101 protein-coding genes, 3 tRNA genes, 1 other RNA gene, 1 pseudogene and 1 riboswitch (1 of these 107 cut by a window edge) are annotated in these 115343 nt (G+C 70.5%); of the genes and pseudogenes, 73 read left to right on the forward strand and 33 right to left on the reverse strand.

Annotated features, from left to right (window positions below; genetic code table 11):
- Nucleotides 1-77, forward strand: partial view of a LacI family DNA-binding transcriptional regulator gene (locus FPT20_RS03065; protein WP_158862445.1) — the final stretch only. It extends 922 nt beyond the left edge of the window; only the last 77 of its 999 coding nucleotides appear in the window; its start codon lies off the left edge, out of view; it ends in the stop codon at nt 75-77.
- A 591-nt stretch (nt 78-668) separates the two neighbouring features.
- Here the strand turns inward: FPT20_RS03065 and FPT20_RS03070 are convergent.
- Nucleotides 669-1640: an acetylxylan esterase gene (locus FPT20_RS03070; RefSeq protein WP_158862447.1), complete on the reverse strand. Its 972-nt coding sequence runs from the start codon at nt 1638-1640 to the stop codon at nt 669-671.
- 114 nt (nt 1641-1754) lie between these two features.
- Here FPT20_RS03070 and FPT20_RS03075 point away from each other — a divergent pair, with 114 nt between their 5' ends.
- From FPT20_RS03075 to FPT20_RS03130, 12 genes are all read left to right on the forward strand, one after another.
- On the forward strand, nt 1755-2771 hold the full coding sequence (locus FPT20_RS03075; protein WP_158862449.1) for a LacI family DNA-binding transcriptional regulator: 1017 nt from the start codon (nt 1755-1757) through the stop codon (nt 2769-2771).
- A 224-nt stretch (nt 2772-2995) separates the two neighbouring features.
- On the forward strand, nt 2996-4204 hold the full coding sequence (locus FPT20_RS03080; RefSeq protein ID WP_158862452.1) for a Gfo/Idh/MocA family protein: 1209 nt from the start codon (nt 2996-2998) through the stop codon (nt 4202-4204).
- Nucleotides 4201-4893 carry a ThuA domain-containing protein gene (locus FPT20_RS03085; protein WP_158862454.1) on the forward strand — a complete coding sequence of 231 codons (693 nt, stop codon included), beginning with the start codon at nt 4201-4203 and terminating at the stop codon, nt 4891-4893. The genes FPT20_RS03080 and FPT20_RS03085 overlap by 4 nt, the downstream gene beginning before the upstream one ends.
- Nucleotides 4878-5975, forward strand: a complete 1098-nt coding sequence (locus FPT20_RS03090; RefSeq protein ID WP_158862463.1) for a Gfo/Idh/MocA family protein — start codon at nt 4878-4880, stop codon at nt 5973-5975. The genes FPT20_RS03085 and FPT20_RS03090 overlap by 16 nt, the downstream gene beginning before the upstream one ends.
- 166 nt (nt 5976-6141) lie before the next feature.
- Entirely contained in the window at nt 6142-7350 is a 1209-nt protein-coding gene (locus FPT20_RS03095) for an ROK family transcriptional regulator (protein ID WP_158862465.1), read from the forward strand.
- Between the two features lie 218 nt (nt 7351-7568).
- Nucleotides 7569-8879, forward strand: coding sequence for an ABC transporter substrate-binding protein (locus FPT20_RS03100; RefSeq protein WP_158862467.1), 1311 nt, complete (start codon nt 7569-7571; stop codon nt 8877-8879).
- A gap of 66 nt (nt 8880-8945) precedes the next feature.
- Nucleotides 8946-9890: a carbohydrate ABC transporter permease gene (locus FPT20_RS03105; protein WP_158862469.1), complete on the forward strand. Its 945-nt coding sequence runs from the start codon at nt 8946-8948 to the stop codon at nt 9888-9890.
- Nucleotides 9890-10786: a carbohydrate ABC transporter permease gene (locus FPT20_RS03110; protein ID WP_158862471.1), complete on the forward strand. Its 897-nt coding sequence runs from the start codon at nt 9890-9892 to the stop codon at nt 10784-10786. Before FPT20_RS03105 ends, FPT20_RS03110 begins: the two co-directional genes overlap by 1 nt.
- A 16-nt stretch (nt 10787-10802) precedes the next feature.
- Complete coding sequence (gene yicI / locus FPT20_RS03115; protein WP_158862473.1) at nt 10803-13067, forward strand: alpha-xylosidase; 2265 nt, start codon at nt 10803-10805, stop codon at nt 13065-13067.
- A gap of 167 nt (nt 13068-13234) precedes the next feature.
- A complete protein-coding gene (locus tag FPT20_RS03120) occupies nt 13235-14416 on the forward strand; it encodes an ROK family transcriptional regulator (RefSeq protein WP_158862475.1) in 1182 nt (393 codons plus the stop codon).
- 767 nt (nt 14417-15183) lie between these two features.
- Nucleotides 15184-16449, forward strand: coding sequence for a multidrug effflux MFS transporter (locus FPT20_RS03125; protein WP_158862476.1), 1266 nt, complete (start codon nt 15184-15186; stop codon nt 16447-16449).
- Between the two features lie 32 nt (nt 16450-16481).
- A complete protein-coding gene (locus FPT20_RS03130; protein WP_158862477.1) occupies nt 16482-17288 on the forward strand; it encodes a phosphatase PAP2 family protein in 807 nt (268 codons plus the stop codon).
- A gap of 182 nt (nt 17289-17470) precedes the next feature.
- On the opposite strand, the gene FPT20_RS03135 is transcribed toward FPT20_RS03130, so the two are convergent.
- The 5 genes from FPT20_RS03135 to FPT20_RS03155 form a co-directional block, all read right to left on the reverse strand.
- Nucleotides 17471-18271 carry a thioesterase family protein gene (locus FPT20_RS03135; protein WP_158862478.1) on the reverse strand — a complete coding sequence of 267 codons (801 nt, stop codon included), beginning with the start codon at nt 18269-18271 and terminating at the stop codon, nt 17471-17473.
- Nucleotides 18272-18381: 110 nt separating this feature from the next.
- A complete protein-coding gene (locus tag FPT20_RS03140) occupies nt 18382-18915 on the reverse strand; it encodes a hypothetical protein (protein ID WP_233265369.1) in 534 nt (177 codons plus the stop codon).
- Between the two features lie 163 nt (nt 18916-19078).
- Nucleotides 19079-19324 (reverse strand): hypothetical protein, encoded by a 246-nt coding sequence (locus tag FPT20_RS03145; protein WP_158862480.1) that lies wholly within the window; start codon nt 19322-19324, stop codon nt 19079-19081.
- 67 nt (nt 19325-19391) lie between these two features.
- A complete protein-coding gene (locus FPT20_RS03150; protein ID WP_158862481.1) occupies nt 19392-20552 on the reverse strand; it encodes a hypothetical protein in 1161 nt (386 codons plus the stop codon).
- A gap of 82 nt (nt 20553-20634) precedes the next feature.
- Complete coding sequence (locus FPT20_RS03155; RefSeq protein ID WP_158862483.1) at nt 20635-21657, reverse strand: MIP/aquaporin family protein; 1023 nt, start codon at nt 21655-21657, stop codon at nt 20635-20637.
- A gap of 178 nt (nt 21658-21835) precedes the next feature.
- On the opposite strand from FPT20_RS03155, the gene FPT20_RS03160 reads away from it, so the two are divergent.
- Entirely contained in the window at nt 21836-22084 is a 249-nt protein-coding gene (locus FPT20_RS03160) for a hypothetical protein (RefSeq protein WP_158862485.1), read from the forward strand.
- 87 nt (nt 22085-22171) lie between these two features.
- Here the strand turns inward: FPT20_RS03160 and FPT20_RS03165 are convergent, their stop codons facing one another.
- A complete protein-coding gene (locus tag FPT20_RS03165; protein ID WP_158862487.1) occupies nt 22172-22735 on the reverse strand; it encodes a TetR/AcrR family transcriptional regulator in 564 nt (187 codons plus the stop codon).
- Between the two features lie 113 nt (nt 22736-22848).
- Here FPT20_RS03165 and FPT20_RS03170 point away from each other — a divergent pair, with 113 nt between their 5' ends.
- Nucleotides 22849-23793 (forward strand): SDR family NAD(P)-dependent oxidoreductase, encoded by a 945-nt coding sequence (locus tag FPT20_RS03170; protein ID WP_158862488.1) that lies wholly within the window; start codon nt 22849-22851, stop codon nt 23791-23793.
- A 75-nt stretch (nt 23794-23868) separates the two neighbouring features.
- On the opposite strand, the gene FPT20_RS03175 is transcribed toward FPT20_RS03170, so the two are convergent.
- Nucleotides 23869-23956, reverse strand: a tRNA-Ser gene (locus FPT20_RS03175).
- Between the two features lie 99 nt (nt 23957-24055).
- On the opposite strand from FPT20_RS03175, the gene ffs reads away from it, so the two are divergent.
- The 12 genes from ffs to FPT20_RS03235 all read left to right on the forward strand — a co-directional run bounded on the left by ffs (nt 24056) and on the right by FPT20_RS03235 (nt 40135).
- Nucleotides 24056-24152, forward strand: an RNA gene (gene ffs, locus FPT20_RS03180) — signal recognition particle sRNA small type.
- Between the two features lie 109 nt (nt 24153-24261).
- Entirely contained in the window at nt 24262-25644 is a 1383-nt protein-coding gene (locus tag FPT20_RS03185) for a DUF1254 domain-containing protein (RefSeq protein WP_158862489.1), read from the forward strand.
- A 2-nt stretch (nt 25645-25646) separates the two neighbouring features.
- A complete protein-coding gene (pta, locus tag FPT20_RS03190; RefSeq protein WP_158862490.1) occupies nt 25647-27782 on the forward strand; it encodes a phosphate acetyltransferase in 2136 nt (711 codons plus the stop codon).
- Entirely contained in the window at nt 27779-28981 is a 1203-nt protein-coding gene (locus tag FPT20_RS03195) for an acetate/propionate family kinase (protein WP_158862491.1), read from the forward strand. Before pta ends, FPT20_RS03195 begins: the two co-directional genes overlap by 4 nt.
- A 25-nt stretch (nt 28982-29006) precedes the next feature.
- Complete coding sequence (locus FPT20_RS03200) at nt 29007-30350, forward strand: acyl-CoA thioesterase/BAAT N-terminal domain-containing protein (RefSeq protein WP_158862492.1); 1344 nt, start codon at nt 29007-29009, stop codon at nt 30348-30350.
- 32 nt (nt 30351-30382) lie between these two features.
- On the forward strand, nt 30383-31660 hold the full coding sequence (locus tag FPT20_RS03205; protein WP_158862493.1) for an acyl-CoA thioesterase/bile acid-CoA:amino acid N-acyltransferase family protein: 1278 nt from the start codon (nt 30383-30385) through the stop codon (nt 31658-31660).
- Complete coding sequence (locus FPT20_RS03210) at nt 31657-32913, forward strand: acyl-CoA thioesterase/BAAT N-terminal domain-containing protein (RefSeq protein WP_158862503.1); 1257 nt, start codon at nt 31657-31659, stop codon at nt 32911-32913. Before FPT20_RS03205 ends, FPT20_RS03210 begins: the two co-directional genes overlap by 4 nt.
- 70 nt (nt 32914-32983) lie before the next feature.
- Nucleotides 32984-35458 (forward strand): DNA polymerase III subunit gamma and tau, encoded by a 2475-nt coding sequence (locus tag FPT20_RS03215; protein ID WP_158862505.1) that lies wholly within the window; start codon nt 32984-32986, stop codon nt 35456-35458.
- Nucleotides 35459-35462: 4 nt separating this feature from the next.
- Entirely contained in the window at nt 35463-36059 is a 597-nt protein-coding gene (gene recR / locus FPT20_RS03220; protein WP_158862506.1) for a recombination mediator RecR, read from the forward strand.
- An 83-nt stretch (nt 36060-36142) separates the two neighbouring features.
- Complete coding sequence (locus FPT20_RS03225) at nt 36143-37429, forward strand: aspartate kinase (protein WP_158862508.1); 1287 nt, start codon at nt 36143-36145, stop codon at nt 37427-37429.
- 59 nt (nt 37430-37488) lie between these two features.
- Complete coding sequence (locus FPT20_RS03230; protein WP_158862519.1) at nt 37489-38559, forward strand: aspartate-semialdehyde dehydrogenase; 1071 nt, start codon at nt 37489-37491, stop codon at nt 38557-38559.
- 85 nt (nt 38560-38644) lie between these two features.
- Nucleotides 38645-40135 carry a malate:quinone oxidoreductase gene (locus FPT20_RS03235; protein ID WP_158862521.1) on the forward strand — a complete coding sequence of 497 codons (1491 nt, stop codon included), beginning with the start codon at nt 38645-38647 and terminating at the stop codon, nt 40133-40135.
- A 229-nt stretch (nt 40136-40364) separates the two neighbouring features.
- On the opposite strand, the gene FPT20_RS03240 is transcribed toward FPT20_RS03235, so the two are convergent.
- Both FPT20_RS03240 and FPT20_RS03245 read right to left on the reverse strand, forming a co-directional pair.
- Nucleotides 40365-40706 carry a hypothetical protein gene (locus tag FPT20_RS03240; RefSeq protein ID WP_158862523.1) on the reverse strand — a complete coding sequence of 114 codons (342 nt, stop codon included), beginning with the start codon at nt 40704-40706 and terminating at the stop codon, nt 40365-40367.
- A gap of 45 nt (nt 40707-40751) precedes the next feature.
- Complete coding sequence (locus FPT20_RS03245; RefSeq protein ID WP_158862524.1) at nt 40752-41672, reverse strand: hypothetical protein; 921 nt, start codon at nt 41670-41672, stop codon at nt 40752-40754.
- A gap of 584 nt (nt 41673-42256) precedes the next feature.
- Here FPT20_RS03245 and FPT20_RS03250 point away from each other — a divergent pair.
- The 11 genes and pseudogenes from FPT20_RS03250 to msuE all read left to right on the forward strand — a co-directional run.
- Nucleotides 42257-43870, forward strand: a complete 1614-nt coding sequence (locus tag FPT20_RS03250; RefSeq protein WP_158862532.1) for an ABC-F family ATP-binding cassette domain-containing protein — start codon at nt 42257-42259, stop codon at nt 43868-43870.
- Nucleotides 43871-43924: 54 nt separating this feature from the next.
- Nucleotides 43925-45022, forward strand: a complete 1098-nt coding sequence (locus FPT20_RS03255) for an Rv2578c family radical SAM protein (RefSeq protein WP_158862534.1) — start codon at nt 43925-43927, stop codon at nt 45020-45022.
- A 165-nt stretch (nt 45023-45187) separates the two neighbouring features.
- Complete coding sequence (locus FPT20_RS03260) at nt 45188-46396, forward strand: sensor histidine kinase (RefSeq protein ID WP_158862536.1); 1209 nt, start codon at nt 45188-45190, stop codon at nt 46394-46396.
- Nucleotides 46393-47604 (forward strand): hypothetical protein, encoded by a 1212-nt coding sequence (locus tag FPT20_RS03265; RefSeq protein WP_158862538.1) that lies wholly within the window; start codon nt 46393-46395, stop codon nt 47602-47604. The genes FPT20_RS03260 and FPT20_RS03265 overlap by 4 nt, the downstream gene beginning before the upstream one ends.
- The gene (locus tag FPT20_RS03270) at nt 47601-48266 is read left to right on the forward strand and encodes a response regulator transcription factor (protein WP_158862540.1); all 666 of its coding nucleotides are present in this window, start codon (nt 47601-47603) and stop codon (nt 48264-48266) included. The genes FPT20_RS03265 and FPT20_RS03270 overlap by 4 nt, the downstream gene beginning before the upstream one ends.
- A 17-nt stretch (nt 48267-48283) precedes the next feature.
- A complete protein-coding gene (locus FPT20_RS03275) occupies nt 48284-48958 on the forward strand; it encodes a thymidine kinase (protein WP_158862542.1) in 675 nt (224 codons plus the stop codon).
- Nucleotides 48959-49012: 54 nt separating this feature from the next.
- Nucleotides 49013-50323 (forward strand): UDP-glucose dehydrogenase family protein, encoded by a 1311-nt coding sequence (locus FPT20_RS03280; protein ID WP_158862544.1) that lies wholly within the window; start codon nt 49013-49015, stop codon nt 50321-50323.
- 60 nt (nt 50324-50383) lie between these two features.
- Entirely contained in the window at nt 50384-52255 is a 1872-nt protein-coding gene (locus FPT20_RS03285) for a DUF4012 domain-containing protein (protein WP_158862546.1), read from the forward strand.
- A gap of 41 nt (nt 52256-52296) precedes the next feature.
- A complete protein-coding gene (locus tag FPT20_RS03290; RefSeq protein ID WP_158862548.1) occupies nt 52297-52857 on the forward strand; it encodes a hypothetical protein in 561 nt (186 codons plus the stop codon).
- Nucleotides 52858-52969: 112 nt separating this feature from the next.
- The gene (locus FPT20_RS03295) at nt 52970-53998 is read left to right on the forward strand and encodes an LLM class flavin-dependent oxidoreductase (protein ID WP_158862550.1); all 1029 of its coding nucleotides are present in this window, start codon (nt 52970-52972) and stop codon (nt 53996-53998) included.
- 19 nt (nt 53999-54017) lie between these two features.
- A pseudogene (msuE, locus tag FPT20_RS03300) lies at nt 54018-54554 on the forward strand (FMN reductase); the annotation flags it as partial.
- A 60-nt stretch (nt 54555-54614) separates the two neighbouring features.
- On the opposite strand, the gene FPT20_RS03305 reads toward msuE, so the two are convergent.
- From FPT20_RS03305 to FPT20_RS03315, 3 genes are all read right to left on the reverse strand, one after another.
- Nucleotides 54615-54691, reverse strand: a tRNA-Pro gene (locus FPT20_RS03305).
- A 61-nt stretch (nt 54692-54752) separates the two neighbouring features.
- Nucleotides 54753-55733, reverse strand: a complete 981-nt coding sequence (locus FPT20_RS03310; RefSeq protein ID WP_158862554.1) for a metallophosphoesterase — start codon at nt 55731-55733, stop codon at nt 54753-54755.
- Complete coding sequence (locus FPT20_RS03315) at nt 55730-58294, reverse strand: transglycosylase domain-containing protein (protein ID WP_158862556.1); 2565 nt, start codon at nt 58292-58294, stop codon at nt 55730-55732. The genes FPT20_RS03310 and FPT20_RS03315 overlap by 4 nt, the downstream gene beginning before the upstream one ends.
- Before the next feature lie 53 nt (nt 58295-58347).
- On the opposite strand from FPT20_RS03315, the gene FPT20_RS03320 reads away from it, so the two are divergent.
- Both FPT20_RS03320 and FPT20_RS03325 read left to right on the forward strand, forming a co-directional pair.
- The gene (locus FPT20_RS03320) at nt 58348-58515 is read left to right on the forward strand and encodes a DUF4177 domain-containing protein (protein ID WP_158862558.1); all 168 of its coding nucleotides are present in this window, start codon (nt 58348-58350) and stop codon (nt 58513-58515) included.
- A complete protein-coding gene (locus FPT20_RS03325; RefSeq protein WP_158862560.1) occupies nt 58515-58985 on the forward strand; it encodes a RidA family protein in 471 nt (156 codons plus the stop codon). The genes FPT20_RS03320 and FPT20_RS03325 overlap by 1 nt, the downstream gene beginning before the upstream one ends.
- A gap of 62 nt (nt 58986-59047) precedes the next feature.
- Here the strand turns inward: FPT20_RS03325 and acs are convergent, their stop codons facing one another.
- Complete coding sequence (gene acs, locus FPT20_RS03330) at nt 59048-60997, reverse strand: acetate--CoA ligase (protein WP_158862562.1); 1950 nt, start codon at nt 60995-60997, stop codon at nt 59048-59050.
- Nucleotides 60998-61393: 396 nt separating this feature from the next.
- Between acs and FPT20_RS03335 the strand changes: the two genes are divergently transcribed.
- The 5 genes from FPT20_RS03335 (at nt 61394) to FPT20_RS03355 (ending at nt 64333) form a co-directional block, all read left to right on the forward strand.
- Nucleotides 61394-62389, forward strand: a complete 996-nt coding sequence (locus FPT20_RS03335) for a TadA family conjugal transfer-associated ATPase (protein WP_158862564.1) — start codon at nt 61394-61396, stop codon at nt 62387-62389.
- Nucleotides 62386-63351: a type II secretion system F family protein gene (locus FPT20_RS03340; protein ID WP_267902700.1), complete on the forward strand. Its 966-nt coding sequence runs from the start codon at nt 62386-62388 to the stop codon at nt 63349-63351. Before FPT20_RS03335 ends, FPT20_RS03340 begins: the two co-directional genes overlap by 4 nt.
- 109 nt (nt 63352-63460) lie before the next feature.
- Nucleotides 63461-63637 (forward strand): DUF4244 domain-containing protein, encoded by a 177-nt coding sequence (locus FPT20_RS03345; RefSeq protein WP_158862568.1) that lies wholly within the window; start codon nt 63461-63463, stop codon nt 63635-63637.
- A 16-nt stretch (nt 63638-63653) separates the two neighbouring features.
- The gene (locus FPT20_RS03350; protein WP_158862570.1) at nt 63654-63962 is read left to right on the forward strand and encodes a TadE family type IV pilus minor pilin; all 309 of its coding nucleotides are present in this window, start codon (nt 63654-63656) and stop codon (nt 63960-63962) included.
- On the forward strand, nt 63959-64333 hold the full coding sequence (locus FPT20_RS03355; protein ID WP_158862572.1) for an Rv3654c family TadE-like protein: 375 nt from the start codon (nt 63959-63961) through the stop codon (nt 64331-64333). The genes FPT20_RS03350 and FPT20_RS03355 overlap by 4 nt, the downstream gene beginning before the upstream one ends.
- Nucleotides 64334-64365: 32 nt before the next feature.
- Here FPT20_RS03355 and FPT20_RS03360 read toward each other — a convergent pair whose 3' ends face one another.
- The gene (locus tag FPT20_RS03360) at nt 64366-64614 is read right to left on the reverse strand and encodes a hypothetical protein (protein ID WP_158862574.1); all 249 of its coding nucleotides are present in this window, start codon (nt 64612-64614) and stop codon (nt 64366-64368) included.
- A gap of 262 nt (nt 64615-64876) precedes the next feature.
- On the opposite strand from FPT20_RS03360, the gene topA reads away from it, so the two are divergent.
- The 17 genes from topA to FPT20_RS03445 all read left to right on the forward strand — a co-directional run bounded on the left by topA (nt 64877) and on the right by FPT20_RS03445 (nt 83476).
- Entirely contained in the window at nt 64877-67726 is a 2850-nt protein-coding gene (topA, locus tag FPT20_RS03365; RefSeq protein ID WP_158862576.1) for a type I DNA topoisomerase, read from the forward strand.
- Nucleotides 67723-68364: a dTMP kinase gene (gene tmk / locus FPT20_RS03370; RefSeq protein ID WP_158862578.1), complete on the forward strand. Its 642-nt coding sequence runs from the start codon at nt 67723-67725 to the stop codon at nt 68362-68364. Before topA ends, tmk begins: the two co-directional genes overlap by 4 nt.
- 50 nt (nt 68365-68414) lie before the next feature.
- Nucleotides 68415-69638 (forward strand): DNA polymerase III subunit delta', encoded by a 1224-nt coding sequence (locus FPT20_RS03375; RefSeq protein ID WP_158862580.1) that lies wholly within the window; start codon nt 68415-68417, stop codon nt 69636-69638.
- On the forward strand, nt 69635-71194 hold the full coding sequence (locus FPT20_RS03380; protein WP_158862582.1) for an alpha/beta hydrolase: 1560 nt from the start codon (nt 69635-69637) through the stop codon (nt 71192-71194). Before FPT20_RS03375 ends, FPT20_RS03380 begins: the two co-directional genes overlap by 4 nt.
- Before the next feature lie 87 nt (nt 71195-71281).
- Entirely contained in the window at nt 71282-72004 is a 723-nt protein-coding gene (locus tag FPT20_RS03385; protein ID WP_233265372.1) for a TetR family transcriptional regulator, read from the forward strand.
- Nucleotides 72005-72093: 89 nt separating this feature from the next.
- A tRNA-Thr gene (locus tag FPT20_RS03390) sits at nt 72094-72166 on the forward strand.
- A complete protein-coding gene (locus tag FPT20_RS03395) occupies nt 72157-72858 on the forward strand; it encodes an alpha/beta fold hydrolase (RefSeq protein WP_158862586.1) in 702 nt (233 codons plus the stop codon). Before FPT20_RS03390 ends, FPT20_RS03395 begins: the two co-directional genes overlap by 10 nt.
- Nucleotides 72859-72928: 70 nt before the next feature.
- On the forward strand, nt 72929-73141 hold the full coding sequence (locus FPT20_RS03400) for a DUF2945 domain-containing protein (RefSeq protein WP_158862588.1): 213 nt from the start codon (nt 72929-72931) through the stop codon (nt 73139-73141).
- Nucleotides 73142-73185: 44 nt separating this feature from the next.
- Nucleotides 73186-74718 (forward strand): D-alanyl-D-alanine carboxypeptidase/D-alanyl-D-alanine-endopeptidase, encoded by a 1533-nt coding sequence (locus tag FPT20_RS03405; protein ID WP_158862590.1) that lies wholly within the window; start codon nt 73186-73188, stop codon nt 74716-74718.
- Between the two features lie 34 nt (nt 74719-74752).
- The gene (locus tag FPT20_RS03410) at nt 74753-75331 is read left to right on the forward strand and encodes an isochorismatase family protein (RefSeq protein WP_158862592.1); all 579 of its coding nucleotides are present in this window, start codon (nt 74753-74755) and stop codon (nt 75329-75331) included.
- 88 nt (nt 75332-75419) lie between these two features.
- Entirely contained in the window at nt 75420-77630 is a 2211-nt protein-coding gene (locus FPT20_RS03415; protein WP_158862594.1) for an MMPL family transporter, read from the forward strand.
- 67 nt (nt 77631-77697) lie between these two features.
- Nucleotides 77698-78567: a pyruvate dehydrogenase gene (locus FPT20_RS03420; protein WP_158862596.1), complete on the forward strand. Its 870-nt coding sequence runs from the start codon at nt 77698-77700 to the stop codon at nt 78565-78567.
- 34 nt (nt 78568-78601) lie between these two features.
- Nucleotides 78602-79333: an alpha/beta fold hydrolase gene (locus tag FPT20_RS03425; protein ID WP_158862598.1), complete on the forward strand. Its 732-nt coding sequence runs from the start codon at nt 78602-78604 to the stop codon at nt 79331-79333.
- A gap of 113 nt (nt 79334-79446) precedes the next feature.
- Nucleotides 79447-79908, forward strand: a complete 462-nt coding sequence (locus FPT20_RS03430; RefSeq protein ID WP_158862600.1) for an Lrp/AsnC family transcriptional regulator — start codon at nt 79447-79449, stop codon at nt 79906-79908.
- A 105-nt stretch (nt 79909-80013) separates the two neighbouring features.
- Nucleotides 80014-81477: an NAD-dependent succinate-semialdehyde dehydrogenase gene (locus FPT20_RS03435; RefSeq protein ID WP_158862602.1), complete on the forward strand. Its 1464-nt coding sequence runs from the start codon at nt 80014-80016 to the stop codon at nt 81475-81477.
- Between the two features lies 1 nt (nt 81478).
- Complete coding sequence (locus FPT20_RS03440) at nt 81479-82669, forward strand: thiolase family protein (RefSeq protein ID WP_158862604.1); 1191 nt, start codon at nt 81479-81481, stop codon at nt 82667-82669.
- Nucleotides 82670-82714: 45 nt separating this feature from the next.
- A complete protein-coding gene (locus FPT20_RS03445; protein WP_158862606.1) occupies nt 82715-83476 on the forward strand; it encodes a 3-hydroxyacyl-CoA dehydrogenase in 762 nt (253 codons plus the stop codon).
- A 27-nt stretch (nt 83477-83503) separates the two neighbouring features.
- Here FPT20_RS03445 and FPT20_RS03450 read toward each other — a convergent pair whose 3' ends face one another.
- Nucleotides 83504-84946 (reverse strand): helix-turn-helix domain-containing protein, encoded by a 1443-nt coding sequence (locus FPT20_RS03450; RefSeq protein ID WP_158862608.1) that lies wholly within the window; start codon nt 84944-84946, stop codon nt 83504-83506.
- Nucleotides 84947-85059: 113 nt separating this feature from the next.
- On the opposite strand from FPT20_RS03450, the gene FPT20_RS03455 reads away from it, so the two are divergent.
- On the forward strand, nt 85060-86961 hold the full coding sequence (locus FPT20_RS03455; RefSeq protein WP_158862610.1) for a phosphoenolpyruvate carboxykinase (GTP): 1902 nt from the start codon (nt 85060-85062) through the stop codon (nt 86959-86961).
- Here the strand turns inward: FPT20_RS03455 and FPT20_RS03460 are convergent.
- Complete coding sequence (locus tag FPT20_RS03460; protein ID WP_158862612.1) at nt 86935-88896, reverse strand: ABC transporter ATP-binding protein; 1962 nt, start codon at nt 88894-88896, stop codon at nt 86935-86937. The genes FPT20_RS03455 and FPT20_RS03460 overlap by 27 nt on opposite strands.
- 146 nt (nt 88897-89042) lie before the next feature.
- Here FPT20_RS03460 and FPT20_RS03465 point away from each other — a divergent pair, with 146 nt between their 5' ends.
- Genes FPT20_RS03465 through FPT20_RS03475 form a run of 3 tightly spaced genes read left to right on the forward strand, consistent with a single transcriptional unit; the run spans nt 89043 to nt 91635 of the window.
- A complete protein-coding gene (locus FPT20_RS03465; RefSeq protein ID WP_158862614.1) occupies nt 89043-89969 on the forward strand; it encodes an ABC transporter ATP-binding protein in 927 nt (308 codons plus the stop codon).
- Nucleotides 89966-90808 carry an ABC transporter permease gene (locus FPT20_RS03470; protein WP_158862616.1) on the forward strand — a complete coding sequence of 281 codons (843 nt, stop codon included), beginning with the start codon at nt 89966-89968 and terminating at the stop codon, nt 90806-90808. Before FPT20_RS03465 ends, FPT20_RS03470 begins: the two co-directional genes overlap by 4 nt.
- Nucleotides 90805-91635 (forward strand): ABC transporter permease, encoded by an 831-nt coding sequence (locus FPT20_RS03475; protein WP_158862618.1) that lies wholly within the window; start codon nt 90805-90807, stop codon nt 91633-91635. Before FPT20_RS03470 ends, FPT20_RS03475 begins: the two co-directional genes overlap by 4 nt.
- Here the strand turns inward: FPT20_RS03475 and FPT20_RS03480 are convergent.
- The gene (locus FPT20_RS03480) at nt 91598-93064 is read right to left on the reverse strand and encodes an MFS transporter (protein ID WP_233265373.1); all 1467 of its coding nucleotides are present in this window, start codon (nt 93062-93064) and stop codon (nt 91598-91600) included. The genes FPT20_RS03475 and FPT20_RS03480 overlap by 38 nt on opposite strands.
- Nucleotides 93065-93228: 164 nt before the next feature.
- On the opposite strand from FPT20_RS03480, the gene FPT20_RS03485 reads away from it, so the two are divergent.
- On the forward strand, nt 93229-93657 hold the full coding sequence (locus FPT20_RS03485) for a DUF2269 family protein (protein ID WP_158862620.1): 429 nt from the start codon (nt 93229-93231) through the stop codon (nt 93655-93657).
- On the opposite strand, the gene ribH is transcribed toward FPT20_RS03485, so the two are convergent.
- The 5 genes from ribH to FPT20_RS03510 form a co-directional block, all read right to left on the reverse strand.
- A complete protein-coding gene (gene ribH, locus FPT20_RS03490) occupies nt 93654-94130 on the reverse strand; it encodes a 6,7-dimethyl-8-ribityllumazine synthase (protein WP_158862622.1) in 477 nt (158 codons plus the stop codon). The two genes, FPT20_RS03485 and ribH, sit on opposite strands and share 4 nt — an antisense overlap.
- The gene (ribA, locus tag FPT20_RS03495) at nt 94127-95422 is read right to left on the reverse strand and encodes a GTP cyclohydrolase II (RefSeq protein ID WP_158862624.1); all 1296 of its coding nucleotides are present in this window, start codon (nt 95420-95422) and stop codon (nt 94127-94129) included. Before ribA ends, ribH begins: the two co-directional genes overlap by 4 nt.
- Nucleotides 95419-96048, reverse strand: a complete 630-nt coding sequence (locus FPT20_RS03500) for a riboflavin synthase (RefSeq protein ID WP_158862626.1) — start codon at nt 96046-96048, stop codon at nt 95419-95421. Before FPT20_RS03500 ends, ribA begins: the two co-directional genes overlap by 4 nt.
- A 2-nt stretch (nt 96049-96050) precedes the next feature.
- A complete protein-coding gene (gene ribD, locus FPT20_RS03505; protein WP_158862629.1) occupies nt 96051-97121 on the reverse strand; it encodes a bifunctional diaminohydroxyphosphoribosylaminopyrimidine deaminase/5-amino-6-(5-phosphoribosylamino)uracil reductase RibD in 1071 nt (356 codons plus the stop codon).
- A 72-nt stretch (nt 97122-97193) separates the two neighbouring features.
- Nucleotides 97194-97349, reverse strand: a riboswitch (FMN riboswitch).
- A gap of 52 nt (nt 97350-97401) precedes the next feature.
- Nucleotides 97402-98421 carry a sugar-binding transcriptional regulator gene (locus FPT20_RS03510; protein WP_158862631.1) on the reverse strand — a complete coding sequence of 340 codons (1020 nt, stop codon included), beginning with the start codon at nt 98419-98421 and terminating at the stop codon, nt 97402-97404.
- Between the two features lie 139 nt (nt 98422-98560).
- On the opposite strand from FPT20_RS03510, the gene FPT20_RS03515 reads away from it, so the two are divergent.
- The 3 genes from FPT20_RS03515 (at nt 98561) to glpK (ending at nt 102812) form a co-directional block, all read left to right on the forward strand.
- Nucleotides 98561-100300 (forward strand): glycerol-3-phosphate dehydrogenase/oxidase, encoded by a 1740-nt coding sequence (locus tag FPT20_RS03515; protein WP_158862633.1) that lies wholly within the window; start codon nt 98561-98563, stop codon nt 100298-100300.
- 142 nt (nt 100301-100442) lie between these two features.
- Nucleotides 100443-101219: an MIP/aquaporin family protein gene (locus FPT20_RS03520; protein WP_158862635.1), complete on the forward strand. Its 777-nt coding sequence runs from the start codon at nt 100443-100445 to the stop codon at nt 101217-101219.
- A gap of 72 nt (nt 101220-101291) precedes the next feature.
- Nucleotides 101292-102812 carry a glycerol kinase GlpK gene (glpK, locus tag FPT20_RS03525; RefSeq protein ID WP_158862637.1) on the forward strand — a complete coding sequence of 507 codons (1521 nt, stop codon included), beginning with the start codon at nt 101292-101294 and terminating at the stop codon, nt 102810-102812.
- A gap of 401 nt (nt 102813-103213) precedes the next feature.
- On the opposite strand, the gene FPT20_RS03530 is transcribed toward glpK, so the two are convergent.
- The 9 genes from FPT20_RS03530 to sdhC all read right to left on the reverse strand — a co-directional run bounded on the left by FPT20_RS03530 (nt 103214) and on the right by sdhC (nt 111300).
- A complete protein-coding gene (locus FPT20_RS03530; RefSeq protein WP_158862639.1) occupies nt 103214-103969 on the reverse strand; it encodes an HAD family hydrolase in 756 nt (251 codons plus the stop codon).
- Complete coding sequence (locus FPT20_RS03535; RefSeq protein WP_158862641.1) at nt 103966-104580, reverse strand: GNAT family N-acetyltransferase; 615 nt, start codon at nt 104578-104580, stop codon at nt 103966-103968. Before FPT20_RS03535 ends, FPT20_RS03530 begins: the two co-directional genes overlap by 4 nt.
- Entirely contained in the window at nt 104580-105608 is a 1029-nt protein-coding gene (gene trpS / locus FPT20_RS03540) for a tryptophan--tRNA ligase (RefSeq protein WP_158862643.1), read from the reverse strand. The genes FPT20_RS03535 and trpS overlap by 1 nt, the downstream gene beginning before the upstream one ends.
- A 41-nt stretch (nt 105609-105649) precedes the next feature.
- Complete coding sequence (locus tag FPT20_RS03545) at nt 105650-106486, reverse strand: exodeoxyribonuclease III (protein ID WP_158862645.1); 837 nt, start codon at nt 106484-106486, stop codon at nt 105650-105652.
- Between the two features lie 9 nt (nt 106487-106495).
- Nucleotides 106496-107761 carry a YihY/virulence factor BrkB family protein gene (locus FPT20_RS03550; protein ID WP_158862647.1) on the reverse strand — a complete coding sequence of 422 codons (1266 nt, stop codon included), beginning with the start codon at nt 107759-107761 and terminating at the stop codon, nt 106496-106498.
- A 90-nt stretch (nt 107762-107851) separates the two neighbouring features.
- A complete protein-coding gene (locus FPT20_RS03555; RefSeq protein ID WP_158862649.1) occupies nt 107852-108613 on the reverse strand; it encodes a succinate dehydrogenase iron-sulfur subunit in 762 nt (253 codons plus the stop codon).
- Nucleotides 108613-110415 (reverse strand): succinate dehydrogenase flavoprotein subunit, encoded by a 1803-nt coding sequence (gene sdhA / locus FPT20_RS03560; RefSeq protein WP_158862651.1) that lies wholly within the window; start codon nt 110413-110415, stop codon nt 108613-108615. Before sdhA ends, FPT20_RS03555 begins: the two co-directional genes overlap by 1 nt.
- Nucleotides 110416-110435: 20 nt before the next feature.
- The gene (locus FPT20_RS03565) at nt 110436-110882 is read right to left on the reverse strand and encodes a succinate dehydrogenase hydrophobic membrane anchor subunit (protein WP_158862653.1); all 447 of its coding nucleotides are present in this window, start codon (nt 110880-110882) and stop codon (nt 110436-110438) included.
- Nucleotide 110883: 1 nt separating this feature from the next.
- On the reverse strand, nt 110884-111300 hold the full coding sequence (sdhC, locus tag FPT20_RS03570) for a succinate dehydrogenase, cytochrome b556 subunit (protein ID WP_158862655.1): 417 nt from the start codon (nt 111298-111300) through the stop codon (nt 110884-110886).
- Between the two features lie 163 nt (nt 111301-111463).
- Between sdhC and FPT20_RS03575 the strand changes: the two genes are divergently transcribed.
- Complete coding sequence (locus FPT20_RS03575; protein WP_158862657.1) at nt 111464-111712, forward strand: hypothetical protein; 249 nt, start codon at nt 111464-111466, stop codon at nt 111710-111712.
- A gap of 9 nt (nt 111713-111721) precedes the next feature.
- Here FPT20_RS03575 and FPT20_RS03580 read toward each other — a convergent pair whose 3' ends face one another.
- Nucleotides 111722-112849, reverse strand: a complete 1128-nt coding sequence (locus FPT20_RS03580; protein ID WP_158862659.1) for a mannose-1-phosphate guanylyltransferase — start codon at nt 112847-112849, stop codon at nt 111722-111724.
- Nucleotides 112850-112951: 102 nt separating this feature from the next.
- On the opposite strand from FPT20_RS03580, the gene FPT20_RS03585 reads away from it, so the two are divergent.
- Entirely contained in the window at nt 112952-114127 is a 1176-nt protein-coding gene (locus FPT20_RS03585) for a glycosyltransferase family 4 protein (RefSeq protein WP_158862661.1), read from the forward strand.
- A gap of 53 nt (nt 114128-114180) precedes the next feature.
- Entirely contained in the window at nt 114181-115317 is a 1137-nt protein-coding gene (locus tag FPT20_RS03590) for a magnesium and cobalt transport protein CorA (protein ID WP_158862663.1), read from the forward strand.
- The last annotated feature ends 26 nt before the right edge of the window (nt 115318-115343 follow it).

Raw genomic sequence — 115343 nt, forward strand, 5'->3', positions numbered from 1 at the left:
GCGAAACGCCCGAGCGGACGCACCTCGGCCTCCCGACGCGGCTCGTGCCGCGGGCGACCACGGCGCCCCCGGCGTGAGTCGGGGTCCCGGGCTCCGCTGCGCTCGCGCTCCACTGCGCTCTCGCTCCGCTGCGCTCGCGCTCCGCTGCGCTCGCGCTCCGCTCGCGCTCCGCTGCCGCCACATTCGTGCTGAATGTGGCTACTGACGTCGCGAGAGACGGGATTCGGCCCGAATGTGCCCTCGCGCGGGGGCGCGTGGTGTGCCTCCGCAGCCCGCATTCGTGCTGAATGTGGTTTCTGAGGGGGTGGGAGGCGGGATTCGGCCCAAATCTGCCCCCGCGAGGGGCGCGTGGCGTGCTTCCGCAGCCCGCATTCGTGCTGAATGTGGCTTCTGGCGGGGTGTGAGGCGGGATTCGGCCCGAATGTGCCTCCGCGCGGGGGCGCGTGGCGTGCTTCCGCAGCCCGCATTCGGGCTGAATGTGGCTTCTGACGTCGCGAGAGACGGGATTCGGCCCGAATGTGCCCCCGCGCGGGGGCGCGTGGTGTGCCTCCGCAGCCCAAATTCGTGCTGAATGTGGTTTCTGGCGGGGTGGGAGGCGGGATTCGGCCCGAATCTGCCCGGGGAAATCTGCCCAGGGAAGTCTGCCCACGCAAGTCTGCCCGGGCAGCTCACCCCAGGCGCGCGGGCAGCCACGCGGCCTGCTTCTGCCACTGGTGCGTCGCGCCTCCCTCGTGGCCGTTGAAGGGGTAGACCTCGATCGCGCGGTCCTCCGCGGCGAGGTGGTTGTACGCCGCAAAGGTCGTCGACGGGGGGACGACGTCGTCCATCAGCGCCACCGAGAAGAGCGACGGCGCCTCGATGCGACGCGCGAAGTTCACGCCGTCGAAGTACGACAGCGTCCGGAAGACGTCGTCGATGCGGTCCCGGTGCACCGAGAGGTAGGTGGCGAGTTCGAGGAACGGCCCGCCGACGGCCACCTCGGCCCCGTGCCGGTACGCGCACAGGAAGGCGACATCGGGCATCACGGCGCGCACCCCGCCGGCGAGCGCTCCCGCAGCGAGAGCGATGCCGCCACCCTGGCTGCCCCCGGTGACCGCCACCCGGGAGGCGTCGACCGACGGGAGGGACCGGGTCGCGTCGACAGCGCGCACCGCGTCCGTGAAGACGCGACGGTAGTAGTGCCGGCGCGGGTCGTCGATGCCGCGCGTCATGAAGCCCTGCGTCGCGGGCCCCGAGCCGTGCGGGTCGGGCGTGTCGCCGCCGCTGCCCCAGCCGCTGCCCTGTCCGCGTGTGTCCATGAGCACGTGGACGTAGCCCGAGAGGGCCCACAGGACGTTCTCGCCGGGCAGTCCGCGGCCGCCGTTGTAGCCGACGTACTGGACGATGGCCGGGAGCGGACCGGCCGCGTCCTTCGGGCGGGAGGCCCACGCCTTGACGGGCTCCCCGCCGAAGCCCGGGAAGGTGAGGTCCTCGACGATCAGCTCGGTGATGGGGGTCGCCGCGGGCCGCAGCTCGAGATCGTCGCCGGCGGACCGCGCCTCCTCGAGGGTGCCCGCCCAGAACTCGTCGAAGTCGGCCGGCTCCTCCACCTCGGGACGGAAAGCGGTGAGGGCGCTGAGCGGGAGGTCGGTGAACGGCATACGGACTCCTTCGTCGTGGGTCGGGTGGGGGTCGGGCATTCTCGGCACAGGCGCCAGGAAATCTTTCGCGCCACGGAGGGGTACCCGTGCGCGCCATTGTGGCACACTGCCAGCATGTCCGAATCCGCGGCCCGGCCGACGCTCGCCGCGATCGCGGCCCGGGCCGCCGTCTCGCTCTCGACGGTGTCGAAGGTGCTCAACGGACGGCCCGGCATCTCGCCCGAGACGCGGGCGCGGGTGGAGGAGCTCCTCGCCGATTCCGGGTACGCCCGGCGCGGACTAGAGGTCGAGCGCGGCGGCCACGTCGAGCTCGTGATCGAGGACCTGGGCAGCGACTGGTCGATGGAGATCATCCGCGGCGCGGAGCGGATCGCCCGCGAGCACGGGTTCGTGCTGGCGCTCAGCGCGATGGGGGAGGACCACCGGGTCGACCGGGAGTGGATCCAGGGCGTCCTCCGCCGGAAGCCCGTGGCCGTCGTCCTGCAGTTCTCCGACCTGACCGCCGCGCACCGCCGCCAGCTGCGCACGCGCAACATCCCGTTCGTGGTCGTCGACCCGGCGGGCGACCCGCCTCCGGACGTCCCGGCGATCGGCGCGACCAACTGGGCGGGCGGCGTCGCGGCGACCCGCCACCTCCTCGAGCTCGGTCACACGCGGATCGCGGCGATCTCCGGGCCGCCCGAGCTCATGTGCTCGCGCGCGCGTGTCGCCGGTTACCAGTCGGCGCTCCAGGAGGCGGGTATCGTGCCGGACCCGTCGCTCTCGGCCGTCGGCGACTTCTCGCAGCAGGCGGGCGAGCGGGAGGCGCGGCGCCTCCTCGCGCGCTCCGACCGCCCCACAGCCATCGTGGCCGGCAACGACGCGCAGGCGCTCGGCGTCTACGACGCGGCCGGGGCGCTCAGGATCCGCGTGCCGGACGATCTGTCGGTCGTCGGGTTCGACGACGTCCGCCCGGCGCGTTGGGCGCGGCCCCCGCTGACGACGGTCCGCCAGCCACTGCAGGAGATGGCCGAGGAGGCGACGCGGCTCGCGCTCCGCCTTCGGGACGGCCCAGTTGAGAATACGAGGCTCGAATTGGCGACCTCCCTCGTCGAGCGGGGCTCGACGGCTCCGCCGCCGGCCCGCACCTGACGGGCGCGCCCCTCCTCGAGGTGCTCGCAGATGCTCGCGACACGCCGGTCGGCGCAACACCTACGAGCACCTCGACGAACACAGACGTCCCGACGCCCACGCGGCCGCCCCGCCCAGCCGCGAGCGAAAGTTCTCCAGTTCACCACCGAAACTTGAACCCCTCCCCGCGCCCTGGCTACCGTCGCACGAGACGACACACCCCCGACAGCGCGAAGGAGCGGAGCATGACGGAGGCGCCTCGGTTGCGCGTGGCGATGATCGGGTACGGCTTCATGGGGGCCGCCCACTCGCAGGGCTGGCGCGTCGCGCCCCGGTTCTTCGACCTCGCCGCCGAGCCTGTGATGAGCACCATCGTGGGCCGCGACGCGGCCCGCGTGGAGGACGCCCGCCGCCGCTTCGGGTGGGAGCGGTCCGAGACGGACTGGCGCCAGGTCGTCGACGACCCGTCCATCGACGTGGTCGACATCTGCTCACCGGGTTCGTCGCACGCGGAGATCGCGATCGCGGCCCTCGACGCGGACAAGCACGTGCTGTGCGAGAAGCCGCTGGCGAACACGGTCGGTGAGGCGGAGGCGATGGCCGACGCCGCCGCCCGAGCCGCCGCGCGGGGCGTCCGGTCGATGGTCGGCTTCAGCTACCGGCGCGTGCCCGCGATCGCACACGCCCGCGCCCTGGTCCGGGAGGGACGGCTCGGCACGATCCGCCAGGTCCGCGCGCTGTACCTCCAGGACTGGCTCACGGACGAGAACGGACCCATGACCTGGCGGCTCGATAAGGAGGCGGCCGGCTCCGGCTCGCTCGGCGACATCGGGGCGCACGCGGTCGATCTCGTCGAGCACCTGACCGGCTCCGCGCTCGAGACGGTGAGCGGCACCGTGACGACCTTCGTGGAGGAACGCCCCCTGCTCGGTGAGACGGTCGGCCTGTCCGGCACCGCCTCCACCGAACGCGGCCGCGTGACGGTCGACGACGCGGCCTGGTTCACCGCTCGCCTGACCGGAGGCGCGGCCGAGGGAGCCATCGGCGCCTTCGAGGCGACGAGGTACGCCACGGGCCGCAAGAACTCTCTCCGCATCGAGCTGAGCGGTTCGCGCGGGGCCATCGCCTTCGACCTCGAGTCGATGAACGAGCTGCAGGTCTACGACGCCACCGATCCGGCGGGGGACCAGGGTTTCAAACGGATCATCGTCACCGAGCCGGAGCACCCGTACATGGCGAACTGGTGGCCCACCGGCCACGCGATCGGATACGAGCACGCTTTCAGCCACGAGGTGAAGGACTTCGTCGACGCGATCACGGCGGGCGCCGACCCGGAGCCGTCGTTCGCCGACGGCCTCCACGTCCAGCGAGTGCTGGACGCGGTGGAACGGAGCGCGGCAACGGGCAGCGCCTGGACCAGCGTCGAAGCGGATGGAGCACGGAAGGAATCATGAGCAGGCAGGCACTCGTCGTGAGGGGCGGCTGGGACGGGCACATGCCCGTCGAGACCACCGACCTCTTCATCCCGTTCCTGGAGGCGAACGGCTTCGACGTCCGCGTGGAGGAGGGCAGCCGCGTCTACGCGGACGACGCCTTCATGCCGACGGTGGACCTGATCGTTCAGGTCAACACGATGAACCGCATCGAGCCCGGCGAGTTCGCGGGACTCCAGGCAGCCGTGCTGAACGGCGCCGGGATGGCCGGCTGGCACGGCGGCATCGCGGACTCGTACCGCGAGAATGCGGACTACCTCCACATGATCGGCGGACAGTTCGCCCACCACGCCGGCAAGGACCCGGCTGAGCGGGTCGGAGACCAGTCCGACAACTACATCCCGTACACCGTGCACATCACCGAGTACGGGAAGGCCCACCCGATCACGCAGGGTGTCGACGACTTCGACCTGGTGACGGAGCAGTACTGGGTGCTGAGCGACGAGTACAACGACGTCCTCGCGACGACCACGCAGGCCGCGCGGCCTTGGGACGCGTGGAACCGGCCGGTCACCGCGCCGGCCATCTGGACCCGGCAGTGGGGGAAGGGGCGCATCTTCGTCTCGGCACCCGGCCACCGGCTCGAGGTCGTCGAGAGCCAGCCGGTTCGCACGATCATCGAGAGGGGGCTGCTGTGGGCGGCCCGCTGAGCGTCGGAGTCATCGGCGTCGGAGTGATCAGCCGGCAGTACTTCGAGCACATTTCGCGCCTCCCGAACCTGCGGCTCGCCGCGGTCGCCGATCTCGACCTCGAGCGCACTGCGACGGTCGCCGAGGAGCAGGGCGTGGAGGGGCTGAGCGTCGACGAGCTGCTGGCCCACCCGGGCGTCGACGCCGTTCTCAACCTGACGATCCCGAAGGCGCACGCCGAGGTCGCCCTCCGCGCCCTGGACGCGGGCAAGCACGTCTACGAGGAGAAGCCGCTGGCGCTCACGACGGCGGAGGCACGTCCCGTCATCGACCGGGCGGAGGCGCTGGGCCTGCGGGTCGGCAGCGCGCCGGACACCGTGCTCGGCACCGGCATCCAGACGGCTCGGGCGCTGCTCGACGAGGGCCGCATCGGCCACCCGGTCGGCGCGGCCGTCGCCTGGAGCTCGCCGGGGCACGAGCTCTGGCACCCGGCGCCCGCGTTCTACTACCAGCCGGGTGGCGGCCCGCTCTTCGATATGGGGCCGTACTACCTGACCTCGCTCGTGACGTTCTTCGGCCCGGTGGCTCGGGTCTCGGGAGCGACGCGCCGTTCGACGCGCGAGCGCACGGTCGGGACCGGACCCCAGGCGGGCACGGTCGTCCCCGTGGACGTCGACACGCACGTGACCGCGATCTTGGAGCACGCCTCCGGCGTCGTCTCGACCGTCACCGTGTCGTTCGACGTCTGGGCGACCGAAACCCCGAAGTTCGAGGTCTACGGGACGGCCGGAACGATCGCCGTGCCGGACCCCAACATGTTCTCGGACACGGTGCGCGTGGCGACAGCAGCCGATCGCGAGTTCCGCGAGGTGGAGGCGCTCGCCGGCTACACGGACGCCGGCCGCGGTTTCGGGCTCGCCGACATGGCCCACGCGATCGAGACCGGCCGCACGCACCGGGCCTCGGGCGAGCTGGCGTTCCACGTGCTCGACATCATGGAGGCGGTGCTCCGGGCCGGCGCGGAGCACACGGTCGTGGAGCTCGCCTCCACGGTCGACCGCCCGGACCCGGTGCCCCAGGGAACGCGCCCGGACTCGTGGTGACCGGCGGAGCGCCGCTTGCCCGATCAGGCATCGAGGTGCGCGTAGGTGCGGCAGCGCCCGGCGTGTCGGCAGCATCTACGAGCACCTCGACGGCGACGGCGACGGCGACGGCGACAGCGACGGCCCGGCACCGCCCCCGCCCCGGACCGCGCGTTATTGTCAGACCATGTCCGCATCCGAGCTGAGCACCGTCCGGCCCGCCACGGGAGGCGCGACCGACGCGCTCCGGCGGAGCAACCTCGCGACGGTGCTCGGGATGGTGCATCGTGACGGCGCCCTCACCCGGAGCGACCTGACGCGACTGACCGGCCTCAACCGCTCGACGGTCGGCGATCTCGTCGCCGAGCTCCAGGGGCTCGGCCTGGTCGAGGTCGACGAGGCCCATGTCGCGCCGGGGCGCGCCGGCCGTCCGAGCCCGCTCGTCAAGGTCTCCGACGGCGTCGCGGCCGTCGCGGTGAACCCCGAGGTCGACGCCGTGATCGTCGGCCTCGTCGGGCTCGGCGGGCGGGTGCTGAAGCGGGTTCGCATCGAGACGGCCTCGGCGCGGTCCGCGGCGGAGACGGTGACGCTCGCGTCGGCCGGGATCGCCGGGATGCTCGCGGGGGAGACCCGGGTGCGCATCGCGGGCATCGGGGTGGCGGTCCCCGGTCAGGTGCGGCTCTCCGACGGGATGGTGCGCGAGGCCACGCACTTCGGCTGGGTCGACGAGCCGCTCGCCGCGATGCTCGGCGCCGCCACGGGCCTGAGGGTGTGGGCGGCCAATGCCGCCGTGCTCGGCCTGCGCGCCGAGAGCGCATTCGGGGCGGGCCGCGGCGTCGACGACCTCGTCTACATGATCGGCGGCGCCTCGGGTGTCGGCGGCGGCGTGATCAGCGGTGGGCGCCTCCTCACCGGTGCGGCCGGATACGCCGGCGAGTTCGGGCACACCTTCGTGCGTTCCGACGGCCGCGACTGCTCGTGCGGTTCGCGCGGCTGCCTGGAGGCGGAGGTGACGCAGGCCGAGCTCCTCGCGTCGGTGGGCCTCGCCTCCTCGGATGCCGCCCGGCTCGGCGACGCTCTGGAGGCGAGCGACGATCCGGCCGCCGTCGAGATCGCCGCCCGCGACTACGCGTACCTTCGGATCGCTTGCCGGAACGCGGTCAACGTGTTCAACCCGTCCGTCCTCGTGCTCGGCGGGTTTCTCGCCGCCCTGTACCGGGGTGCGCGCGCACACGACGCCGCGGATCTGCTCGAGGAGGTCGTGCACTCCTCCCGTGACGGCGTCGAGATCCGGGAGGCGGCGCTCGGCACCGACCAGATGCTGATCGGGGCGGCCGAGCTGGTCTTCGCCGACCTCATCTCCGACCCGGCGCGCGCTCTCGCCGGGGCCGCCTGACGCCGTACCAGGCGTTCCGCGCGTGCTTTCTGCACGATTGTTGTTGACTGAAACTAATTGGCAGATCGCTTGATTGCTGGGTCACGCCGCGTCAATGCGGATAGATTCGCGCTTGCACAACCCGCATCCATCCTTTATGTTGTGACCGTCAACAAATTGCATCGGAGTGGCTGCGAGGCCAGCGAACGCGCGTCCACTCCACTACAAGGAGGTAACAGATGCGCAAGAGGCACCTCGCGTTCGGCGCGATCCTCGCCGCCGGTGCCCTGATGCTCGCGGGATGCTCCGGGTCGTCCGACGCCGGCTCCGCGAGCACCGACGGCAAGGGCAAGACGCTCACCCTGTGGCACTACGAGAGCCAGGACTCGGCGATGGGCAAGGCCTGGGACGAGGCCATCAAGGAGTTCGAGACCGAGACCGGCGCGAAGGTGAAGTTCGAGGCGAAGAGCTTCGAGCAGATCCGCTCCACCGCCTCCCAGGTGCTCAACTCGAACCAGGCGCCGGACATCCTCGAGTACAACAAGGGCAACGCGACGGCGGGCCTCCTGGCCAGCCAGGGTCTGCTCACGAACCTCGACGACGCCGTGAAGAAGTACGGGTGGGACAAGAAGCTCGCCAAGAGCCTCCAGACCACGGCACGGTACGACGACAAGGGCATCATGGGCTCCGGCTCGTGGTACGGCGTCCCGGACTACGGCGAGTACGTCGAGGTCTACTACAACAAGGACATGTTCGCGAAGTACGGCATCGAGGTGCCGAAGACCTTCGACGGGTTCGTCTCGGCCCTGCAGAAGTTCAAGGACAACGGCGTCACGCCGCTCGCCGAGTCCGCAGCAGAGTACCCCCTCGGGCAGCTCTGGTACCAGCTCGCTCTGAGCAAGGCCGACCGCAGCTGGGTCGACGACTACCAGCTCTACAAGGGCAAGGTGGACTGGCAGGGCAAGGAGCTGTCCTACGCCACGCAGACGGTCGACGACTGGGTGAACAAGGGCTACATCTCCAAGGACTCCTCGGGGCTCAAGGCCGAGGACGCCGGCACCTCGTTCATCTCCGGGAAGTACCCGATTTTCTTCTCGGGCAGCTGGTGGTACGGCCGGTTCCAGACCGAGATCAAGGACTACCAGTGGGGCACGTTCCTCTTCCCGGGCGCGAAGATGTCGCCCGGATCCGCCGGCAACATGTGGGTCGTCCCGCAGAACGCGAAGAACAAGGCGCTCGCCGAGAAGTTCATCGACATCACGATGACCCCGAAGATCCAGGCGATCATCGGCAACAACGGCGGCGTGCCCGTCGCGGCGAAGACGAGCGACATCACCGACGCCAAGTCGAAGGAGCTCATCGCGAACTTCAACGCCCTGACCGGTGAGGACGGCATCGCCTACTACCCCGACTGGCCCACGCCGACGTTCTACGACCAGCTCAACGCCGGCCTCCAGGAGCTGATCAACGGGACGAAGTCCCCGGCCGCCGTCAACAAGGAGCTCGGCGGCGAGTATCAGGACGGCGTCGACCAGATCGTCAACCAGTAGCACCCGTCGCGGTCGCTGCCGTCCCTCCCGCCGGAGGGACGGCAGCGGCCGGGCAAGGAGAGAGTCATGAGTATCGCGGTGAAGGAACGCGGGCGCAGCGAGTCGCTGCTGCCGGCGAGCGGGCGCGGTTCGTTCTGGTGGTATCTGCTGCCGGGCTTCGTGCTGCTGGCGGTGATCGTCCTGATCCCGCTCGTGTGGAACGTCTACCTGAGCTTCACGAGCTACCGGGGCATCCGGCCGCCGAAGTTCATCGGCCTGCATAACTGGGTGCGCCTGTTCCAGGACGAGAAGTTCTGGACCTCGTTCGGCAACTCGATCGCGATGATCCTCGCGATGGTGATCATCCCGACCCTTGTCGGCCTCATCCTCGCGGCGATGCTGTTCGACCTCGTCGGCAAGAAGTTCGGCGGGAGGCTCGCGAGCTTCCTGCGCGCGACCTACTACCTCCCGCAGATCCTCCCCGTGGTGATCGCCGCCATCGTCATCGGCTGGATCCTCCGGCCCGACAACGGCGCGCTCAACCAGATCCTCGCGGCGGTCGGGCTCGGCGAGCTGCAGCACAACTGGCTCGGCAGCCCGGACACGGCTCTCGCGTCGATCATGGCGGTGATGGTCTGGGTGCAGATCGGCTACCCGGTCGTCATCTTCATGGCCGCGCTCCAGCGGGTCGACCCCGAGCTCTACGAGGCGGCCGAATTGGACGGGGCCAACTGGTTCCAGCGGTTCCGGTCGATCACCGTCACGATCATCCGGCCGGAGATCTTCGTCGTGACCCTCACCTGCACGATCGCGGCGCTCAAAGTGTTCGGACCCGTCTACACGCTGACCCGCGGCGGTCCCGGCACGGCGACGATGGTGCCGAGCTACTACTCGTACAGCGAGTTCTTCCAGAGCCAGCAGGTGGGTTACGGCGCGACGATCGCGACCGCTCTGACGGTCGTCATCATCGCCGTCTCCATCCTCTTCATCGTCGCCCAGAACCGGGCCGAGCGCAGGGAGAACGAGCGCTGATGTCCACGACCATCGCCCGCCCCGAGTCGAGCACGGCCACCCCTCCGGAGCGCCGGCTCACCCGGCAGAAGCCGCGCAAGACGACCGCCGACTGCGTCATCCTCGCCGTCGCGATCGTGATCGGCGTCGCCATCGCCTTCCCGTTCCTGCTCATCCTGATCAACTCGTTCAAGAGCCCGGCGGACTACAACGCGGGCGGCCCCCTCCAGCTGCCGACGTCGTTCTACACGGACGGCATCGTGAACTTCTGGAACCGGGTGAACTTCCCCGAGAAGCTGTGGAACTCGGTCTTCATCTCCGGCGTGGTGTCGATCCTCGCGGTCGTCATCTCGGTGCTCAACGCCTACGCGCTCGGTATCGGGAGGGTGAAGGCGCGCACCTGGATCATCGTCCTGTTCCTGCTGGCCAACATGCTCCCGCAGGAGGCGCTGCTCTACCCGCTGTACTTCATGTTCAAGCAGGTGGGCCTGTACGACAACGTGTGGAGCGTCATCATCATCTTCACGGTGATCCAGAGCGCGTTCGGCACCTATCTGCTGTCGAGCGTCTACGGCACCTTCCCGAAGGAGGTGCTCGAGGCGGCTTCGCTCGACGGCGCGGGCAAGTGGCGCATCCTGTGGCGCGTCGTCGTGCCGATCTCGCGCCCGACCCTCAGCGTGCTCCTCATCTTCTTCTTCATCTGGACCTGGAACGAGTTCCTGATCCCGCTCACCTTCCTCGTGTCGAACGACAACCAGACGGTGCCCGTGGCGATCAGCGTGCTGCAGGGCGACCGCCTCATGGACGTGACCACCACCTCCGCGTCGGCGCTGCTCGGCCTCATCCCGACGCTCGTCTTCTTCCTCATCTTCCAGCGCACCCTGACCCGCGGCATCACGGCCGGCGCGGTCAAGTAAAGGACACGACCCCCGCATGAAGTTCACCGACGGTTTCTGGATGCTCCGCGACGGCGTCACGCCGGTCTACGCCCAGGAGGCGTACGACGTGTGCGCCGGCGACGGCACCCTCACGGTCACCGCGCCCGGCAAGGTCATCGAGCGGCGCGGCGACACGCTCAACCGCCCGACCCTGACGGTCACCCTGTCGTCGCCGCTCGCGAACGTGGTCCGGGTGCGCGTCGACCACTGGCAGGGCGCCCGGGAGGGACGCGGCTTCGAACTGCGGGCCGAGCCCGGTCACGCCAGCGTGAGCGTCGACGACGAGTCCGGGATGCTCCGCAGCGGTGATCTGTCCGCGACCGTCCGTCGCGGTGCGCCCTGGTCGCTGACGTTCTCGGCGGGGGAGCCCGGATCGGGCGAGGAGCGCGTGCTCACCGCGAGCGGGGCCAAATCCCTCGGCTATCTGACGGTAGCGGGCGATGGCCCCTACGTGCACGAGCAGCTCTCGCTCGGCGTCGGCGAGCTCGTCTACGGCCTCGGAGAGAGATTCGGGCCGCTCGTGAAGAACGGCCAGGTCGTCGACGTGTGGAACGCCGACGGGGGCACCTCCAGCGAGCAGGCCTATAAGAACGTCCCCTTCTATCTGACGAACCGCGGGTATGGCGTGTTCGTGAACCACCCCGGCCACGTCTCCTACGAGGTCGGGTCCGAGACGGTCGAGCGGGTGCAGTTCTCGGTGGCCGGCGAGTCGCTCGAGTACTTCCTCATCTACGGGCCGAGCCCGAAGCAGATCCTCGAGCGGTACACCGCACTGACCGGTCGCCCGGCGTCCGTCCCGGCCTGGTCGTACGGGCTGTGGCTGTCGACGAGCTTCACCACCTCCTACGACGAGGAGACGGTCAACTCGTTCATCGACGGCATGGCCGAGCGCGACCTCCCGCTGAGCGTGTTCCACTTCGACTGCTTCTGGATGCGCGAGTTCAACTGGTGCGACTTCGAGTGGGACCCGCGCACCTTCCCCGACCCCGAGGGGATGCTCGCGCGCCTCCACGGCAAGGACCTCCGCGTGTGCGTCTGGCTGAACCCGTACATCGGGCAACGGTCGCCGCTGTTCGCCGAGGCGGCGGCCGCCGGCTACCTCGTCAAGCGCCCGAACGGCGACGTCTGGCAGTGGGACATGTGGCAGGCGGGCATGGGGCTCGTCGACTTCACGAACCCGGAGGCGACCCGCTGGTTCCAGGAGAAGCTCCGGCATCTCGTGGCGCAGGGCGTCGACTGCTTCAAGACCGACTTCGGCGAGCGGATCCCGCTCGAGGTGGAGTACTTCGACGGCACCTCGCCGGAGCGCATGCACAACCTCTACACGCAGCTCTACAATGAGGCCGTCTTCGAGGTGCTCGAGGAGGCGCGCGGCGAGGGCGAGGCCGTGCTCTTCGCCCGGTCCGCGACCACCGGCGGGCAGCGCCTCCCGGTGCACTGGGGAGGGGACAACACCTCCAGCTACGAGTCGATGGCGGAGACCCTGCGCGGCGGGCTGTCGCTCGCCTTCAGCGGGTTCGGCTTCTGGAGCCATGACATCGGCGGCTTCGAGGGGACGCCCGACCCCGGCGTGTTCAAGCGCTGGACGGCGTTCGGCCTCCTCTCGAGCCACTCGCGCCTCCACGGGAGCGACTCGGTGCGCGTGCCGTGGGCGTTCGACGAGGAGGCGGTGGAGGTCACCCGCCGCTTCACGAAGCTGAAGCTGCGCCTCATGCCGTACCTGTTCGCCGCGGGCGGGGAGGCGCACGCCCACGGGACCCCGCTCATGCGCCCGATACAGCTGGAGTTCCCCGGCGATCCGGCCGTCGAGTACCTGGACCGCCAGTACATGCTCGGCAGCGACCTGCTCGTGGCCCCCGTCTTCTCGCCGTCGGAGGTGTCGTTCTACCTCCCGGCCGGCCGCTGGACCGAGTTCTTCTCGGGACGCGTCGTCGAGGGCGGACGCTGGCTCCACGAGTCGCACGGATTCGACAGCCTGCCGCTGTATGTGCGCGAAGGGGCGGTCCTGCCGCTCAGCGCCCGGGAGGATCGGCCCGACCACGACTACCGGGAAGGGCTGACCCTCGCTGTCTATCCCGGTGAGGACGGCGAACGCAGCGTCACCGTGACGACGCCCGAGGGCGCGGTCGCCGAGTACACCGTTGTCCGGTCCGGTGACGCGCTGGGGGCGACCGGCCCGGGGGAGTACCCGTTCCGGCTCGTGGACGTCGCCACGGGACGCGAGGTCGTCGCCTCGGGCGGTCGCGCCTCCATCGGGTAACGGGTGGTGGCCGTCGGCGGAGGTCGTCGCCTCCCGGCCGTGTGCCGTCGAGGTGCTCGCAGGTGCGCCCGCGTGCGGCGTGTCGGCAGCATCTGCGTGCACCTCGAGTCAGGGGGTGCGAGGACGGGCCGGGAGGCCGGCCCGCGGGACCGGTACAGTTGCGAGGAATGAACGGCAGGACGACGGCGGGGAACAACCTCGACACGGTGCGCAGGCACAACCTGTCGATCGTGCTCGGGATCGTCCACCGCCGCGGCCCCGTCGCCCGCTCGGTGCTCACGCAGGAGACCGGCCTCAACCGCTCGACGATCGGCGCGCTGGTCGCGGAGCTCGTCGAGCTCGGTCTCGTGGTCGAGCGCGACCCCGAGACGAGCAACCGGGTCGGCCGGCCCTCGCCGCTCATCGCGGCGAACGGGCGTGTCGTGGCGATCGCGGTGAACCCGGAGATCGACGCCGTCACCGTCGGCGTCGTCGGGCTCGACGCCCGCGTTCACCGGCGCGTGCGGTACCCCACCGGACACGTCCCGACGGCGAGGGAGGCGGCGGCCATCGCAGCCGCCGTGGTCGACGGATTGCGGCCCGACCTCGCGGCCGCGACCCGGGTCGTCGGCGTCGGCGTGGCCGTTCCGGGGCTGGTCCGCGAGGAGGACGGCGTCGTCCGCCTGGCCCCGCATCTCGAGTGGGCGGAGGAGCCGTTCGCCGCGGAGCTCGCCGCAGCCACGGGCTACCCGGCGCTCGCGGCGAACGACGCCAGCCTCGGCGCGAACGCCGAACGCCTGTTCGGGGCGGGCCGAGGTGCGTCCGACATCGTCTATCTCAACGGCGGTGCCTCCGGCATCGGCGCGGGCGTGATCGTCGGCGGGGAGCCCCTGACCGGCATCAGCGGCTACGCGGGCGAGCTCGGGCACACGCTGGTGAACTCGTCGGGTATCCGCTGCCACTGCGGCGCGATCGGCTGTCTCGAGACCGAGGTGAGCCAGCGTTCCCTGCTGCGAGTGCTGGGGATGGAGGCGGCCGACAACGACGAGCTCGCCCGTGCACTCTCGGCCGCCGTCGCCCGCGGCGATGCATCCGTCATCGCCGAAGTGGACCGCCAGCTCGGGTACCTCTCCACCGCCCTCCGCAATGCGACGAACGTCTTCGATCCGGAGCGCATCGTCCTGGGCGGCTTCCTCGGGGCGCTGCACGCGCTCGCCCCGGAACGGCTCCCGGCGATGGTGGCGGAGCAGGCGCTCGCCGCATCGGCGGAGCGTCTCTCCATCGTCCGCGCCGCCCTCGGCTCCGACATCCTGATGATCGGCGCGGCCGAGCTCGCGTTCTCCCCGCTGCTCGCGGCGCCCGCCTCCTGACGCCCACGCCGCTGCATTCGTGCCGAATGTGGGCGTGGACGGTGCGTTGCGCTGCATTCGTGCCGAATGTGGCAACGCTGCTGGGCGCAGGCGGCGCTGCATTCGTGCTGAATGTAGGCGTGGGCTAGGCGTTGCGCTGCATTCGTGCCGAATGTGGCAACGCTGCTGGGCGCAGGCGGAGGCGGACTGCATTCGTGCTGAATGTAGGCGTGGGCTAGGCGTTGCGCTGCATTCGTGCCGAATGTGGCAACGCTGCTGGGCGCAGGCGCAGGCGGACTGCATTCGGGCCGAATGTGGGCCCGGGCTAGGCGTTGCGCTGCATTCGTGCCGAATGCGGCAACGCTGCTCGGTGGAGGCGGACTGCATTCGTGCTGAATGTGGGCCCGGGTTAGGCGTTGCGCTGCATTCGTGCCGAATGTGGCGAGGGCACGCGAGGGCACGGGAGGCTCGGGAGGCACGGGAGGCACGGGAGGCACGGGAGGCACGCGAGGGCACGGGAGGCACGGGAGGCACGGGAGGCGCGGGAGGCACGCGAGGGCACGGGAGGCACGGGAGGCGGCCGAGGGGCCCTCTGCATTCGTGGGAAGAAAAGCAACAATGTTCACGTTCACATTTCCGACGCGATTCGTTGTAGAGTAGTAAGCAGTTTCCCCTCGAATCGATTCGAGGGCATCCACGAGCACCGCGGCGACGACCGCGGTGTCGTCGTTTGCGCCCTGCTGCGCCGCCCTCCCTGCCAGCCTCCCCGACAGCCAAGGACCCCATTCGTGACCACCGTCACTTCCGCCACCCCCGTCACCACAGGGACCACCGTCGTGCATCCCGGCGATTCGCTCACCGGTCGCCAGCGCCTGACGTACATCCTCATCCTGGGTGCCCTCACGGCACTCGGTCCGTTCACCATCGACACCTACCTCCCGGCGCTGCCGACCCTCCAGCAGGACTTCGCCGTCTCGACCGCCGCGATCCAGCTCACCCTGACCGCCACGACGATCGGGTTCGGCCTCGGGCAGCTGCTCGTGGGGCCGTGGTCCGACAAGATCGGCCGGCGGACCCCGCTCATGATCGCCACGGGCGTGCACATCGTCTCGTGCCTGTGCGCCTCCGTCGCTCCGAACGTCGAGCTCCTCGGCGTCGCCCGCACGCTGCAGGGAATCGGCGCCGCGGCGGGCGGCGTCGTGGCGATGGCCATGGTGCGCGACCTCTTCGGCGGCCGGCCGCTCGTGCGGATGCTCAGCCGCCTGGCGCTGGTCAACGGGCTGGCACCCGTCCTCGCGCCGGTCGTCGGATCGTCCCTCCTGCTCGTGATGCCGTGGCGCGGGATCTTCGTCGTGCTGGCCGCCTACGGCCTGTTCGTGGTCGCCTGCGTCGCGCTCTGGATCCGCGAGACGCTCCCGAAGGAGCGCCGGCACGACAGCGGGCACGCGACGGTCGGGCAGCGCTACCGGGCGGTGCTCTCCGACCGCGTGTTCGTGGGCATCGCGATCGTGGGGGCCGCGAACTTCACCGGCCTGTTCTCGTACCTGTCGTCGAGCTCGTTCATCTTCCAGGAGATCTACCGCTTCAACGCACAGCAGTACGGCCTCCTCTTCGCCGTGAACTCGATCGGCATCATCATCGGCGTGCAGAGCGCGGCGCGGCTGACGAAGTACATCGGCCCGCAGTGGATCCTCGCGGGCTCGACCGTCGTGATGTTCCTCTCCTCCGTGCTCATCGTGGTGCTCGATCAGGCCCATGCCGGGCTGCTCGGCACGGCGGTCCCGCTGTGGTTCTTCATCGCGGCCTGCGGCTTCGGCTTCCCGTGCGTCCAGGTGCTCGCGCTCAACGGCCACGGCCACGAGGCGGGCACGGCGGCGAGTCTCCTCGGAGCGCTCAACTTCGGCACGGCCGGCATCATCTCGCCGATCGTGGGCGTCCTCGGCGTGGGCAGCGCAGCTCCGATGGGGGCGGTGATGGCGATCTGCGCGCTCGTCTCCATCTCCTCCCTCTGGCTCATCGTCCGGCCGCGGACGGTTCCCGAGCTCGCGCACTGAGTCGCCGCCCGAAGCGAGGGTACGGTGGCAGCATGACGTCAGGGGAGGAGCCGGCCGGACCGGAGAGCACGCCGCCCGCCGAGGACCCGGCGGACACCGGCAGCATCGGGTCCGCCGAGGACCCCGACAGGCCGCCGTCCCCCGACGACAAGGAGGCGGTCCGCCAGGCGGCCAGGATCAGCACGGTGTGGCCGGTCGTCTCCGCATCGGTCGCCATCCTCGTGACGGTCCTGGTCGGCGCGATCATCGCGTTCCGGCCGCACGAGCCCTTCACGTTCGACATCCAGTGGATGGACGAGATCATCGAGCACCGCTCGCCGTTCTGGACCGTCCCCGCGCTGTTCTTCAACTATGCGGGCGGCAGCATCTACGGGTCGGTGATCATCCCCGTGCTGATCTTCCTGCTCCTGCTCGCCTTCCGTCGGCCCTGGGGGGCGGTGTACTTCGCCGTGGCGAGCGCGCTCTCCGGAATCTGCGTGCAGATCCTGAAGAACATCGTCGACCGGTCGCGCCCGACCACGATCCTGGTCCACGTCGACACCGGTTCATTCCCGTCCGGGCATACGGCCAATGCCGCGACGATGGTGGTCGTCCTCGGCATCCTGTTCCCGCGCGTGTGGGTGTGGTGCGCGGGTGCCGTCTGGGCCGTCCTCATGGCGATCAGCCGCACCTACCTCGGCGCCCACTGGCTGAGCGACACGATCGGGGGGCTGCTGCTCGGCGCGGGTGTCGCCGTGATCGTCTGGGCGCCCCTCGCGTACCGTCTCGCCAAGGAGCGACGGCAACCGCATCCGTTCTTCCTTTCGCAGCGCGCGCGAGCGGAGCGCGCTTCCCGCTGACGCGCCGGTCGCGCGATCCGCGCGCGCCACTTCACGAGGCCGCGCTAGCGAGGCCGCGCGTAACGGAGGAACTTCCGCTCCGCCACGCCACTTGTTCCCTCCCTGGGCCGCGCAACCCCGGCGTGTCGCGCCGCTTCTCCTCCCTCCCCGCCACCAACCCGCGGCCGCGGCCCGCGGCCTCCTCAGCCCGCGCCGCCGGGGAGGGGCCGCACCGTCAGCATCTGCTCCACGGTCCCGACCGGTCCGTCCGCGTCGTGGAGGATCGAGCTCGTGAGCCCTTGCCCGGTCGGCCCGAACGACACCGTGGTGTCGAGCCCGACCCACCGGCCGGCGGGCTTCCGGAACAGGTGCACCGTGAGGTCGACGTTCGGGAACATGAGCGTCTGCGGGTGCGCACGCACGGCGATCCCGTTCGCCGTGTCGATGAGCTTGATGAAGGAGGCGAGCGGTCCCGCCTCCTCGCCGGCCACCAGGGCGACGTCGGTCGTGATCCACGCGGCGGCACGTCCGGGCCGGTAGGGGCGCGCCTCCCGGATGTCGACCGACCGGATGTAGCCGCCGCCCCAGTGCTCCTCGATCGCCCGGCGCGGGAGGCTGTCCGGCGCAGGCAGGGGCTCCCAGTCGGTCCCCGCGATCACATCCGTCTCCTCGTCGGCGAGCAGCCACGCGCGCGCGGACACGACATCGCGGCCCGCGATGGTGGCCACCGCCTCCACGAGCTCGATGGTGCGGCCGGGCCGGAGGGTGCGCACCCGGATCGTGGTGTCCTCGCTCGCGATGCGGCCGAGGATGTCGAAGGACACGCGTCCGATGGTCATCGGAGGCCGTCCGATGCGCGAGAGCTCCAGCTCGTGAACGATCAGGCCGCCCAGCGGGCTCATGTGCTGGTCGCCCGGGTCCCACGCCCCTCCGACGTGCTCGGTCGGCGCGTACACGCCGTCGCCGATCCTCCGGAAGTAGCTCGGCTGCGCGTCGTCGGTCACTCGGTCCCCGCCTTCAGGTCTCGTCCGTTGTCGAGCGTAGGCGGTGCCCGCCGGGGTGGGCAAAACGGGTGGCCCCGGCGCCTGCCGCCGGCCCGACGGGGGAGGGACGATCAGCGGCCGACGCGGGGAAGCCGCTCGAACCACGACAGGAGTTGGGGCGAGGACCGCCGGAGCTGCTTCATCGTCATCGACTCCTCAGGCCGGGTGACGGGCACCTCGAACTCCTCCGCCACCCGCTCCATGGCCTCGGGCGACCAGAACTGACCGCGGAGCCGCAGCCGGTTGCGTCCGTCCTTCCCGGTCACGAACAGCTGCGGCAGCGTGTCGAGCGTGCTGCCCTCGTAAAGGTGGACGAGCGTCACCGAGGAGACGTCCGACGGGTGGGTCACCACCTCGTGCCCGGGGAAGCGCCGCTCGCGGACAACGCCGGGACCGACCGTCACGGTGGTGCTGAAGAAGGAGTACACAGCGAGGATCGTGACGAGGGTCACGACGACGTGCGCGACGAGCACCGCCGGCCAGGCGCCGCTCGGCTCGGCCAGCCAGTAGAGGACGGCGAACACCGGCATCGTCAGCGCGAGCACTGCCACGATTCCGCGCGAGAGGAGGTGCGCATGCGGTCGCAAGACCGTCTCACGGGCCACGTCCGTCTCCGTCCCCAGGGGTCGTCGTCCATCCATCGCCTTCGAGCCTTACCGATGGACGCCTCTGCGCGATAGCGGCATTTTGGGGGACACGACGACCGGACGTTCGTTTAATACACACCCCGCAGGGCAGATGAGCAGCGGCTGCGGCCGAGAGCCCCGCTCAGGTCAGCTTCGCCCGCATCGTGGCGGTGTCCTCGTGCCAGACGCGCGCATCGGCGCGGAGCACCACGAGCCGCTCCTCCAGGATCCCGGTGCGGATCTGCACCCCCGCCTCCCGGGCGAGCCGCCTGATCTCAGCGCGGACGGCGTCGAGGTCGCCGATCGCGCTCAGGGGCTCGGTGGTCTGCTCCTCGCGTCGCGCGGACTCGAACAGTCTGCGCGCCAGTTCTTCCGTCGATTCCGTCATGCTCGATCGCCTCCGGAGCCAACTCTGCCGCGCGCAGCGCACTCGCGGAAGACCGAGGGCCGCGAGGTCACACCGGAGGCTGGACCGGCTGCACGGGCTCCGTGGGCGCGGGAGGCGCGGTCGGCGCCGCCACGACGGGTTGCGCCGGGCCCACCATCCGGGCGCCTCCCCACGGCCGTTGCCGGTACAGCTCGAGCAGCTCCGCCCCCAGCCCGAAGAGCACCATCGCGATCCAGACGAGCACGTTCAGGATCGGGATCTGCAGGCCCACGATCAGGATCACACCGCCGACGAACGAGGTCAGCACCGGGTGATGGGAACCGCGGAGGATCAGCCGCCCGAGGTAATGCGCGCCGAAGACGAAGGTGGCGAGGGTCAGAACGGTCCAGATGAGGATTCCGGCCAGAGCGAGCGGGGCGCCGATCACCGTCACGAGCAGGAAGAGCAGGGCGAACGGCATGGCGATGGCCGCCACGAAGCCGACGAGCAGCGCCCGCCACGGCGACGGCATCAACCGGTCGGTCACCCGGTCCAGGGTCCGCGGAATGAGCAGGCCCGCCGCGACCGTGACGATGCTCAGCGCGATCAGCGCGTAGAGGGCGCCGAGGAACCAGGCGAGCACGCCCGCCCAGGGCGAGATCTGGGGCGCCGGCCGCGTCTGAGGCTCGACGTGCTGCACGGTGCCGCTGACCGCGCCGTTGGAGATGTGCGCGGTGTTCGCGCTGGTGTAGGTGACGTCGCCGCCGACCGAGCCGTCGATCGTCAGGTCGGTGGCGCTGACGAGCAGGTCGCGACCGACGTTGCCGGCGATCCGGATCGATGTCCCCGTCGCGACGATGTCCGTCCCCACGGTGCCCTGGTCGGCGACGTCGACCGTGGAGGCGAAGATCGTCCCGCTGCGCGCCACATCGCCGGTGATCGAGACGGTCTGGCCCGCGAGGCGGACGTTGCCGTCGACCTTGCCGCTGATGATGATCGTCTGGCCGGCCGCGATGACGTCGCCCGTCACGTCGCCGCTCACGGTCACCGTCTGCCCGGCGGCGTAGACGTCGCCGTCGACGGGACCGGAGACGTCGACCGTCGCGCCCGCGTAGAAGTGCGGGCCGGAGGCCCCGTTCACGGCGGCGCCGGCGCTCGAGGGGAGGGCCGCACCTCCCGTTCCGAGGATGGCGAACCCCGCCAATGCCGCCGCAGCGAACAGCCGTACCGTTCTCGATCGAACGCTCATGTCAGCGACCCCCTGGACTCGAGCACACACCGGTCGCGCGGAACGACCGCCTCACCAGGATGAGGGCGCGGGGTCTCCGGGGCTAGGGTCGTTGGTCCCTGCCGCGCGGGCGAGCCCCTGCCGTGGTTCCTTCCTCCATCGGACGCGGCTCGGTCGTGTCGGGCCCCGGAGGGCGGCTCGGCGCCTCCGGAGGCTCGACCGGGGCCGGGCCGTTCCGCAGCAAGCGCGCGTGCAGGATGTCGCCGATGAACAGGTCGTACACGACGACGCCGATCACCCCGCCGATCAGCGGACCGACGATCGGCACCCACATGTACCACGCGAACCACGGCCCGTCTCCGGGGACAGCGAGGTTCCCCCATCCCGCCACCCAGGCGAGCAGGCGCGGGCCGAGGTCGCGGGCCGGGTTGATGGCGTACCCGGCGTTCGCCCCGTAGGACATGCCGATCGCCGCCACGGCGAACCCGATGATCAGCGGACCGAGGTTCGCCTGCACGGCCGTGTTGCGCAGATCGATGACGGCCACGATCAGCAGCACGAGGAACATCGTGCCCACGATCTGGTCGAGGAGCGGTCCCCACATGTTGCCGTCGAAGTAGGGCGCGGGGAAGGTCGCGAAGATCGAGAAGGAGGCGAGGGTGTGCCCGTTGACCTTGGGCGGCTTGCTGGCCGCGTCGAAGGCGCCGATCGCCGCGGCATAGACGCCGAGCACGAGCGCCGCACCGACGAAGGCCCCCAGCAGCTGCGAGAGCATGTACGGGAGCACCTTCACCCAGGCGAATCCTCGCCGGAACGCGAACGCGAGGGTGACCGCGGGATTGAGGTGGGCGCCGCTGACGCCGCCGGCGACGTACACGCCGAACACCACCGCCATGGCCCAGCCCCAAGTGATCAGGAGCCAGTCCCCGGTGCCCAGGAAGAAGGTCGTCGGGCCTGCCGTGCGCCCTGATCCGGGAAGGGCGGCCACCGCCATCGCGACCACGCCGTCGCCGAACGCGATCAGAACCAGGGTGCCGAGGAACTCCGCGAGGCACTCGCCCCACAGGCCGCCCCGGCGTTTCAGACCCCAGCCTCGGATGAGGACAGGGATCGAGTCTTCTGTCATCGCACACCTCCCTGAGAGGCGCGGCGCACCGCTGCGTCGTCGTACGACCAGTGTCCCGCAGTGCTTGCGTCAGTGCAAGGGATTGTGAATATTCATCTATTTATCGGGGAATCGTCCGGTCACAATTGTGTGCGATGGTGGGACAATTGCTTTATCGCAATTGAAGGAGGCGGTGATCATGACCGATCCGATCGGACGTGACGCTGTCGAAGGGCGCTACACCCAGCGAGAGCCCGAGATCGCCGAACCGAGGAACGTGCACGGGCAGTACACGGAGCGCGAGGGGGCGGGTCCCGAGCCCGACGTCGCCGGCACCTACGTCGGTGCCGAACGAGAAGGCTCCAAGCCGCTGGTCCGCAGCACCCACCAGCGCAGCGGCAACTATCCCAAGGCCGAGCACGAGTCGTCGCGCGACGCGAGAAGGTGATCCTCGCCCCGGTCGGCCCCGTCACGCGTCCGCGCGGTCGTACCTCCTCCGCGTCGGGCAACTGCGAGGGGCCGGCCGGTGCGCGCCTCAGCGCCGAGCCGCCACGAGCCCGTCGATGAGCAGCTCGATCAGGCGGCTGGCCAGCTCGCGCTGATCCTCGTGACGGGTCACCATCGCGATCCCGCCGAGAGCCATCAGGACGTCCGACGAGTCGACGTCGGGACGCAGGCCGCCGGTCGCGCGGCCGGTGTCGATGAGGGTCGCGACCGCTCCCTCGAGCGCCTCCCTGCTGTGGGCGCGAAGACCGTCGTGGGCTGCCAGGATGGCGGGCAGCGCATCCGACATCCCCTGCTTCGTGAGCATGTAGTCGACGAAGGCCTCCATCCACTCGCGCAGGGCCGCGGTCGGCTCGCGATCCTCGAGGAGCTCGGCCGCGGCGGCCGCCAGGCGATCCGTCTCCGTCCGGTACACGGCCTCGATCAGGTCCTCCCGGGTGGGGAAGCGGCGGTACAGCGTGCCGATGCCGACCCCGGCCTCGCCGGCGATCGCCTTGAGGGAGGCCTCCGGTCCGTCTGCCGCGAAGGCGGCGGCCGCCACCTCGAGCAGGCGCTCTTGATTGGCCTGAGCGTCTGAGCGCAATCGCCGGGGCATGATCCTCCTTGCTAAACGGACTTGGCTCCGCTTAGGTTGGAACATAAACGGACCCGAATCCGTTTATAGCAGGCGACGCCGGTCATGGCGCCAGGGAAGAGGGAATCGACATCATGGTTCAGCAGCGAGTGACGACACCGTTCGGGGCCCGATCGACCGCCGAGGAGGTCATCGCCGGGGTGGATCTGACGCGCCGCAGGGCGATCGTGACGGGCGGCGCCGCGGGACTGGGCTACGAGACCGCCCGTGCGCTGGCATCGGCCGGCGCAGAGGTGACGATCGCCGCTCGACGTCCCGATGCCGCGAGCGAAGCAGCGGAAAGGATCGCGGCCGAGACGGGCAACGAGCTCGTTCATCCCGCGGTCATGGACCTCGCAGATCTCGACTCCGTGGCGAGGTTCGCGAGCGCATGGACGGGTCCTCTGCACATCCTCGTGAACAATGCCGGGATCATGGCGACGCCGGAGCAGCGGACGCCGCAGGGGCGCGAGCTGCAGTTCGCGACCAACCACCTCGGCCACTTCGCGCTCACGGTCCGGCTCTTCGAGGCCCTGAAGGCGGCGCACGGGGCCCGGGTGGTCGTCGTCAGCTCCGTCGGTCATGTCAACGGACCGGTTCGCTTCGACGATCCGGACTTCACCTCGGAACCGTACGACCCGTGGCTCGCCTATGCGCAGTCGAAGACCGCCAACATCCTGTTCGCGGTCGAGGCGAGCCGGCGCTGGGCCGAGGATGAGATCGCGGTCAACGCCCTCAATCCGGGGCGCATCTGGGGCACGGGACTGGGCCGGCACATCCAGGCCCCGCCCGCCTCCTTCGACCCCTCGGGCACCACGGGTGTGTCCGTGAAGACCGTCGAGCAGGGAGCGGCGACCTCGGTCCTCTTGGCCGCGTCGCCACTCGTGGAGGGTGTGACCGGCCTCTACTTCGAGGATGCGCAGCAGGCGGAGCCGTTCACTCCGGGAGTGCGGCGTGGAGTGGCCGACTACGCCCTCGACCCGGGCAATGCGAGGCGGTTGTGGGAGCTCTCGGTGCGATACACCGGCGTCGATGGCTGAGCCCCCGGGCGAAGATCGAAGGCCCCGGCTTCCGCGTAATTACGCGGATCTCGGGGCCTTTGCCATCTACGACACTGGCGGAGAATGGGGGATTCGAACCCCCGAGGGCTTGCACCCAACACGCTTTCCAAGCGTGCGCCATAGGCCACTAGGCGAATTCTCCTGGGTCGCCATCACCTCGCGGGCGACGGCTCCGAATATCTTACCGGACGCCGGCGGGGCCCGTGTGCACGGCCTCCCAGCCGCACCCGCTAGACTGGTACCCGGCTCCCCACGTGGCGCCATCCAGGCCAACTCCCCCAGGGCGGAAACGCAGCAAGGGTAACCGGGCTCTGGCGGGTGCGTGGGGGGTCTTTTTCGTTTCTTCTGCGATTCTCCTTCGTGTCACCGGCGCCGCGTAGAGTGTGGACAGCGACCCCGTCCTTCTACGGTTTGTAGAATAAGGATTCCGACGAGTTCGAGGTGCACATGACCGAGCAGGGGATCACTCAGCCGCCGGCCACCGGCACGACCAGTGACGAGGCCGTCCTGGCATCGGAGGCGTTCGTCGTCGGCTTCCCGCTGGTGTTCGACCTGGAGCAGGTCGACCGGTTCGTCCGCGAGGGGATCGGCAGCACGCCGGCGACGCCGTTCAACGCCTTCGGTCACGCCCGTTCGCTGGCGGGTCCCGACGACACCTTCGTCTCCATCAACAACGACACCGTCTATTCGATCGCGCAGATCGACCTGGGCACCGGCCCGCTGCTGCTCCGCATCCCGGATTCGGGCGACCGCTACCGCGTCCTCCAGTTCGTCGACGCCTGGACGGAGAACTTCGCCTACGTCGGGACACGTGCCACCGGGAACGGCGCGGGGGAGTTCCTCCTCGTCCCGCCGGACTGGCAGGGGGAGGCGCCCGCTGACACGACGCTCATCCGTTTCCCCACGCGGATCGGCTCCATCGTCGGCCGCTGGGCCGTCGACGGCGCGGCCGACCTGCCCGCCGTCCGTGCGCTGCAGGACGCCCTGACGCTGACTCCGACCCGGGAGACCTTCGCTGCACCGGAGGGCGTACCCGCCGTGCCGCAGGGACCGAGCGACGCGCTGACCTTCTTCGAGCGCCTCCGCGTGTGGTCGCGGGCCTTTCCTGCCGCGCCCCACGACACGGCGGCGCTCGAATCGTACGAGCCGCTCGGGCTCACCGGCGATGTGCCCGTCTCCGAGTTGCCCGCTGCCACGCAGGCGGCGCTCGAGGCCGGGTACGCGGTCGGCAACGAGGCGCTGGAGGCGGCCCTGCGCGCGGGTGCCGCCGTCGACGGCTGGCAGCTCAACCTCCACGCCTTCGACTACAACGTCGACTTCTTCGAGGTGGGCACCCTCCGCGACGACGCCTGGATGATGACCGACACGAGCACGCGGTACGCGAACCGCGCCGCGGCGGCGCTCGGTGGTCTGTGGGGCAACCACGGCTACGAGGCGGCGTACGCGTCGACGTACGTCGACGCCGACGGCCGGGCGCTCGACGGCGCGAACGAATACCGGCTCCGGCTCAGCCCGACGCCGCCGGTCGGCGCCTTCTGGTCGCTGACCATGTACGACCTTCCGGACTACTACCTGGTCCGCAACGAGCTCGACCGCTACTCGCTCGGCGACCGCACGCCGGGCCTCGTGCACGACGACGACGGAGGACTGACGATCACGATGAGCGCGACCCGACCGGCCGACCCGAAGGCCGCGGCGAACTGGCTGCCGGCACCCGCGGGTCCGTTCCGCCCGCTGCTGCGGATGTACCTCCCCGGCGCCGACGTGCTCTCGGGCGAGTACCGCCTCCCGGCGATCGAACGCGTCGACGCGAGCGAGAGGACGGCCTGAGGGTGGCGCGCTCGCTCTACATCACCTCGGCGGAGGGGCACACCGGCAAGTCGACGGTCGCTCTCGGTGTGCTCGAGGCACTGCGCCATTCCGTCGGCCGAGTGGGCGTCTTCCGGCCGATCTCCCGATCGATCGTCGAGCGCGACTACGTGCTCGAACTGCTCCTCCAGCGCGTGACGGCCGACCTCTCGTACGACGACGCCCTCGGCGTCACCTACGAGGACGTCCACACCGACGCCGAGGCCGCCCTGGGCGAGATCGTGCGGCGGTTCCGCGAGGTGGAGGCGCGCTGCGACACGGTCGTCATCCTCGGCTCGGATTACACCGACGTCGGCAGCCCGACCGAGCTCGGCTACAACGCGCGCATCGCGGCGAACCTCGGAGCCCCGGTGCTCCTCGTTCTCGGCGGCCGGGTCGGCCAGGGCTACGGCGAGCGGCTCGGTCAGGCCGACCCGCGCTCTCCGGAGGAGCTGCGCCAGCTCGCCGAGCTCGCGGTGACCGAGCTCAAGGCCGAGCACGTGAGCCTGCTCGGCGTGGTCGCCAACCGGGCCGACGCCGACCGGCTCGACGAGATCGTCGCGGCCGTCGGCTCCGTGATCGGCGCGGCGGCGGCTGCGGCTGGCACGCCCGACCGGCCTCCCGTGTGGGCGATCCCGGAGGACCTCTTCCTCGTCGCTCCCAGCATCCGCTCCATCATGGAGGCGACCGACGCGACCCTGGTGGCGGGCGACGAGGCCCTCCTCGCCCGCGAGGCGCTCGGGGTGGTCGTCGCCGGGATGTCGATGAACAACGTCCTCCCCCGGCTGATCGAGGGGTCCGTCGTCGTCGTGCCCGGCGACCGCACGGAGGTGCTGCTCGCCGTCCTCATGGCCAACGCCTCGGGCACGTTCCCCTCCATCGCCGGCATCGTGCTGAACGGCGGGTTCGACCTGCCGGAGCCGATCGAACGCCTCCTCGCGGGGCTGCGGTCGCCGCTGCCGATCGGCCGCACCACGCTCGACACCTACGAGACCGTGCTCCGCATCACGCACGCCCGGGGGAGGCTCGCCGCCGACTCGCAGCGCAAGTACGACACCGCGCTGGCGCTGTTCGAGCGTCACGTCGACGCCGCCGCCCTGCTCGCGCGCCTCGATGTGACGCGGCACAACGTGGTCACGCCGCTGATGTTCGAGTACGACCTCATCGAGCGGGCGCGCCGGGCGGACAAGCACATCGTGCTCCCGGAGGGCGAGGACGACCGCATCCTCCGGGCCGCTCACACCCTCCTCGCGCGCCGCGTGGCCCGGCTGACGATCCTCGGCGAGCCGTTCGAGGTGCGCTCCCGGGCGATCGAGCTGGGCCTCGACATCTCGGCGGCCGAGGTCCTGAGCCCGTTCGACGACGTCCTCCGGCTGCGCTTCGCGGAGGAGTACGCGCGGCTGCGCGCCCACAAGGGCATCACCGTCGACCAGGCCGCCGACACGGTGACCGACTCCTCCTACTTCGGCACGATGATGGTCCACCTCGGTCTCGCCGACGGCATGGTCTCCGGCGCCGCGCACACCACCGCGCACACGATCAGGCCGGCGTTCGAGATCATCAAGACCCGGCCGGGCGTCTCGGTCGTGTCGAGCGTGTTCCTCATGGCGCTGGCCGACAAGGTGCTCGTCTACGGCGACTGCGCGGTCATCCCCGACCCGACGTCCGAGCAGCTGGCCGACATCGCGGTGTCGTCCGCACGGACCGCCGAGCAGTTCGGCATCGAGCCGCGCGTCGCGATGCTGTCGTACTCGACCGGCGACTCGGGCGCCGGCGCCGACGTCGTGAAGGTCCGCGAGGCCACCGAACTCGTCCGCGAGCGGGCTCCGCAGCTCGCCGTCGACGGGCCGATCCAGTACGACGCCGCCGCGGACGCGGCCGTCGCGGCGGCGAAGATGCCGGGGTCGGAGGTGGCGGGCCGCGCGACGGTGTTCATCTTCCCCGACCTCAACACCGGCAACAACACGTACAAGGCGGTCCAGCGGAGTGCGGGCGCCGTCGCGATCGGACCGATCCTGCAGGGCCTGCGCAAGCCGATCAACGACCTCTCCCGCGGAGCGACCGTCGACGACATCGTCAACACGGTGGCGATCACAGCGATCCAGGCGGCGCTGTCATGAGCGCCGTCCTCGTCGTCAACAGCGGCTCGTCGTCGTTCAAGTACCAGCTGATCGACAGCGAGTCGGAGGAGTCCCTCGCGTCCGGCCTCGTCGAGCGGATCGGCGAGGCGAGCGGTCGGACCTCCCATCGCGGACCGGACGGCACCAGCGAGCGCACCCTGCAGATCCCCGACCACACGGCCGGGTTCCGCGCGATGCTGGACGCCTTCGCCGAGCACGGCCCGAGCCTCGACGAGAACCCGCTCGACGCCGTCGGCCACCGCGTGGTGCACGGCGGCAAGCGGTTCTTCGAGCCGACTGTCGTGACACCCCTCGTCGAGATCAACATCGAGGATCTCTCCGATCTCGCGCCCCTCCACAACCCGGCGAACCTCCAGGGCATCCGCGCCGCCCGGGCCGCGTTCCCGGATGTCCCGCACGTGGCCGTCTTCGACACGGCGTTCCACCAGACGCTGCCACCGGCGGCCTACACCTACGCGATCGACGCGGGGCTCGCCGAGCGCCACCGGGTCCGCCGCTACGGCTTCCACGGCACCTCCCACAAGTACGTGTCGGAGGCGGCGGCCCGCTTCCTCGGCCGGCCGATCGAGGAGCTGCGCCAGATCGTCCTCCATCTGGGCAACGGGGCGTCGGCATGCGCCGTCCGTGGCGGACGGTCGGTGGAGACGTCGATGGGCATGACACCGCTCGAGGGGCTCGTCATGGGCACGCGCTCGGGCGACCTCGACCCGGCGGTGCTCCTGCATCTCGCGCGGCGTGCGCACCTCGGCACGGACGAGCTCGACGAACTGCTCAACCGCCGCAGCGGACTGCTCGGTCTCTCCGGCCGAGGCGACATGAGAGATGTGCGCCAGGCCGCCGAGAACGGTGACGAGGCCGCCCGTCTGGCCCTCGACACGACGATCCACCGGCTGAAGCACTACATCGGCGCGTACACCGCCCTGCTCGGCGGTCTCGACGTGCTCGTCTTCACCGCCGGTATCGGCGAGAACGACGCGAGGCTGCGCGAGGAGACGCTGGAGGGGCTCGGATTCCTCGGCATCGAGCTCGATCCCGAGCGCAACGCGGCGTCCGATCGCGGGGCCCGGGTGATCTCGACGGACGGGTCCGCCGTGACGGTGCTCGTCGTCCCGACCAACGAGGAGCTCGAGATCGCGCGCCAGTCGCTCCAGGCGGTCGCGCGGGAGCGGGCCGACTGAGGCGAACAGGGCCGGGAGGCGCGAGATGCTGCGACGGAGCGGCGAACAGGCGCGGCGGGGCGGCCCGGCGGCGCGGTTCGTCGCCGTGCTCGCCGCCTCCCTGCTCGCCCTCGCGGCGCTCGCAGGGTGCAGCACGTCGCCCTACTCCGAGGGCCCTCACTTCGTCACGCCGCCGCTCATCCGCTACAGCTCCGTGCTGTGGCCGGTTCCGCTCGAGCTCGTCGGCGCCGAGCCCGGAGCGACGCTCCGGCTGCGCTCATCCCTGAGCACGAGCCGGGGCGTCTGGAGTTCGGCGGCGACCTACCAGGTGCCCGCGTCGGGCATCCTCGACATGGCGACCGCGCGGCCGCAGCTCGCCCCCTACGCCCAGCCCGACTCGGCCGGCCTGTTCTGGTCGCTCCGCGGTCCGCAGCTCAGCCCGAGCGACCAGGTGCGCCAGTGGATGACCAGCACCGTCACCCTCACCCTCTCGGCGTGGGACGGCGCCCGGCTGGTCGCCGAGCGCACCTTCCGATTGCAGGGGCTGGCGGCCGACCTGCACCCGCGGACCGTCCGCACGCGAGACCTCCTGGGGGATGCGCCCGGCATGCTGCCGCCGCAGACCCACGAGGACGGGCCGGTCGGCACCTTCTGGAGCGCCGCCTCCCTCGAGCGGCCCGCCACCCCCGCGGTCGTGATGTTCGACGATCCGTCGGCCGGTGCATCCTCGGCGTACACCGCACCGCTGCTCGCCGAGTTCGGTGCCTCGGTCTTCGTCGTACCGCTCGCCGGCGCCCGCGACGGGGTCCGGCTGACGGGCGCGATCGACGACTCGACGGTGGAGGCGGTGCTCGCCTGGCTGCAGGAGCGCCCGGACGTCCTGAGCCGCCGGGTCTTCGTCTACGGGACGGGCGCGGCCGGCGCCGTCGCGGTCTGGGCGGCCACGCACTTCGCCTCGCGGATCGCCGGGCTGTTCGAGGCGGGCGGCACGCCCGTGGTGCTGTGCTCCCCGGACGGCGGCGCGAGCCCGATCCGGGAAGGCGGCGTCCCGGTCCCGTGCAACGGAGCGACCGAGCCCGTGTCGCGGGCCTTCGCCCGGTCGATCGATGTCGTGCGGGGCCCGGTCGTGCTCGCGTGCGGCGGGCGCGACGCGGTGCTCCCGTCGGCGTGCGCGTGGCAGGAGGCGCTCGCCGAGACGCGAGCGCATCGGGCGTCCGACAGCGTGCAGGAGGCGGCGGTCGCCGGGCACGCGGTGTCCGTCCCTCCCGGACTGCCGATCGCGCTCGACACGGGAGGCGCGGCGGGCTTCTCGCCGCAGGCGACCGAGAAGGCCCGGGTGGCGTTCTGGAACGCCGTCGGCCAGATCATCCTGAGGGCGGCGATCTCGTGAGCGCCGCGGGTCGGGGCGCGCCAGTGCGGCGCATGGCCGGTGCTCTCCGGTCGGCCGCTTCGCTGATCGTGATCGGCCTCCTGCTGACCGCCTGCTCGGTCGCCGCGGGAGGCGGTCCCCGGTTCACGCTCAGCCGTTTCGGCGACGGGATCGCCGACCCGCTCGCCATCGAGATCTCGGGGCTCCAGCCGGGGGAGAACGTGACGCTCACCGCGACAGCCCGGACGGTCTCCGGAGTCTGGCGGTCGCGCGCGGTCTACGCGGTCCCGCCGGACGGCCGGGTTCAGCTCTGGGCCGAGAAGCCCCTCCTCGCCCCGTACGTCCGCCCCGACCCGGCCGCGCTGCTGTGGAGCATGTCCGGGCCCGCCCTGAGCCAGGCGGAGCTCGAACGCACGTGGGCCCTGTCGGGCGCCCGCGTCGCCTTCACCGCCGAGCAGGGCGGGCACCTCGCCGCGTCCGCGTCCCTCCAGCGGGCGGCGCTCTCGGACGGAAGCCAGGTCCGTCCCGTGTTCGACGCCGACCTGGCCGCCGGCGGCCTGGCGCCGACCGGGGACCCGGCCCTGGCGCAGGTAGGGACGTACTTCTCGCCGCAGCCGCCGAGAAGCGGACCCCAGCCGGGTGTGCTCATCGTGGACGGCGACGAGGCCGGCGCTTCGGCGGCATTCGCCGCCCGGACGCTCGCCGCCGCCGGGTTCGCCGTCATCGTCGTGCCGGCCTTTGGACCGGAGGGCCAGATCCCGGGGTCGTCTGCGCTCGCCGTGGAGAGGCTGGACGCGGCGCTCCGCTGGTTCACCGCGCGGCCCGCGGTCGACCCGGAACGCGTCTTCACCTACGGCACCGGGGCTGCGGCACCGATCGCCCTGTGGTTCGCGACGCACGAGCCCGACGCCGTCTACGGTGCCATCGCGGCCTCGGGGCCGACCGCGCTCCTCTGCGCCGCCTCGGACGGGTCGCCGACCCTCACCGCTGAAGGCGCCGCGGTGCCTTGCGAGCCCCTCGGCCGCAGCGTGGCCGACACCACGATCCTTCCGCTGGAGCAGATCCGCGGACCGGTGCTCCTGGCGTGCGGGACTGCGGATCAACTGCTGCCCGCGGCGTGCGACTGGACGCGGGCAGGAGCGCTCCGGCGCGGCCTCCGCGCGGGGCAGGCGTTCCTGGCCCAGGGCGCGTCGCACGAGATCACCGCGCCGCCCCTCCTGCCCATCGGCCTGAGCGACCTCGCCCCGTCGGCGGCGCAGGCCACCGAGGACGCCCGGGCAGGATTCTGGTCGCGGGTGGACACCCTTCTCGAGAATGCGATCCGGCGATGAGGCGGGGACGGTTCGGGACGCTCGCCGTCCTCGGCGCCGCACTCTTTGCGGTGGTGGCGCTTCTCGGAGGCTGCTCCGCCTCCTCGGGAGCGGCCGGTCCCCGCTTCGTCCTGGATCAGAACCCCACGGGCGTGTGGGAGCCGGTCCACATCCGTCTGGTGGCTCTGCCGCCGGGGGAGCGCGTGGCGATCACCGCCACGGCACGGGTCGGAGCGGTCTGGAGCTCGCGCGCCGTGTACATCGTCCCTCCGGACGGCGTCGTGGACCTCGACCGGGCGACGCCCGCCGATGCGCCGTGGACGGGCGCCGACGGCATGGGGCTGTTCTGGTCGCTCCGGAGCGCATCGGGCGCTGCAGCGACCTCCGACGAGACGTGGGGAGGCGCGTCGATCGCCGTGAGGCTCGACGCCGTCGTCGGCGGACGCCGTGCGGCGACGACCACGGTCCAGCGGATCGGCCTCGCGACGGCCGCGCCGTCGCGAGCGGTGTACGAAGACGGGATCTCGGGCGACTACTTCGCTCCGACCGTCGGCTCGGAGGCGCTGCGCCCCGGAGTCGTCGTGCTCGACGGAACGGACCCGGGGTCGTCGTCGGGCGTGCTCATCGCCTCCACGCTCTCGGCGCTCGGCTACCCGGCGCTGGCGCTCTCGACGTACGGGCCGTCCGGAGCTCTGGACCCGCGCCGGATCTTCCCGGCCGAGCGGTTCCTCGCGGCGCTCGACTGGCTGCGCACCCAGCCCGGTGTCGACGATCAGCGCATGTTCGTCCTGGGGACATCCCGCGGGGCGCCGCTCGCGCTCTGGGCGGCGGCCGCGTACCCCGGCACGGTGTACGGCGCGATCGCTCCGGGAGGGACGACGGGCCTCATCTGCGCGTCCCCCGTCCCGTCGCCCGCGGTCACCGTCGACGGCGACTGGGTGCCCTGCACTCCGGGGACCCGGGTCGTGTCGCCGGCGACCGTGCTGGATCTCCGCGGCATTCCGGGCCCCGTCGTGCTCGGCTGCGCGGGGGCGGACGAACAGCTCGACAACGGGTGCGAGTGGATGGACGCGGCGGCGCGGATCCGCCCCGCCCGGGAGGGGGATGCGTACCTGCGTGCGGCCGACGCCACGCACCTGTTCTTCCTGCCTCCCTACACGCCGCTCGACCTCCCTCCCGCACCGCACGCGCAGGCCACCGAGGACGCCCGGGCAGCCCTCTGGCGCGCCATTGAGGAGGCGCTCGCCGGGCCGTCCGTGGTGCCCGGACGCTGATCGCGCCGGAGCGTCCGCGCGAGCCCCCGCCACCCGGGGAAATGTCGGCCGCGCAAAGTAGCATGTGTGAGTGGTAACCGCTCTCTATCGCCGCTATCGGCCCGACACCTTCGCCGACATGATCGGCCAATCGCAGGTGACCGAGCCGTTGATGACGGCGCTGCGCACCAATCGCGTGAACCACGCCTACCTCTTCTCCGGCCCCCGGGGCTGCGGCAAGACGACGTCCGCGCGCATCCTCGCCCGCTGCCTCAACTGCGCCGAGGGCCCGACCGACACCCCGTGCGGCGTGTGCGCGAGCTGCGTCGAGCTCAGCCGCGACGGCGCCGGATCGCTCGACGTCGTCGAGATCGACGCCGCGAGCCACAACGGCGTCGACGACGCGCGCGACATCCGCGAGCGCGCCGTCTTCGCCCCCGCGCGCGACCGCTACAAGATCTTCATCCTCGACGAGGCGCACATGGTCACCCCGCAGGGCTTCAACGCCCTGCTGAAGATCGTGGAGGAGCCGCCGGAGCACGTGAAGTTCATCTTCGCGACCACGGAGCCCGAGAAGGTGATCGGCACCATCCGGTCCCGGACCCACCACTACCCGTTCCGGCTCGTGCCCCCCGCGCAGATGCTCGCCTACGTCCAGTCGCTCTGCGACACCGAGGGCATGACCGTCGCGCCGGGCGTCCTCCCGCTCGTGGTGCGTGCGGGTGGAGGCTCGCCCCGAGACACCCTGTCGCTCCTCGACCAGCTGATGGCGGGTTCCGAGGGCAGCTCGATCGACTACGAGCGCGCCGTCGCGCTCCTCGGCTACACGCACGCGGCCCTCCTCGACGAGGTGGTCGACGCGATCGCTGCGCGCGACGCCGCCGGTGCCTTCGCGGCGGTCGACCGTGTCGTCCAGACCGGCCAGGATCCGCGCCGCTTCGTCGAAGACCTGCTCGAGCGGCTGCGCGACCTCATCGTCGTCGCCGCGACCAGCGTCGAGGGCGCCGCCGCCGTGCTGCGCGGCGTCCCGCAGGACGAGCTCGACCGGATGGGCGTGCAGGCCATGAAGTTCGGCGCCGCCGAGCTGAGCCGCGCCGCCGACATCGTCAACGCAGCCCTGACCGAGATGACCGGGGCGACCTCGCCGCGCCTCCATCTCGAACTCATGATCGCCCGCGTCCTCGTCCCGTCGAGCGACGACACCGAGCGTGGCGCCCTCGCGCGGGTGGAGCGCCTCGAGCGCCGTGTCGGCGTCGGGGACGCGCTGGGTGCGGGTGCGCCCGCCGCGCCGTCGGCTCCGGCCGCTCCCGTGGTGAGCGTGCCGGCCCCGGCACCTGTCGAGCCTGCTGCGCCACCGGCGCGGAGGGAGCCCCCGACGGCCCCCGCCGCCCCGGCTCGACGTGGGAGCGCGCCGACCGAGCGCGAGACGCCCGCTGCGGCTGCCCGCGTTCCGGCCGCGGTCGAAGAGCCTGCGCCCGCAGCCGAGCCCTCAGCCACGGCCGCGGCTGCGGCCGCTGCCGTGCCGGTCGGGCCCGTGAGCACCCAGCAGGTCAAAGACGCGTGGCCCCAGATCCTCGACGCCGTCCAGCGGGCGAAGCGAAGTGCCTGGATGGTGGTCTTCACGGCCCAGGTGCGCTCCCTCGCCGGCGATGTCCTGACGCTCTCGTTCCCGAGCGAGAACGATGTGCAGAGCTTCCGCCAGCCCGAGGCGGGAGGGTCGCAGGGCGTGAGCGAGTACCTCCGCCAGGCGATCGTCGACATCCTCGGCATCCGGGTCAAGTTCATCGCGCGCGCCGACTCGGCGCCCGCGGCCGCCTCCGGTTCTGCGCCACGCCCTGTCTCCGGTGCGCCGTCCGTCCCGGTAGCCGACCCGTGGCCCGGCGCTGACGGAGGATCTGCGGCTTCGACCACGGCACCGGCTGCGCCCTCGCGCGGGTCATCCGCCCCTGCTGCATCGGCTCCCGCGCCCCGCGCCTCCTCGGCGCCGGCTGCACCGTCCCAGGGATCGTCCGCGCCGGCGACGCCGTCCGGCGCTGCGGTGACCGATTGGGTGACCGTGGCCATCCCGGGTAGTGGCGCGGCCTCCGCTGGCGCGGCCGAGGGGGCCGTCGCGACGCTCGAGCGCCCAGCACCCGCTGCTCCGGCCGCCGCGGGGGAGTCTCAGCGACCGGTTCCGACTGCGACCGCTGCCGCCACCGTCGCAGCACCGGTGGCCGCTCCGGTCGACGACGAGCCGCCGTTCGACGACGTCCCGCCGCCGGAGATCGAGCCCGACATCGAGCCGCCGGTGCCCGAAGAGCCCGCCGACTGGGCTGACGCCCCCGTCGAGGCGATCGTGGGCGCTCCTGCTGCCGTTCCGGCCGCCGCCGCTCCTGCGCGTCCCGCCTCGGCGCCCACGGGCGGCGCACCGGCCGCGGCCGAACCCTCCCGGAGCGCACCGGCCCGCGGCAGCCGCACGCCCACCTTCCAGGAGCCGCAGCGGTACGGCGAGGCCGTCGTCCGCGAGATCCTCGGCGCGACGTTCCTCGAAGAGAAGCCCGCCCCTCCCACCCCGGGAATGAGGTAGCCCCGTGTACGAGGGCATCGTCCAGGAGCTGATCGACGAGCTCGGGCGCCTTCCGGGCATCGGCCCCAAGTCGGCTCAGCGCATCGCGTTCCACATCCTCCAGACCGAGAGCTTCGATGTGACCCGTCTCGCCGAGGTGCTGATGGAGGTGCGCGACAAGGTCCGCTTCTGCGCAATCTGCGGCAACGTCTCCGAGGAGGAGACCTGCTCGATCTGCCGTGACCCCCGCCGCAACCCGGCCCTGATCTGCGTCGTCGAAGAGGCGAAGGACGTCGTCGCGATCGAGCGCACCCGCGAGTTCCGCGGCCTCTATCACGTGCTCGGCGGCGCGATCAGCCCGATCGACGGCGTCGGCCCCGACGACCTCCGCATCCGCCAGCTGATGCAGCGCCTCGCCGACGGCACGGTGCAGGAGGTCATCATCGCCACCGACCCCAACCTCGAGGGCGAGGCCACCGCGACCTACCTCAGCCGGCTGCTCACGACCCTCGACATCCGCGTCACACGGCTGGCTTCCGGCCTCCCCGTCGGAGGCGACCTCGAGTACGCCGACGAGGTCACCCTCGGCCGTGCCTTCGAGGGCCGCCGCCAGGTCTCCTGACCGGTAGCGGGGGGCGCCGTCACATGGAGGAACGCGAATATCACGGCCGGTAGGATGGGAATCCCCGTGAGTTCTGGAGTGCCATGGCTTTGATCGTGCAGAAGTTCGGCGGTTCGTCCGTCGCCGACGCCGAGAGCATCAAGCGCGTCGCGAAGCGCATCGTCGAGACGCGCAAGGGCGGAAACGAGGTCGTCGTGGCCGTGTCGGCCATGGGGGACACCACCGACGAACTGCTCGATCTGGCGCACCAGGTGACGCCGATCCCCGAGCCGCGCGAGCTCGACATGCTCCTCACCGCGGGCGAGCGCATCTCGATGGCGCTGCTCGCGATGTCGATCAAGGCGATGGGCTACGACGCGCGCTCCTTCACCGGCAGCCAGGCCGGCATGATCACCGACGCGCAGCACGGCGCGGCGCGCATCGTCGATGTGACGCCCGGCCGCATCCAGGACGCGCTCGCCGAGGGCGCCATCGCGATCGTCGCCGGCTTCCAGGGCTTCAGCCGCGAGTCGCGCGACATCACCACCCTCGGCAGGGGAGGCTCCGACACCACGGCGGTCGCGCTCGCCGCGGCCCTCGGCGCCGAGGTGTGCGAGATCTACACCGACGTCGACGGGGTGTTCACCTCGGATCCCCGCGTCGTGCCGCTCGCCCGCAAGATCGACCGCATCACCAGCGAGGAGATGCTGGAGCTCGCGGCCGCCGGCGCCAAGGTCCTGCACATCCGCGCCGTCGAGTACGCGCGCCGCCACAACGTCACCCTGCACGTGCGGTCCTCCTTCTCGAACCGGGAGGGGACCTACGTGCTCAACGAAGCAGCTGCGGCCGAGGCCGCGAAGAAGGACGGAAACGTGGAAGAGCCCATCATCTCCGGAGTCGCGACCGACCTCAGCGAGGCCAAGATCACCGTCGTCGGCGTGCCAGACGTCCCCGGAAAGGCGGCGCAGATCTTCAAGATCGTCGCCAAGGCCAACGCCAACGTCGACATGATCGTCCAGAACGTCTCCGCCGCTGCGACGAGCCTGACCGACATCTCGTTCACCCTCCCCAAGTCGGAGGGACAGCGAGTCCTCACCGCGCTGACCGGCGAGAAGGATGAGGTCGGCTACCAGTCCCTCCAGTACGACGACCAGATCGGCAAGCTGGCCCTCGTCGGGGCGGGCATGCGCACGAACTCCGGCGTCTCGGCCAAGCTGTTCGAGGCCCTCTACGACGCCGGGATCAACATCGAGATGATCTCCACGAGCGAGATCCGCATCTCGGTCGTCACGCGCGCCGACACCGTGGCGGAGGCCGCCCGGGTCGTCCACACGGCCTTCGGCCTCGACGGCGACGAGAAGGCCATCGTCTACGCCGGCACCGGACGCTGAGGAATTCCTGCAGCGCTCCCGCCGTTGACCTCCACCACACCGACCCGAAGGGGCCATCTATGAGCGAGAACACTGGATTCGACGTCGCCGTCGTCGGGGCGACCGGACAGGTCGGCGGCGTCATGCGCCGCCTGCTGGAGGAGCGCGACTTCCCGGTGAAGAGCATCCGCTTCTTCGCGTCGGCCCGCTCGGCCGGCACGACCCTCCCGTTCCGTGGCGAGGAGATCACCGTCGAGGACGTCGCCACCGCCGACGTCTCGGGCATCGACATCGCCCTGTTCTCGGCGGGCGCCACCGGTTCGAAGGCGCACGCGCCCCGGTTCGCGGAGGCGGGCGCCATCGTCATCGACAACTCGAGCGGCTGGCGCATGGACCCGGACGTCCCGCTCGTGGTCTCCGAGGTCAACCCGGAGGCGATCGCCGACGCACGCAAGGGCATCATCGCGAACCCGAACTGCACCACGATGGCCGCGATGCCCGTGCTGAAGCCGCTGCACGAGGCCGCGGGTCTCACGCGCCTCGTCGTCAGCACGTATCAGGCCGTGTCCGGGTCCGGGCTGGCCGGTGCGGAGGAGCTGGCCGCTCAGGTGCGCACCGCTGTCGCCGACGAGAACCTCCTCCAGCTCGTCCACGACGGCTCGAGCGTGGCCATGCCCGCGCCCGTCAAGTACGTCCGCCCGATCGCGTTCGACGTGATCCCGCTCGCCGGCTCGATCGTCGACGACGGCCTCGGTGAGACGGACGAGGAGAAGAAGCTCCGCAACGAGAGCCGCAAGATCCTCGGTCTCCCCGATCTCCTCGTCAGCGGCACCTGCGTCCGCGTCCCGGTGTTCACGGGGCACTCGCTCTCGATCAACGCCGAGTTCGCCGAGGCCATCTCGCCCGAGCGCGCTCGCGAACTGCTCGCCGCCGCTCCCGGCGTCGAGCTCACCGACGTTCCCACGCCCCTCCAGGCGGCCGGCGCCGACCCGAGCTTCGTGGGCCGCATCCGGCAGGATGAGGGCGCGCCGGAGGGTCGAGGCCTCGCGCTGTTCATCAGCAACGACAACCTGCGCAAGGGAGCGGCGCTCAACGCCGTGCAGATCGCCGAGCTGGTCGCCGAGCGGCTCGCCGCCCGGGTCTCAGCCTGATCGTCACCGGGGTCGACTGTCTCGATATCGAGACAGTCGACCCCGGTTTTCCGGGGGTCTCGCGGGTGCGGCATAGGATTGCAGGGTGAGCAGTGATCCCATCGACGTCGTCCTGATCGGCGGCGGCATCATGAGTGCGACGCTCGGAGCGATGCTCCAGCGCGTGCAGCCCGACTGGAGCATCCGCATCTACGAGAGCCTGGGTGAGGTCGCCCAGGAGAGCTCGAACCCGTGGAACAACGCCGGAACCGGGCACGCCGCGCTCTGCGAGCTGAACTACATGCCCGAGGCGTCCGACGGGTCCGTCGACCCGGCGAAGGCCATCAGCATCAACGAGCAGTTCCAGCTGAGCCGCCAGTTCTGGGCGGCCCTCGTGGCGGCCGGCGACCTGCCCGACCCGAAGAACTTCATCAACCCGACCCCGCACATGACGTTCGTTCGCGGCCGCGACAACGTCACGTACCTCCGGAAGCGCTACGAGGCCCTCAAGGACGAGCCCCTGTTCGCGGGCATGGAGTACTCGGAGGACCCGGACGTCATCGCCGAGTGGACGCCCCTCCTCGTCAAAAAGCGGAACCGCAAGGAGCGCATCGCGGCGACCCGGCAGGTCTCCGGGACCGACGTCGACTTCGGCGCCCTCACGCGCGCGCTGATCGACAACCTCGTCGACAACGGCGCCGAACTGGTCCTCAACCACAGGGTTCGCAGCATCAAGCGGACGAAGGACGGCCTCTGGCGCATCACGGTCCGCCACGAGGTCGGTCACACCCCGCACGTGGCGACCGCCCGTTTCGTGTTCGTCGGTGCCGGTGGAGGCGCCCTCCACCTCCTGCAGAAGTCCGGCATCCCCGAGATCCAGGGCTTCGGCGGATTCCCGATCTCGGGCCAGTTCCTCCGGACGACCAACCCCGCGATCGTGTCCCAGCACCAGGCGAAGGTGTACGGCAAGGCCGCCGTCGGGGCCCCGCCGATGTCGGTGCCCCACCTCGACACGCGCGTCGTCGATGGTGAGTCGTCCCTCCTGTTCGGCCCGTATGCCGGCTTCAGCCCCAAGTTCCTCAAGACGGGCTCCTGGTTCGACCTGCCCGGCTCGGTCCGCCCGGGCAACATCGGGCCGATGCTCGCCGTCGCGCGCGACAACTTCGACCTCATCAAGTACCTGGTCGGTGAAGTGCTCGCCAACCGCGAGAAGAAGATGAAGGCGCTGCGCGAGTTCATGCCGACCGCGAAGACCGAGGACTGGGAACTGATCACCGCCGGCCAGCGCGTCCAGGTCATGAAGAAGGACCCGAAGCGCGGCGGCGTGCTCCAGTTCGGCACCGAGGTCGTGGCCGCGGCCGACGGGTCGATCGCCGGCCTCCTCGGCGCGTCACCGGGCGCCTCCACTGCCGTTCCGATCATGGTCGACCTGCTCAAGCGCTGTTTCCCCGACCGCTGGGACTCCTGGCTGCCGAAGCTCGAGGCGCTCATCCCCACGATCGGCACGACGCTCAACGACCGGCCGAAGGAGGCGCAGCGCGTGCTGTCCTCGACGGCCGAAGTGCTGCAGCTCACGCGCGAGCAGGTGGCGCGGTAGGGCGCGAGACGCGTCGCGATACTAGGAGGTGCGCTCCGGACTTTGGCCGGGGCGCACCTCCCTTTCGGTTGTGGCGCGTGGCTGTTACCGCGGCTCGTTGTCCGCAGGCCCGCGCCTCCGGACCGTCGCGAGATGCCACCAATCGCCCCCTCACGCCCCGATCTGCGCATGTGGGGGCCATTAGCGAGCGTTCAGCTGTTGGGGGCGGCGTCCGGCCCCGGGATCTCGGTCATCCGTCGTCGTGGCTCACCAGTCGGACCGCGGAATTCGCGCAAGCCGCGGCGATCAGAAGGCTCGCGAACCCGGCGACGAGCCCGGCGGAGCCAGTGATCATGTTCAGAGCACCGCCGATCGCGAAGATCCCAGCTAGGACGATGCTGCCGGTACGGGAGGCGGTCATCTTCCACCACGGTCGAGGTCCGCTGGCCTCGTGAGTGCCCCGGAAGCATCTCGCAGCGACCGTGACCGCAATAACCGTGACGAGCGTCCCCGCAATCCCACCGAGAGCCGGTTCCGTCGTCAGTCCGATAGCCAGCGACGCCGTCATCACCATTGCGAAGCTGACGACCACGAACGAGGCCTGAGCTGCCCGGGACCGAATGCGGATCGGCATCAGTCACGAGACCACTGCGTACGTGTAGTACGAGCAGTAGTTGTATCCGCAATCCCAGTAGGTAGCCCTGACTCGCTTGCTTTGGTAGTGAGCCTGCGAGACGGCAGAAGACAAAGCAGCGGGCGCCGAACAGGCAATCGATCCGAGGTAGGGGAGCGGAACGAAGTGGCAGATGTTATTGATGTTGTTGATCATCTTCCACATCTGTTCAACATCAGCGCGTGAGTACGTGATGACATAGGTCTTGTAGGTGGGATCGGCCACGATGGGGAATACCGCTTCGGTCGAGAAGTCGACCATCTGGGTCAGGGTGTCGCCTTTCACTTCGTACCATGTGGGCACCGGGTTGCCGTCGGCGTCCTTGGCCCACGGAGCGTCGAAGTGGCCAAGCGTTGTTCCATCGGAAGCGACGAGGTCGATACTGTGGTCCGGATTGGCGCGGAGGCGTTCACCGGGCCCGAGATCCATGGGGTAGTCGTATCGCTTCGGCGCCCCCGGATCGGCGAGAACAGTGCTGATGCGGATCGAACCGTCGGATTGAATCGCAGGCACCGTCGAAGACCCATTTCGGTTGTCGTAGACGACGACACCGGGAGTGTGAACTTCCGCCGCTGGGCGTGCCTGGTCAGAATATGGCAATCCGATCGTTAGCTCATGGCTTCCGGTGGAGACTTCGATTCCGCCGGAGGCTGTAACGGGAAGGCTGATGTCCGTTCCGCCCACCTCAGCTCGCATCGCGTCGCTCTCACCTGTGCCGTTTGGACTGCCGATCGTCTGTTCCAGCACCTCCGGCGCCACGTGGTTCACGGCGGCTAGCGCTTCCGACGCGGTAAGACTGTCAGGCTCGGCTGGCGCGAACCCGACCAAAGTGGTCCCCATGGCGAAGGCGACGGTGATTCCCGCGGCAATCTTTGAACGACGCATGTCTACTCCTTTTCGCTCGTCCTCGAGTGGTTCGCGTTCCTGCAGGAGGCAAGGTCACGAGCCCACTCATAGGGAAATGTAGGAGCTGAGCAATAACAATACTGTATTGAAATTTAACATGTGGATAACTTGATGCATGCTCGCTGTGTGGACGGCCCACCCTGCGCTTCGCGCGCCCGGCCCCTTGGCCGGCGGCGACCGAGGGCTGATCCGGCCGTTATCCACAGGGCCGCGCCTCCTGTGCGCACTGAGACGTCACTCGTGGCCCCCTCCGGGGGCCGATTCGCCCTCATAGGGGCCACGAGCGACCGTTCAACCGTTCAACCGTTCAACCGTTCAAGGCGCACAAGAGGCCGAGTACCGACGCGGGTCCCGGGCCTCGACAACCCAGCCCCGCGCCTGCTAATCTCGTCCACGCTATGAAGTGACCACCTCCTCTCGTCCCGCGCCCGAGGCGCCGTCGACTGGAGTGAGGGTGAGCACCGGCTCTCCGCGTTCGCCGCGTTCTTCGCGCTCCGACGCCCTCCTGACGGATGATCGCCCGGCGGGAGCAGGCTCTCAGGAGCGCCTGGAAGGCGGTTGCCATGCGAACATCCACACTCATCCCTCTCCGAGCCGACGGGGTCTCGGTCCGTTACGGCGAGCGGCGCGTTCTCAGCGACGTCTCGATGACCGCGGGGCCCGGCACGCGGCTCGGCCTGATCGGCGAGAACGGGGCGGGCAAGTCGACTCTGCTCCGCGTCCTCGCCGGAGCGGAGGAGCCCGAGAAGGGCGTCGTCGCGCGTCCCGAGCGCGTCGGTTTCCTCTGGCAGGAGGTGCGATTCCCGCCGGGCGACACGCTCGGCGCTCTCCTCGAGCACGCCCTCGCCGATGTGAGGGCGATCGAGCGGGAGCTCGAAGCCGCGGCCTCGGCCCTCGCCGGCGCCGAACCGGGCTCCGATGCCCGCTACGATCGCGCCCTCGCGGCGGCCGAACGCGCGGAGATCTGGAGCATCGACGCACGACGGGACGAACTGCTCGACGGCCTCGGTGTCGGCGGGATCCCGCTGGCCCGGCGGATCGGGGAGGTGTCGGGCGGTCAGCGCAGCCGCTTCGCCCTCGCGGCGCTCCTGCTGAGACGGCCCGACGCGCTCCTCCTCGACGAGCCGACCAATCACCTCGACGATTCGGCGGCCGAGTTCCTCCAGGCGCAGCTGCTCGGCTGGGAGGGGCCGGTCGTCTTCGCGAGCCACGATCGCGCTTTCCTCGACGCGGTCGCAACGACCCTCCTGGACCTCGACCCGACCCGCTCGGGCGCGACCGTGTTCGGGGGAGGCTACAGCGACTATCTGCAGGCCAAGGCCGACGAGCGGGCGCGCTGGGAGAAGCAGTACGCGGACGAGCAGGCCGAGTTGGCGTCGCTCCGGCACTCGGTCGACGTCACGGCGCGCTCCATCGCCTGGTCCGGCAAGATCCGCGACAACGACAAGTTCGTGAAGTCGGTGAAGGGCAACGCGCTCGACCGCCAGATCAGCCGTCGGATCAAGAACGCCTCCGGGCGGCTGGAGGAGCTCCAGCGGGCGCAGGTCCGCAAGCCGCCGGCGCCGCTCGAGTTCGCGGGGATCCCTTCGGGGTTCCAGGCGCTCTCGGACGAGTCCGGCCTTCTGCTCCACGCTGCCGACGTCTCGGTGCCGGGAAGGCTCGGCGGCGCGTCGTTCGCCGTGGCGCCCGAGTCGCGGATCCTGGTGACTGGCGCCAACGGCTCCGGGAAGTCGACCCTCCTCGGTGTGCTCGCCGGGCGGATCGAACCGATGGGAGGCACGGTCCAGCGGAGGCGCGGACTGCGGGTCGGGCTGCTCGAGCAGGACGTGCGATACGCGGACCCGTCCGCGTCGCCGCGGCGCATCTACGAGACCGCGGTCGGCGACCGGCGGGCCGAAGCCGTGCCGCTGGTCTCGCTCGGGCTGATCGCCCCGCGCGATCTCGACCGGGCCGTGGGGGATCTCTCGGTGGGGCAGCAGCGCCGGCTGGCGCTTGCCCTCATCCTCGCCCGGCCGCCGCACGTGTTCCTCCTCGACGAGCCGACGAACCACCTCTCGCTCGCGCTCGCGACCGAGCTGGAGGCGGCGCTCGGCCGGTACCCGGGCGCGGTCGTGGTCGCCAGTCACGACCGCTGGCTCCGGGCCGGATGGCAGGGGGAGGAGGTGCGGCTCGGGTGACGCCACCCCGCGGAGGCGCTTGCATCCGGTTCGAACATATGTTCGAATAGGGACATGAGGTGGAGCGGGCAGGAGCTGGCGGTCGAAGAGCCGTCAGCCCTCCCCGGCCTCGCCCGGCTCAACAACCTGGTGCGGTCCGTCCGGACTCCCGACTTCGCCGGCATCACGTTCCACGAGGTGCTGGCGAAGTCGGCGCTCAACCGCATCCCGGGCGGGGGAGGCCCGATGCCGTTCGGCTGGACGATCAACCCCTACCGCGGGTGCTCGCACGCGTGCGTCTACTGCTTCGCGCGGCCCACCCACACGTACCTCGAACTCGGCCCGGGGAAGGACTTCGACCAGGAGATCGTCGTCAAGGTCAACGTCGCCGAGGTGCTCCGCAAAGAGCTGTCCAAGCCGAGCTGGGGGCGGCATCCGGTGGCGCTCGGCACCAACACCGACCCGTATCAGCGAGCGGAGGGGCGCTACGGGCTCATACCGGGCATCATCGACGCGCTCGCCGACTCGGGCACGCCGTTCAGCATCCTGACCAAGGGGTCGCTGCTGAGGCGCGATCTGGATCGGCTGGCAGAGGCGGCGACCCGCGTTCCCGTCGATCTGGCCATGTCGATCGCCGTCTACGACGACGAGCTCCAGCAGTCGGTCGAGCCCGGCACGCCGACGACGAAGGCGCGGCTGGCCACGGTGACGGCGGTGCGCGAGAAGGGGCTCGACTGCGCCGTGTTCCTGATGCCGATCCTCCCGTACCTGACGGACACCCGGGAGCACCTGGATGAGGCGCTGCGTCAGGCCGCCGAGGCGGGCGCCACCTCGGTCCTGTACACGGCCCTCCATCTGAAGCCCGGCGTCAAGGAGTGGTACTACCTCTGGCTCGGCCGCGAGCACCCCGAGCTTCTCCCGGCCTACCGGCGCATGTACGACCGGGGCACGTTCGCCCCGAAGGAGTACCGCCAGTGGCTCGCCGCCCGCATCAAGCCCCTGATCCGTCGGCACGGGCTCGACGAGGGGAAGGAGGCGCCGATCACCGGCGGGGTCCGGTCGTCGGCACTCGGCATGCTCCGCGACGGCGAGGGAGAGCGCCAGACGCTCGCTCCGGCCGACCGGGTCGGAGCGTCGCTGACCGCGCTCGGGGTGCAGCCCACCCTGTTCTGACCCCGAGACGGGTCGCCTCCGACTCGTGGCGGGTGCGGCGTACCCCGGCCGCGGCCGGTCGGGGTACGCCGCGCGCCACCCGGATGCCATAATCCGTGGGAGGGCCGGACACTCCCGGCTTCGCCGGCGCCGCCTGCCGGCCCGACCGCGCTCGAAGGGGATCACGTGTCGCTCGGCCTTCCCAGCCACCTGGCACGGGAGGCGAACTCGCGCGCGCTCGCCGCTGGCGCCCGGTGGGCCGGACTCGTCTGCCTCGGGTCCGCGGTCGTGAACGTGGGCATCAGCTCGGCACGGGCGCCGGGCGCCTCCCCGTGGGTGGCGATCCTCGTCCTGGCTCCGATGGTCGGCCTCCTGATCGCGCTCCTGCGCGGGCGAACCCTCGCGCTGACCGTCGCGTACCTCCTCGTCGGGTCGGTGTGCACCTACTTCTACGCGGTCGCGCTCTTCATCAGCACGCCCGCCTACCGCGACAGCAGCCTCTTCGTCATCGCGCTCCCCGTCGTCGCCATGACGCTCGTCGGCGGCGCCGGGACGGGGTCGCTCCGGGGCATCCTCTGGGCGACTCTCGGTTACGGGCTCGCCGAGGGCGCCGTCCTGCTGGCGACGACGACGACCCACCGCGTGTACGCACCGAACGCGATCGCCCTCGGCGCCTACCTCCTGTTCGTCGCCGTGCTCGCCTTCGACGGTCTGACCCGGGGCGCCCGGGCGGGCGCCCAGTCGGCGCTCCACCGGGCGATGCGCGACTCGCGACTGGTGCAGTTCCGCCTCGAGGGCATCGCGCGGGCGACCGCGGAGGTGCACGACACCTTCTTGAGCGACCTCACGGCGGTGGCCACGGCGACGGCCGGCCCGCTCGACCCCCGGCTCCGCGACCGGATCGAACAGGATCTGCGTTCCCTGGGGGTCCTGGTCGGCGACGAGGAGGCGCCCGCGGGCCCGAGCCTCCTGGACGCCTGGGAGGACAGCGAGGTGAGCCGCGCGATCGAGGACGCGCGGGACGAGGGGCTCGCCGTCACCGTCTCGGGTGACCGGGTGACGCTCGCTCTCGTGGGGAGCGAGGAACGCCGGGCGCTCGGGCTCGCGGTGCGCCAATGCCTCGCCAACGTGCTCAAGCATTCGGGCAGCACCACTGCCGAGGTGGCTCTCTCCGCGGCCGCCGGCTCGGTTTCGGTGATGGTGGTCGACGGCGGGAGCGGGTTCTCAGCCAGCTCCCCGGCGCCGGACCGACTGGGCCTCAGGCAGTCCGTGCGGGACCGCATCGAGCGCGTGGGAGGCACGGTGACCGTGTACTCGAGCGAGGACGTCGGGACGACGGTGATCATGGTGGTTCCGGTCTCCGATGCGGCCTCCGGATCCGGAGGCCGGCCGTGAGCGCGCTGACCCCGGCGACGGTCGCTCGGCTGCGAGGCGTGCCGCCCGAGCGGACGCCGCAACGCTTGGATCCGCTCGGAGCGCAGACCGCGTGGGGCCTCGTCCCTGCGATCGCGGTCCTCTCCGTGGGGTACGCCGTCGTGTCGACGCTTCTCCACGGCCCGCAGGTGGTGGACCCTCCGGTCGCCGTTGCCGCGATCGTCCTCCTGGCCGTGACGGGCGCCGTCGCCTCCATCAGGACCCGCCCCGGCCTCGTCCCCTTCGGGCGCTGGTCCCATCTGTCCGTCACCGGCGGTGCGCTCCTGGCGGCCGTCCTCTTCTCGGCCTCGGCGTGGGGCGCCAACCAGCGCATCCAGGACGACTGGGGTCAGATCGCCGTCGGCCTCTTCCTCATCGCGATGCCGCTGTACCGCCCGGTCGGCGAGGTCATCGCCGTCGGCGCCACATCGGCGCTCGTCCTCGCGGCGCTCGCGGCCTTCCAGAGCAGCACGCTGCTGATCCACAACAACCCGCTGGTCTACGCGATCGTCGCCGCGACGCCCGTCCTCGCCCTGGCGTGCGGCGGCGCCGGCTACGCCTGGACCATGACGGAGGAGGCGCTGCGCTGGAGGCTCGTCGCGCGCGACGGACAGGAGCGGCTCGATCGCGAGCTCCGCCTGACGGCCGAGCGCATGATCGCGCAGGAGCGGGCCACGGCGCTCAACGCGGATGCCGTGCCGTTCCTCCTCCACCTGCTCGCGCAGGATGCGATCACCGAGAGCGACCGGGAGCGTGCAGAAGCCGTGGGAGCGGAGCTGCGATCCCTGTCGCTGCGGGCGGTCGAGCGCACCTGGCTCCGCGAGACGGTCCGCCAGGCGCTGAGGAAGCATACCGAAGCGCCACTGGCCGCCGCAGCGGGTCGCGTCGACGATCCCGACGGACTGGAGGCGGTGCTCAGCACGGAGCTGCGCGGCGCCGTCGGCGCGCTGGTCGCCGCGGTGGCCCGCCAGCCGGGACTCGACCCGTCGTCGCTGCGGATCACCGCTTCCCACCCTGAGCAGCCGAGATTCGAGCTCACGGCGACGGTCGCTCAGCCGCGGTCGGAGCTGCGGCGAGAACTCCTGCCGTTCCTCGGTGCCCTGAGCTCGACCTCGCTCAGCACCGGCATGAGCACGGATGAGGGCCGGCTGGTGGTCCGCTTCGCGTACCCTGGGAGCAGACGACGATGACCAGCACCAAGAACGACGCCCCCTCCCGCATCCGGTTGGCGATCCTCGACGACCACGAGATCCTGCTCGACAGCCTGGCGGACTGGATCGAGCGCAACGCCCCCGAATTCGACCTCGTGCTCCGCGCCCGGAGCTGGATCGAGTTGGTCCACAGCGAGGCATTCCCCACCGATCTCGTCATCATGGACCTTCAGCTGCCGGAGTCCGTGTCCATCGGCGCTCGGGTGCGCACCTGCCGGGCGGCGGGGGCGAAGGTGATCGTCCTCAGCGCTGCGGATGCGCAGGCAGACCGGGAGGCGGCGCTCGCGGCGGGCGCACTCGCCTACGTGAGCAAGGCGCAGCCGATGTCGGACCTCCTCGCGGCCGCGCTCGCCGCTGTCGGGCGCAGTGAGGCGACCAGTGCACTGCCTCAGGTCTGGCGCCCGAGGCCGGCCCCTGCCCCGGCCGCCCGCCCGCGGTTGAGCGACGGGGAGCGACAGGCGCTCGTGCTGTATGCCGACGGTCGCACCACCGCGGAGGTCGCCCGCGAGATGAACGTCCAGTACGAGACGGCCAAGACGTACCTCCGCCGGGTGCGTGAGAAGTACGGCCGCGTGGGCCGTCCGACGAGCTCGCGGGCGGACCTCATCCGCCGTGCCGCTGAAGACGGCTACCTGACCTAGCCCCCTAGGATCGTGTCGTGGCAAAACTGTATTTCCGCTACGGGGCGATGAACAGCGGCAAGAGCACGGCGATGCTCCAGGCCGCGTACAACTACGAGGAGCGAGGCCACCGCGTCCTCCTCGCCAAGCCCTCCATCGACACCAAGGGCGACATGGGCATCCTGTCGCGGCTCGGCGTCACCCGTCAGGTCGACTTCGTGATCAACCCCGACACCGACGCGTACGGCAAGTTCCAGCAGCACCGCGAGCGGGTCATCAAGCGCTTCGACCGGGACGTGAGCGCCCTCCTCGTCGACGAGGCCCAGTTCCTGACCGAGGCCCAGGTGGACGACCTGCTGCGGATCGCCCTCCTCGACGACGTCCCGGTGCTGGCCTACGGGATCCGCACCGACTTCCAGACCGTCGCTTTCCCCGGCAGCAGGCGGCTGCTCGAGGTGGCGCACAGCCTGGAGGAGCTCAAGACCATCTGCCGCTGCGGCCGGAAGGCCATCTTCAATGCCCGGAAGATCAACGGCGTGTTCGTCTTCGACGGCGACCAGGTCGCGATCGACGGCGACTCGGTCAGCTACGAGTCCCTGTGCGGCAAGTGCTACCTCCAGGAGAGCCGCGGCGTGCTCAACAACGGCCGGAGGCAGTGGCCCGTCGAGGCGGCGCCGGCCTACCTGAGCGAGCCCGATCCCGACTTCACCTGACCCGTCCCGCGATCCCGCGGCCGACGCCGACGACCAGCCGAGAAGAGTAGGACCATGAGAATCTCCGTGATCGGGTGCGGCTACCTGGGCGCCGTCCACGCCGCCGCGATGGCCCACCTGGGCCACGAGGTCGTCGGCATCGACGTCGACGCGGAGCGCATCGCCGCTCTGGCGGCAGGGCGTCCTCCGTTCTTCGAGCCGGAGTTCGGCGACATGCTCGCGTCCTCGCTGGCCTCCGGGAGGCTCCGCTTCTCGACCGACATGGCGGACGCCGAAGGGTACGAGGTGCACTTCGTCGCCGTGGGCACCCCGCAGAGCGCGGACGGCCAGGCGGCCGACATGCGCTTCGTGGATGCGGCGTTCGGCTCGCTCGCCGGCCACCTCCGGCCGGGCGACGTCGTCGTCGGGAAGAGCACGGTCCCGGTGGGCACCGCCTCCCGACTGGCCGAGCTGCTGCGCGAGCGCGCTCCGGAGGCGACGCTCGCGTGGAACCCCGAGTTCCTGCGCGAAGGGTTCGCGGTGAAGGACACGATCGCGCCGGACAGGCTCGTCTACGGTGTTCCCGACGGTGACGCGGGGGAGCGCGCGGTCGGCCGGCTGGACGAGGTCTACGCGTCGGCCGTCGGTTCGGGCACGCCGCGCATCGTCACCGACTACGCGACGGCGGAGCTCGTGAAGGTGTCGGCGAACGCCTTCCTCGCGACGAAGATCTCGTTCATCAACGCCATGGCGGAGATCGCCGAGGCGACCGGCGCGGATGTCACGAAACTCGCCGACGCGATCGGTCACGACGCCCGCATCGGCCGCCGCTTCCTCAACGCGGGCGTCGGGTTCGGCGGCGGCTGCCTGCCCAAGGACATCCGCGCGTTCAGTGCCCGCGCCCACGAGCTGGGGCTCGGCGACTCGGTCAAGTTCCTGGACGAGGTCGACAAGATCAACCTGCGGCGGCGCGCGCGTGTGGTCCAGCTGGTCGAGGAGGAGGCCGGGGGCCTCGAGGGAACGAAGGTCGCCGTTCTCGGGCTCGCCTTCAAACCCCACTCCGACGACATCCGCGATTCGCCGGCACTGACCGTCGCCCAGCAGCTGGCCGCCTCCGGCGCCGTCGTCACGGCCACCGACCCAGCGGCCATCCCGAACGCCTCCCGCCGCGCGCCCGAGCTGACCTACGCCGAGACCCCGGAGGCGGCTGTCGCCGATGCCGACGTCGTCGTGCTCATTACGGAGTGGCCGGATTACGTCGGTATCGATCCCGCCGCTCTGGGCGAGCTCGTGAGGCGGCGCGTCGTCATCGACGGACGGAACGTGCTCGACCCGGCGCGGTGGCGCGCCGCCGGCTGGACCTACCGCGGACTCGGCAGGCGCTGACCTCGTCGCGCCCCCTTTTTGGGGGAGGCGCAAAAGATGAGGATTTGTTAGTTTTGTGGGATGGCGATCGGTCTCGCGCGCGACCCGGCACCGCCGCGGCCGGCGGAGCCTCCCGCCGAGCCGCGCTCCTCGAGCCGCCGCCGCACCATCGTCACCGTCGTGGTCGTCGTCCTGGTGCTCCTCGTGGCCGGCCTCGTGGGGTGGATCGGCTTACGCGGCTACCTCGCGCGACAACAACTGAGCCTCGCCACGCCTGCGGCCAATGCGGTGGTCGACGCGGTTCGCAGCGGCGACCTCACGAAGGCCACGACGGCCGCCGCCGAACTCCGGCGGAGCGCCGCATCTGCTGCCGATCTCACGAGCGACCCGGTGTGGAGGAGCGCGGAAGCCGTGCCCTGGGCGGGCCCCAATCTCGCCGCGGTCCGTCGCACGGCGGCCGCCGTCGATACGCTCGCCTCTGAGGTCGTGGGGCCTCTGGTCGGAGTCGCGAAGCATGCCGACCCCCGGTCCATCGCGGTGAAGAACGGCCGAGTGGACCTCGCCCCGATCCGGGCGGCCGCCCCCGTCGTCGAGAGCGCCCAGACGGCGTTCCACCGGGCGCAAGCCGATGTTTCGTCGATCGACACCTCTGTCACCATCGGGCAGATCCGGTCGGCGGTCGATCGCCTGCGCTCCCTCCTCTCCCAGACGGCCCCGTCGATGGACGCCCTCGGCAATGCGGCCCGCCTCCTGCCGCCGATGCTGGGCGCCGACGGCCCGCGGAACTACCTGATCGTCGCGCAGAACCCGGCCGAGCTCCGGGCCACGGGCGGTCTCATCGGCTCCGTCTCGATGCTGCACGCGGATGACGGAGCCATCAGCCTCCCGAGCCACACGGTCGGCGCTACTCTCGGCCCGTGGGACGAACCCGTCGCCTCTCTGCCGGACAGCACCGTCGGACTCTATGGACCGCTGGTGGGGAGGCTGCTGCAGGATGCGAACGCGACGCCCGACTTCCCGCTCGCGGCCTCCACCGTCTCCACCATGTGGACGAAGACGTACGGCGACCGGGTCGACGGCGTCGTGGCGCTCGATCCCGTGGCGCTCTCACAGGTGCTGCGCGCCACAGGGCCCGTCACGCTGTCGACCGGCGAGCGCCTCGGGGCGGACGACGCGGTCCGCGTGCTGCTGAGTGATGTCTACGCGCGATTCGCGGAGCCGTGGCGGCAGGATCTGTTCTTCTCCTCGTCGGCCGAGGCCATCTTCCATGCCGTGGTCGGGGGAGGGGTGGACGGGCGCGCCCTCGTCGACTCCCTGGCGGCGGCGGGGGCGTCGCGGCGCGTGCTGATCTGGAGCGCCCATCCGGGCGAGCAGTCGGTGCTCGCGAGCACGACGCTCTCCGGCGTGCTGCCTTCCTCGACCCCGACGACGGCGGGGATCGGCGTCTACTTCGACGATGCGACCGGCGGCAAGATGGATTACTACCTCCGCACTCAGGTCTCCGCCGGCGCCGCGGTGTGCCGCGCGGACCGGACCCCTACGTCCGTGGTCGAGGTGACCCTCGCCAACAGGGCGCCGGCGGACGCCGCCGCGGCCCTGCCTGCATACGTGACCGGCGGCGGCTGGTTCGGGGTGTCGCCGGGCACGGTCCGAACGCGCGTCGTCGTCTACGGCCCGGCCGGGGGTCTCTTCGCTGGAGCAACGGCCGGGGGTGCGGCCGCCCCGGCTGCTACGGGAACCGACCGGGCTCGTCCCGTCGCGATTGTGACGGTCTCGCTGGCGCCGGGGCAAGCGACGACCGTGGGCGTGCAGTTCCTCAACATGAGGCAGCGCGCCCCGGGTCTTGCCGTGACGGTCTCGCCGACGCTCCCTGGCGATGGTTCGACCCCCGTTGTGGGGGCATCGGTTCCTGTCGCGTCCCTTGCCGTCGATTGCCGATCGGCTATAAAGTGAGTAATCGTCACGTAAGACGTGCGTCTGACGGGGGGCTCCCGATGTTCAGAAAGATCCTCGCCGCGATCGGTGTCGCGGCCGCTCTCGTGCTCTCGGCGCCCCTCGCCGCCCAAGCCGTCGACTACACCCAGGGTGCGCCGTGCGCCCTCGACGTGACCACCGTGACCGCCGGGGGGACCGCGCGAGTCATCTGCCAGCCCGGGACCTGGGGACCCTCCGAGCTCGTGAACTGGACCGTCACCGGCGAGTCCGGGGCCGGAGTCCGGCTCGCTTCGTTCGGCACGACGGTCACCACCGTCCACTTCTCCAAGGCGGCCAACGCCGACGGCAGCGACGTGCTGACCGTGACCATGCCGACGACCGCCAGCGGAAGCTACACGATCCGGGGCGAGGGGACCACCACGGGTCACGTCTGCACCGTCACCCTGACCGTGCTGCCGGCCGACCACGCCGTCACAGCCGTCTCCGACCCGGGGTCCGGCCTGGCGGACACCGGCTCGGTCGTCGCGGAATGGGCCGCCTGGCTCGGCGGCGGACTCCTCGGAGCGGGGCTCATCACGGTCGCTGTGCTCGCCTGGGTGCGGCGGGTCCATCAGCCCTGAGGTCGATGACCGAAGCGGAGGCGGCTCCCCGCCTCCCGGCCGCCCGCCGCCCACGTCGGCCCTTGGTGAGCCATCGGGAATCCGGCACGCGCGGGAGGGGTTGAACCCCGCTGTGAGCACCAGCATCCCCCTCAACGTCCTCGATCTCGCCAGCCGTCCCGCCGGAGGCACCAACGCCGACGCCGTCGCCGGCACCATTCGTCTGGCGCAGGCCGCGGAAGCGCTCGGCTACCAGCGGTTCTGGGTCGCGGAGCACCACGGCATGCCGGCGATCGCCTCGAGCGCGCCCGCCGTGCTCATCGCCGGAGTCGCCGCGGCCACCGAGCGGATCCGGGTCGGCAGCGGCGGCGTCATGCTGCCCAATCACGCGCCCCTCGTCGTCGCCGAGCAGTTCGGGACCCTCCGCGCGCTTTACGGCGACCGCATCGACCTCGGCATCGGCCGCGCGCCGGGAACCGACGGTGCCACCGCGATGGCATTGCGACGGAGCCCCGAAGGGCTCGGGGTGGACGACTTCCCGCAGCAGCTCCTCGACCTGTTCGGATTCTTCTACGGGATGACCGACGCGAACCCGCTTCACAGCATCACTGCCGTTCCCGGACGCGGCGACGCGCCCCAGATCTGGCTGCTCGGATCGAGTGGATTCAGCGCTCAGGTCGCGGCCGCGCTCGGCCTGCCGTTCGCCTTCGCGCATCACTTCGCCGGAGACAACACCGAGGCCGCGCTCGACCTCTACCGGTCGCGGTTCGAACCGAGCGACCTCCTCTCCGAGCCTCACACGATGATCGCCGTCAACGTCGTCTCTGACGAGGACCCCGAGACGGTCCGGGCGCTGTCCCTCCCCGGCCAGTTGTCGTTCCTGCGCATGCGCCGCGGACTCAAGCCCGAGCCGGTCAGCATCGAGGAGGCGCTGGCGCACGAGTTCACCCCGCTCGAGGAGGAGTTCATCGCGACCCGGAACGCACGGCAGGCGATCGGCACCCCCGACGAGGTGAAGGCGCGGCTCGACTCGCTGCTCGCCTCCATGCGGGCGGACGAACTGATGATCTCCTCCGGGGCCGCGACGGTGGAGGGACGCATCCACTCGCTCGAGATCGCCGCCGGCCTGCACGCAGCACGAGAGCCCGTCGTCGGCGCATGAGGCTGTCACGGGCGCATCCCGCACCACCGTGCTCGTGAGCGAGGTCGCCCGGGCGTACGCCGAGGCCGCGGGCGGGACGGCCCGGACCATCGAGCTCGCGCCGCTGCTCCCGGAGCTGGGCGCCGGCCCGTTCCGGAACTCCCTCGGGTCCTCCGTGGTCGAGGCGCTGGAGGCGGTCGAGGCCGCCGACATCCTCGTCGTCGGTTCGCCGGCCTACCGCGCCACGTACACCGGCCTCTTCAAGCTCTTCTTCGACCACGTCGGCCAGTACGCGCTCGTCGACAAGCCTATCGTGCTGACGGCGACAGGAGGGAGCGACCGGCACGCCCTGCTCGTCGAGCACCAGATGCGGCCGCTGTTCGGGTTCTTCCAGGCGCTGACCCTCCCGCTCGGCATCTTCGCGAGCGAGAGCGACTTCGCCGAGTACGCGATCACGTCGGAGGATCTGCGCGAGCGGATCGCGACGGCCGTCTCGCGCACCGTCCCGTTGATCCGGGCGAACCTCGATCCGAGGACGCTCGAGGGAGCCGAGTTCGCGCGGCCCGACGCCTTCTGAGGCTGCCTGCCGGGATGCGAGAAGGGCCGGAGCAAGCGCTCCGGCCCTTCTCGTCTGTGCTGGTCGGGGTGACAGGATTTGAACCTGCGGCCTCTTCGTCCCGAACGAAGCGCGCTACCAAGCTGCGCCACACCCCGATGGCCCGAAGGCCTCAACCAGGATACACGAGCCTACGGGGTGCTCTTGACCACCGGACGCTCACTCGGCGGCTGTGAGGGTGACCAGCGCAGCCTCCGGCCGGCACGCGAAACGCACCGGCGCGTAGATCGAGGTGCCGAGGCCGGCGGACACGTTGAGGTAGGCCGAACGGAGGGCGTGGCGCCAGACGCTGAGGCCCTTCACCTGCGAGCGCGGGATGTCGCAGTTGGTCACGAGCGCGCCGAAGCCCGGCAGGCACACCTGGCCGCCGTGGGTGTGCCCGGCGAAGATCATCGCTGCGCCGTAGGTGACGAACGCGTCGAGGATGCGGCGGTAGGGGGAGTGCGTGACACCGATCGTGACCGCTTGCCGCTCGGGGCGTGCCTTGTCGCCGTCGAGCCACGTGGCGTCGTCGGAGAAGGGGTCGCTCTCGCGGAGCTCGTCCAGCGCGCCGGGGATGGCCGACACGCGGTCCTTTCCGATGTGCGGGTCGTCGACGCCGAAGAGTTCGAGGTGCGTCCCGTTGATATCAAGGGCGGTCGCCGCGTTGTCGAGATCGGTCCAGCCCAGCTCGCGGAGGTAGGTCGTCAGTGCAGCGGTGTCGACGCGTGTCGCCACACCGCGCTTCTTCGACGGACCCATGAAGTACTTGAGCGGGTTGGTCGGCCGCGGTGCGAAGTAGTCGTTCGAGCCGTGGACGAAGACGCCGGGGATGCCGCGGAAGCCCTCGTAGGCCGCTCGCACTCCGTCGAGTCCGTCGATGTGGCCGAGAAGGTCTCCGGTCTCGACGATGAGGTCGGGGCGGTAGCGCGAGAGCGATCGAACCCACTGCTGCTTGTCGCGCTGCCACGGGGCCATGTGCAGATCCGAGAGGTGCAGCACGCGGATCGGCTGCGCGCCAGGGGGAAGGACGGGCGCGGTCACCTCGCGGAGGGTGTAGGCGCGGCGCTCGACGAGCGACCCGTACGCGAACGCGGCAGCGCCGGCTCCGGCGAGCAGGCCGAGGGCCGCGCCCAGCAGCCCGGTCGCGCGCCTCGTCACTTGCCCGCGCCGGGGGTCGGCGGAGCGGGCGCCGCAGTGACCGTCAGCGTGACGGGCGCTCCGGGCTTCGCTCCGGCGGCTGCCGCCGGGTCCTGAGCGGTGACGGGCGCATTCGGGTCGTTGCCGCCGGTGACCTTGACCGTGAACCCGGCGTCCGTCAGTGCCTTCTGGGCGTCCGACAGCTTCTGGCCGACCACGTTCGGGACCGCCTTCAGCGAGCCGTTGCTCGTGTAGACCGTGACCACGCTGCCCTTGCCGACGGACGAGCCGGCCGGAGGGTTGGTCCCCGCGACGGTTCCCGCGGGCGCGACCGAATCCTGGGGGCCACCGTCCTGCTCGGTCAGACCGAGCCCGGTGAGGATCGTGTTCGCCTCGTCGGTGGACTTGCCGGTGAGGTCGGGCAGCGCCACCTGGACGCCGCGTACGAGTTTGTCCGGTGCCGCGGGGAACGGGTCGCCGCCGTACTTGCCGACCGCGGCCGACATCATCTGCCTCATGACGGCCGTGCGCGCGATCGCCGGCGTCGTGTCGTGCGTGGGATAGATCCTTCGCATGTCGACGTGGCCGGTGATGTTGCCCACCCAGTAGGCTCCAGCGACCTTCGTGGTCGACGCGACGAGCCAGAGCTGCTCGTTGCCGTCCGTGGTTCCCGTCTTACCGAGCATGTCCTTCCCGGTCCGGTTCATGCCGGCAGCCGTACCGCTCTGCAGGGGGCCCTGAAGCGCTTTCGCCATGGTGTTGGCGACGGCCGGGTCGATCGACTGGGTGCATTTGGAAGCCGGAGCAGTGATCTCCTTGCCACCCCCGTCGATGATCTTGTCGATCGCGATCGGGGTGCAGGTGTTCCCGTTGTTGGCGATGCCCGCGAACGCGGTCGCCATGGTCAGCGGCGCGATGTTGTTCGTGCCGAGGACGGATGCGGGGTTCGAGTTGAGCGGGCTGCCCGTAGCGGTGTGCACCCCGAACGACTCGGCGTCCTTCTTGATCTCGCAGAGGTCGAGTTGGTAGGCCATCGCCACGAAGGCCGTGTTGATCGAGTTCGTGGTGGCGTCCTGGGCGCTCCGCAGCCCCTCCTCGCCGCCCGAGTCGTTGGTGGGCTTGTAGGGTCCGCCCCAGGCAGCGCCGGGGCACGAGTCCTTGAAGTTCGCCTGGTTGTAGGTCCGGACGTTCGCGTTCACCGTCTCGTTGAGCGAGTGACCCTGCTTGAGCCATTCGGCGAGCGTGAACACCTTGTAGGTCGAGCCGACCTGGAATCCGTTCGATCCGCCGTACGCCTGGTCGGTCGCGTAGTTGATGGAGGTGTACTGGGCCCCCGAGTTCAGGACATCCGGATCCTGGCTGTACTGCTTGTTCTGCGCCATGTAGAGCACGCGGCCCGTACCGGGCTGGACGCCGACCAGCACGCCGCCGATGTCGGCGCGGTCGTACACCTGCGGGACGTAGGAGGCGAGGGTCTGCTCGGCGACGTTCTGCAGGTCGGGGTCGAGGCTCGTGTAGATCTTGTAGCCGCCGCGGGCGAAGTTGGCCGAGCGGGTGTCCTCGTCGGCCCCGAAGGTCGGGTCGTTGAGGATGATCTTCTGCACGTAGTCGCAGAAGTAGGCCGCGCCTCCCGCCGCCTGGCAGCCGCGCACGGAAGGCGTGATCTGCGGCTGGATCGGGGTCTTGAGCGCCTCGTCGTACTGGGTCTTGGTGAGCTTCTTGTACTCGTACATCTTGCCGAGGATGTAGTCGCGACGCTCTTTGTTCTTGGCGTAGCCGTTGGCCGCCCCGTTCGTCTTCGAATCGGGGGAGTCGAGTTTGAGGCTCGTGGGCTCGTTCACGATGGCGACGAGGCTCGCGGCCTGCGCGGGGGTCAGCGCGGCCGCTGTCGTGTTGTAGTAGTAGCGCGCCGCCGCCTCGATGCCGTAGACCGAGCCGCCGAAGCCCGCGATGTTGAGGTAGCCGACGAGGATCTGGTCCTTCGAGTACTTCTTCTCGATCCCGATGGCGTACTTCATCTCCTTGACCTTGCGGTCGGGGGAGACGCCCGTCGAGTCGTCGACGCAGGATTGGTACTTGGCCTTCTGCTCCTTGGTCTTGACCGGCAGCGCCTCGCACTTCTGCAGCAGGACGTTCTTCACGTACTGCTGGGTGATGGAGGAGCCGCCCTGGACGCCTCCGCCGCTGACGGTCGAGAGCACGCCGCGCATGGTGCCCTGGATGTCGACGCCGCCGTGGCTGTAGAAGCGCGGGTCCTCACCGGCGATCGCCGCGTCCTTCGCGGCCTGCGAGATCTGGTCCCACCCGACGGGGAGGCGGTTCTGCGAGTAGAAGGTCGCGAGCACCTTGTCGGAGCCGTCGGCGTTCTTGGCGTAGATCGTGGAGGGCTGGGCGAGCTGCCCGACGTCGAGGTACTCGGGAAGACCCTCGAACAGGCCGATGCTGTTGTTCGCGGTCATGCCGGTGACGGCGATGGCGGGGGTGACGGCAGCCGCGACGAGGAGGCCCGCGACGGCGCTCATGCCGACGAACGCGGCGACGGCTCCGAGCGCACCTCTAGCCTGTGGTTTTTGCGCAGACATAGGATCAAGGCTAGGTGATGAACCTGATAAACCCCCCGAATGGAAAAGGCACGATGCTGCGCTGGGAATACCTTACGACTCCTCTCATGATCCACAACACCGCCGCCATATTGAACAACTGGGGCTCCGAGGGCTGGGAGCTGGTGCAGATCGTCACCGGCCCCGAGGGCGGGCTCGTCGCGTACCTCAAGCGCCCGATCGCCGACGAGGCGGCCGCCTGATGGCCGGCGTGGAGGCCCGGCTCGCGGAGCTGGGCATCGAGCTGCCGGCCGTCGTCCCGCCGGTCGCGGCGTACACGCCCGCGGTGGTGGACGGCCGGCTCGTCTTCACCTCGGGCCAGCTCCCGATGGTCGGTGGCGAGCTCCCGGCCACCGGCAAGGTCGGCGACGGCCCCGGACTCGTGCCCGCGGAGGACGCCAAGGCGCTCGCGCGCATCTGCGCGTTGAACGCCCTCGCCGCGGCGAACAGCGTTCTCGGGTCGCTCGACCGCGTGACGCGCATCGTGAAGGTCGTGGGCTTCGTCTCCTCCGACCCGGGCTTCACCGGTCAGCCGGGCGTCATCAACGGGGCGTCCGAGGTCCTCGGCGAGATCTTCGGCGACGCGGGCGTCCACGCCCGCTCCGCCGTCGGCGTCGCGGTGCTCCCGCTCGACGCGCCGGTCGAGGTCGAGCTCGTCCTCGCCTTCGAGTAACCGTCTGAAGACAGGAGGGGCGGTGCCGGCCGGCGCCGCCCCTCCTGTGTCGAGCGTCGCCGCTAGGTCAGCTTCGCCTGGATCGAGCTCATGACCGCCGTGTCGGCGAGCGTCGTCGTGTCGCCCACTTCGCGGCCCTCGGCGACGTCCCGCAGGAGGCGCCGCATGATCTTGCCGGACCGGGTCTTCGGCAGCTCCGTCACGATGAAGATGTCGCGCGGGCGGGCGATCGCCCCGATCTGCTCGGCGACGTGCTTGCGGAGCTCGGCGGCGACGTCGATGGCGTCGGCATTCTCGAGCTGGTTCTGCTTGATGATCACGAACGCGACCACCGCCTGCCCGGTGGTCTCGTCGCTCGCGCCCACGACCGCGGCCTCGGCCGTGAACGGGTGCGCCACGAGCGCAGACTCGATCTCGGCGGTCGAGAGGCGGTGGCCCGAGACGTTCATGACGTCGTCGACGCGGCCCATGAGCCAGATGTCGCCGTCCATGTCGTAGCGCGCGCCGTCACCGGCGAAGTACTTGTCGCCGAACTTCGACCAGTACGTCTCCTTGAAGCGCTCGGGGTCGCCCCAGATGCCGCGGAGCATGCTCGGCCAAGGCTCGGTGACGACGAGAAGGCCGCCCTGGTCCCTCCCGACCGGCACGCCCGCCTCGTCGAGGATGTCGATGGAGATGCCCGGGAGGGGCACCTGCGCGCTCCCTGGCTTCAACGTGGTGACCCCGGGAAGGGCGGAGATCATGATCGCGCCGGTCTCGGTCTGCCACCAGGTGTCGACGATCGGCGTGGTGTCGCCGCCGATGACGTCGCGGTACCACATCCACGCCTCGGGGTTGATCGGCTCCCCGACGGAGCCGAGGACGCGCAGGCTCGACAGGTCGAACCGCTGCGGGTGCTGCCTCCCGATCTTCATGAAGGAGCGGATCGCGGTCGGCGCCGTGTAGAAGATCGACACCTTGTACTTCTCGATGATCTCCCACCACCGGCCCGGATGCGGCGTCTCGGGCGTGCCCTCGTAGAGCACCTGGGTGGCGCCGTTGGCGAGCGGTCCGTAGACGACGTAGGTATGGCCGGTGATCCAGCCGACGTCGGCGCTGCACCAGTAGACGTCCGATTCGGGGTGCAGGTCGAACACGTTCTTGTGCGTGAAGGCCGCCTGCGTCAGGTAGCCGCCGGACGTGTGCAGGATGCCCTTCGGCTTGCCGGTCGTGCCGGAGGTGTAGAGGATGAACAGCGGGTTCTCCGCCGGGAAGGGCTTCGCCACGTGATCCGCGTCGACGAGGGCGATCTCCTCGTGCCACCACAGGTCGCGGCCCTCCGACCAGGCCACCTCGTTCTCACCCCGTCGCACCACGAGGACGTGCTCCACCGTGGACTCGGCGCCGCTGAGGGCCCCGTCGACGGCGTCCTTCAGCGGGAAGACCCGGCCCTTGCGCCAGCCGCCGTCGGCGGTGATCACGAGCTTCGCCTCGGCGTCGTCGATGCGCGAGCGGAGGCTCTCGGCGCTGAAACCGCCGAACACCACCGAGTGGATCGCCCCGATGCGCGCGACCGCCAGCATCGCGATGACGGCCTCCGGGATCATCGGGAGGTAGATGGCCACCCGGTCGCCGGCGCGGATGCCCAGGCTGGTCAGCAGATTGGCGGCCTTCTTGACCTCCGCGGTGAGCTCGGCGTAGGTGAGCGTGCGGGTGTCGCCGGGCTCGCCCTCCCAGTGGATCGCGACCCGGTCGCCGTGGCCGGCGAGCACGTGACGGTCGAGGCAGTTGTAGGCCACGTTGAGCTCGCCGTCGTCGAACCACTTGGCGAACGGCGCGTCGCTCCAGTCGAGCGTGCGGGTGAACGGCCTGTGCCAGTGGAGGAGCTCTCGCGACTGGTCCGCCCAGAATCCGAGGCGGTCGGCGTCGGCACGCTCGTAGAGCTCGGCCGTGGCCACGGCGTTCGCCGCGAATTCCTCGCTCGGCGGGAACCGGCGGGCCTCGTGGAGCAGGTTGTCGATTGTGTTGCTCATGGGGAGTCTGTTCGCTCCTTTGCGATGCGGTTTCAGTGGTCGTGGCGCGACACTGCCTGACTTTACAACCTCCGATCGCGACGCCCGACGGAGACTTGCGTTTGCATTGATTGTGCGTAAACTAGGGGGCGGCCGAATGTTGAATTCTGGCGTGCGGCGCAAACGATTCCCCCCAATCCTGCGCCGCAGTGGCCGCACCTGTTCCCCCCAATAGGTGCGGCCCCCCCTTTTTAACCGGTAGGTCCCGGCTCGCAGCGCGGCGTGCCGGTCACCCGGGTCCGGCGCTGTCCCTCTCAGGGCCCGGGAGTGTCCCTCCCAAGCGGGCCGCCGCGCCGCGTCTCCACAGATCGAGCCGCGAGCGTCGTGTGCGGAGCCGTCCGCCTTAGTGTCGCCGTCATGGCTCACACCTTGCCGCCGACGGCACTCACCCCGTCCGCGGCCGGACCCGAGTCCGTCCGCCCGGGGCTCTGGGCGACGTTCGGGAGGCTCGCGCCCTACCTCCTGAGGAGGGGGCTCACCGACCTGTTCATCACCGGCTCCGGCGAGCTCTGGTGCAACGGTCCGGACGGCCTGCGGCACGCGCCCGGGGAAACGTTCGACCCGGCGGAGGCGCGGGCGCTCGCCGTGGCGCTGATCGCCCGCGGAGGACGGCACCTCGACGAAGTGTCTCCATTCGTCGACGTCGTGCTGGCGGGCGGCGTGCGGGTGCACGCCGTGCTTCCGCCCGTGTCGACGGGAGGGGCGCTCGTGTCGATCCGGGTGCCGCGCAATGCGGCGCCGAGCATGCGCGAGCTCCTGAGCGCCCGCTTCCTTACGGTCGAGCAGCACGACGTCCTCCTGCGTGCGGTGCGAGAGCGATCGAACATCCTCATCTCCGGCCCCGGAGGCGCGGGCAAGACCACGCTGCTCGGGGCTCTGCTGGCGGAGGCGCCCCCGACGGAACGCATCGTCCTCATCGAGGACGTCGCCGAGCTCCGGGTGACGCACCCCCATGTCGTCGGCCTGCAGACCCGTCAGCCGAACCTCGAGGGCGCCGGGGGCGTCGACCTGCGGCGTCTGGTCCGCGAGGCCCTGCGGATGCGGCCCGACCGTCTGGTGCTGGGGGAGTGCCGGGGCGAGGAGGTGCGCGAGCTTCTCTCGGCGCTCAACACGGGCCACGACGGAGGCGCGGGCACGCTTCACGCGAACTCGCTCGTCGACGTGCCCGCGCGGCTCGAAGCGCTCGGGAGCCTTGCGGGGCTCGGAGAGTCCGCGCTGGCGCGGCAGGCGGTCAGCGCTCTCGATCTCCTCGTCCATCTGTCGCGCCCGAGCCGCGGGCGGCGGGTCGAGGCTCTCGGCCGCCCGGCGATCGGTGCGTCGGGACGGCTCGTCGTCGAGCAGGTACCGGTGTGAGAGCGAGGAACGCGGAAGCGCGTCGTGCTGCCGCCTTCCGTCCCCCACGGCGGTCCGGTCGACGGTCGCCTCCCGGAGACGAGGACGACCGGGCGGCAGAGCTCGCAGAGTCTCTCGCCGTGCTGCTCGACGCGGGATTGTCGCCGCGCTCCGCTTGGGAGGCGGTTGCGGAGGAGAGCAAGGACTCGCGTGTCACCCGGGTGGCGCGGCTTCTCGCCACCGGCGCCGACCTCTCGTCCGGGGTCGTCGCCGCACTGGCCGGAAGCCCGCTCGCGGTCATCGCCGTGGCTTGGCTGGTCGCGGCCGAGGTGGGTGCGCCGCTCGGAGCAGCAGCCCGAGGCATCTCCGAGCTGTTCCGGGAGCGCGCCCAGACGGCGCGCGACATCGACGTGGCCGTCAGCGGCCCGCGCGCGACCGCTCGGCTCGTGAGCGGCCTCCCGCTCGCCGGTCTGGCGATGGGGTGGCTGATGGGCGTCGACGTCCTGGGCGTCCTGCTCGGCTCACCGGCCGGCCTCGGCCTCCTGGCTGCGGGAGGGGCGCTCGGCATCGCCGGACACCTCTGGTCCCGATCGCAGGTGCGCCGTGCTCTGCCGGGGGACGAGTCAGTGGGGGTGTACGCGGACCTCCTCGCGGTCGCCCTCCGCGGCGGCATGTCGATCGGCAGGGCGCGGGCCCTGGTCACGGCGTCCGCCGAGGCCGCTCGGATCGTCCTTCCCGAGCCTGCCGGCGTGGAAGGTGTGCTGCGACTCGCGGAAAGGACGGGTGCGCCCGCTGCCGAGCTCCTGGAGGCGGCCGGTCGGCGCGACAGGCGCCATCGCCGTGCCGAGGGGGCGCGATCCGCCGGCGTGCTCGGAGTGCGTCTGCTGGCGCCGGTCGGGCTGTGCGTTCTTCCCAGCTTCATCGCGTGGGGCATCGCCCCGGTGATCCTGGGCCTTCTCTCGTCCACAGGGAGCGTCGCTTGATCGGAGTCCACGAGCATCCCGCCTCCGGCGATGCTGAGCCCCACGCCGCCGAGGATGAATACCAGGGGCCGGTCAGGGCCGCTCCAGACCACATGCAAGGGAGAACCGAATGAACAAGATCATCCGTCGGCTGCGGGACGACAGCGGCGCCGCCACGGCCGAGTACGCCGTGACGATCATGGCGGCCGTCGGGCTCGCCGGGCTCCTGGTCGCCCTGCTGCGGGGTGACGAGGTGCGATCGATGCTGACGGACCTGGTGCACCGTGCGCTCAGTACAGGCGGCTGACCGAGACCGGGGGAGCGTGACAGCGGAGTTCGCGATCGCGCTCCCCGCGGTGCTCGCCTGCCTGGTCCTGTGTCTTGCCGGGGTTCAGGCCGTCGCGCGTCAGCTGCAGCTCGTCGACGCGGCGGCGACCGTCGCGCGGCTCGTCGCCCTGGGAGAGGCGATCCCCGCCGGGGTTGTCCGCGGGTCCGCATCCCTGAGCACCGACGTCGCCGACGGGCTCGTCTGCGTGCGCCTGAGCGAGCCCGCGTCGGTGACCGGGGCCGTTCGCCTCGGGTTCGACCTCTCGGCGCGGGCGTGCGCCCTCGACGAGCGGCCGGCACCGTGACGCGCAGCGATGACCGGGAGGTGCGGCCGCCGCGTCAGCGCGATCAGGGCTCGGGCTCCGTCCTGGCGATCATGTGCGTCGCGTGCGTGGCTGCGCTGCTGTCGGTGCTCCTCGGCGCCGCCGGGGTTCTGCTGACGCACCGCCGAGCGGTCGCCGCGGCCGAGCTGGCTGCGCTCGCCGGGGCGGAGGTCGCGGTCGGCCGGGTGGCGGGCTCCATCTGCGAAGCGGCCGATCGGGTCGCGTCGAGTGCGGGGGCCGTCGTCGACCGGTGCGACGTCGACGGACTCGTCGTCACAGTGACCGCGACCGTGGGCAGCGGGGCGCTGCGCACGAGCGGCACGGCGCGCGCCGGACCGCCGCACTCCCCGTGAGGCGGGCCGACCGCGCAGCGAGCCCGAGGCCCTCAGCCGAAGACGGTCTCCAGGTAGCGGTAGGCGATCGCCGTCGGGCGACTGTGGTGGTCGTCGTCCGGCGCGTACTCGGTCTCCCAGGCCGAGGTCCGGACATACAGGTAGCTCTTCCCGGCCGTGGTGGCCGGGATCTCGATGCGGGGCCTCGGGTCCCCGGAGTCCAAGAAGGAGGTTGCGATGGTCTTGCCCTCGAGCGGTCCGTCGGTCAGTTTGGCGGTGTACGTCGTCATTGTCGTAGCCATGGACCCATTGTCCTCCCGCGGTCGCCGCCCTCAACCTCCCCAGTTGCGGCGGCTGTCGCATCGGCCCGTCGCCGGCCTGCGCCCACGGCGAACGCCGACAGGAAGATTAGGCACACAGCGGGTTGAGGTGTGTATGGTTTGCCTGTCGGGCCATGAGGCCCGCGCTCGCCGCCATCCGGGGCGGCTCTCGGGGGAGCGTGCCGTCGACGTCCACACCGCGCGACCGTGCGCAGCGTCAGCACGTACATATAAGAGGAGTCAGGTGCCCGCCACGAAGAAGCTCGTCATCGTCGAGTCTCCGAACAAGGTGAAGTCGATCGCCCAGTACCTGGGTGACGGCTACGAGGTCATGGCCTCCGTCGGGCACATCCGCGACTTGATCGAGCCGAAGAACCTCCCGCCGGAGCTCAAGAAGGGCTCGCTGGGCAAGTTCTCGGTCGACGTGGAAAAGGGCTTCGAGCCCTATTACGTGGTCTCCGACCAGAAGCGCAAGACGGTCGCCGACCTGAAGCGCGCCCTCAAGAACGCCGACGAGCTCCTGCTCGCCACGGATGAGGACCGCGAAGGCGAGGCGATCGCCTGGCACCTCGTCGAGGAGCTCAAGCCGAAGATCCCGGTCAAGCGCATGGTGTTCCACGAGATCACCCGCGAGGCCATCGAGAAGGCCCGCGACAACACCCGCGAGATCGACACAGCCCTGGTCGACGCCCAGGAGACCCGGCGCATCCTCGACCGGCTCTACGGGTACGAGGTGTCGCCGGTGCTGTGGCGCAAGGTGGGCCCGGGCCTGTCCGCCGGCCGCGTCCAGTCGGCGGCAACGCGGCTCGTCGTCGACCGCGAGCGCGAACGCCTCGCCTTCGTTCCCGCCTCCTACTGGGGCCTGACCGCGCAGCTGGCTCCCGAGGAGGACGGCAACGCCTTCCAGGCGCGCCTCGCCCGCGTGTCGGGGGACCGTGTCGCGACAGGTCGCGACTTCGACGACCACGGCACGCTCACGAGCGCGGCCCGCACCCTCGACGAGGAGTCCGCTTCGGCTCTCGCAGCGGCGATCCGCCGGCCGAGCACGACCGTGGCGGTCTCGAAGGTCGACTCCAAGCCCTACTCGCGCCGGCCCGCGGCACCGTTCACCACCTCCACCCTGCAGCAGGAGGCCGCCCGCAAGCTCCGCTTCTCCGCGCGCCAGACCATGAGTGTGGCCCAGGCGCTGTACGAGAACGGCTACATCACCTATATGCGTACCGATTCGGCCTCGCTGTCGCAGCAGGCGACCAACGCGGCCCGGACTCAGGCCGCGAAGCTTTACGGTCCCGAGACGGTGCCCGACAAGCCCCGTGTCTACGCCTCCAAGAGCAAGAACGCGCAGGAGGCGCACGAGGCGATCCGCCCCTCCGGCGAGGTCTTCCGTACCCCGGCCGAGCTCGAGAAGTCGTTGCGCGGACCCGAGTTCCGCCTGTACGACCTCATCTGGAAGCGCACGGTCGCCTCGCAGATGGCGGACGCCAAGGGCCAGACCGCCTCGGTGACCGTCGAGGCCGCCATCACCGAGGGGCCGCTCGACGGCACGGTCGCCGAGTTCACGGCGAGCGGCACCGTCATCACCTTCCGCGGCTTCCTCAACGCCTACGAGGAGGGCAAGGACGAGGAGCGCAACTCGGCCGACCCCGCCGACGCGAAGCTCCCGCCGCTCGCGGCCGGTCAGTCGCTGAGCGTGCGCGAGGTCGAGGCCGACGGCCACGAGACCACGCCGCCGCCCCGCTACACCGAGGCCAGCCTCGTCAAGACGCTCGAGGAGCTCGGCATCGGCCGCCCGTCGACGTTCGCGAGCATCATCTCGACCATCATCGACCGCGGGTATGTGACCCAGCGCGGGCAGTCGCTCGTCCCGAGCTGGGTCGCCTTCTCGGTCGTGCGCCTCCTCGAGGACTACTTCGGCGACCTCGTCCAGTACGACTTCACCGCCGAGATGGAGGACGACCTCGACCGCATCGCGGCCGGCGAGGCGGAGCGCGTCGACTGGCTCAACAGCTTCTACTTCGGCAGCGACAAGCACAAGGGCCTGCGACGCGTCATCGACAACCTCGGTGAGATCGACGCCCGCAGCATCAACTCGATCACGATCGACGAGGGCATCACGCTCCGCATCGGCAAGTACGGGCCGTACCTCGAGGTCTCCGAGCCGGACGCCGCGGCTGATACCCAGCCGCGGCGGGTCAACATCCCGCCGGACCTGGCGCCCGACGAGCTCACCCCGGCGAAGGCGCGCGAGCTCATCGCGGCGCCGGTGCAGACCGACCGGGTGCTCGGCCTCAACCCGGCGAGCGGCAAGCTCGTCGTCGCGAAGGACGGCCGGTTCGGACCCTACGTCACCGAAGCCGATCCCGAGGAGGAGCCCGAGGCCGACGCCCGGACCGGCGAGGTTGTCGAGAAGAAGACCGCCAAGAAGGCCGCCGCGGCCAAGCCGCGCACCGCCTCCCTGTTCGCGTCGATGGACACCGCCACCATCGACCTGGAGACCGCACTGAAGCTGCTCGACCTGCCCCGCACGGTCGGGGCGGATCCCGAGAGCGGCGAGGAGATCCAGGCGCAGAACGGGCGGTACGGCCCGTACCTGAAGAAGGGGACCGACACGCGCTCGCTGCCCTCCGAGGACGACATCTTCACGATCGACCTGCCCGGCGCGCTCGAGCTGTTCGCGCAGCCCAAGTACGGCAACCGGCGGGCGTCGAGCGCGCTCAAGGAGTTCGACGCCGACCCCGTGAGCGGCAAGCCGGTCAAGGTGAAGGACGGCCGTTTCGGCCCGTACGTCACCGACGGCGAGACCAACGCGACGATCCCGCGTGGCGAGACGGTCGACGAGGTCGATTTCGACCGCGCCGTCCAGCTGCTCGCGGACAAGCGCGCCAAAGGCCCGGCCAAGAAGACGACGACTCGGCGGACGGCCGCCAAGACGTCGACGGCCAAGGCCTCCGGAGCATCGACGGCAGCGGCGAAGACCACGGCGTCTAAGACGACGGCTGCCAAGACGACGGCTGCCAAGGCGACCGCGGCCAAGAAGGCTCCCGCCAAGAAGGCGCCGGCCAAGACCACGCGCGCTCCGAAGTCGGCCGAGTGAGCGGCGCCCCCGGCCGGGCTGCGCCCGGGCTCTTCATCACGCTCGAAGGGGGCGACGGCTCCGGCAAGACCACGCAGGCCGAGCTCCTCGAGCAGTGGCTCACCGAGCGCGGTCGTGTCGTCGTGCGCACCCGCGAACCGGGAGGCACGGCCGCCGGCGTGGAAATCCGCGAGATCGTCCTGCACCACCGCGGCGACATCGCGCCGCGTGCGGAGGCGCTGCTCTACGCCGCCGACCGTGCTCACCACGTCGCGACGGTCGTACGGCCGGCACTGGCCCGGGGCGAGGTCGTCCTGCAGGACAGGTACATCGACTCCTCCGTCGCTTATCAGGGCGCCGGTCGAGTCCTCGATCCCGATGAGATCCGCAACCTGTCGCTGTGGGCGGCCGAGGGTCTCCTCCCAGACGTCACGATCCTCCTCGACCTCGATGAGAGTGCCGCCCGCGCCCGGCTCGACGCGTCCCGCACCCGGTACGACCGGCTGGAGGCGGAGAGGTCCGACTTCCACGCCCGCGTGCGCGCCGCCTACCTGGCGCTCGCCGAGGCCGAGCCCGAGCGCATCCTCGTCGTCGACGCGGCCCGGCCCGTCGACGAGATCGCCGGCGAGATCCGGAGCCGTCTCGAGGGCCGGGTCTGAACGCACCGCGGCCGCGTTCCGTGTCCCCGGTGCCAGCTAGCCTGGAGCACATGGCAGTGTGGGACGACCTGACCGGTCAGGAAGACGCGATCGCGGTCGTCCGCGCCGCCGCCGAGAGCGGCAAACGAGGTGCGCCGTCCCTCCACGAAGCCGGAGCAGTGGCCGAGGCCGCCGGAGCCGACGGCCGCGGGATGACGCACTCGTGGCTGATCACGGGGCCGCCGGGGTCCGGTCGGTCCAACCTCGCCTTCGCGTTCGCCACGGCGCTGCTGAGCCCCGGCACCCCGGAGGGCGACCTCGCGACGCAGCGGCAGGTAGAGGCGCGGACTCACCCCGACCTCGCCGTGCTCAGCACCGACCGCGTCATCATCTCGATCGACGAGGTGCGGTCGCTCGTCGCCACTTCCCAGTTCGCGCCGTCGGTCGGGCGCTATCGCGTCATGATCATCGAAGACGCCGACCGGATGACCGAACGCACCTCCAACGTCCTCCTGAAGGCCTTGGAGGAGCCGCCCGAGCGCACGGTGTGGATCCTCTGCGCGCCGAGCGACGCCGACCTCCTCCCGACGATCCGCTCCCGCGTCCGCACCGTGCGACTGGCGGTGCCCAGCGTCGACGACGTCGCCCGGCTGATCGAGCGCCGCGACGGGGTCGACCCCGCGACCGCCGAGCGCGCCGCCCGGCACGCCCAGAGCCACATCGGCATGGCGCACCGGCTCGCCACCCACGAGGAGGCGCGGCGCCGCCGCGAGCGCACCCTCGAGCTCGCCCTCGGCATCCGGTCCGTCTCCGACGCCGTGCTGGCGGCGGCGAGCCTCCTCGAGATCGCCGGGGCCGACGCCAAGGCGATCACGGAGGAGCGCGACGCCGAGGAGCGCGAACACGCGCTCCGGTCGCTCGGGATCGAGCCCGGGGGCAGCATCCCGCCCGCGCTCCGCGGCCAGCTGCGGCAGCTCGAAGATGACCAGAAGCGCCGAGCGACGCGAGGCCTCCGCGATGGGATCGACCGCATCCTCGTCGACCTGCTCTCCGTCTACCGCGACGTCATGATGCTCCAGCTCGACAGCCGCAGCGAACTCGTGAACACCGAGATCCTGGCGCAGCTCCGAGCTCTCAGCGAGCACACGAGTCCCGCCGATACGCTCGCCGCGATGGACGCCATCGCCACGGCCCGCGAACGGATCGAGGCGAACGTCGCGCCCGTGCTCGCCCTCGAGGCGATGCTGATCACCATCCTGCGCGGCACGGCCGCTCGAAAGGGGACCGACCTGTGACCACCCGACCCGGACGGTCCGCTGGCCGACGTCGCGGCGTCCGTACGGCCATCGTCGCCGTCGCAGCCGTGCTCGCGCTCACCCTGACCGGGTGCGTGACCTGGTTGATACCCCCGAAGTCCGTGCAGACCTCCACACCGTCTCCCGAGAAGGTGGCCACCGATCTTCAGCCGTTCTACTCGCAGACCCTCACCTGGTCGAACTGCGACTCCGGCAAGCAGTGCGCCACGGCGAAGGCGCCCCTCGACTGGCAGCACCCGGCGGCAGGCGAGATCGAGCTCGCGCTGATCCGGCAGCAGGCGAAGGGGGACCGGCAGGGCTCCCTGCTGGTCAACCCCGGTGGCCCCGGCGCCTCCGGCTACGACTTCGTCAAGGACTCGGTCGACTACGCGACCGACAAGACCCTCCAGGACTCGTTCGACGTCGTCGGTTTCGATCCTCGCGGGGTCGGCCGATCGACCGCCGTCAAGTGCTACGACCCGAAGCAGATGGACGACTACCTGTACGGCATCACGCCCGGCGTGCGCGGCTCTGACGAGTGGCTCGCGGCGAACACCGAGACGGCGAAGGGGTTCGCCGCCGCTTGCGATCAGAAATCCCAGAAGCTGCTGGCGCACGTCGACACCGTCAGCGCGGCGCGCGACCTCGACCTGCTGCGCGCGGTGCTCGGCGACAAGAAGCTCAACTATCTCGGTTACTCGTACGGCACCTACCTCGGGGCCACGTATGCCGACCTCTACCCCGGCAAGACCGGCCGCCTGGTGCTCGACGGCGCCCTCGACCCCGCCGCGAGCAACGCCGACGTCACCATGGTGCAGGCCCAGGGGTTCGAGAGCGCCCTCCGCGCCTACCTCAAGGACTGCCTGAGCCAGAAGGGCTGCCCGTTCACCGGAACGGTCGACCAGGCCATGACGACCGTCGGCCAGCTGCTCGCCAGCGTCGACCGCAGCCCCATCCGCAACTCCGACGGGAGGGAGCTGGGCGCCAACACTCTCCTCACCGCGATCATCACGCCGCTGTACGACGCCACGGCCTGGTCGTACCTGACCAAGCTGTTCGACTCGGTGATGAAGGGCGACGCCTCCGTGGCCTTCGTGCTGGCCGACTCCTACAACGACCGCAACAGCGACGGCACGTACTCAGACAACGGCACGGAGGCCTTCACGGCCATCAACTGCCTCGACTACCCGGTCGACGCGAGCGTCCCGGCGATGCGGGCCAACGCCGCTCAGCTCGCCCAGGTCGCGCCGGTGATCGGGCCGTACATGGCTTACGGGGAGCTCAGCTGCGGCACGTGGCCGTATCAGTCCACTGTGCAGCGCGCCCCGATCCACGCCAAGGGGTCGGCACCCATCCTCGTCATCGGCACGACCAACGACCCGGCCACCCCGTACGTCTGGGCGAAGAACCTCGCGTCCGAACTCGAGAACGGGCACCTGCTCACCTACCGCGGCGAAGGCCACACCGCCTACAACAAGTCGAACTCGTGCGTGAACGGAACGGTGGACGACTTCCTCGTCCATGGCACCGTCCCCACGGCCGGGAAGACCTGCTGATCCACCGAACCCGCGCGTTCGATGCGCGAAGGCCGCACCCGGCCCCGGCGGTGGTGCAATTTTGCAGAGGATGAAATAATCGAGAGCGTGACTCCGGCAACCGAAACCGTCATCGACGGGAGCGAGCTCGGGCTGCGTGAGCGCAAGCGCATCGCTACCCGGCGGGCCATCCAGCTGGCCGCCCTCGGCCTCGCCACCGAGCGCGGGTTCGACCGCGTCACGATCGACGAGATCAGCCACGCGGCCAACGTCTCGCCTCGCACGTTCTTCAACTATTTCCCCTCGAAAGAGACGGCGATCATCGGCGAGCTGCCGGAGCTCCCCGGCGAGGAGACGATCGAGCGCTTCATCGCGGCGGGCCCGCAGGAGCCGATCCTCGAGGGCATCAGCCACCTCCTCATCGCGGCGATCGTCGGGGGAGACCTCGGCGATCCGGGCATCCCCGTCGACGGGGCCTCGGGCGACGACGCCCTCCACGATCCGGCCTCGACGATGCAGAAGATGCACACCCTCCGCAGGGCGCTCCTGAAGGACAACCCGGAGCTCTTCGCTCAGCGGATGGCGTCGATGCGCACCTTTGAGGAGGCTCTGAGCGAAGTCGTCGAGCGTCGTCTCGCCCACGACGACCCCGAGCTCGCCGCCGACCGGGAGGCGCTGCACCAGCGAGCGCGCCTCGTCACCTACGTCGCGTTCGCCGGCATGCGGCACGCCTGGTCGTGCTGGGCGGACCACGGGGGAGTGGAGCCGCTCGCCGACCGCCTCCGCACGTCGTTCGAGCAGCTCGCGAATCTCGGCAGCCAGGTTCGCTGACGGGTCGCCCGCGGTGTTCGCCGGTGTCAGCAGCACCCCGCGGGATCGGGTAAGCTATCTGACTGTGCGCCGAGCGGAAGCCCGGCCACGCCGCCCTAGCTCAGTCGGCAGAGCATCTCACTCGTAATGAGAAGGTCAAGGGTTCGATTCCCTTGGGCGGCTCCCATTCTCGGTCCCGTCCTCGGACGGGGCCTTTCCGCCATTGCAGCGGCTCCAAACGCGCGTCGGCCGAGCGGATTCTCGCGGTGGCTCGCGCCCTCGGCCACGATCGGTTCGCACTAATCGGACACGACCGGGGAAGCTATGTGGCGTCCCGGCTGGCGTTCGACCACCCTGGTGCGGTCGATCGGGTGGTGCTGATGGACAGTATTCCGATCGTGGAGCATCTGGATCGCATCACGCCGGAGTTCGCCACTCAATGGTGGCACTGGTTCTTCTTCGCGCAGCCCCACACCCCGGAGCGCGTGATCCTGGCAGATCCGGACGCCTGGTACCACGGCGATCCCGAGCGGATGGGCACCGAGAATCACGACGAGTGGCGGCGCGCAATGCGCAACCCGCGGGTGGTGCGGGCGATGCTCGAGGACTACCGAGCCGGCCTCACGATCGATCGCCGGGACGAGGAGGCAGACCGAGCGGCCGGCCGCAAAATGACGCAACCGCTACTCGTGCTCGGGTCGTTGCGCGACGACCTGGAACAGCTGTTCGGCGACCCACGCGAGATCTGGCGGAATTGGGCCGTCGATGTTCGGGGACATAGGATCGACTCCGGTCACCACATGGCAGAGGACGCGCCCGGCGAGCTCACCGACGCGCTGGTCGAGTTCCTCGCTCGAGAGCCAGGGTCGGCGTGATGCTGCTGGTCCCGCACGAGCGTCATCGCGCACCTGGCGCCGCGCCCCAACCCGTGGTTGGCTGCGCAGCATGAGCGCTGAGTTCAGCAAGGGCGATCACGTCGAGTGGTCCTCACACGGTGTCGACGTCCCAGGGACGGTCGAGGGCAAGATCACGGAAGAGACCGAGGCGGCCGGCCGGAAAGTCTCCGCATCCGAAGACGACCCGCAGTACCTCGTGAAGAGTGACAAGTCGGGCAAGGAGGCCGTCCACAAGCCGGAGGCGCTCCGCAAGAAGAGCTGACCGGCGCGGTTCCCCCGTTCAGGTGAGCCGGGTACCATACCCGGATGCACGAAACGGAGGAGCCCGGCACCGGCGCGCCCACCGGTCGGCGAACCGCCGACCCCCGTCGGTCCGGTCGCGTCTCGGCGGCGACAGCGGGCGTGATGGCGGCGATCCGCAAGCACCCGAAGACCTGGATCGCGGCCGGCGGTGCCGCCGCGCTCATCATCCTCGGCACGGGCAGCGTCGCCCTGGGCGCCACGGTCGGAGGCGAATCCGCCGCAGCCGGGCCGGCAACCGCATCCGCACACCCCTCCGCAACGCCCGCTCAGAAGACCCCCACCCCGACTCCCACGCCGACAGCCACAGCGCGCCCGGTCCCAGCGAATCAGGTCGCCGCCGCCCGCATCCGCACGTGCTCCGTCGCCTCCCTGGCGCAGGACGGCCGCCTCGGCAACCTGGAGGCCCAGGTCGTCAACGCCACCACCGGCGAGACCCTGTTCGACCGTAACGGCGGCAAGCCGGGCCCCACGGCCTCCGTGCTGAAGACCCTCACGTCCGCTGCGGCTCTCGCCACCCTCGGCCCGGACTACCGCGTGCAGACGCGGGTCGTGGCCGGGTCGGCTCCGGGGCAGGTCGTGATCATCGGCGGCGGCGATGTGACGCTGTCGCGCCTCCCCGGAGGCCAGGGTGCGTTCTACACGGGTGCGCCCTCGATCGCCGACCTGGCGGCCCAGACCAAGCAGGCGCTCGGCGGCCAGCCGGTCACGTCGATCGTGGTCGACACCTCCCTCTTCGCGGGCCCGCAGTGGCAGCCCAGCTGGGACGAGCACGAGGAGCGCGTCGTCGAGGGCTCCACGCCGTACATGACCGCCCTCATGGTCGACGGTGACCGTGACGATCCGGGCGCGGTCGAATCCCCGCGCAGCACCGACCCGGTCGGCCGCGCCGTCACGTACTTCCAGCAGTTCCTGGGCACGAGCGTCCCGGTGAGCTCGGGCACCGCGCCGGCGGGCGCGCGCCAGCTCGCGGTCGTGCAGTCGCAGCCGGTGACCACTCTCATCGACCAGGCCATGCAGTACTCCGACAACACGATCATGGAGGAACTGGCGCGGCTGGTCGCGATCAAGACCGGGGCGGGCAACACCTTCGATGCCGAGAATGCGGGTGTGCTGGCCGGCCTCAAGGGCTACGGGATCGACACGACCGGCATCCACATCGCCGACGGCTCGGGCCTCAGCGGCGACAACGCCGTCCCTCCGTCGTATCTGACGAAGCTGTTCGTCAAGGTGATGAACGGCGACAACGGCCTCGGCGTCGTCTACAACGGGCTTCCGGTCTCCGGCCAGTCCGGTACCCTCGGCCCGGGCTACAGCCGGTTCACCGGAGCGAACTCGGTGGCGCGCGGGGCCGTCCACGCCAAGACCGGCTGGATCAACAACGGCTACACGCTGGCCGGCATCGTCGACTCGGCAGACGGGACCAAGCTGACCTTCGCCGTGTTCGCGCTCGGCCCTGTGAGCGACAATGCCAAGCAGGCGATCGACACGCTCGTCACCGGCTTCTACAAGTGCGGCGACAACCTGTCGAACAACTGACGCCGCCGGCCGACCGGCGGACCGGGAGGGACGCATGAGCAAGGCGCTGTTCATCATCGACGTACAGAACGACTTCACCGAGGGCGGCGCTCTCGGGGTCGACGGCGGTGCGGCGGTCGCGGCTGGGATCACCGAGTATCTTCGCGCGCACTCCGGCGAGTACAAGGTCATCATGGCGAGCCGCGACTGGCACGACGCCGACAACGACAACGGCGGTCACTTCGCGACAGAGGGCGCTCCTGACTACGTCCAGACGTGGCCCGTGCACTGCGTCGCCGGAACGGCGGGCGCCGAGTACCACCCGGCGCTCGACACCTCCCGTGTCGGATACCACGTGCGGAAGGGGCAGGGCGTTCCCGCCTACTCGATCTTCGAGGGCCGGACGGAGGCGGGGTCGACGGTGCACAACATCCTCGACGAGCACGGCATCGACGCGATCGACGTCACCGGGATCGCGACCGACTACTGCGTACGCGCCTCCGCCTTCGACGCGCTGGCGCGGGGGCGCCGGGTCCGGGTCCTGACCGATCTCGTCGCCGGCGTGGCACCGGCGAGCTCCGAGGCCGCGCTCGCGGAACTGGAACGTGCGGGCGCCGACATCGTCCACTCCTGACGACGCGCCGTCCGCGCGTCCAGGGGTGGAGGCCGACCCGAATCGACAGTAAGCTGACTACTAATTCAGCGAGCTACCTGGAGGCGTCGTGTCCGACCGTTCTGTCCGCAAGAGCCACGTCCCTCCTCTGTGGCTGCGCATCGTCGTGCCGAGCGTGCTCATCCTGGTGTGGCTGGCGCTCGGCGGCCTCGGCGGCCCCACGTTCGGCAAGCTCTCGGGAGTTTCGAGCAACGACCAGGCCGCGTTCCTGCCCGCCAGTGCGGAATCGACCGAGGTTCAGGCCTGGCAGAAGCGGTTCACCGCCTCCAACGCCATCCCCGCGATCGTGGTCGTCACCGCCGACAGCGCGATCCCGAAGCAGGAACTCGGGACGACATACCAGCAGCTCGCCGAGAAGCTCGCCACGGTGAACGGGGTGCAGGCGCCCGACAAGGGGCAGCAGACGAGCGTGGCCGGACCGATCCCGTCGAAGGACGGCCTGGCGGTGCAGTACATCGTCCCGATCGCCGACTCGAACGAGGTGAAGACGGTCGTCGCGGACCTGCGCTCGGTCGTCGATGACAACCTCCCGAGCGGCACGAAGGCCTGGGTCACCGGGCCGGCCGGGCTGACGGCCGACCTCGTCAATGCGTTCGGCGGCATCGACGGCATCCTCCTGCTCGTGGCGGTCGCCGCCGTCTTCGTGATCCTGCTGCTCGTGTATCGGGCGCTCCTCCTGCCCTTCCTCGTGCTCTTCACGTCGATCTTCGCCCTGTGTGCGGCGATCCTCTTCGTCTACCTGTTCGCGCTCTGGGGCTGGATCAAGCTGTCCGGGCAGAGTCAGGGCATCCTGTCGATCCTCGTGATCGGCGCCGCGACGGACTACTCGCTCCTCCTGGTGGCCCGCTACCGGGAGGCGCTCGAGCACGAGGAGTCCCGCTGGGTAGCCGTCGTCCAGGCGTGGCGGGCGGCGTTGGAGCCCATCGTCGCGTCGGGCGCGACCGTCATCCTGGCGCTGCTGTGCCTCCTGTTCTCCGACCTCAACTCGAACAAGAGCCTCGGGCCGATCGCGGCGATCGGCATCGTCTTCGCCCTGCTGTCCGCCCTCACGCTGCTGCCCGCGCTCATCGCGGTGTTCGGGCGTGCCGCCTTCTGGCCGTTCCGGCCCAAGGTCGGCGCCGAGGAGCGTCGCCTGAGCCATGCCGGAGCGGTGGCTGTGGCCGGTCTCGAGGGCATCAGCGGCCTGTGGAGGCGCGTCGGCAGCCTCATCGCGCGTCGCCCGCGGGTGACGTGGCTGGTCGCCTTCGGGCTCCTGGTCCTCTGCGTGCTCGGTCTCCCGCAGCTGAAGGCGAACGGCGTCCAGCAGACCGACGTGGTCCTCTCGCAGTCCGATGCGAGAGACGGCCAGTCCGTCCTCGCCAAGCATTTCGACGCCGGCTCGGGTTCGCCGGTGGTGATCGTGGCCGACCAGGCGAAGGCGGCCGATGTCCTCGCGAAGACCAAGGCCACCGACGGGATCGCCGCGGCGACCTACTACGCCGGCAATGTGCGGCCCGGCGCGCCGGGAGCGGCCGGTGCTCCGCAGCCGGTGGTGGTCGACGGCCGCGTCCTCATCCAGGCGACGCTCTCCGCCGAGCCGGACTCCTCGTCCGCGGAGCAGGTCGTGAAGACGCTCCGCAGCACGCTGCCGTCGGTCGACGATTCCGCGCTCGTCGGCGGGGTCACCGCGATCGCTCTCGACACCAACGAGACGGCCCAGAGCGACCTCGCGAAGATCATCCCGATCGTCCTCGCGGTCATCCTCGTCATCCTCATGCTGCTGCTGCGCTCGATCGTGGCGCCCCTCCTGCTGATCGGGAGCGTCGTGCTCTCGTACGCGGCAGCGCTGGGCGTCTCGGCGCTCGTCTTCGATCACGTGTTCCGGTTCCCGGGCGCTGATGCCGCCGTGCCGCTGTTCGGATTCGTGTTCCTGGTCGCCCTGGGCGTGGACTACAACATCTTCCTGATGACCCGCGTGCGGGAGGAGTCCCTCCGGATCGGTACGCGTCCGGGCATCCTCCGGGGGCTGGGCATGACCGGAAGCGTGATCACGTCGGCCGGCGTCGTCCTCGCCGCGACCTTCGCCGCGCTCGCTGTGATCCCGATCCTGTTCCTCGTCCAGATCGCGTTCATCGTCGCCTTCGGCGTGCTGCTCGACACGGTCGTCGTCCGATCCCTGCTCGTGCCCGCTCTCTCGTACGACATCGGGCGGACGATCTGGTGGCCGTCGCGGCTCTGGCGCGACAGGTTGCCCAGCGAAGCGGCCGAGACGGCGAGCTGACTGCACAGCCTGACCAGCTCGGAGCGGTGCCGTTGCCTCACCGGGGGCGCTGCGAAAAGCTGACGGGATGACGATCACCGGTCTCGCCCCCGAGCTGGCCGGTCCCTCCGTCGCTCCGCACGCGCGTGGCGACGAGGCCGCCCTTCTCCGCCGGGTGTATCGCTCCATGGCCATGATCCGCCGGCTCGACATCGAGGGGGCGGCGCTCGCGGTGCGCGGCGTCCTCCCCGGCTACGCCTCCGCTCGAGGCCAGGAGGCGGTGGCCGTCGGCGCCGTCGCCGCGCTCGACCTCTCCCGCGACGCCGTCTTCGCGTCTCCGCGTTCGCTCGGTGCGGCCGTCGCGACGCGTGGCGATGCCGCAGCGGCCCTGGCCGAGCGTTCGCGTGCCGGCACCGCTCCGCGCGACTCGGACGCGCACGTCGCTCACGCAGCCGGGTGGGCGCTCTGTGCGCGCCTCGACCGGACCGGCGCCGTGGCGGTCGCCCTCCTCGACCGCGGCCCGGGTGCGGCCTCGCCGGAGACGCAGGAGGCGCTGTCGACGGCGCTGACGGCGAACCTCCCGCTCGTGCTCGTCGCCCGCGACGGTGCCGTCAGCGCCTGGGGAGGCGCCTCCTCCCGGCCGCCGCACGAGATCGCCGTCGACGGCTCGGACGTGCTCGCCGTCCTCCGGGGGACGACCTCGGCGCTCGAGCGCGCACGCCGGGGAGCAGGACCCGTGCTGGTCACTGTCGATGACGGCAGGCAGGGCGACGGCCCGGCCCCCCGCGACCCCCTCGCCCGCTGCGAGCAGCGCCTACGGGAGATCCCGGGAACGCCCGACAGCTTCTTCGCCGGCGTGACCGACATCGCCGACACGCTGGCCGCGCGGGTCCGCGCCGAGCTCGTCGGCGGCGCGCTGAGCCGGTCGTCGGTGCTCCGGCGCGCCTCCGTCGCCTAATCTGGGCGGAGTCGACATCACGAGCGGAGGTCCGGTGCGGATTCACGTCGAGCGTCACCCGGGTCCCGACCCCGTCCTCCTCGTGCACGGCTTCGCGACCACGGGGGCGCTCACCTGGGAGGCGACGGGCTGGGTGGCCGCGCTCGCCGATGCCGGACGCGGCGCCCTCGTCCCCGACCTGCGCGGCCACGGGGCGAGCGAGGCGCCGCACGATCCGGCCGAGTACTCTCCGTCGCTGCTGGCGACCGATCTGCTCGGCGTCCTCGACCAGGAGGCGCTCCCCAGCGTCGACGTCGTCGCGTACTCCATGGGCAGCTGGGTCGCCCTGGCGCTGGCCGGCATCGCCCCCGATCGTGTCCGTCGCCTCGTGGTCGGCGGCGTCGGCACGGTCGAGCAGTTCGCGCGGTCGGGGGTGGAGGCGGTGCGGGCCGCTCTGCTCGACGGCGCTCAGCCTCCCGCCGGCTCACCGCTCGAGCCGCTGCTCGCCTCCATCCGCCAGGCACCCGGCGTCGACCGGGAGGCCCTCGCGGCGTGCGCGACCGGGATGGCCGCGCACCCGCTGCCGCTCAGCTCGACGGTCCCGACGCTGCTCGTGGTCGGCGACGTCGATCCCGTCGCCGAGGGCGCCGACGAGGCGGCGCGGCTACTCGGGGCCGAGCTGGTGCGCCTCCCGAAGCGGAATCACGTGACCGCGCTGAGCGCCCGCGGGTTCAAGCAGGCCGCCCTCCCGTTCCTCCTCGGTCGGTCGCCGGTCTCGCCGGCCTGAGCGTCCCGTCGGGTCGTGGCGGCATCGTGCCCTGCCTTCCCTGAGAGGTGACGTCAGACTGTAGGCGCACCGGACTCCCCGTCGTACGATGTGCGAGGACCGAAGGAGGCCGCATGATCGACAGGCTCGACGCCGATCTGATCGCGTTGCTGACGGACGAGCCCCGGCTCGGCGTGTTCGAGGCCTCCCGGCGGCTGGGCGTCGCTCGGGGAACCGTGCAGGCGCGCCTCGACCGCCTGCAGCGCTCGGGCGTCGTGCGCGACTTCGCCCCGACCATCGATGCCGAACGGCTGGGCTACCCTGTGACCGCCTTCGTGACGGCGGAGATCGCACAGAGCGACCGTGCCGCCGTGGAGCACCTCCGCGATATCCCGGAGGTGCTCGAGGTGCACACCATCACCGGCGCCGGCGACTTGCTGATCAGGGCGGTGGCTCGGTCCAACGCCGACCTGCAGCGGGTCATCGACCGTATCGTCAGCGTGCCGGGCATCACCCGCACCTCCACGGTGATCGCCCTGTCGACCGAGATCGATCACCGCTCGGTGCCGCTGGTGCTGGCCGCGGTCGACTCGTGACGCGACCGACGCGCCAGCAGCGCGACGGGCTGTCCGGAACGGGCCCCTGACGGAACGCCGCACGGCGGGTAGACAGGAGCTGAGGAAGACGAAGGGAAAGAACGCATGGATGAGAAGAGCCTGCTGGAGCGGGTGCCCGACGGACTGTTCATCGACGGGACGTGGCAGGAGGGATCGGCCGGGACGCTCGACGTCTACGACCCCGCGACCGGCGATCTCATCAAGCGCATCGCCAATGCCACACCCGAGGACGGGCTGCGCGCTCTGGACGCCGCGGTCGCCGCCGCTGACTCGTGGGCGGCGACCCCGGCTCGTACCCGCGGTGAGATCCTGCGCCGAGCGTTCGACCTGCTGCAGGAGCGTCGGGACGAGTTCGCGCTGCTGATGACGCTCGAGATGGGCAAGCCTCTCGCCGAAGCCAACGGCGAGGTCACGTACGGCGGCGAGTTCCTGCGCTGGTTCTCCGAGGAGGCGGTGCGCATCTCCGGCCGCTACGGGGCCAATCCCGAGGGGACGGGCCGCATGATCGTGTCCCAGCATCCGGTCGGTCCGTGCTTCCTCATCACGCCGTGGAACTTCCCGCTCGCGATGGCGACCCGCAAGATCGCTCCCGCCCTCGCCGCGGGCTGCACCGTGGTCATCAAGCCGGCCGAGCTGACCCCGCTCACGACGCTCTACTTCGCTCGCCTCCTGGAGGACTCGGGGCTGCCGGCCGGCGTGCTCAACGTCATCACAACCTCCACGTCGGGGAAGGTCTCGGCGCCGATCATCGCCGACCCGCGCCTGCGCAAGTTGTCATTCACGGGGTCGACCGAGGTCGGCCGCAAGCTCCTGCAGCAGGCGTCGGAGAACGTGCTGCGCACCTCCATGGAGCTCGGCGGCAACGCGCCGTTCGTGGTCTTCGACGACGCCGACCTCGACAGGGCCGTCGATGGAGCGATGCTCGCCAAGTTCCGCAACATCGGGGAGGCGTGCACCGCGGCCAACCGCTTCATCGTCCACGAGTCCGTCGCCGATGAGTTCGCGCGGCGGGTCACCGAGCGGGTCTCGGCGATGAAGATCGGACGGGGCACCGAGGAGGGCGTCGCGATCGGGCCGCTGATCAACGAGGCCGCCGTCGACAAGGCGGCCGAGCTCCTCGAGGACGCCGTGTCGCGCGGCGCGTCCGTGCTGACGGGAGGCTCGCGCGTCGACGGCCGAGGGACCTTCTTCGAGCCGACGGTCGTGACCGACGTGCGCGCCGGGAGCGAGATCCTCCGGCAGGAGATCTTCGGTCCCGTGCTCTCGATCGTGCGCTTCACGGACGAGGACGAGGCCGTCCGCATCGCCAACGACACCGAGTTCGGGCTCGTCTCCTACGTCTTCACCAAGGACCTGGCCCGCGGGCAGCGGATGATCGAGCGCCTCCAGACCGGCATGATGGGGCTCAACGTCGGCGTCATCTCGAACGCGGCGGCGCCCTTCGGCGGTGTGAAGCAGTCCGGGCTCGGCCGAGAGGGAGGGTTCGAGGGCATCCACGAGTACCTCTCGACCAAGTACACGCTCACGCCCAACCCGTTCGGTGCCTGACATGGAGGCGCGCGAAGCGGTCATCGTCGACGTCGTCCGGACGCCGTCCGGCCGCGGGAAGCCGGACGGCGAGCTGTCGGACATCCACCCCGCCGACCTCCTCGCGGGCGTGCTCATCGAGCTCGCCGCGCGGAACGGCCTCGATCCCGCGATCGTCGACGACGTCATCGGCGGGTGCGTCACGAAGACCGGGGAGCAGGCGGCCAACGTCATCCGGACGGCTGTGCTGAGCGCCGGTTTCCCCGAGAGCGTCCCCGCGGTGACGATCGACCGGCAGTGCGGCTCGAGCCAGCAGGCGGCCGCGTTCGCCGCCCAGGGCGTGATCGCCGGAGCCTATGACGTCGTCATCGCGTGCGGCGTCGAGTCGATGAGCCGCGTGCCCATGGGGTCGGACGCGGCCGGCGCCTCGCTCGGCGGGGAGCTCCTCCACTCGCGGTACCCCGACGGCCTGGTCGGTCAGGGCGTCGCCGCCGAGCTGATCGCGCACCGGTGGAGCATGTCGCGCACCGAGCTGGATGATTTCGCCGCCGCCTCCCAGTCCCGTGCGGCGCGTGCAGCGGCCGACGGCGCGTTCGACCGCGAACTGATCGCCGTGCCGACGCCGGACTCGGGCAGCGTGAACGCCGACGAGACCATCCGGCCCGGCACGACCGCCGAGAAGCTCGCCGCGCTGCCGCCCGCGTTCCGGACGGAGAAGCTCGCCAAGCGGTTCCCGGAACTGGAGTGGCGCATCACCGCGGGCAACTCGTCGCCCCTCACCGACGGCGCGTCGGCGGCGCTCATCATGAGCCGGGAGGCCGCCGACCGGCTGGGCCTGCGCCCGCGCGCGCGATTCCACTCGTTCGCCGTCACCGGCTCCGACCCGCTGCTCATGCTCACCGGGATCGTGCCGGCCACGCGCCGGCTCCTCGAGCGCAGCGGACTCGGCATCGACGAGATCGACGCCTACGAGGTCAACGAGGCGTTCGCCTCCGTGCCCCTCCTGTGGCTCCGCGAGTTCGGCGCCGACCCGGAGCGGCTCAACCCGCGTGGAGGCGCGATCGCGCTGGGCCACGCGCTCGGCTCCTCGGGCACGCGCCTCCTCGGCACCCTGCTGTGCGAGCTCGAAGACACCGGCGGCCGCTACGGTCTGCAGACGATGTGCGAGGGCGGCGGGACAGCCAACGCGACCCTCATCGAAGTGCTGCGCTGACCCCCCGCCCCTCCTGAACCACGAACACCGAACGGAAGGATCCCCATGCTGATCGACGGATGCTCCGCCCTGGTCACCGGCGGTGCCAGCGGCCTCGGAAACGCGACCGCCCACGCCCTCACCGAGGCCGGCGCGCGGGTCGTGATCGTCGACCTGCCGCGGTCGGAGGGGGAGAAGGCGGCGGTCGCGCTCGGCCCGAACGCCCGGTTCGTCCCGGCCGATGTGACGGACGAGGCGCAGGTCCAGGCGGCCGTCGACACCGCGAGCGGGCTCGGGCCGCTGCGCGTGGTCGTCAACTGCGCCGGGATCGCCACGGCGGTCAAGGTGCTGGGCCGCGACGGCATCCAGCCGCTGGAGCTCTTCGAGCGCGTCATCCGCGTCAACCTCGTGGGAACCTTCAACGTCATCCGGCTGGCTGCGGCCGCCATGGTGAAGACCGAACCGGTGGGGGAGGAGCGCGGCGTGATCGTCGACACAGCCTCGGTCGCCGCGTTCGACGGTCAGATCGGGCAGGCGGCGTACTCGGCCTCCAAAGGAGGCGTCGCCGCGATGACGCTGCCGCTCGCGCGCGAGTTCGCTCGCGACCTCATCCGCGTCGTGACGATCGCGCCCGGCATCTTCGAGACGCCGATGATGGCGGGGCTGCCCGAGGCGGCGCAGGCCTCGCTCGCCGCCCAGGTCCCGCATCCTGCGCGGCTCGGCCGGCCGTCCGAGTACGCGCAGCTCGTGCGCGCGATCATCGACAACCCGATGCTCAACGGCGAGACGATCCGGCTCGACGGGGCCATCCGGATGCAGCCGCGGTAACCGCTTCGGCGCCCGCGGCGCCCGCGCTCAGCTCTGGGAGTGCGCCTCCAGGAACGTGTACACGTCCGAGTCGTCGACCCCCGGGAAGGACCCGGAGGGGAGCGGCGACAGGATGTGCGCGTGCAGCCGGGCACTCGGCCACGCCTTGCCCGCCCAGTGCTGCGACAATTCCGCATCCGGGCGCTTGCAGCAGGACTCGTCGGGGCAGTGCGACTCGGCGCGCGCCGTCGTCTCCCGCCCGCGGAACCACTTGGCCTCGTCGAACGGGACGCCCACGCTGATCGAGTAGCTGCCCTCGGAGGTGGTGCCCACCTGGGTCGCGCACCAGAAGGTCCCGGCGGGCGTGTCCGTGTACTGGTACAGCTCGGTGGTCCGGTTGGTGCGGGTGAAGGCGTTGCGCGCTCCCCACTTCCGGCACACGACCTGGCCCTCGATGGAGCCGGTCACATCCGTGGGGAGCACGAGCCCGTCGTTCTCGTAGCCCTTGTACAGCGCCCCGTCGTCGCCCACGCGGAGGAAGTGGAGCGTCATGTCGAGGTGACTCGTGGCCAGGTTGGTGAGCCGGAGCGCGGCCGCCTCGTGGGTCACACCGAAAGCGTCCCGGAAGTCCTCGACGGCGAGGTCCTTGTCCTTCTTGGCCTGCTGGAGGAACGCAACGGCCGCATCCCGCGGCATCAGGCAGCACGCGGCGAAGTAGTTGATCTCGAGCCGCTGCCGCAGGAAGTCGGCGTAAGACGCGGGCCGCTCGTGCCCGAGGAGCCGGTGCGCCATCGCCTGCAGCGCCATGGAGCGGAGGCCGTGACCGCCCGGGATCGACGCCGGCGGGAGGTAGATGCGGCCGTTGTCGAGGTCGGTGATGGAGCGGGTCGACCGGGGCAGGTCGTTCACGTAGATGAGGTCGAAGCCCAGCTGCTCGGCCATGACGCTGACCGTGCGGTGCGTGAGGGCGCCGCGCACGTGGCCGGCGGCGCGGACGCGATCCACCGCGAGCTGCTCGATCTCGGGAATGTAGTTGTTCTGCTCGCGCATGCGCTCCCTGAGCTCCGTGTTGGCTCGCCGCGCCTCCTCGGGGGTGGCGATCGCCTCGCTCGCTCGGCGCGAGAGCTCGCGGTGCATGCCGACCAGGGCCCTGAGGGTCTCGGTCGGCGTCCCCTTGGTCGGCTTCACGGCCGGGAGGCCGAGGGAGGCGTAGAGCGTTCCCCGCTGCGCGCGAGCCAGTTCGATCTCGAGGGCGGCGCGCTCGTCCGGTGGCTCGGAGGAGAGCAGGTCGGTAAGCGGGACGCCCAGAGCGGACGCGATCGTAGAGAGCAGGGAGATGCGCGGCTCCCGCTTGCCGTTCTCGATGAGTGACAGCTGACTCGGCGCGACACCGGCGCGCGCCCCGAGCTCGTCGAGCGTGAGGCCGTTGCGGGTGCGGAAGTGACGGATGCGGTGACCGAGCGTGGCGACGTCGGCGACGACAGTGTCCATGGCTTCACGATAGCGCAAGAATCTCGATTCTTTCGGATGATTTCGCTGTTTCGGGGCATGAATCTCGCCCATCCTGGGTTCAAGAGCAGTTCTTTACGAGAGGAATGACCAGCATGGCCATCGCCGAACTCCCGCTCAGGGCCGACGAACCGACCATCGCCGACGAGCCGATCCGCGAGACGACGAGGCTCGCCGGGGGTCTCACGGCCGTCCGTGCGTGGGTGGACGACATCGCCGCGCTGGCCCAGCCCGACGAGGTCGTCTGGCTGGACGGCTCCCGTGCCGAGGCGGATCGTCTCACGAAGGAGCTCGTCGCCGAGGGCAAGCTGATCCGGCTGAACCCCGAGTGGCGCCCGAACAGCTTCCTCGCGCGGACCGACCCGGGCGATGTGGCCCGGGTGGAGGACCGCACCTTCATCTGCTCGCTCCGAGAGTCCGACGCGGGTCCGACCAACAACTGGCGCGAGCCCGACGCGATGCGTGCGGAGCTGCGCGACGTCTTCCGCGGCAGCATGCGCGGCCGGACGATGTACGTCGTCCCGTTCTCAATGGGTCCGGTCGGCGGGCCGCTCTCGCAGGTCGGCATCCAGCTGACCGACTCGGCCTACGTCGCCGTGAGCCTCGGGCTCATGACGAGGGTCACCTCCACGGTGCTCGACCTGATCGACGCGGGCCAGGAGTGGGTGCCCACCGTCCACAGCGTCGGCCACCCGCTCGTCGACGACGACGGCACGCGCCACGAGGACGTCGTGTGGCCGTGCAACGAGACGAAGTACATCGTCCAGTTCCCCGAGAGCCGCGAGGTCTGGTCGTACGGGTCCGGCTACGGCGGGAACGCGATCCTCGCGAAGAAGTGCTTCGCCCTCCGGATCGCCTCGGTCATGGCACGCGACGAGGGCTGGCTCGCCGAGCACATGCTCATCGTCAAGGTCACCTCCCCCGAGGGTCGCGCGTTCCACTTCGCGGCCGCCTTCCCGTCCGCGTGCGGCAAGACGAACCTCGCGATGCTCCGCCCGACCATCCCCGGCTGGACGGTCGAGACGATCGGCGACGACATCGCGTGGCTGCGCCAGGGCCCCGACGGGCGGCTGCGCGCCATCAACCCGGAGGCCGGCTTCTTCGGCGTGGCTCCCGGGACCGGCGCCTCCACCAACCAGACCGCGGTCGACACGCTCTGGGGCAACACGATCTTCACCAACGTGGCACTGCGCGACGACGGCGACGTCTGGTGGGAGGGGCTGACCGACGAGCCGCCGGCCCACCTGATCGACTGGGAGGGACGCGACTGGACGCCCGACTCCGGACGCCCCGCCGCGCACCCGAACTCCCGCTTCACCGTGAGCGCCGCGCAGTGCCCGGCCATCGCCGACGACTGGGACGCGTTCGACGGCGTGCCGATCGACGCGATCCTGTTCGGCGGCCGCCGGGCGACGAACGTCCCGCTGGTGGCGCAGGCGCGCGACTGGAGGCACGGCGTCTTCATGGGCGCGACGATCTCCTCCGAGCAGACCGCCGCGGCGGAGGGAACGGTGGGGGAGCTGCGCCGCGACCCGTTCGCGATGCTCCCGTTCTGCGGCTACAACATGGCCGACTACTGGGCTCACTGGCTGAAGGTGGGCGAGCGGCTCGGCGCCGACGCGCCCGCGATCTTCCAGGTCAACTGGTTCCGCAAGGGCGATGACGGACGCTTCCTCTGGCCGGGCTTCGGCGAGAACGCGCGCGTCATCGAGTGGATCGCCCGCCGGGTGGAGGGGAGCGCGCACGCCGTCAGCGCCCCGATCGGGATGCTGCCCGTCGTCGACGAGCTCGACCTCGACGGCCTCGACCTCCCGCGCGCGGACCTGGACCAGTTGTTCGAAGTCGACACGGAGCGGTGGCTCGCGGAGTGCGATCTCACCGAGGAGTTCTTCGATCGGTTCGGCTCCCGGGTGCCGCCCGCGCTCCGCGCCGAGCTCGCGTCGCTGCGGTACCAGTTGCGCGCGTCGGGCTCAGACGAGGAGCTGGTGCTTCGCTAGGTCGCGGTAGAGGGGCGTCGACTCGACCAGTTCGGAGTGCGTCCCGACACCGATGACCCGGCCGTGGTCTAGGACGACGATCTGATCGGAGTCGACCACGGTCGAGAGCCGGTGCGCGATGACGAGGAGGGTGCGGTCCTCGGCGACCGCGTCGATCGCCTCCCGCATCAGCTGCTCGTTGCGGCCGTCGAGACTCGACGTCGACTCGTCGAGGAGGAGCACGGGAGGCGCGGCCAGCAGTGCCCGGGCGATCGCCAGGCGCTGGCGCTCGCCGCCGGAGAGCATGATGCCGTCCTCCCCGACGGGTGCGTCCAGACCGAGCTCGCTGCGCTCGAGCACCTCCGTCAGGTTGACCGCGTGGAGTACGTCGATGCACTGCTCGTCCGTCGCCTCGGGTGCCGCGAGCACGAGGTTGTCGCGGATCGACCCGGCCAGCACCGGTGCGTCCTGCTCCACGTAGCCGATCTGCGCGCGGAGCGCCGTGCGGTCGAGGCTGCGGACGTCCATCCCGCCGAACCGGACCTCGCCCTGCTGGGGGTCGTAGAAGCGCTCCACCAGGGCGAGGATCGTCGACTTGCCCGCTCCGGACGGGCCGACGAGCGCGGTCCGCCGGCCCCTCGGCACACGGAAGCTCACGCCGTTGAGCACGCCGCCGTGACCCAGGGGCGCGCCGTCCGCGCCCGCGCCGGCTGCAGCCTCCGCCTCGGCGACGACGTCCGTACCGGTGAGCGCCTCGAACGCGAGTCGCTCGGGGGTGGGCTCAGAGACGGCCACGGGGCCCTCTGCGGGACGGCCGGCGACCTCCGGGTAGGAGAAGCGCACATCGACGAACTCGATGGCGGGGGCCTCCGGGGCGAGCCCCTCGTTGGCGGCGCCGACGGTGAGCGCGAGCGGCATGATCTCGCGATCGTGCTGGTCCTCGGTGGGGAGGTCGAGGATCTCCTGGATCCGGCCGAGCGCGCCGAGGGCCGAGTTGACCGCCGCGATGGCGCCGAACGCCTGGCCGAGCGGGAGGATCATCATGAACAGGAAGAGGATGAAGGCGACCAGCTGCGCGATCGTGATGGCCCCGCTCGCGACGCGGAACCCGCCGACGCCGAGGACGACCAGGAACGACACCTGCATCGCGATGCCCGCCACGGGCACGACGAGGGCCGAGATCTTCGCCACCGAGATGCCCATGCGCCAGGCGCCGCGCGCGTCCTCCTCGACGCCCGCGATCTCGCGGTCGGTGGCGTTGGCCGCGCGGATGGTGCGGACCGAGCTGATCGCGCGCTCGACGGAGGCGGCGAGATCGCCGACCTTCGTCTGAGCCTTCTGGCTGGCGACCCGGATCCGCCCGGAGAGCAGGGTGACGACGACGACCGAGACGGCGACGACGAGCACGGTGAGGCCGAGCAGCACGGGGTCGATGACGAGCATCGCGATCAGGGCGCCGATGAACGTGAGCGCGCCGCCGATCGCCTCCACCAGGCCCTGGGTGAGCACGGCCCGCAGGAGCGTGGTGTCGGAGCCGACGCGCGAGACGAGGTCGCCCGTCCGCCGGGTGTCGAACTCGCTGATCGGGAGGCGCAGCATCCGGCCGACGAGCTTGCGGCGGGACGACAGCACGACGCCCTCCCCGGTGCGCTGCAGGAGGTAGTGCTGGTAGCCCGAGATCAGGCCCGAGACGACGACGAGCACGACGAGGCCCCACACGAGACCGCCGAGCGGCTCGCCCTTGCCGACGAGGTCGATCACCTGGCTGACGAGCAGCGGCTGGGCGAGGCTCGCGGCGGCGCCGAGCACGCTGAGGACGATGACGAACGCGAGCACGCCGCGATGCTCCAGGAGGTAAGGCAGCAGCTGCGAGAAGCGGGCGCGCGGCCCGGTCTCGGGCTGCCGGCGGCTGAAGGGGGAGCGGCGCCGCGGTGCGGGTGCGGTCTCGGTGCTCATGGGTGCTCCGTTCGGGAGGCGTGGCTCGATCACGGCCGGGGCCGGATACCGCCGCGGCCGTACTCCGACCGTACTTCGTGCGGGCTGCTCGTTCGCTGAGATCCGGCCGCCGACGATGTCCGGGGTCGGGGCTACAGTGCTGGACTATGCCCGTCCCCGTCATCGCCGCCCGCGACCTGGTCAAGAAGTACAAGGAGTTCCCCGCCGTCGACGGCATCAGCTTCGACGTGGAACCGGGGGAGTCGTTCGGCCTCCTCGGGCCGAACGGCGCAGGCAAGAGCACGACGATGCGGATGATCGGCGCGGTCTCGACGCGCACGGCGGGCGAGCTGAGCATCCTCGGGCTCGACCCCGACCGCTACGGGCCCGAGATCCGGTCGCGGCTCGGCGTGGTGCCGCAGGCCGACAACCTCGACACCGAGCTCCGGGTGCGCGACAACCTCATCGTCTACGGCCGCTACTTCGGCCTGCCCGCCGCAGCGGTCCGGAGGCGAGCGGACGAGCTCCTCGCCTTCGCTCAGCTGGAGGACAAGGCCAAAGCCAAGGTCGACGACCTCTCCGGCGGGATGAAGCGCCGCCTCACGATCGCGCGCGCCCTCATCAACGACCCGCGCATCCTCCTGCTCGACGAGCCGACGACCGGTCTCGACCCTCAGGCCCGCCATATCCTCTGGGACCGCCTGTTCCGGCTGAAGGAGCAGGGCACCACGCTCGTCCTCACCACCCACTACATGGACGAGGCCGAGCAACTCTGCGACCGGCTCGTCGTGGTCGACAAGGGCGCCATCATGGCCGAGGGGTCGCCGGCGGCGCTCATCCGCCGGTACTCCACGAGGGAGGTGCTGGAGGTGCGGTTCGGCTCGGAGCGCAACGCCGAGGTGGCGGAGGGGCTCGATGGTGTCGGAGAGCGCGTGGAGGTGCTGCCCGACCGCATCCTGGTCTACAGCGACGACGGGGAGGCGGAGCTCGCGCGCCTCGTCGAGCGCGGCCTCCGGCCCCTCACGAGTCTCGTGCGCCGGTCGAGCCTCGAAGACGTCTTCCTCCGTCTCACCGGCCGGAGTCTGATCGAATGACCGCGCCCGCGACCACCTCCGACGCCCGCGCCGCTCTGGACGCGGCGGTCCGGCCGCGCCGCTTCGGCGCCTGGTATGTGGCGGAGCACCGCTTCCGGGTCATGCGGTCGTACCTGCAGACCCTTCTCGTGACGGGGTTCGGGAACCCGCTCGTCTATCTCTTCGCGATGGGGGTGGGTCTCGGCAGCCTGGTCGCCGCGGGTACGGGCCCGCACGCGATCGACGGTGTCAGCTACCTCACGTTCGTGGCGCCGGCTCTCCTGTGCACGGCAGCCGTCACCGTCGCCAGCGAGGAGTTCACTTACCCGATCCTGCTCGGCTTCAAGTGGAACCCGACCTTCGCGGGGATCAGCTCGGCTCCCATCGCGCCCGGGCAGATCATCGACGGCATCGTGATCTCGGTCGTGGCTCGGCTGCTCGGCACGAGCCTCGTCTACTACCTGTTCATGCTGCTGTTCGGCGCCGTCCCCGGCCCGTGGGGGTGGGTTGCCGTCTTCATCGCCTCCCTCGGCGGCCTCGCCTTCGGAGCGCCCGTCATGGCCTGCGTCGCCACCATCGAGCAGGACACCGGCCAGATCGCGATGCTCATGCGATTCGTGATGCTGCCGATGACGCTGTTCTCAGGCACGTTCTTCCCGCTGTCCTCGATGCCGGTGTACCTGCAGTGGATCGGCTGGATCTCGCCTCTGTGGCATGCGACCGAGCTCTCCCGCGTCGTCGCGTACGGCATGGTCGAGCCGGTGTGGCTCTCCGTGGTGCACGTCGTGTACCTCGTCGCCCTGTTCGTCGTCTTCTGGCTGTGGACCCGCCGGATCGCCACAAGGAGGCTCGGCCGATGACCGCGACCGACGAGCGCCTCCTCGCGGCCATCGACCAGCCGCGGCCGCTGCGTGCGCTCTACGCGGGCAATGCCCGTTCTGTCATGGCGCGCGGCTGGTCGGCCACTCGCAGCACCAACTGGCTCGTGATCGTGTCGGGCTTCTTCGAGCCGATCTTCTACCTGCTGTCGCTCGGTATCGGCTTCGGTCGCCTGGTCGGCGAGGTGACGACCTCGACGGGTGAGCAGGTGCCCTACGCCGCATTCATCGCGCCGGCCCTGCTGGCCACGGCCGCGATGAACGGCGCCGTCTACGACTCGACCTGGAACGTCTTCTTCAAGATGCACTTCGCCAAGCTCTACGAGGGGATGCTGGCCACCTCGCTCGGGCCGCTCGACGTCGCGCTCGGCGAGATCCTGCTGGCGCTCGCTCGCGGCGCGCTCTATGCGCTCGGCTTCATGGTGGTGATGCAGGCGCTGGGGCTCAACCTCTCCTGGTGGGCCCTCCTCGCGCTGCCCGCCGTGCTGCTGATCGCCTTCGGCTTCGCCAGTTTCGGCATGGGCATCACGAGCTACATGAAGACCTTCCAGCAGATGGACTGGATCAACTTCATCCTGCTGCCGATGTTCCTGCTGTCGGCCACCTTCTACCCGATCACGGTCTACCCGGACTGGATCCAGGGCATCATCAAGGCGCTCCCCCTGTGGCACGGCGTCGAACTCGTCCGAGGGCTGACGACGGGAGCGGTCGACCCGGGCATGCTGTGGCACGTCCTCTACTTCGCCGTGATGATCACGCTCGGCCTGATCCTCACGACGCGCCGCCTCCGGGCCCTGTTCCTCGACTGAGCCCGGAGGCGTTCCGCTCAGCGGCGGAAGTTCCCGCTCCGCTCACGTTGTCGGCGAAGTCGATGTCGCGCGTCTCCTTGGAGAGGAGGAGCGCGATCAGTGTGAGCACGCCGGCGAGCGACAGGTAGACCCCGACCCAGACCGTGCTCCCGCCGGCGACCGTCCACAGCCAGACCGCGATGGTGGGCGCCACGGCGGCGCCGAGCACGCTCGACAGGTTGTACGCGATCGCCGATCCCGTGTAGCGGACATTCGTCGGGAACAGCTCGGGCAGCTCGGCACCCATCGGGCCGAAGGTGAGGCCCATCAGGGTGAACCCGATGATGAGCAGAGCCATCGTGCCGACGGTGCCGCCGGCGAACAGCGGCACGAAGAGGAGCCCGAACACGATGATTCCGAGGGTCACCCAGATGAGCGTGCGGCGCCTCCCGAACCGCTCGGCGAGCGGCCCCGCCACCAGCGTGAAGACGCCGAAGAACACGACGCCCACGATGAGCATGATCAGGAAGTCGTTGCGACTGAAGCCCAGCCCGGGAACGAAGCTCGCCTCCGAGAAGGTCTTGCCGGTCTTCGCCGCGGCAGCCCGGGCCTGCTCGACGGTCGCGGCCGACGTCCCGTAGGTCAGCGTGAACGCCGTCATCAGGTAGAAGAGCACGTACGTCGCCAGCATGATGAACGTGCCCAGCACGATCTGCCGCCAGCTCGTACGGAAGACGCGCGCGAGCGGGAGCTTCGCGACCTCCCCGGTGTCGACGACCTTCTGGAAGGCGGGCGTCTCGACGAGCTTCAGCCGGACATAGAGCCCGACAATCACGAGCACGGCGCTCAGGAGGAAGGGGATCCGCCAGCCCCAGGCGGCGAACGCCTCCGGGCTGATCGTCAGGCTGAGGATGAGGAAGAGGACGTTCGCGACGATGAACCCGATCGGCGCGCCCAGCTGAGGGAAGGTGCCGTAGATCGCGCGCTTGCCGGCCGGGGCGTTCTCGGTCGCGAGCAGCGCGGCGCCGCTCCACTCGCCGCCGAGCCCGAGGCCCTGGCAGAAGCGCAGGACGACGAGGAGGAACGGGGCCAAGTACTCCCAGCCCGGAACCTGCGCCGTCGGCAGGCAGCCGATGAGCACGGTAGCGATCCCCATGGTCAGCAGGGAGCCGACGAGGGTTCCCTTCCGGCCGATACGGTCCCCGAAGTGGCCGAAGAGGATGCTGCCGACCGGGCGCGCGATGAACGCGACCCCGAACACGGCGAAGGAGGCGAGAAGCGCGGTGGTCGGGTCCTCGCTGGTGAAGAAGAGGGCCGGGAAGACCAGCACCGCCGCGGTCGCGTAGACGTAGAAGTCGTAGAACTCGATGGAGGTGCCGATGAGGCTCGCGAGGATGACCCGGCCGCGGGTGTTGACCGGGGCGGGGGTGACGGTGACCGTCGTGGACATGCGTGAATACTTCCGATACTGGTGACTGACGTGGGGCCGCGGGCGGGCGGCGTCGGTCGGGCGTCGGAGTCGCGGGCGGGAAGGAGAAGGGGCGCTTGTGGCGCCCCTTCCACCCTATGCACTCGCTGCGAAGCAGCCGAATCGGGCCTCGCTAGGCTGTTCGTATGGAAACTCTGTTCGCCATCCTCCACGTCGTCTCGGCCGTCTTCATCGTCGGCCCCATGGCCATCCTCCCGATGACGGCGATGCGCGCCGTGCGCGCGGGGAACGCAGACCAGGTCACGACCCTGGCGAAGTCCACGAACCTCGTGTCCCTGCTGTCGCTCCTCGTCGTGTTCTTCGGCTTCGGCCTCATGGGCGTCTCGGAGGCGAAGGACCACTACAGCGTGACGACCCCGTGGATCCTCTGGGCGATCATCCTGTACGTCGTCGCGCTGGGGCTCACGCTGTTCCTCGTCGTTCCGACGATGCGGCGCGCTGCGGACGCGCTTCGGGAGGGGACCGCCTCCAAGTACCCCGCGATCGCGGCAGGATCCGGCGTTGCGAGCCTCCTCCTGGTCGCGGTCGTCGTGCTGATGGTCTGGCGCCCCTAACCGCGGAGAGCGCGCAGCGCGACCGCGGTGGCGAGCGCTGCGTGTGCCGCCTCGGCGCCCTTGTCCTCCTTGGAGCCGGGGAGCCCCGCGCGGTCGATGCCCTGGGCCTCGTCGTCGAGCGTGAGAACGCCGAAACCGACCGGCTTGCCCGTATCGAGGGCGACGCGGGTGAGCCCGTCGGTCGCGGCGGACGACACGTACTCGAAGTGGGGCGTCCCTCCACGGATGATGACGCCCAGCGCCACGACGGCATCGGCCCCGGCCTCCAGAGCGGCCTTGCTCACCACCGGCAGCTCGAAGCTGCCCGGCACGCGCACCAGGCTGTGGGAGGCGCCGGACGCCTCCAGGGTGCGCTCGGCCCCGGCGATCAGGCCGTCGGTGATCTGCTCATGCCAGGTGCCGGCGACGATCACCACCCGAAGTCCGCTGCCGTCGATCCGTTCCTCGGTGCTGGGCGCGCCCGCTCCGCTCATCGTGCTGTCCTCTCCGCGGCCACGGCCGCCGTGTGCTCGTCGATCGTCTCCGACAGGTCGCCGATGGTGTGCCCCATCCGGTCCCGCTTGGTCTCCAGGTACCCCTCGTTGAAGGCGCCGACGCCGACGACGAGCGGCACGCGCTCCTCCACCTCGACGCCGTGCTCCTCGAGCTGCCGCACCTTCTCCGGGTTGTTGGTGAGCAGCCGGACCGACTCGACCCCCAGATCCTGGAGGATGGCGGTCGCGGCTCCGTAGTCGCGCGCATCGATCGGGAGACCGAGCGCCAGGTTGGCGTCGAGGGTGTCGAGACCGTCCTCCTGGAGCCGGTAGGCGCGCAGCTTGTTGATGAGGCCGATGCCGCGCCCCTCGTGGCCGCGCAGGTAGACGACGACGCCGCCCTCCTGCTGGACCGTGTCGAGCGCGGCGTCCAGCTGGGGGCCGCACTCGCACTTGAGGGAACCGAACGCCTCGCCGGTGAGGCACTCGGAGTGGACGCGGACGAGCGTCCCCTCGCGCCGCGGCGTGCCGGCGATGATGGCGACGTGGTCCGCACCGGTCATCCGGTCCCGGTAGGCACGCATCCGGAAGGGGCCGTGAATCGTCGGCACGGTCGTCTCGACCTCGAAGATGACCCGTGACGTCTCGGGCACGGGCGTGACCGACTCGAGCTGCTGGTCGCAGTGGAACTCCTGCAGATGCGCGATAAGCGCCTCGATCGTGATGACGAGGACGCCCTCGCGCTCGCCGAGCTCGATGAGGCCGGGGAGGCGCATCATCTCGCCGTCGTCGGCCACGATCTCGGCGATCGCGGCGACCGGGGTCATGCCGGCGAGCTTGAGGAGGTCGACCGCCGCCTCGGTGTGCCCGTCGCGCTCGCGCACGCCGCCGTCGACGGCGCGGAGCGGGAGGATGTGCCCCGGCCGGTGGAGGCTCGCCGGCGTAGCTTCCAGGTCGGAGAGCACGCGGAGGGTGTGGGCGCGGTCCGCGGCACTGATGCCCGTCGAGAGCCGGTCGGCGGCGTCCACGCTGACCGTGTAATTGGTGCCGCGGGCGTCCTGGTTGTCGACGACCATGACCGGGAGCTCGAGCCGGTCGGCGATCTCGTTCGTCATCGGCGCGCAGATGAAGCCCGACGAGTTCTTGACCGTCCAGGCGATCCACTCCTGGCTCGCGAGCTCGGCCGCCAGCACGACGTCGCCCTCGTTCTCGCGGCTCTCGTTGTCGACCACGATGACCGGGCGCCCGGCTCGCAGCTCGGCGAGTGCTTGGGGGATGGTGGCGAGGCTCATGACGCACTCCGTTCTGTCAGCGCGGGCTCCAGGGCGAGCATCCGCTCGACGTGCCGCGCGAGGATGTCGGTCTCGATGTTGACGCGATCGCCGGGGACGCGGTCGCCCAGCGTCGTCGCGGTCAGGGTCTCCGGGATGAGCGAGACCTCGAACCAGCCGTCGTCGAGGCCGCCTCCGACGTCGCTGACCGTGAGCGAGACGCCGTCGACCGCGATCGAGCCTTTGCGGGCGACCAGCGGCGCGTGCTCCGGGTCGAGCGTGAAGCGCACGACCCGCCAGGCGCTGCCGTCGTTCACCGAGAGGACGGTCGCCGTCCCGTCGATGTGGCCCTGGACGATGTGGCCGCCGAGGCGGTCGCCGACCTGCGCGGCGCGTTCCAGATTCACCCGTCGGCCGGGTGCGACGTCGTCGAGGGTGCTCATCGCGAGGGTCTCCGCCATGACGTCGGCCGTGAAGGTCCCGGCGTCGCTGCCGACGACCGTGAGGCAGACCCCGCTCACCGAGATCGAGTCGCCATGACGGGCGTCGCTCACGACGAGCGGACCCCGGACGGTGAGGCGGGCGGCGTCGGCGGACCGCTCGACGGCGGTCACCTCTCCCAGCTCTTCGATGATTCCGGTGAACACGTTCAGCTCTCCTTCCGAGCGGGAGCGGTGGCGGCCGCGGAGGCGGCCCGGTGCGGGGATGCGGGCGAGTCGACGGGGACTGCGCGGATGAGGAGGTCGGGTCCCAGGCGCTCGACATCGATGATGCGGAGGCGGCGCTGCTCGGCGATGGTCTCGACGCCGATGTCGCCGAGGGCGAGGTGGGGGCCGCCGAGGAGGGACGGCGCCAGGTAGATCGCGTACTCGTCCACGAGGCCCGCCGCCACGAATGCCCCCGCGAGCGTCGGGCCGCCCTCGACGTAGGCGCGGCGGAACCCGCGCTGCCTCAGGTCGGCGACGACGTCGTGGATGTCGTGCGTGCCCTCGAAGATCACCGGATGCGGGTGGCGGAACACGGCCGCGTCGTTGGGGATGGCGCGGGTGCCGACGACCACGGGCGTGGGCTGCGTGGAGAGCAGCTCGCCGGCGTCGCCGCGGGCGGTCAGGCTGGGGTCGTCGGCGAGCACGGTGCCCGTCCCGACGATGATCGCGTCGGACGCCTCCCGCTGCTCGTGCACCCGCTGACGCGCCGCGGCTCCAGTGATCCACTTGCTGGTCCCGTCGGCCGCGGCCGTCCGGCCGTCCAGGCTGGAGGCCCACTTGACCACGATGTAGGGGCGGCCGAGACGCGCGGCGGTGAGCCAGTCGCCGAGGAAGCGCTCGATCTCGTCGGCGAGGATCCCCGCCTCCACCTCGACACCCGCTTCGCGGAGTCGTTCGGCGCCCCCGCCGGAATGGTGGCCCGGATCGTCGACGCCGTAGACGACGCGCGCGACGCCCGCGTCGATCAGGGCCTCGGAGCAGGGTCCGGTGTGCCCCCAGTGGTTGCAGGGCTCGAGGGTGACGACGGCCGTCGCGCCCCGCGCGCCGCCCTCGGGCACCCGGCTCAGTGCGTCCACCTCGGCGTGCGCCGTACCGACTCCGCGATGCCAGCCCTCGGCGAGCACCGTGCCGTCGGGCCCGAGGAGCACGCAGCCGACGCGGGGATTGGCGCCGGTGGCCGGCCCGTTGGCGGCCAGCTCGAGCGCGGTGCGCATCGCGGCGTCCCACGTCATCCGGTCATCCTGTCTCTCGAAGCGAGACGTGTGCCGGGGTCGCGAGCAACGGCAGCCGTCGCCGGACCGCCGTTCGTGCTGCCTCCCATCCGGACTGAACGAGCAGGGCTGACCCTGCACGCATCACCGTCGGTGCCGGGATTCCACCGGCTCAACAGGGCGCCTGACGGCGCCCCGCTCGCGGACTATGACCGCCGGTTCGGACTCTCACCGACCCCGGAGCACGTTCTTATGTTGTCGAGTGTATGTCAACGCAGACGGGCGGGCTCTATTCCCGCCGTCATGCGACGTCGCGTACGACGACCCGCTCGGCGGCCCGCTCCTCCTCGATCAGGGCGACGAGCGCCCGGGCCGTCCCCTCGTCGACGATGAGGTCGGTGATGAGGCCCGCGGCGAGGGCGCCGCGGAGACTGTGCACCTTGGAGGGGCCCGAGACGATGCACACGCGCCGCGGCACGCGCTTGATGAGCTCGATGTCGGGGCCGCTCGCACGTTCGTTCAGCGGGATGCCGTGGTGGCTGCCGTCGGCGCGGAAGAACACGGTCGCGACATCGCCGACGACTCCGGACGCGTCGAGGGAGGCGTAGTCCTCCGCGTCGAGGTACCCGCCCGCGTAGACGTGCGACCGCACCTCCGAGAAGGGGGAGCCCAGGCCGAAGAGCGCGACGTCCATGCGCTCCTGGATGTCGAGGATGCGGCGCGTGCTCCGCTCCCGCCACATGGCGACCTTCGTCTGCGGGTCGTCGAAGAGCGCGGGCACCGGGAACTCCTGGATGGTCCCCGTGTACGTGTCGCCGAAGCGGCGGAGGATCTCGGAGGCGTAGAGCACGCCGGTCGTGTAGGTGTTGCCCGCGCCGTTCAGCTGCACGAACTCGACGTTGTGCAGCTCCTTCGGGATCAGGTGGCGGCTCAGCGCGCTCATGGTCGAGCCCCAGGCGATCCCGACGGTCTGGTTCGAGTCGATGAAGCGGTCGAGAATCCGTGCAGCCGAGATGGCGACGCGCTCCAGCCGGTCGACGTCGCTGATGGCGCTCGGCATGGGCACGATGTGCGCAGCGATGCCGTACCGCTCGTGGATCTGCTGCTGGATGCGTGTCGCGCCCTCGTGCGGCTGCGCGATCTGGATCGTCACCAGTCCCGAGGAGCGGGCATAGCTCAACAGCCGGGAGACGCTGGATCGCGAGGTGTGCATCTCGTGCGCGATCGCGTCCATGGTGAGGTCCTGCATGTAGTACAGGTGACCCGCCTTGAGGGCGTCGCGGACCTTGTCGGGGAGGTGCTCTGCATCGGTGCTGGGCATTCGGGCCCTCTTCTCGGAAGTCGTCCGTCGCGGTGCACGTATGTGCAGGCGGCTTGATCGAAGTTGTACTGGCATCGAAGATCATAGCTGCAGCGACCCGGCGGAACGAGCCCGGGGACCAGGAGAAAGAGGAGACACCGTGACGACGACGTCGAACAGCCGGAAAGCGGTCGAACGACTGCGGGAGCGCCCGAACGCGCAGGTGCTCATCGTCGGAGGGGGCATCAACGGCCTCGGCACCTTCCGCGACCTCGCCCTGCAGGGCGTCGACGTGGTCCTCGTCGAGCGGAACGACTTCGTCTCGGGCGCGTCCGCCGCGTCGAGCCACATGATCCACGGCGGCATCCGCTACCTCGAGAACGGCGAGTTCCGGCTCGTCAAGGAGTCGGTGACCGAGCGCAACGGCCTGCTCCGCATCGCCCCCCACTATGTGAAGCCGCTGCAGACCACCATCCCCATCTACTCGACGTTCTCGGGGATCCTCGCCGCGCCGCTCCGCTTCCTGACCCACAAGCAGGGCAAGCCGAAGGAGCGCGGCGCCTTCCTCATCAAGACCGGTCTGACGATCTACGACTCCTTCTCGCGCGACGGTGGATCCGTCCCGAAGCACGCCTTCCACGGGCGGAAGAAGTCGCTGGCCGAACTGCCGAAGCTCAACCCGGGCCTCAAGTACACGGCGACGTACTTCGACGCCTCCGTGCACGACCCGGAGCGCCTGGCGCTCGATGTGCTCGCCGACGGTCTCGCCGCGGGCCCGCACGCCCGCGCTGTCAACTACCTGGAGGCGGTGGGCGCCCGCGACGGCGGCGTGCTCGTCCGCGATCGCGAGTCCGGCGAGGAGTTCGTCGTCACAGCGGACGTCGTGGTCAACGCCTCCGGCCCCTGGACCGACCTCACGAACGAGGCGCTCGGCCAGTCCACCCGCTTCATGGGAGGGACGAAGGGGTCGCACATCGTGCTCGACAACCCCGAGCTCCTCGAGGCGTGCCGCGGGCGCGAGATGTTCTTCGAGAACAACGACGGTCGCATCGTCCTGATCTATCCGCTGAAGGGACGCGTCATGGTCGGGACGACCGACATCGAGGCCGACCTCTCGACTCCCGCGGTGTGCACCGAAGAGGAGATCGACTACTTCATCGAACTCGTCTCGCACGTTTTCCCAACCATCCCGGTCACCCGCGAGCAGATCGTCTACACCTTCTCCGGAGTGCGCCCGCTGCCGCACCACGACGACACGGCTCCGGGTTTCGTCTCCCGCGACTACCGGATCGTCCCCGGCACGATCGCGGGTCTCGGGGGAACCACGGTGCTGAGCCTTGTGGGCGGCAAGTGGACCACCTTCCGGGCGCTCAGCGAGCACCTGTCGAACGAGGTGCTGAAGGCTCTCGGCGCGGAGCGCTCCGTGTCGACCCTGGGTCTCCCCATCGGCGGCGGGGCCGGCTTCCCGACGACGGCACGGGCCGAGAACGACTGGATCGCCCGGTACGGGGCCGACGTGGGCGCCGAGCGCGCGCGGACGCTGCTGAACCGCTACGGCACCAAGGCGAGCTTCGTGATCGACGCGATCGCCGGCTGGGATGGCGAGGACGCACCGCTCTCCGCCGCTCCGGACTACTCCCGCGCCGAGATCGATCACCTGGTGCGCACCGAGCAGGTCGTCCACCTCTCCGATGTCTTCCTGCGCCGCACCAGCCTGGCGTTCACCGGCGCCATCACGCCCGAACTCGTTCGGGAAATCGCCGAAATCGCAGCAAACGCGCTCGGATGGTCGCCAAACAAGCGTTCTGTGGAGGAAGATTCATTTCTAGCGGACCTCGCAGAAAGCCACCGGGTGCACCTCCGGTCCGGAGACGGAAGCGAAGCCGCAGCGCTCCGATAATGCACGAACGTGCATAGAACGGTCCTTGTCGGGGTGGGCCCTGCCGCACTAGCGTTCAGGTGCCCACCCTGACGAGAGCCGCCCCACAACGCACGACAGGGTGCGGGGTCAACTGAACAAGTGGAAGGTCAACGTGGACAATATGGGCAATATCGGTATCGATTTTGTGTCCGAGCTGGTCGGCACCGCGATGCTGGTCCTCCTCGGTACCGGTGTCGTGGCGAACGTCGCTCTCATCAAGAACAAGGGCTTCAACGGCGGGTTCCTGATGGTGAACATCGGCTGGGGCATCGCGGTGTTCTCGGGTGTGGTCGTCGCCTACAACTCGGGCGCTCACCTCAACCCGGCCGTGACGCTCGGACTGGTGGCCAACGGCGCCAAGACCTTCGGCTCCGCCGCGGGCCACACGCTCGTTCCGGTCAACTTCGCCACCGTCATCCTCTACATCCTCGCGCAGCTCATCGGCGCGATCATCGGAGCGGTGCTGACGTTCCTCGCCTACAAGAAGCACTTCGACGAGGAGCCGGACCCCGCCAACAAGCTGGGCGTGTTCTCGACCGGCCCGGCCATCCGCTCGTACGCCTGGAACCTCGTGACCGAGATCATCGGCACGTTCGTCCTGGTGTTCGTCGTGATCGCCTTCGGTCACCAGCCCGGAACCGCCGCGGGCCTCGCCGCCCTCGGCGCCCTGCCCGTCGCCCTCCTCGTGATCGGCATCGGCGCGAGCCTCGGTGGTCCTACGGGGTACGCCATCAACCCGGCGCGTGACCTCGGTCCGCGCATCGCTCACGCGATCCTGCCGATCCGCGGCAAGGGCACGAGCGACTGGTCCTACTCGTGGGTCCCGGTCGTCGGGCCGATCATCGGCGGAGTGCTCGCCGGCTGGCTGGCGCTGCTGCTCCTCCCGATCCTCAAGTGATCCCCGAGGGCCGGCCGGGACCTCCGGCCGGCCCTCATCAGTCCCACCCCCAAAGAACAAAGGAGTTTTCCTATGGCCGACTACGTCGTCGCTATCGACCAGGGCACGACCAGCACTCGTGCGATCATCTTCGACAAGAGCGGATCGATCGTCTCGACCGGTCAGCTGGAGCACGAGCAGATCTTCCCGAAGGCCGGCTGGGTGGAGCACAACCCGGTCGAGATCTGGAACAACACCCGTGAGGTGATCGGGCAGGCGCTGTCCAAGGCCGACCTGACCCGCCACGACATCGCGGCGGTCGGCATCACCAACCAGCGCGAGACCGCGGTGGTCTGGGACAAGAACACCGGTGAGCCCGTCTACAACGCCATCGTCTGGCAGGACACCCGGACGCAGCCCATCGTCGACCGCCTCGCGGCCGACGGCGGCGTGGAGCGGTTCAAGCAGATCGTCGGCCTCCCGCTCGCCACCTACTTCTCCGGGACCAAGATCGTCTGGATCCTCGAGAACGTGGAGGGCGCCCGCGAGCGCGCCGAGCGCGGTGACCTGCTGTTCGGCACCACCGACAGCTGGGTGCTCTGGAACCTCACCGGCGGCCCCGACGGCGGCGTGCACGCCACCGACGTGACCAACGCCTCCCGCACGCTGTTCATGGACCTCGAGACGCTCTCGTGGCGCGACGACATCCTCGAGGTGTTCGGCGTCCCGAAGTCGATGCTCCCGGAGATCAAGAGCTCGTCCGAGGTCTACGGCATGGTCGAGTCCTCGAGCCTGCTGCGCGAGGTCCCCGTGGCCGGCATCCTCGGCGACCAGCAGGCCGCCACCTTCGGTCAGGCGGCGTTCGATCCGGGCGAGTCCAAGAACACGTACGGAACGGGCAACTTCCTCATCTTCAACACCGGCGAGGAGATCGTCCACTCCAAGAACGGCCTCCTCACCACGCTCGGCTACAAGCTCGGCGACGACAAGCCGCACTACGCCCTGGAGGGGTCGATCGCCGTCACGGGCTCGCTCGTCCAGTGGCTCCGCGACAACCTCGGTCTGATCTCGAGCGCACCCGAGATCGAGGAGCTCGCCAAGACCGTCGACGACAACGGCGGTGCGTACTTCGTACCGGCGTTCTCGGGCCTGTTCGCGCCGTACTGGCGTGCGGACGCCCGCGGAGCCCTCGTCGGCCTCACGCGGTACGTGAACAAGGGGCACATCGCGCGCGCCGCTCTCGAGGCGACCGCCTTCCAGACCCGCGAGGTCCTGGATGCGGTCAACGCCGACTCCGGGGTCGACCTCACCGAGCTCAAGGTGGACGGCGGCATGATCGCCAACAACACGCTGATGCAGTTCCAGGCCGACATCCTCGGTGTGCCGGTGATCCGCCCGGTGGTCGCCGAGACCACCGCGCTGGGTGCCGCGTACGCCGCCGGTCTCGCCACGGGATTCTGGGCGAACCTGGACGACCTGCGCAAGAACTGGCAGGAGGACCGTCGCTGGGAGCCGAACATGGACAGCGAAGAGCGCGAGCGTCAGCTTCGCCTCTGGAAGAAGGCCGTCACCAAGACCTTCGACTGGGTCGACGACGACGTGCGCAACGCCTGAGCCTCCCGCCCGTCGAGCGCCGTCCGGTTTCCGCCGGGCGGCGCTCGTCGCGTCTCCGGCCTACATTCGGTACGAATGTAGGCTTCGCCGCGCACAAGGCGCTTCTCATTCGGCACGAATGAGGGTTCAGCCGTGCACGAAGGGTGCATTCGGCACGAATGTGGGTTCAGCCGCGCACAACGGCGCTTCTCATTCGGCACGAATGAGGCTTCAGCCGTGCCCGGAGGGTGCATTCGACACGAATGTAGGTCTCGCCGCGCGTAACGGCGCTTCACATTCGGCGCGAATGAGGGTTCAGGCGTGCGCGGAGGGTGCATTCGGCACGAATCTCGGCGGTGAGGTGGTGAGCGAGCGAGGCGGAGAGGGGGGTGAGCGAGGCGGTGAGGGCGCGAGGGCGCGGGCTAGCCGCGGGTCGTGAGCGCAGCGGCGAGCTCGTCCAGGGACGAGATCCTCAGCACGCCGGCGGCGCGGGCCTGTGCGTCGTCCTCCAGGCTCGGCGCGACGCCGCGGCGGTCGAGCCACACACCGGTCAGGCCCGCCTGTGCCGCCCCGATGGCGTCCGTGCGGAGCCGGTCGCCGACGTAGGCCGCCTCGGCCGTCGCCGCGCCGAAGAGATCGCAGGCGTACTGGAAGATGCCGCGATCGGGCTTGGTGATGCCCACCTCGCCCGAGGCGATGAGGTGGTCGATGCGCGCGTCGAGCCCTACCGCCTCCACCTTGCGGCGCTGGAACGCGAGGTCGCCGTTCGTGATGACCCCGAAGCGCACGCCGGGAAAGGCGCGCTCGAGGGCGTCGAGGCACGGGAGGGCGTCGTCGTGGAGGGACCAGGCGGCGACGTAGTGCTCGAAGTAGTCGGCGAACCAGGCGCTCGCCTCCTCGTCACGGAGCCCGACCCCGTGCCGGGCGGCGAAATCGCGCGCCCGCGCGCGTCGCTGACCCTCGAAGTCGAGGTCGCCGGCGAGATACGAGTGGTAGTGCTCCTCTTCGAGGTCGTGCCAGAGAGCGACCAGCTCGCCGGCTTCCAGAGCCCCGTACGGCGGCCCGAGGCGCTCGGTGTAGCTCCTGATCCCCGCCTCGACGGCGGCGCGATGCGCGAAGAGCGTGTCGTCGAGGTCGAAGAGCACCACGCGGAGGGCCGGGCGCTGCCCGGTGGTCACAGCGCGACCTGGATGAGGGTGTCGGCCGGCCAGCCGTCGGCCGGAACCCGCGGGTCGCTCGCGAGCAGCCCGGCCTGCCAGTCGTCTCGTCGCCGGCCGCGCTGGACGCCCCCGAGGCGCGAGCTTCCTTCGAACCGGAACCCGGCGCGACGGGCCACGGAGGCGCTGGCGGCGTTCCCGGCGAACGCATGCCACTCGACGCGGACCAGCCCGAGACCGCGGGGAGGCGCCGCGAAACCGAAGTCGAGGACCAGGGACACCGCCTCCGACATGAGCCCGGCACCGCGCGCCCCCGGGGCGAGCCAATAGCCCACTTCGGCTCCGGCGTCGTGGATCGCGTCGAGGCCGACCATCCCGACCAGCTGCCCGTCGCGTTCGCGCCGGCGGATCGCCCAGGTGCACGACCGACCGGTCGCCCAGCCCTCGGCGACCGGTCCGGTGATGAACGACTCGGCATCGACGCGGGCGTACGGCGACGGCACGGTGGTCCATGCGGCGATCGCGGGCTCCTGGCAGAGCTCGGTGACGCGATCGACATCGGCCTCCGTCGGTGCCGAGAGCATCACGCGGTCGCCCGTGAGGGTGACCGGGGCCGCGGGAGGCAGCGCCATCACGCCGTCCGGCTCGGGACCCCGGCCGCCTTCAGGAAGCCGACGCGCTCGTACGCGGCCTCGAGCGTGCGCTCGGCCACCTCGCTCGCTCGCTCCGCGTTGCGCGCGAGGATCCGGTCGAGCTCGGCCGGGTCGGCCAGGAGCTCGAGCGCGCGCTCCCGCACGGGGGCGAACTGGTCGACCACCACCTCCACCAGGCCCTTCTTGAAGTCGCCGTAGCCCTTGCCGTCGTACTCGAGCTCGATCTCTTCGATGGGGCGGCCGCTGAGCGCCGAGAAGATGGTCAGCAGGTTGCTGATGCCCGGCTTGCCGGCCCGGTCGAACGAGACGACGCCGTCGGTGTCGGTCACGGCGCGCATGATCTTCTTGCGGGTCGCGTCGGGCTCGTCGAGCAGCCACACGATGCCCGAGCCGGACTCGGCCGACTTCGACATCTTCGACTCCGGGTTCTGGAGGTCGTAGATGCGCGCGCTCTCTTTGAGGATCATCGCCTGCGGCACGACGAAGGTCTCGCCGAAGCGGCTGTTGAAGCGCTCGGCGAGGTCGCGGGTCAGTTCGACGTGCTGCCGCTGGTCGTCGCCGACCGGGACGATCTCGGCGCCGAAGAGGAGGATGTCGGCCGCCATCAGCACGGGGTAGGCGAAGAGCCCCACCGAGGTGGCTTCGGCGCCCTGCTTCGCCGACTTGTCCTTGAACTGCGTCATGCGCGACGCCTCACCGAAGCCGGTGATCGTGTTCAGCACCCAGGCGAGCTGCGCGTGCGCGGGCACGTGCGACTGCACGTACAGCGTCGAGGCGGACGGGTCGATCCCGGCGGCGATGTACTGCGCAGCGGTGCGCCGAGTCTTCTCGCGCAGCTCGGCCGGGTCTTGCGCGACCGTGATCGCGTGGAGGTCGACCACCGAGAAGAAGGCGTCGTGCGTCGACTGCAGCTCCTTCCACTGGAGCAGCGCGCCGACGTAGTTGCCGAGGTGCAGGGAGTCGGCGGAGGGCTGCATGCCGGAGTAGAGACGGGGGCGAGAGGTCATGTTCGTGCTTTCAGTTGCGGGAGAACGGAGGGGGCGCCTGGTCAGAGCGCGTAGTCGACGACCACCGGGGTGTGATCGGACCATCGCTCGTCGTAGGCGGCCGCCCGGTCGACGGCGTACGCGGCGACCTTGGCGGCGAGAGCCGGGGTCGCGAGCTGGTAGTCGATGCGCCAGCCGCTGTCGTTGTCGAACGCCTTGCCGCGCCACGACCACCAGGTGTACGGCCCGTCGACCTCGCCGGCGGCGCGGCGGCCGACGTCGACCCAGCCGAGTCCGGCCCCGTCGTTGTAGCGCGGATCGTCCTCCGCGCCCAGGATGCGGTCGAAGTAGGCACGCTCCTGGGGGAGGAAGCCGGCGCGCTTCACGTTGCCCTTCCAGTTGCGGATGTCGAGGGTGCGGTGCCCCACATTGAGGTCGCCCATCACGACGGCCAGCTCGTTGTGCTTCTGCAACTCGGGGAGCCGCGCCTCCACCGCGTCGAGGAACGCGAGCTTGTCGACCTGCTTCTGCGTGCCGGCCTCGCCGGAGTGGACGTACGCGCTGACGACGGTCAGCACCGTGCCGTCGACCTCGTAGTCGGCTTCGAGCCACCGGCCGGCGGTGTCCATATCGCCCGGTCCGAGCTCGACACGGTGGATCGCCGCCCGGTGGCGACTGGCGATCGCGACCCCCGCGCGGCCCTTGGCCGTGGCGGGATCGTGCACGACGTCCCACTCGTCGCCGAGGAGGGCCTGCAGGTCTTCGGTCGTGGCCCGCACCTCCTGGATCGCGAGGATGTCGACGTCGCGGTTCTCGAGCCAGGCGCCCATGCCCTTGCGGAAGGCGGCTCGGATGCCGTTGGCGTTGATCGTGGCGATGCGCAGCGGGCGGGAGGGCATGCCTCCAGCCTACCGGGGACGCCCGACGTCGCTCGGGGCGGGGGCAGCGGGCGAGGAACGGTCCTCAGCATCCAGGAGGTCGTTCAACCGGTGCTCCGCCTTCTCGACCCGGCGCTGCGCTGCGAGCCGCCCGAGCAGCTTCGATTCGCTGAGCTCGCGCCGTGCTTCGGCGAGCTCGGCGCCGGCGACCAGCACACGGGCCTCGTGCTCGGCCATGGCCTGCTCGGCGGCCGCCTGCTCGGGCGTCACCATCCGCGGCGAGAGCCCCCGGTCGAACATGCCCACCGCGATCCACGAGGCCGAGAGCAGGACGACCCGCGAGATGAGGTTGAACCACAGGAGCAGACCGACGAACACGGCGAACGTGGCGAGGAGCGGGTTCTTGGACGCACCGGTGAGCAGGATGCCGCCGAGCACGCTGAGCCCGGCGAGCACGAGGGCGCCGAGCAGCGAGCCGAAGAAGAGGTTCCGCCACGGGATCGCCACCCGGGCCATCACCCGGAACATCGCGCCGAGGGTGAACAGGTTGAGCGCCACCGACACGAGCAGGCCGGAGACGCGCGCCGCGGCGGCCGTCCAGAAGCTGTCCGAGGCCAGTCCCAGGAGGCTCAGGACGAACGTGAGCGTCTGCGTGCTCGCGATCGTCAGCAGCGCGGAGGCCACGAAGACGATGCCGAACGCGAGCGCGAGTCCCAGATCGCGCACCTTCTGGAGCACGTAGTTGGTCGTGTCCCGGCTCAGGCCGAAGACGGCGCGCACCGCCTGGCGGGTGTAGTAGAGCCATCCGATGGCGGTCCAGAGGAGGCTGACGGCGGCCACGACCCCCGCCAGGCCGAACGAACTCGCGTCCTCCAGCTGCGCGACGTCGATGACGCCTTTCGTGGTCGACGTCGAGATGAGCCCCGGCACAGCGCGGTTGATGAGCGTCACCAGCGCCTCGAAGATCTCCGGGTTGCTGGAGAGCCAGATGCTCGCGACGGAGAACCCGAGCCAGACGGCCGCGAAGATCGCGAACAGGGACTGGAAGCCCATGCCGGCGGCCCTCAGGTTGCCGTCGGAGTACGAGTAGTTGATGTAGACGCGGTACGGGCGCACGGACTGCACCCACCGCGCCCAGCGCGACACGCGCGCGACGGGACGCTCGAGCCGCTCCTTCAGCGGCTCCGTCGCCTCCACGATCCGCCGCTTCACGGTCTCGCCGGATTCGACCGTCCCCTGGGCGCGCTGAAGCGCGGGATCCGGCTGGAGAGGCGCCCGGCGCGACTTCTTGGCCACGTCGTCAGGATAGCGACCGCGCACGTCCGCGCCTCTAGGCGGAAAGGCCCGCTCCCGGGGGAGCGGGCCTTTCACGGCGTCGGGGTGGGATCAGGGCTTGCCGCGCATGATCGCCTGCTTGACCTCCGCGATGGCCTGCGTGACCTGGATGCCGCGAGGGCACGCGTCGGTGCAGTTGAAGGTCGTGCGGCAGCGCCACACGCCCTCCTTGTCGTTCAGGATGTCGAGACGGACCTGCGCGTTGTCGTCGCGCGAGTCGAAGATGAACCGGTGCGCGTTGACGATGGCGGCCGGGCCGAAGTACTGGCCATCGGTCCAGAACACGGGGCACGACGAGGTGCACGCGGCGCACAGGATGCACTTCGTGGTGTCGTCGAACCGGGCACGGTCGGCGACGGACTGGATGCGCTCCTTGCCCTTCTCGGGGGTGGAGTTCGCGACGAGGAACGGCTGCACCTCGCGGTAGCTCGCGAAGAACGGCTCCATGTCGACGATGAGGTCCTTCTCGAGCGGCAGGCCCTTGATCGCCTCGACGTAGATCGGCTTCGAGATGTCGAGGTCCTTGATCAGCGTCTTGCAGGCGAGCCGGTTGCGGCCGTTGATGCGCATTGCGTCCGAGCCGCAGATGCCGTGGGCGCACGAGCGGCGGAACGTCAGCGAGCCGTCCTGCTCCCACTTGATCTTGTGGAGGGCGTCGAGGATGCGGTCCGTCGGGTACAGCTCGACGTCGAAGTCCTGCCAGCGCGGCTCGGTGTCGACGTCCGGGTCGAAGCGGCGGATGATCAGGGTGACGGTGAAGGACTCGATCGGGGCCTCGGGGGCCGGGGGAGTCTCGAGCACGGCGGTCGACATCAGTACTTCCTCTCCATCGGCTGGTAGCGGGTGATGACGACGGGCTTCCAGTCGAGCGTGATGTGGTCTGCCGCGTCGGCCGAGTGCGGGTCGCCCGTCAGGTAGGCCATCGTGTGCTTCATGTAGTTCTCGTCATCGCGCTTCGGGAAGTCGTCGCGCATGTGGCCGCCGCGCGACTCCTTGCGGTTCCGGGCGGAGTAGACGACGACCTCGGCGAGGTCGAGCAGGAAGCCGAGCTCCACGGCCTCGAGCAGGTCGGTGTTGTACCGCTTGCCCTTGTCCTGCACGACGACGTTCTTGTAGCGCTCGCGCAGGCGGTGGATCGTGCCCGTCACCTTCTCGAGCGACTCGTCGGTCCGGAACACCTGGGCGTTCCGGTCCATCTCGTCCTGCAGCTCCTTGCGGATCGCCGCGATGCGCTCGGTGCCGGTGGAGGCGCGGAGCCCCTCGATCATGTCGCGCACGTTCTTCGCGGGGTCGGCCGGCAGCGGCACGGCGGTCGCCGTCTTCACGTACTCGACCGCGTTGTTGCCCGCGCGCTTGCCGAACACGTTGATGTCGAGCAGGGAGTTGGTGCCGAGGCGGTTCGAGCCGTGCACCGAGACGCACGCGCACTCGCCGGCGGCGTACAGCCCCGGCACGACCGTGTCGTTGTCGCGGAGCACCTGGGCCGACGTGTTGGTCGGGATGCCGCCCATCGCGTAGTGCGCGGTCGGCATGACGGGCACCGGCTCGACGACCGGGTCGACGCCCAGGTAGGTGCGGGCGAACTCGGTGATGTCGGGGAGCTTGGTCTCGAGGACCTCCGCCCCGAGGTGGGTGCAGTCGAGGAGGACGTAGTCCTTGTTGGGGCCGGCGCCGCGCCCCTCCGCGACCTCCTGGACCATGCAGCGCGCGACGATGTCGCGGGGGGCCAGGTCTTTGATGGTCGGTGCGTAGCGCTCCATGAACCGCTCGCCGGAGGCGTTGCGGAGGATGGCGCCCTCGCCGCGGGCGCCCTCGGTGAGGAGGATGCCGAGGCCGGCGAGGCCGGTCGGGTGGAACTGGAAGAACTCCATGTCCTCCAGCGGGAGGCCCTTGCGCCAGATGATGCCGACGCCGTCGCCCGTGAGGGTGTGGGCGTTGGAGGTGGTCTTGTAGATCTTGCCGAAGCCGCCGGTCGCGAAGATGATCGCCTTCGAGTGGAAGACGTGCAGCTCGCCCGTCGCCAGTTCGTACGCGACGACGCCGGCCGGCTGGGGCACCCCGTCGACGTCGTTCATGATGACGTCGAGCACGTAGAACTCGTTGAAGAAGTTGATGCCGAGCTTGACGCAGTTCTGGAACAGCGTCTGCAGGATCATGTGCCCGGTGCGGTCGGCGGCGTAGCAGGCGCGGCGGACCGGCGCCTTGCCGTGATCGCGGGTGTGGCCGCCGAAGCGCCGCTGGTCGATCTTGCCCTCGGGGGTGCGGTTGAACGGCAGTCCCATGTTCTCGAGGTCGATGACCGCGTCGATGGCCTCCTTGGCGAGGATCTCGGCCGCGTCCTGGTCGACGAGGTAGTCGCCTCCCTTGACGGTGTCGAACGTGTGCCACTCCCAGCTGTCCTCCTCGACGTTGGCGAGCGCGGCGGCCATGCCGCCCTGCGCCGCACCGGTGTGGGAACGGGTGGGGTAGAGCTTCGAGATGACCGCGGTGCGCGCATGCGGTCCGGCCTCGATGGCCGCGCGCATGCCGGCGCCGCCGGCGCCGACGATGACGATGTCGAACTCGTGGTAGTGGACGCCGTCGATGACGGTCGAGTCGGTGGTTTCCGTTGTCACAGCTGTTTGGTTTCCGTCACTCACTTGGCCGGGCAGAAGGAGGGCAGGTCGGCCGCGTGGGCTCCCGCCGGGCAGGGGTCGAAGGTGAAGATCACGAGCGTCCCGAGGACGACGAGCACCACGACGGCCGCCAGGATGGCCCACTTGAGGACGCGGTTGACGAGCACGCTGTGCGCGTAGTCGTTGACCAGGGTGCGCATGCCGTTGCCGCCGTGGATGAGCGCCAGCCAGAGCATGAGGAGGTCCCAGACCTGCCAGAACGGGGTGGCGTACTTGCCCGCGACGAACGCGAAGTCGATCTGCTTCACGCCCTGACCGAGCACCAGGTTGATCAGGAGGTGGCCGAAGATCAGGATCACCAGCACGAGCCCGGAGGCGCGCATGTAGATCCAGCCCCACTTCTCCCAGTTCACGCCGCGCTTAGGAGCCGGCCGTGCCGGGGTGCGGGGGGCGTCGATGGTGGTCACGTCAGTTCACCTCCGCGAAGATGTGCACGAGCTGCACCGGGACGAAACCGGCCATGAGGATGACCCACAGCGCGATGACGATCCAGAACATGGCCTTCTGGTACTTGACGCCCTTGCTCCAGAAGTCGATCGCGATGATCCGGAGGCCGTTGAGGGCGTGGAACACGATCGCGGCGACCAGGGCGATCTCACCGAGGCCCATGATCGGGTTCTTGTAGGTGCCGATCACCGCGTTGTACGCCTCGGGGCTGATGCGCACCAGCGAGGTGTCGAGGATGTGGACCAGCAGGAAGAAGAAGATGGCCACGCCGGTGATGCGGTGGAGGACCCACGACCACATCCCCTCACGGCCGCGGTACAGAGTGCCGCCCGGCCGGGTCTTCGTCGGCTGCAGGGTCCCTGCCGCTTGTTCTGACACGGACAACCCTCCCTGGTTGCTTGTCGCTCGTTCGGGGCGCGGATCGCGCGTGGTCAGTCTATGCCGCGGGGCGCCGGGACGCCTCTTAGGCTCGCCTTGGTTATCTCGACATCGAGATAACTCGGGGTCGACCGCGGGCGCAGGCGGGCGTACCGTCCGGGCCATGACACAGGACGAGCCGATCATGGACGGCGGGGGAGCGGCGGACCACGATGCACGCGTGGCGGGCATCGTCGAGCAGGTGAAGGCGGACCTGCGGCTGCGGCCCGCCGAGGACAGCGAGCGCACGCTGCGGGACCGCCTCGGCGACGCCGGCATCGTCCTCTCGGACGACGAGCTGACGCGGCTCAACCAGGAGATCCAGGGCGGCGACGGCCCCGCGGCCGCGCCTCCCGCCTGGGACGCCCGCTAGGCCCCGGGTCTACAGCACGTCGGTCGAGCCGGTCAGCTTCAGCGCGTCGACCACCGACTTCACCCGCTGCGCGTTTTCGCTCGTGGTGACGAGGAGGGCGTCAGGCGTGTCGACCACGACGATGTCCTTGACTCCGATGAGGCTGATGACGCGCCCGGTCTGGGTCACGACGATGCCGCTCGACGCGTCGGAGAGCACCCGGGCGTTCGCGCCGAGGATGGCGAGGTCGGACTTGCGCCCGCTCGAGTTGAGCTTGGCGAGCGACGCGAAGTCGCCGACGTCGTCCCAGTCGAAGTAGCCGGGCACGACCGCCAGGCGGCCGGCGGCCGCGGCCGGCTCGGCGACCGAGTAGTCGATGGCGATCCGCTCCAGGCGGGGCCAGATGCGGTCGACCGCGGGGCCGCGGCGGGCCGGGTCGTCCCACGCCTCCGCGAGCTCGGTCAGTCCCTCCAGCAGAGCCGGTTTGCTGCGGCCGATCTCCTCCAGGAGGAGATCGGCCCGCGTGATGAACATGCCCGCGTTCCAGAGGTAGTCGCCGCCTGCCAGGTAGCGCTCGGCGGTCGCGAGGTCGGGCTTCTCGACGAACGAGTCGACGAGCCGGGCCGAGGGCGCCCCCTCGATGCCGGCGTTCCCCTCCTTGTAGTGGATGTAGCCGAAGCCGATGGCGGGCTCGGTCGGCTGGATCCCGATGGTGGTGATGTAGCCGGCGTCGGCGGCGAGGATGGCCTCGCGGACCGCCTGGTGGAACCGCACCCGGTCCCGGATCACGTGGTCTGCGGCGAAGGACCCCATGATGACGCCCGGTTCCCGCCGCTCCAGGATGGCGGCCGCCAGGCCGATCGCCGCCGTCGAGTCCCGCGGCTCGCTCTCGAGCACGACGTTCTCGTCGGTGAGGTCGGGGAGCTGGTCCTCGACGGCCGCGCGATGCGCCCGGCCGGTCACCACCATCACGCGCTGCGGGGACGACAGCGGGACGAGCCGGTCCCAGGTGTCGCGGAGCAGCGTCTGGCCCGAGCCCGTGAGGTCGTGGAGGAACTTGGGCGCGTCGGCGCGCGACAGCGGCCACAGCCGGGACCCGACGCCTCCCGCCGGGATCACGCTGTAGAACCGGTCGAACACGGAGGAGCTCGGCGTCATGCGGCCAGGATACGGTGTCCCGCTGCGAACGGCCTCCCGCCGGGCAGCGGGCGGTCACCCTCCGTTCACGGCCGCGACACCGCCGCCTCCTAGCGTGGGGCCATGCGGGTAGCGGTCGTCAGCGAGAGCTTCCTTCCGACGGTCAACGGGGTGACGACGAGCGTGCTCCGGGTGCTCGACCACCTCGCCGAGGCGGGGCACGAGGCCATCGTGATCTGCCCGGAGGCGGGTGCGCCCGCCGAGTACCGCGGGTTCCGCATCCATCAGGTGCCGTCGTTCGCCTACCGGCAGTTCCCGGTCGGGCTCCCGAGCCCGCAGGTGCAGCGGATCCTCGCGCGGTTCGGGCCGGACGTGCTGCACGCCGCCTCCCCGTTCTTCCTGGGAGCCCAGGCGATCGCGGCGTCGAATCGCCTCGGCGTCCCGTCGGTCGCCATCTACCAGACGGATGTCGCGGGATTCGCGCGGCGCAACGGCCTCGGCATGACCGCCGGCGTCGCCTGGAAGTACGTCCGCTGGGTGCACGAGGGGGCCGACCTCACGCTCGCGCCGTCTGCGTCGAGCGAGTACGACCTCCGGCTCGCCGGCGTGAGTCGCATCGCGCGATGGGGGAGGGGCGTCGACCTCGTCCGCTACCACCCGAACAAGAGGCGCACGCCGGCGACCGCAGCGCTCCGCGAGCGGCTCTCGCCGGACGGGGAGGTGGTCGTCGGCTATGTCGGGCGCATCGCCCCGGAGAAGCAGGTCGAGCGGCTCCGCACGCTGCGGGGTCTCCCCGGCGTGGCACTCGCGATCGTGGGCGACGGTCCGGCACGCCCCGAGGTCGAGGCAGGGCTGCAGGGCATGCCCGTCACCTGGCTCGGGCGCCTCTCCGGCGACGACCTCGCGACGGCGTACGCCGCGTTCGACCTGTTCGTGCACACCGGCTCGGAGGAGACCTTCGGGCAGACGGTGCAGGAGGCGCACGCGGCCGGACTCCCCGTGGTCGCCCCGCGAGCGGGCGGCCCGATCGATCTCGTCGAGCACGGCGTGGACGGGCTGCTCTTCCCTCCCTCCGACGACCGGTCGCTGCGTGCCGCGGTCGCGATGCTCGCCCGCGACGCACCACTGCGCCTGCGCATGGGCGAGGCCGGGCGCCGTGCGGTCCTCGGCCGGAGCTGGGACGTGGTCTGCGCCGAGCTCATCGGGCACTACGAGCGCGTCATCCTGGACGCGTGCGTGGATCCGCGGGAGGGTGCGGAGGGCGCCAAGCGCACGGGCAGGGTGCGCGCGTACAGTTAGGTGGCCCGGGTCACGGGCCGTCCGACTGTCCTGGAGATCCGTGGAGGTGACCGATGGCCAACCTGAATCGTCGCGGCATCCCGATGCCCTTCGTCTCGCGAGCCCGCCGGGTCGAGCCTCCCTCGCCGCGCCAGGCGCCCGCGAAGGCCGATCGGCCCGCAGGACAGCGGAAGAGCATGGTCGACAGCGCGATCTACGCAGGGGGCGTGCGCGTCGCCTCCCCGACGACGCTCGCCGAGACCTACCGCGCGCTCGACGCGACCCCGGGCGGGATGGCGTGGATCGGCCTGTACCGGCCGAGCGAGCAGGAGCTCATGTCGCTCGCCGACGAGTTCTCGCTGCACCCGCTCTCGATCGAGGACGCGATCGTCGCGCATCAGCGCCCGAAGCTGGAGCGGTACGACACCGTGCTGTTCGTCGTGCTCAAGGCGGCCAACTACCTCGACGCCCCCGAGGAGGTCGACTTCGGCGAGCTGCACCTCTTCGTCGGCCCGAACTTCGTGATCACGGTGCGGCACAGCGAGTCGCCCGACCTCTCGACCGTCAGGCAGCGCATGGAGGCGGAGCCCGAGCTGCTGGCGCTCGGCCCGCAGGCCGTGCTGTACGCCATCATCGACGCCGTCGTCGACGCCTACGGGCCGGTCGTGGCCGGTCTCGCGAACGACATCGACGAGATCGAGACCCAGGTGTTCGGAGGCGACGCCCTCGTCTCCCGGCGCATCTACGAGCTCTCGCGCGAGGTGATCGACTTCCAGCGGGCGACCCATCCGCTGTCGTCGGTCATGGTCGCGCTCGAGCGCGGGTCGGCGAAGTACGGGGTCACCCAGGAGCTCGAGCGGCGCCTCCGGGACGTCGCGGACCACCTCACGCAGGTGAACGAGCGCGTCGACGGGTTCCGCTATCTCCTGCGCGACATCCTGACCGTGAACTCGACCCTGGTGTCCGAGCGGCAGAACGAGGAGATGACGAGGCTCGCGCACTCGACCCACGACCAGGGCGAGCAGGTCAAGAAGATCTCGTCGTGGGCGGCCATCCTCTTCGCGCCCTCGCTGATCGCGGGCGTCTACGGGATGAACTTCGTCAACATGCCGGAGCTGCACTGGTCGTTCGGGTACCCGCTCGCGCTGATCGCCATGGTCGGTCTCAGCTCCCTCCTCTATGTCGTCTTCAAACGACGCGGCTGGATGTAGCCCCACCCGGACGGGGGACGCGCCGT

The organism is Leifsonia sp. AG29, from assembly GCF_009765225.1.
Classification (GTDB): Bacteria; Actinomycetota; Actinomycetes; order Actinomycetales; family Microbacteriaceae; genus Leifsonia.

What these genes read in the sequence shown, in the direction of transcription:
- FPT20_RS03070 (WP_158862447.1), bottom strand. Translation starts at nt 1,640, where the DNA reads ATGCCGTTCACCGACCTCCCGCTCAGCGCCCTCACCGCTTTCCGTCCC.
- FPT20_RS03075 (WP_158862449.1), top strand. Translation starts at nt 1,755, where the DNA reads ATGTCCGAATCCGCGGCCCGGCCGACGCTCGCCGCGATCGCGGCCCGG.
- FPT20_RS03080 (WP_158862452.1), top strand. Translation starts at nt 2,996, where the DNA reads ATGACGGAGGCGCCTCGGTTGCGCGTGGCGATGATCGGGTACGGCTTC.
- FPT20_RS03085 (WP_158862454.1), top strand. Translation starts at nt 4,201, where the DNA reads ATGAGCAGGCAGGCACTCGTCGTGAGGGGCGGCTGGGACGGGCACATG.
- FPT20_RS03095 (WP_158862465.1), top strand. Translation starts at nt 6,142, where the DNA reads ATGTCCGCATCCGAGCTGAGCACCGTCCGGCCCGCCACGGGAGGCGCG.
- FPT20_RS03100 (WP_158862467.1), top strand. Translation starts at nt 7,569, where the DNA reads ATGCGCAAGAGGCACCTCGCGTTCGGCGCGATCCTCGCCGCCGGTGCC.
- FPT20_RS03105 (WP_158862469.1), top strand. Translation starts at nt 8,946, where the DNA reads ATGAGTATCGCGGTGAAGGAACGCGGGCGCAGCGAGTCGCTGCTGCCG.
- FPT20_RS03110 (WP_158862471.1), top strand. Translation starts at nt 9,890, where the DNA reads ATGTCCACGACCATCGCCCGCCCCGAGTCGAGCACGGCCACCCCTCCG.
- yicI (WP_158862473.1), top strand. Translation starts at nt 10,803, where the DNA reads ATGAAGTTCACCGACGGTTTCTGGATGCTCCGCGACGGCGTCACGCCG.
- FPT20_RS03120 (WP_158862475.1), top strand. Translation starts at nt 13,235, where the DNA reads ATGAACGGCAGGACGACGGCGGGGAACAACCTCGACACGGTGCGCAGG.
- FPT20_RS03130 (WP_158862477.1), top strand. Translation starts at nt 16,482, where the DNA reads ATGACGTCAGGGGAGGAGCCGGCCGGACCGGAGAGCACGCCGCCCGCC.
- FPT20_RS03145 (WP_158862480.1), bottom strand. Translation starts at nt 19,324, where the DNA reads ATGACGGAATCGACGGAAGAACTGGCGCGCAGACTGTTCGAGTCCGCG.
- FPT20_RS03150 (WP_158862481.1), bottom strand. Translation starts at nt 20,552, where the DNA reads ATGAGCGTTCGATCGAGAACGGTACGGCTGTTCGCTGCGGCGGCATTG.
- FPT20_RS03155 (WP_158862483.1), bottom strand. Translation starts at nt 21,657, where the DNA reads ATGACAGAAGACTCGATCCCTGTCCTCATCCGAGGCTGGGGTCTGAAA.
- FPT20_RS03160 (WP_158862485.1), top strand. Translation starts at nt 21,836, where the DNA reads ATGACCGATCCGATCGGACGTGACGCTGTCGAAGGGCGCTACACCCAG.
- FPT20_RS03165 (WP_158862487.1), bottom strand. Translation starts at nt 22,735, where the DNA reads ATGCCCCGGCGATTGCGCTCAGACGCTCAGGCCAATCAAGAGCGCCTG.
- FPT20_RS03170 (WP_158862488.1), top strand. Translation starts at nt 22,849, where the DNA reads ATGGTTCAGCAGCGAGTGACGACACCGTTCGGGGCCCGATCGACCGCC.
- FPT20_RS03185 (WP_158862489.1), top strand. Translation starts at nt 24,262, where the DNA reads ATGACCGAGCAGGGGATCACTCAGCCGCCGGCCACCGGCACGACCAGT.
- FPT20_RS03195 (WP_158862491.1), top strand. Translation starts at nt 27,779, where the DNA reads ATGAGCGCCGTCCTCGTCGTCAACAGCGGCTCGTCGTCGTTCAAGTAC.
- FPT20_RS03200 (WP_158862492.1), top strand. Translation starts at nt 29,007, where the DNA reads ATGCTGCGACGGAGCGGCGAACAGGCGCGGCGGGGCGGCCCGGCGGCG.
- FPT20_RS03205 (WP_158862493.1), top strand. Translation starts at nt 30,383, where the DNA reads ATGGCCGGTGCTCTCCGGTCGGCCGCTTCGCTGATCGTGATCGGCCTC.
- FPT20_RS03210 (WP_158862503.1), top strand. Translation starts at nt 31,657, where the DNA reads ATGAGGCGGGGACGGTTCGGGACGCTCGCCGTCCTCGGCGCCGCACTC.
- FPT20_RS03225 (WP_158862508.1), top strand. Translation starts at nt 36,143, where the DNA reads ATGGCTTTGATCGTGCAGAAGTTCGGCGGTTCGTCCGTCGCCGACGCC.
- FPT20_RS03230 (WP_158862519.1), top strand. Translation starts at nt 37,489, where the DNA reads ATGAGCGAGAACACTGGATTCGACGTCGCCGTCGTCGGGGCGACCGGA.
- FPT20_RS03245 (WP_158862524.1), bottom strand. Translation starts at nt 41,672, where the DNA reads ATGCGTCGTTCAAAGATTGCCGCGGGAATCACCGTCGCCTTCGCCATG.
- FPT20_RS03250 (WP_158862532.1), top strand. Translation starts at nt 42,257, where the DNA reads ATGCGAACATCCACACTCATCCCTCTCCGAGCCGACGGGGTCTCGGTC.
- FPT20_RS03255 (WP_158862534.1), top strand. Translation starts at nt 43,925, where the DNA reads ATGAGGTGGAGCGGGCAGGAGCTGGCGGTCGAAGAGCCGTCAGCCCTC.
- FPT20_RS03270 (WP_158862540.1), top strand. Translation starts at nt 47,601, where the DNA reads ATGACCAGCACCAAGAACGACGCCCCCTCCCGCATCCGGTTGGCGATC.
- FPT20_RS03280 (WP_158862544.1), top strand. Translation starts at nt 49,013, where the DNA reads ATGAGAATCTCCGTGATCGGGTGCGGCTACCTGGGCGCCGTCCACGCC.
- FPT20_RS03285 (WP_158862546.1), top strand. Translation starts at nt 50,384, where the DNA reads ATGGCGATCGGTCTCGCGCGCGACCCGGCACCGCCGCGGCCGGCGGAG.
- FPT20_RS03290 (WP_158862548.1), top strand. Translation starts at nt 52,297, where the DNA reads ATGTTCAGAAAGATCCTCGCCGCGATCGGTGTCGCGGCCGCTCTCGTG.
- FPT20_RS03315 (WP_158862556.1), bottom strand. Translation starts at nt 58,294, where the DNA reads ATGTCTGCGCAAAAACCACAGGCTAGAGGTGCGCTCGGAGCCGTCGCC.
- FPT20_RS03320 (WP_158862558.1), top strand. Translation starts at nt 58,348, where the DNA reads ATGCTGCGCTGGGAATACCTTACGACTCCTCTCATGATCCACAACACC.
- FPT20_RS03325 (WP_158862560.1), top strand. Translation starts at nt 58,515, where the DNA reads ATGGCCGGCGTGGAGGCCCGGCTCGCGGAGCTGGGCATCGAGCTGCCG.
- acs (WP_158862562.1), bottom strand. Translation starts at nt 60,997, where the DNA reads ATGAGCAACACAATCGACAACCTGCTCCACGAGGCCCGCCGGTTCCCG.
- FPT20_RS03335 (WP_158862564.1), top strand. Translation starts at nt 61,394, where the DNA reads ATGGCTCACACCTTGCCGCCGACGGCACTCACCCCGTCCGCGGCCGGA.
- FPT20_RS03345 (WP_158862568.1), top strand. Translation starts at nt 63,461, where the DNA reads ATGAACAAGATCATCCGTCGGCTGCGGGACGACAGCGGCGCCGCCACG.
- FPT20_RS03360 (WP_158862574.1), bottom strand. Translation starts at nt 64,614, where the DNA reads ATGGCTACGACAATGACGACGTACACCGCCAAACTGACCGACGGACCG.
- FPT20_RS03375 (WP_158862580.1), top strand. Translation starts at nt 68,415, where the DNA reads ATGGCAGTGTGGGACGACCTGACCGGTCAGGAAGACGCGATCGCGGTC.
- FPT20_RS03400 (WP_158862588.1), top strand. Translation starts at nt 72,929, where the DNA reads ATGAGCGCTGAGTTCAGCAAGGGCGATCACGTCGAGTGGTCCTCACAC.
- FPT20_RS03405 (WP_158862590.1), top strand. Translation starts at nt 73,186, where the DNA reads ATGCACGAAACGGAGGAGCCCGGCACCGGCGCGCCCACCGGTCGGCGA.
- FPT20_RS03410 (WP_158862592.1), top strand. Translation starts at nt 74,753, where the DNA reads ATGAGCAAGGCGCTGTTCATCATCGACGTACAGAACGACTTCACCGAG.
- FPT20_RS03420 (WP_158862596.1), top strand. Translation starts at nt 77,698, where the DNA reads ATGACGATCACCGGTCTCGCCCCCGAGCTGGCCGGTCCCTCCGTCGCT.
- FPT20_RS03430 (WP_158862600.1), top strand. Translation starts at nt 79,447, where the DNA reads ATGATCGACAGGCTCGACGCCGATCTGATCGCGTTGCTGACGGACGAG.
- FPT20_RS03435 (WP_158862602.1), top strand. Translation starts at nt 80,014, where the DNA reads ATGGATGAGAAGAGCCTGCTGGAGCGGGTGCCCGACGGACTGTTCATC.
- FPT20_RS03440 (WP_158862604.1), top strand. Translation starts at nt 81,479, where the DNA reads ATGGAGGCGCGCGAAGCGGTCATCGTCGACGTCGTCCGGACGCCGTCC.
- FPT20_RS03445 (WP_158862606.1), top strand. Translation starts at nt 82,715, where the DNA reads ATGCTGATCGACGGATGCTCCGCCCTGGTCACCGGCGGTGCCAGCGGC.
- FPT20_RS03450 (WP_158862608.1), bottom strand. Translation starts at nt 84,946, where the DNA reads ATGGACACTGTCGTCGCCGACGTCGCCACGCTCGGTCACCGCATCCGT.
- FPT20_RS03455 (WP_158862610.1), top strand. Translation starts at nt 85,060, where the DNA reads ATGGCCATCGCCGAACTCCCGCTCAGGGCCGACGAACCGACCATCGCC.
- FPT20_RS03460 (WP_158862612.1), bottom strand. Translation starts at nt 88,896, where the DNA reads ATGAGCACCGAGACCGCACCCGCACCGCGGCGCCGCTCCCCCTTCAGC.
- FPT20_RS03465 (WP_158862614.1), top strand. Translation starts at nt 89,043, where the DNA reads ATGCCCGTCCCCGTCATCGCCGCCCGCGACCTGGTCAAGAAGTACAAG.
- FPT20_RS03470 (WP_158862616.1), top strand. Translation starts at nt 89,966, where the DNA reads ATGACCGCGCCCGCGACCACCTCCGACGCCCGCGCCGCTCTGGACGCG.
- FPT20_RS03475 (WP_158862618.1), top strand. Translation starts at nt 90,805, where the DNA reads ATGACCGCGACCGACGAGCGCCTCCTCGCGGCCATCGACCAGCCGCGG.
- FPT20_RS03480 (WP_233265373.1), bottom strand. Translation starts at nt 93,064, where the DNA reads ATGTCCACGACGGTCACCGTCACCCCCGCCCCGGTCAACACCCGCGGC.
- FPT20_RS03485 (WP_158862620.1), top strand. Translation starts at nt 93,229, where the DNA reads ATGGAAACTCTGTTCGCCATCCTCCACGTCGTCTCGGCCGTCTTCATC.
- ribH (WP_158862622.1), bottom strand. Translation starts at nt 94,130, where the DNA reads ATGAGCGGAGCGGGCGCGCCCAGCACCGAGGAACGGATCGACGGCAGC.
- ribA (WP_158862624.1), bottom strand. Translation starts at nt 95,422, where the DNA reads ATGAGCCTCGCCACCATCCCCCAAGCACTCGCCGAGCTGCGAGCCGGG.
- ribD (WP_158862629.1), bottom strand. Translation starts at nt 97,121, where the DNA reads ATGACGTGGGACGCCGCGATGCGCACCGCGCTCGAGCTGGCCGCCAAC.
- FPT20_RS03510 (WP_158862631.1), bottom strand. Translation starts at nt 98,421, where the DNA reads ATGCCCAGCACCGATGCAGAGCACCTCCCCGACAAGGTCCGCGACGCC.
- FPT20_RS03520 (WP_158862635.1), top strand. Translation starts at nt 100,443, where the DNA reads ATGGGCAATATCGGTATCGATTTTGTGTCCGAGCTGGTCGGCACCGCG.
- glpK (WP_158862637.1), top strand. Translation starts at nt 101,292, where the DNA reads ATGGCCGACTACGTCGTCGCTATCGACCAGGGCACGACCAGCACTCGT.
- FPT20_RS03535 (WP_158862641.1), bottom strand. Translation starts at nt 104,580, where the DNA reads ATGGCGCTGCCTCCCGCGGCCCCGGTCACCCTCACGGGCGACCGCGTG.
- trpS (WP_158862643.1), bottom strand. Translation starts at nt 105,608, where the DNA reads ATGACCTCTCGCCCCCGTCTCTACTCCGGCATGCAGCCCTCCGCCGAC.
- FPT20_RS03545 (WP_158862645.1), bottom strand. Translation starts at nt 106,486, where the DNA reads ATGCCCTCCCGCCCGCTGCGCATCGCCACGATCAACGCCAACGGCATC.
- FPT20_RS03555 (WP_158862649.1), bottom strand. Translation starts at nt 108,613, where the DNA reads ATGTCGACCGCCGTGCTCGAGACTCCCCCGGCCCCCGAGGCCCCGATC.
- FPT20_RS03575 (WP_158862657.1), top strand. Translation starts at nt 111,464, where the DNA reads ATGACACAGGACGAGCCGATCATGGACGGCGGGGGAGCGGCGGACCAC.
- FPT20_RS03580 (WP_158862659.1), bottom strand. Translation starts at nt 112,849, where the DNA reads ATGACGCCGAGCTCCTCCGTGTTCGACCGGTTCTACAGCGTGATCCCG.
- FPT20_RS03585 (WP_158862661.1), top strand. Translation starts at nt 112,952, where the DNA reads ATGCGGGTAGCGGTCGTCAGCGAGAGCTTCCTTCCGACGGTCAACGGG.
- FPT20_RS03590 (WP_158862663.1), top strand. Translation starts at nt 114,181, where the DNA reads ATGGCCAACCTGAATCGTCGCGGCATCCCGATGCCCTTCGTCTCGCGA.